70 protein-coding genes and 2 pseudogenes (2 of these 72 only partly in view) are annotated in these 115,343 nt (G+C 71.4%); 41 read left to right on the top strand and 31 right to left on the bottom strand.

The window, feature by feature from the left end; genetic code table 11:
* From WMF11_RS29675 to WMF11_RS29655, 5 genes and pseudogenes are all read left to right on the top strand, one after another.
* Positions 1 to 961, top strand: the end of a protein-coding gene (locus WMF11_RS29675) for a DUF4215 domain-containing protein (RefSeq protein ID WP_437973094.1). Its footprint begins 1,979 nt before the window's first position; only the last 961 of its 2,940 coding nucleotides appear in the window; the start codon falls outside the window, past its left edge; its stop codon occupies positions 959 to 961.
* A gap of 111 nt (positions 962 to 1,072) precedes the next feature.
* Entirely contained in the window at positions 1,073 to 2,464 is a 1,392-nt protein-coding gene (locus WMF11_RS29670) for a hypothetical protein (RefSeq protein ID WP_437973093.1), read from the top strand.
* A gap of 402 nt (positions 2,465 to 2,866) precedes the next feature.
* A pseudogene (locus tag WMF11_RS29665) lies at positions 2,867 to 3,265 on the top strand (DUF6531 domain-containing protein); the annotation flags it as partial.
* 298 nt (positions 3,266 to 3,563) lie between these two features.
* On the top strand, positions 3,564 to 6,890 hold the full coding sequence (locus WMF11_RS29660; protein WP_437973092.1) for an RHS repeat-associated core domain-containing protein: 3,327 nt from the start codon (positions 3,564 to 3,566) through the stop codon (positions 6,888 to 6,890).
* Positions 6,891 to 6,959: 69 nt separating this feature from the next.
* Positions 6,960 to 8,270 (top strand): hypothetical protein, encoded by a 1,311-nt coding sequence (locus tag WMF11_RS29655; protein WP_437973091.1) that lies wholly within the window; start codon positions 6,960 to 6,962, stop codon positions 8,268 to 8,270.
* A 270-nt stretch (positions 8,271 to 8,540) separates the two neighbouring features.
* Here the strand turns inward: WMF11_RS29655 and WMF11_RS29650 are convergent, their stop codons facing one another.
* The 7 genes from WMF11_RS29650 to WMF11_RS29620 form a co-directional block, all read right to left on the bottom strand.
* The gene (locus tag WMF11_RS29650; RefSeq protein ID WP_437973090.1) at positions 8,541 to 10,754 is read right to left on the bottom strand and encodes a hypothetical protein; all 2,214 of its coding nucleotides are present in this window, start codon (positions 10,752 to 10,754) and stop codon (positions 8,541 to 8,543) included.
* Between the two features lie 183 nt (positions 10,755 to 10,937).
* Complete coding sequence (locus tag WMF11_RS29645; protein ID WP_437973089.1) at positions 10,938 to 11,885, bottom strand: glycine zipper family protein; 948 nt, start codon at positions 11,883 to 11,885, stop codon at positions 10,938 to 10,940.
* A gap of 189 nt (positions 11,886 to 12,074) precedes the next feature.
* Entirely contained in the window at positions 12,075 to 13,040 is a 966-nt protein-coding gene (locus WMF11_RS29640) for a hypothetical protein (RefSeq protein WP_437973088.1), read from the bottom strand.
* Entirely contained in the window at positions 13,037 to 14,317 is a 1,281-nt protein-coding gene (locus WMF11_RS29635; protein WP_437973087.1) for a radical SAM protein, read from the bottom strand. The genes WMF11_RS29640 and WMF11_RS29635 overlap by 4 nt, the downstream gene beginning before the upstream one ends.
* A gap of 164 nt (positions 14,318 to 14,481) precedes the next feature.
* On the bottom strand, positions 14,482 to 18,027 hold the full coding sequence (locus tag WMF11_RS29630; protein WP_437973086.1) for a kelch repeat-containing protein: 3,546 nt from the start codon (positions 18,025 to 18,027) through the stop codon (positions 14,482 to 14,484).
* Between the two features lie 48 nt (positions 18,028 to 18,075).
* A complete protein-coding gene (locus WMF11_RS29625) occupies positions 18,076 to 21,675 on the bottom strand; it encodes a Kelch repeat-containing protein (protein WP_437973085.1) in 3,600 nt (1,199 codons plus the stop codon).
* Positions 21,676 to 22,033: 358 nt separating this feature from the next.
* The gene (locus WMF11_RS29620; RefSeq protein WP_437911041.1) at positions 22,034 to 22,387 is read right to left on the bottom strand and encodes a BON domain-containing protein; all 354 of its coding nucleotides are present in this window, start codon (positions 22,385 to 22,387) and stop codon (positions 22,034 to 22,036) included.
* A 171-nt stretch (positions 22,388 to 22,558) separates the two neighbouring features.
* On the opposite strand from WMF11_RS29620, the gene WMF11_RS29615 reads away from it, so the two are divergent.
* The gene (locus WMF11_RS29615) at positions 22,559 to 23,914 is read left to right on the top strand and encodes a hypothetical protein (RefSeq protein ID WP_437979426.1); all 1,356 of its coding nucleotides are present in this window, start codon (positions 22,559 to 22,561) and stop codon (positions 23,912 to 23,914) included.
* Between the two features lie 674 nt (positions 23,915 to 24,588).
* Complete coding sequence (locus WMF11_RS29610; RefSeq protein ID WP_437973084.1) at positions 24,589 to 25,908, top strand: DUF5690 family protein; 1,320 nt, start codon at positions 24,589 to 24,591, stop codon at positions 25,906 to 25,908.
* A gap of 86 nt (positions 25,909 to 25,994) precedes the next feature.
* Here WMF11_RS29610 and WMF11_RS29605 read toward each other — a convergent pair whose 3' ends face one another.
* Positions 25,995 to 27,494 (bottom strand): hypothetical protein, encoded by a 1,500-nt coding sequence (locus WMF11_RS29605; protein ID WP_437902607.1) that lies wholly within the window; start codon positions 27,492 to 27,494, stop codon positions 25,995 to 25,997.
* A gap of 346 nt (positions 27,495 to 27,840) precedes the next feature.
* Positions 27,841 to 28,353, bottom strand: coding sequence for a hotdog fold domain-containing protein (locus WMF11_RS29600; RefSeq protein WP_437973083.1), 513 nt, complete (start codon positions 28,351 to 28,353; stop codon positions 27,841 to 27,843).
* Positions 28,354 to 28,765: 412 nt separating this feature from the next.
* Here WMF11_RS29600 and WMF11_RS29595 point away from each other — a divergent pair, with 412 nt between their 5' ends.
* Positions 28,766 to 30,091: a sigma-70 family RNA polymerase sigma factor gene (locus WMF11_RS29595; protein WP_437973082.1), complete on the top strand. Its 1,326-nt coding sequence runs from the start codon at positions 28,766 to 28,768 to the stop codon at positions 30,089 to 30,091.
* Positions 30,092 to 30,131: 40 nt separating this feature from the next.
* On the opposite strand, the gene WMF11_RS29590 is transcribed toward WMF11_RS29595, so the two are convergent.
* From WMF11_RS29590 to WMF11_RS29580, 3 genes are read right to left on the bottom strand one after another with little or no spacing between them, the layout of a single operon-like run.
* A complete protein-coding gene (locus WMF11_RS29590; RefSeq protein ID WP_437973081.1) occupies positions 30,132 to 32,396 on the bottom strand; it encodes a hypothetical protein in 2,265 nt (754 codons plus the stop codon).
* A complete protein-coding gene (locus WMF11_RS29585) occupies positions 32,393 to 33,775 on the bottom strand; it encodes a hypothetical protein (protein WP_437973080.1) in 1,383 nt (460 codons plus the stop codon). The genes WMF11_RS29590 and WMF11_RS29585 overlap by 4 nt, the downstream gene beginning before the upstream one ends.
* Positions 33,772 to 34,086, bottom strand: a complete 315-nt coding sequence (locus WMF11_RS29580) for a hypothetical protein (RefSeq protein ID WP_437902602.1) — start codon at positions 34,084 to 34,086, stop codon at positions 33,772 to 33,774. Before WMF11_RS29580 ends, WMF11_RS29585 begins: the two co-directional genes overlap by 4 nt.
* 556 nt (positions 34,087 to 34,642) lie before the next feature.
* Between WMF11_RS29580 and WMF11_RS29575 the strand changes: the two genes are divergently transcribed.
* Both WMF11_RS29575 and WMF11_RS29570 read left to right on the top strand, forming a co-directional pair.
* Positions 34,643 to 38,092, top strand: coding sequence for a protein kinase domain-containing protein (locus WMF11_RS29575; RefSeq protein ID WP_437973079.1), 3,450 nt, complete (start codon positions 34,643 to 34,645; stop codon positions 38,090 to 38,092).
* Positions 38,093 to 38,220: 128 nt separating this feature from the next.
* On the top strand, positions 38,221 to 38,856 hold the full coding sequence (locus WMF11_RS29570) for a hypothetical protein (RefSeq protein ID WP_437973078.1): 636 nt from the start codon (positions 38,221 to 38,223) through the stop codon (positions 38,854 to 38,856).
* Positions 38,857 to 38,963: 107 nt separating this feature from the next.
* Here WMF11_RS29570 and WMF11_RS29565 read toward each other — a convergent pair whose 3' ends face one another.
* Positions 38,964 to 39,944, bottom strand: a complete 981-nt coding sequence (locus WMF11_RS29565) for a helix-turn-helix transcriptional regulator (RefSeq protein ID WP_437973077.1) — start codon at positions 39,942 to 39,944, stop codon at positions 38,964 to 38,966.
* Positions 39,945 to 40,081: 137 nt separating this feature from the next.
* Between WMF11_RS29565 and WMF11_RS29560 the strand changes: the two genes are divergently transcribed.
* Entirely contained in the window at positions 40,082 to 40,537 is a 456-nt protein-coding gene (locus WMF11_RS29560; RefSeq protein ID WP_437902598.1) for a GFA family protein, read from the top strand.
* 113 nt (positions 40,538 to 40,650) lie between these two features.
* Positions 40,651 to 41,106, top strand: coding sequence for a GFA family protein (locus WMF11_RS29555; RefSeq protein WP_437973076.1), 456 nt, complete (start codon positions 40,651 to 40,653; stop codon positions 41,104 to 41,106).
* Between the two features lie 66 nt (positions 41,107 to 41,172).
* Here the strand turns inward: WMF11_RS29555 and WMF11_RS29550 are convergent, their stop codons facing one another.
* Together WMF11_RS29550 and WMF11_RS29545 are read right to left on the bottom strand one after the other, a co-directional pair.
* Positions 41,173 to 42,414 (bottom strand): SGNH/GDSL hydrolase family protein, encoded by a 1,242-nt coding sequence (locus WMF11_RS29550; RefSeq protein WP_437973075.1) that lies wholly within the window; start codon positions 42,412 to 42,414, stop codon positions 41,173 to 41,175.
* Positions 42,415 to 42,614: 200 nt separating this feature from the next.
* Positions 42,615 to 44,168 (bottom strand): serine/threonine protein kinase, encoded by a 1,554-nt coding sequence (locus WMF11_RS29545; protein WP_437973074.1) that lies wholly within the window; start codon positions 44,166 to 44,168, stop codon positions 42,615 to 42,617.
* 444 nt (positions 44,169 to 44,612) lie between these two features.
* On the opposite strand from WMF11_RS29545, the gene WMF11_RS29540 reads away from it, so the two are divergent.
* Positions 44,613 to 46,928, top strand: a complete 2,316-nt coding sequence (locus tag WMF11_RS29540) for a hypothetical protein (RefSeq protein WP_437973073.1) — start codon at positions 44,613 to 44,615, stop codon at positions 46,926 to 46,928.
* Between the two features lie 172 nt (positions 46,929 to 47,100).
* Positions 47,101 to 47,841: a Uma2 family endonuclease gene (locus tag WMF11_RS29535; RefSeq protein ID WP_437973072.1), complete on the top strand. Its 741-nt coding sequence runs from the start codon at positions 47,101 to 47,103 to the stop codon at positions 47,839 to 47,841.
* Between the two features lie 147 nt (positions 47,842 to 47,988).
* On the opposite strand, the gene WMF11_RS29530 is transcribed toward WMF11_RS29535, so the two are convergent.
* Positions 47,989 to 49,341 carry a glucuronyl esterase domain-containing protein gene (locus WMF11_RS29530; protein WP_437973071.1) on the bottom strand — a complete coding sequence of 451 codons (1,353 nt, stop codon included), beginning with the start codon at positions 49,339 to 49,341 and terminating at the stop codon, positions 47,989 to 47,991.
* Positions 49,342 to 49,737: 396 nt separating this feature from the next.
* Between WMF11_RS29530 and WMF11_RS29525 the strand changes: the two genes are divergently transcribed.
* Positions 49,738 to 51,507, top strand: coding sequence for a DUF1592 domain-containing protein (locus tag WMF11_RS29525; RefSeq protein WP_437973070.1), 1,770 nt, complete (start codon positions 49,738 to 49,740; stop codon positions 51,505 to 51,507).
* Positions 51,504 to 53,117 (top strand): DUF1552 domain-containing protein, encoded by a 1,614-nt coding sequence (locus WMF11_RS29520; RefSeq protein WP_437973069.1) that lies wholly within the window; start codon positions 51,504 to 51,506, stop codon positions 53,115 to 53,117. Before WMF11_RS29525 ends, WMF11_RS29520 begins: the two co-directional genes overlap by 4 nt.
* Positions 53,118 to 53,219: 102 nt before the next feature.
* Here the strand turns inward: WMF11_RS29520 and WMF11_RS29515 are convergent, their stop codons facing one another.
* The gene (locus WMF11_RS29515; RefSeq protein WP_437973068.1) at positions 53,220 to 58,355 is read right to left on the bottom strand and encodes an AAA family ATPase; all 5,136 of its coding nucleotides are present in this window, start codon (positions 58,353 to 58,355) and stop codon (positions 53,220 to 53,222) included.
* Between the two features lie 256 nt (positions 58,356 to 58,611).
* Positions 58,612 to 59,193: a Uma2 family endonuclease gene (locus WMF11_RS29510; protein ID WP_437973067.1), complete on the bottom strand. Its 582-nt coding sequence runs from the start codon at positions 59,191 to 59,193 to the stop codon at positions 58,612 to 58,614.
* Between the two features lie 126 nt (positions 59,194 to 59,319).
* Between WMF11_RS29510 and WMF11_RS29505 the strand changes: the two genes are divergently transcribed.
* The 11 genes from WMF11_RS29505 to WMF11_RS29455 all read left to right on the top strand — a co-directional run bounded on the left by WMF11_RS29505 (position 59,320) and on the right by WMF11_RS29455 (position 76,277).
* Positions 59,320 to 63,903, top strand: coding sequence for an nSTAND1 domain-containing NTPase (locus tag WMF11_RS29505; RefSeq protein WP_437973066.1), 4,584 nt, complete (start codon positions 59,320 to 59,322; stop codon positions 63,901 to 63,903).
* A gap of 218 nt (positions 63,904 to 64,121) precedes the next feature.
* The gene (locus WMF11_RS29500; RefSeq protein WP_437541863.1) at positions 64,122 to 64,655 is read left to right on the top strand and encodes a hypothetical protein; all 534 of its coding nucleotides are present in this window, start codon (positions 64,122 to 64,124) and stop codon (positions 64,653 to 64,655) included.
* Positions 64,636 to 65,013, top strand: coding sequence for a hypothetical protein (locus tag WMF11_RS29495; RefSeq protein WP_437902582.1), 378 nt, complete (start codon positions 64,636 to 64,638; stop codon positions 65,011 to 65,013). Before WMF11_RS29500 ends, WMF11_RS29495 begins: the two co-directional genes overlap by 20 nt.
* A 20-nt stretch (positions 65,014 to 65,033) precedes the next feature.
* Positions 65,034 to 67,517 (top strand): SpoIIE family protein phosphatase, encoded by a 2,484-nt coding sequence (locus WMF11_RS29490; RefSeq protein WP_437973065.1) that lies wholly within the window; start codon positions 65,034 to 65,036, stop codon positions 67,515 to 67,517.
* 177 nt (positions 67,518 to 67,694) lie between these two features.
* On the top strand, positions 67,695 to 68,150 hold the full coding sequence (locus WMF11_RS29485; protein WP_437293108.1) for a hypothetical protein: 456 nt from the start codon (positions 67,695 to 67,697) through the stop codon (positions 68,148 to 68,150).
* A complete protein-coding gene (locus WMF11_RS29480) occupies positions 68,131 to 68,508 on the top strand; it encodes a hypothetical protein (protein WP_437973064.1) in 378 nt (125 codons plus the stop codon). Before WMF11_RS29485 ends, WMF11_RS29480 begins: the two co-directional genes overlap by 20 nt.
* Before the next feature lie 17 nt (positions 68,509 to 68,525).
* Positions 68,526 to 71,015, top strand: coding sequence for a SpoIIE family protein phosphatase (locus tag WMF11_RS29475; RefSeq protein WP_437902579.1), 2,490 nt, complete (start codon positions 68,526 to 68,528; stop codon positions 71,013 to 71,015).
* A gap of 242 nt (positions 71,016 to 71,257) precedes the next feature.
* Complete coding sequence (locus tag WMF11_RS29470; RefSeq protein ID WP_012237831.1) at positions 71,258 to 71,713, top strand: hypothetical protein; 456 nt, start codon at positions 71,258 to 71,260, stop codon at positions 71,711 to 71,713.
* Positions 71,694 to 72,071 carry a hypothetical protein gene (locus WMF11_RS29465; protein WP_437293104.1) on the top strand — a complete coding sequence of 126 codons (378 nt, stop codon included), beginning with the start codon at positions 71,694 to 71,696 and terminating at the stop codon, positions 72,069 to 72,071. Before WMF11_RS29470 ends, WMF11_RS29465 begins: the two co-directional genes overlap by 20 nt.
* Positions 72,072 to 72,091: 20 nt before the next feature.
* On the top strand, positions 72,092 to 74,560 hold the full coding sequence (locus WMF11_RS29460; protein ID WP_437973063.1) for a SpoIIE family protein phosphatase: 2,469 nt from the start codon (positions 72,092 to 72,094) through the stop codon (positions 74,558 to 74,560).
* Between the two features lie 214 nt (positions 74,561 to 74,774).
* A complete protein-coding gene (locus tag WMF11_RS29455) occupies positions 74,775 to 76,277 on the top strand; it encodes a pyruvate kinase (protein ID WP_437973062.1) in 1,503 nt (500 codons plus the stop codon).
* 350 nt (positions 76,278 to 76,627) lie between these two features.
* Here the strand turns inward: WMF11_RS29455 and WMF11_RS29450 are convergent, their stop codons facing one another.
* Entirely contained in the window at positions 76,628 to 77,302 is a 675-nt protein-coding gene (locus WMF11_RS29450) for a hypothetical protein (RefSeq protein ID WP_437973061.1), read from the bottom strand.
* 18 nt (positions 77,303 to 77,320) lie between these two features.
* Here WMF11_RS29450 and WMF11_RS29445 point away from each other — a divergent pair, with 18 nt between their 5' ends.
* Positions 77,321 to 79,345 (top strand): ATP-binding cassette domain-containing protein, encoded by a 2,025-nt coding sequence (locus WMF11_RS29445; RefSeq protein WP_437973060.1) that lies wholly within the window; start codon positions 77,321 to 77,323, stop codon positions 79,343 to 79,345.
* Between the two features lie 37 nt (positions 79,346 to 79,382).
* Here WMF11_RS29445 and WMF11_RS29440 read toward each other — a convergent pair whose 3' ends face one another.
* Complete coding sequence (locus tag WMF11_RS29440) at positions 79,383 to 79,988, bottom strand: hypothetical protein (RefSeq protein ID WP_437973059.1); 606 nt, start codon at positions 79,986 to 79,988, stop codon at positions 79,383 to 79,385.
* A gap of 206 nt (positions 79,989 to 80,194) precedes the next feature.
* On the opposite strand from WMF11_RS29440, the gene WMF11_RS29435 reads away from it, so the two are divergent.
* Genes WMF11_RS29435 through WMF11_RS29425 form a run of 3 tightly spaced genes read left to right on the top strand, consistent with a single transcriptional unit; the run spans position 80,195 to position 83,752 of the window.
* Positions 80,195 to 81,142 (top strand): hypothetical protein, encoded by a 948-nt coding sequence (locus WMF11_RS29435; RefSeq protein WP_437902573.1) that lies wholly within the window; start codon positions 80,195 to 80,197, stop codon positions 81,140 to 81,142.
* Positions 81,139 to 81,978 (top strand): S8 family peptidase, encoded by an 840-nt coding sequence (locus tag WMF11_RS29430; RefSeq protein WP_437973058.1) that lies wholly within the window; start codon positions 81,139 to 81,141, stop codon positions 81,976 to 81,978. Before WMF11_RS29435 ends, WMF11_RS29430 begins: the two co-directional genes overlap by 4 nt.
* The gene (locus tag WMF11_RS29425; RefSeq protein ID WP_437973057.1) at positions 81,965 to 83,752 is read left to right on the top strand and encodes a hypothetical protein; all 1,788 of its coding nucleotides are present in this window, start codon (positions 81,965 to 81,967) and stop codon (positions 83,750 to 83,752) included. Before WMF11_RS29430 ends, WMF11_RS29425 begins: the two co-directional genes overlap by 14 nt.
* A gap of 97 nt (positions 83,753 to 83,849) precedes the next feature.
* Here the strand turns inward: WMF11_RS29425 and WMF11_RS29420 are convergent, their stop codons facing one another.
* Positions 83,850 to 84,770 (bottom strand): transposase, encoded by a 921-nt coding sequence (locus tag WMF11_RS29420; RefSeq protein ID WP_437902570.1) that lies wholly within the window; start codon positions 84,768 to 84,770, stop codon positions 83,850 to 83,852.
* Positions 84,771 to 84,907: 137 nt separating this feature from the next.
* Complete coding sequence (locus tag WMF11_RS29415; protein ID WP_437973056.1) at positions 84,908 to 85,885, bottom strand: LysR family transcriptional regulator; 978 nt, start codon at positions 85,883 to 85,885, stop codon at positions 84,908 to 84,910.
* 124 nt (positions 85,886 to 86,009) lie between these two features.
* Between WMF11_RS29415 and WMF11_RS29410 the strand changes: the two genes are divergently transcribed.
* Positions 86,010 to 87,230, top strand: a complete 1,221-nt coding sequence (locus tag WMF11_RS29410) for an Acg family FMN-binding oxidoreductase (RefSeq protein WP_437973055.1) — start codon at positions 86,010 to 86,012, stop codon at positions 87,228 to 87,230.
* Positions 87,231 to 87,293: 63 nt separating this feature from the next.
* Here WMF11_RS29410 and WMF11_RS29405 read toward each other — a convergent pair whose 3' ends face one another.
* A complete protein-coding gene (locus tag WMF11_RS29405; RefSeq protein ID WP_437973054.1) occupies positions 87,294 to 88,469 on the bottom strand; it encodes a lactonase family protein in 1,176 nt (391 codons plus the stop codon).
* A 756-nt stretch (positions 88,470 to 89,225) separates the two neighbouring features.
* Between WMF11_RS29405 and WMF11_RS29400 the strand changes: the two genes are divergently transcribed.
* The 3 genes from WMF11_RS29400 (at position 89,226) to WMF11_RS29390 (ending at position 93,518) form a co-directional block, all read left to right on the top strand.
* Entirely contained in the window at positions 89,226 to 90,023 is a 798-nt protein-coding gene (locus WMF11_RS29400; RefSeq protein ID WP_437541823.1) for a sensor histidine kinase, read from the top strand.
* 487 nt (positions 90,024 to 90,510) lie between these two features.
* Positions 90,511 to 91,959 (top strand): hypothetical protein, encoded by a 1,449-nt coding sequence (locus tag WMF11_RS29395; RefSeq protein WP_437973053.1) that lies wholly within the window; start codon positions 90,511 to 90,513, stop codon positions 91,957 to 91,959.
* A gap of 65 nt (positions 91,960 to 92,024) precedes the next feature.
* Positions 92,025 to 93,518 carry a flavin monoamine oxidase family protein gene (locus WMF11_RS29390; protein WP_437973052.1) on the top strand — a complete coding sequence of 498 codons (1,494 nt, stop codon included), beginning with the start codon at positions 92,025 to 92,027 and terminating at the stop codon, positions 93,516 to 93,518.
* An 18-nt stretch (positions 93,519 to 93,536) separates the two neighbouring features.
* Here the strand turns inward: WMF11_RS29390 and WMF11_RS29385 are convergent, their stop codons facing one another.
* Positions 93,537 to 95,396, bottom strand: coding sequence for a sigma 54-interacting transcriptional regulator (locus WMF11_RS29385; RefSeq protein ID WP_437973051.1), 1,860 nt, complete (start codon positions 95,394 to 95,396; stop codon positions 93,537 to 93,539).
* Between the two features lie 251 nt (positions 95,397 to 95,647).
* Here WMF11_RS29385 and WMF11_RS29380 point away from each other — a divergent pair, with 251 nt between their 5' ends.
* Both WMF11_RS29380 and WMF11_RS29375 read left to right on the top strand, forming a co-directional pair.
* Positions 95,648 to 95,854 carry a hypothetical protein gene (locus WMF11_RS29380; protein ID WP_437973050.1) on the top strand — a complete coding sequence of 69 codons (207 nt, stop codon included), beginning with the start codon at positions 95,648 to 95,650 and terminating at the stop codon, positions 95,852 to 95,854.
* Between the two features lie 234 nt (positions 95,855 to 96,088).
* Entirely contained in the window at positions 96,089 to 97,261 is a 1,173-nt protein-coding gene (locus tag WMF11_RS29375; RefSeq protein ID WP_437973049.1) for an amidohydrolase family protein, read from the top strand.
* 1 nt (position 97,262) lies between these two features.
* On the opposite strand, the gene WMF11_RS29370 is transcribed toward WMF11_RS29375, so the two are convergent.
* Complete coding sequence (locus tag WMF11_RS29370) at positions 97,263 to 97,676, bottom strand: BMA_0021/BMA_0022 family TOMM bacteriocin (RefSeq protein WP_437973048.1); 414 nt, start codon at positions 97,674 to 97,676, stop codon at positions 97,263 to 97,265.
* A 181-nt stretch (positions 97,677 to 97,857) separates the two neighbouring features.
* Entirely contained in the window at positions 97,858 to 102,087 is a 4,230-nt protein-coding gene (locus tag WMF11_RS29365; protein ID WP_437973047.1) for a TOMM system kinase/cyclase fusion protein, read from the bottom strand.
* 571 nt (positions 102,088 to 102,658) lie between these two features.
* Here WMF11_RS29365 and WMF11_RS29360 point away from each other — a divergent pair.
* From WMF11_RS29360 to WMF11_RS29345, 4 genes and pseudogenes are all read left to right on the top strand, one after another.
* Positions 102,659 to 103,522, top strand: coding sequence for a hypothetical protein (locus WMF11_RS29360; protein WP_437973046.1), 864 nt, complete (start codon positions 102,659 to 102,661; stop codon positions 103,520 to 103,522).
* A 784-nt stretch (positions 103,523 to 104,306) separates the two neighbouring features.
* Positions 104,307 to 104,384, top strand: a pseudogene (locus WMF11_RS29355) (hypothetical protein); the annotation flags it as partial.
* A gap of 488 nt (positions 104,385 to 104,872) precedes the next feature.
* The gene (locus tag WMF11_RS29350) at positions 104,873 to 109,750 is read left to right on the top strand and encodes an AAA family ATPase (RefSeq protein ID WP_437973045.1); all 4,878 of its coding nucleotides are present in this window, start codon (positions 104,873 to 104,875) and stop codon (positions 109,748 to 109,750) included.
* Positions 109,751 to 109,764: 14 nt separating this feature from the next.
* Positions 109,765 to 110,613 (top strand): hypothetical protein, encoded by an 849-nt coding sequence (locus WMF11_RS29345; RefSeq protein ID WP_437973044.1) that lies wholly within the window; start codon positions 109,765 to 109,767, stop codon positions 110,611 to 110,613.
* 439 nt (positions 110,614 to 111,052) lie between these two features.
* Here the strand turns inward: WMF11_RS29345 and WMF11_RS29340 are convergent, their stop codons facing one another.
* From WMF11_RS29340 to WMF11_RS29320, 5 genes are all read right to left on the bottom strand, one after another.
* Positions 111,053 to 111,739, bottom strand: a complete 687-nt coding sequence (locus tag WMF11_RS29340) for an ATP-binding protein (RefSeq protein WP_437973043.1) — start codon at positions 111,737 to 111,739, stop codon at positions 111,053 to 111,055.
* Positions 111,740 to 111,822: 83 nt separating this feature from the next.
* A complete protein-coding gene (gene tnpC, locus WMF11_RS29335; RefSeq protein WP_437973042.1) occupies positions 111,823 to 113,730 on the bottom strand; it encodes an IS66 family transposase in 1,908 nt (635 codons plus the stop codon).
* A gap of 50 nt (positions 113,731 to 113,780) precedes the next feature.
* Positions 113,781 to 114,116: an IS66 family insertion sequence element accessory protein TnpB gene (tnpB, locus tag WMF11_RS29330; protein WP_437973041.1), complete on the bottom strand. Its 336-nt coding sequence runs from the start codon at positions 114,114 to 114,116 to the stop codon at positions 113,781 to 113,783.
* Positions 114,117 to 114,133: 17 nt separating this feature from the next.
* Complete coding sequence (tnpA, locus tag WMF11_RS29325) at positions 114,134 to 114,445, bottom strand: IS66 family insertion sequence element accessory protein TnpA (RefSeq protein WP_437973040.1); 312 nt, start codon at positions 114,443 to 114,445, stop codon at positions 114,134 to 114,136.
* Between the two features lie 606 nt (positions 114,446 to 115,051).
* On the bottom strand, positions 115,052 to 115,343 hold the end of the coding sequence (locus WMF11_RS29320) for a hypothetical protein (RefSeq protein WP_437973039.1). It continues 539 nt past the right edge of the window; only the last 292 of its 831 coding nucleotides appear in the window; its start codon lies off the right edge, out of view — the gene reads right to left on this strand; it ends in the stop codon at positions 115,052 to 115,054.

Genomic DNA, 115,343 nt, shown 5'->3' with positions numbered 1-115,343 from the left:
CATGGATGACCTCGGCCTCACGGAGGGGCGCGTCTACGAGGTCGTCGTGTTCCAGGCGGAGCGCCACACCACGGCGTCGAGCTACAAGCTGACGCTCGGGGGCTTCAACGCGGCCTCGTCCGTGTGCGAGCCCGTGTGCGGCGACGGCATCGTCACGCCCGACGAGCAGTGCGACGACGAGGACGAGAACGGCGCGGGGTACGGGAAATGCTCGACGAGCTGCACGCTGGGGCTTTACTGCGGCGACGGGGTGACGACCGCGCCGTACGAGATCTGCGACGACGGCACCAACCTGGGCGGCTATGGCTCCGAGGCTTGCGCGCCGGGCTGCGTGGCGGCTCCCCGCTGCGGGGACGAGGAGATCGACAGCCAGTTCGGCGAGGAGTGCGACGACGGCGTGAACGACGGCCGCTACGGCGGGTGCACGGCGGAGTGCGTGATCGGGCCGCGGTGCGGCGACGCGGTCGTCCAGCAGCCCAACGAGACGTGCGACGACGGCGTGAACGACGGCCGCTACGGCGGGTGTACGGCGGAGTGCGGCGACGCGGCGAAGTGCGGCGACGGGGTCACCCAGGACGCGTGGGGCGAGGAGTGCGACGACGGCGTGAACGACGGCAGCATGGGCTGCCTCGGTTGCCGGATCGGCGCCGTCTGCGGCGACGGGAGCGTGCAGCGGGAGCTCGGCGAGGAGTGCGACGACGGACAGAACGACGGCGGCTACGGCGAGTGCGCTCTGGGCTGCGTGTACGGCCCGCGCTGCGGCGACGGCGTGACCCAGGCGCCGCCCGAGCAGTGCGACGACGGACAGAACGACGGCGGCTACGGCGAGTGCGCTCCGGGCTGCGTGTTCGGCCCGCACTGCGGCGACGGCGTGCGGCAGACGGCGTTCGAGGAGTGCGACGACGGCAACACCGCGAGCGGCGACGACTGCAGCGCCACGTGTCACAACGAGATCCACTGATCCAGCGCGCGCCCTGACGGCGACGGGAGCGCGGCGGCTCGCCTGGGGCCGTCGCGCTGCCCTCTCGACGGCGCAGCACACGTAACACGCGGGCTATCGAAGAGGGGGACCATGCGAAATTCGACATCTGGCGCGCTCACGTTGCTCGCGCTCCTTCCGGGGTTCTTTCTCGGGTGCTCCGGCGAGGAAGCGCCGGGCTCCACGGCGGCGTCTCCGACGTTCCATCGAGACGTCGAGCCGCTGCTGCAGAAGCACTGCATGAGCTGCCATTCTCCCGGCAACATCGCCCCGTTCAGCCTGACGGCGTACGACTCCGCGCACAGCGTGGCCAGCCTGCTCGCGCGCTCGGCGCGGGACCGCACGATGCCGCCGTGGGGTGCGATGGAGACGGACGAGTGCCAGCCTCCTCACGGCTGGAAGGACGATCTCCGGTTGACGGAGGAGGAGATAGCGGTCCTCGAGGCGTGGGCCGCCTCGGGCGCTCCCGAGGGGGATCCGGCGGACGCGCCGCCCCCGTTCGTGGCCGAGGCGCCGGGGCTGCCCGGCGTCGAGCTGGAGGTCGCGCCGCGGGAGCCGTTCGTCGCGAGCGGCGATGCCGACCAGTTCCGGTGTTTCGTGATGGATCCTGGGCTCACGGAGACGCGGTACATCAACGGCGTTCACCTCATGCCGGGCAACAGCAAGGTCGTGCACCACGCGCTCGTGTTCCTCGACAAGGAGGGCGCGACCGACGCGCTCGTGGATGAGCACGGCGGATACGACTGCTTTGGCGGCCCCGGGTTCTCGGGCGAGCTCGTCGCCGCGTGGGCGCCGGGGGGCGTGCCCATCGAGCTCGAGCCGAACATCGGCGCTGAGCTCCCGGCGGGGGCGCGGCTTGTGATGCAGGTCCACTATCACCCGGCCGGGACGACCGCAGAGCCGGACGCGACGCGCCTCCAGCTGCGCTTCACCCAGGGCGTGCCGGAGTGGCTCATGGGCATCGCGCTGATCGGCAACTTCGAGTCTCCCTTCGCGCAGGGGCGCGGCCTCCTCCCCGGGCCGAACGACGCGGATGGCGTGGAGTTCCTGATCCCCGCCGGCGTGAAGGACCATGTCGAGACCATGCAGTTCAGGCTGCCCGCTGCGGTCTCTCTCTCGGAGACGTACCTCTACGGCGCAGGCACGCACATGCACTATGTGGGCACGGACATGAAGGTCACCCTCGCCCGCGAGGAGGGCGCCGCCGACGCGCCTGCGGAGCAGTGCCTGGTGCAGACGCCGAGGTGGGACTTCTCGTGGCAGCGCGGGTTCTACTACGACGCTCCCATCGAGCAGCTCCCGCGCCTCCGCGGCGGCGACCTGCTGACGATGCGCTGCACGTACGACAACTCGAACGGCAATCCATTCCTCGCGAAGGCGCTCAAGGAGCAGCACCTCCCCGCCCCGGTGGACGTGCACCTCGGCGAGAGCACCCTCGACGAGATGTGCCTCGCCGCCGTGATCCACGTGACGAGGAAGCGGTAGCGATCATGGCGCGATGACATCGGGAGATCGGTAGTGGTCGGCGAGAAGCTTGCCCCGGAGGCGGCCGGGAGCCCCGTCCGCTCGGGCGAGCTCTCGCGGATCCCGGAGGCGGCGGTCGGCGACGCGAGCCGGCATGCAGCGGCGCGTGGGGGGACGCGCGCCGGCGTGCAGCGGCGCGTGGGGGGACGCGCGCCGGTGTGCAGCGGCGCGTGGGGGGACGCGCGCCGGCGTGCAGCGCCGCGTCGGCGATGCGCCTCGGGGAGCCGCCGCCGCGTCGCCGACGCGCCCCGGGGACACGGCAACGGCGGGGGGACCGCCGCCGCGTCGTCAACGGCGCGGTCGAGCACGTGGAGGAGCTGCGCGCGGGTTGCGATCGGCACTCCTCTCGCCGAGCATGCCCGCATGGCGCGAACGGCTCCTTTTCCGAATGCGATGGTGATCCCCGGCATGAACCCCGGCGTCTTCATCCTCGGCGGCGGCGGGGGCGGCGGAGGTGGAAACGGTCGCGGCGGAAATGGCCGCGGCGACGGCCAGGACGGTGATGGGAAGAACGGCGGCAACGGCGCGCGCGGCGGCGGCAAGGACGCTGGCAGCTGCGGGCCGGGCAGCGGCGGCGGCTGCCCCAACCCCACGCATGGCAGCGGCGGCGGCACGCACGCGGGCGATCCGGTCGATCCGATCACCGGGCGTGTGACCACGGTGGCGGTCGTCGATCTCGCGCTGCCCGGCGCGATCCCGCTCGTGATCAAGCGCAGCTACAGCTCGGCGCTCGCCGAGGAGGATTGCGGCCTGGGCTTCGGCTGGACGCACTCGCTCGCGTGGCAGGTCGAGGAGCGGCGCCGTGGCCTGCGGGTGCTGGAGCCGCACGCGGCGGCGACGGAGCTGCCGAGGAAGCTCGAGCCGGGCGAGTCGGCGCGGCTCCCATGCGGGCTGCTGACGCGGTACGCGTGGGGCTACGCGCTCGCAGCGGAAGGGCTGGCGTACCTGTTCGCGGAGCCGCGGGGCAGCCGCTGGCTGTTGAGCCGGATCGTCGACATCCACGACAACGCCCATCTCGCTCGCCTACGAAGACGGCCGCCTCGCACAGGTTATCGACAGCGTGGGCCGTGTCGTGCGCGTGCGGCGGCACGGCGACGGGCGCATCGTCGCCTTCGAGGTCAAGAACGCCTTTGCGCACGGTCGGTGGGAGACAAGGCGGCGGTACGCGTTCGACGCGCGCGGCGACCTCGTCGCGGCCGAGGACGCCGCGGGGCACGCGCACCGCTTCGCCTACGACGAGGACCATCGCCTGGTGCGGAGGGAAGAGCCCGGCGGGCTCGTGGCGGAGTTTCGCTACAAGGACAGGCGCTGCATCGAGGGGTGGTGTCACCGCGAGGGCAACGACGCGCTCGACGACGGCGTGCGGGGGACCTTGAGCGACGGTTCGCGGGCGAAGGGGTTCCTGCACGTCAAGGTCGACCACCACGATGGCGTGCTCACGGAGGTGATCACCTCACGCGCAATCCGGCGGGTCGACGGCAATGTGTTCGGCAAGCTCGACCGGATGGTCTGGGGCGCGGGCGGCGGCGTACACATGTTCGGCTACGACGACACCGGCGCGCTGCGCGAGTACCGGGACGCGCTGGGGCAGGTCTTCCGCTGGGAGCGCGACGCGGACGGGCGGCTCCTGGCCGAGGTCGATCCGGCGGCGAACAGGACCGCCTACGAGCACGACGCGCGCGGGTTCGTTTCGGCCATGACCGACGCGCTCGGCGACACCGCGCGCTACGACCGCGACGCGCGCGGCGATGTGGTGGCCGTCTATGATGACATGGGGTTCGTCGTCGGATTCGCCTACGACACGCGCGGCCTGCTGATCGGCGCGACCCTGCCGAACGGCGGCGAGACGCGCATGGAGTACGACGCGCTCGCGAACCGCGTCCGCGTCGTCGAGCCCGACGGCGCCGAGCGGCGCATCCGCTACGACTTCCTCGGCCGGGTGATGGGTTTCGTGGACGAACGGGGGCACGAGACCCGCTTCGCGTACGACGCCTGCGGCAGGCTCGCGGCCGTGTTCGGGCCGAGCGGCGCGGTGACGCGCTACGACTTCGACACCGACGGCAACCTGGCGAGGATCAGCGACGCCGATGGGCGCGCGACCACGCTGCGCTGGGGCGGCTTCCACGTCGTCACCGAGCTCGTGAGGCCCGACGGGAGCACGGTGCGGTACCGCTACGACCGCGAGCAGGACCTGGTGCGCATCGTCAACGAGGTGGGCGAGGAGCACCGGATCGAGCGCGACGCCGAGGGGCGCATCACCGGCGAGCGGACCTTCGATGGGCGGGAGATCCGGTACAGGCTCGACCTGCTGGGCAGGATCGTCCGGAGGGAGTGCGGTCTCGAGCGCGTCGATCTCGAGTACGATCCGCTCGGCAGGCTCGTGAAGCGGAGCACCTCCGACGGGCGCGAGGACGTGTTCGAGTACGATCCGGTCGGCCGGATCGAGCGCGCGGTCAGCGGCGACATCGAGTGCGAGTACACCTACGACCGGCGGGGGCGGGTGACGACCGAGGTGACGCGGCGGGGCGCCGAGGTGCTCGCGGCGTTCGCGTGGACCTACGACGGCATGGGCAAGGCCACCTCCGTCCGCGGGCCGGGGGGCGAGATGAGCGTGCAGCGCGACGTCCGGGGGCGGCCCGTCGCCGTGCAGAGCAGCGGAGAGCGCGAGCCGCTGCGCCTCGCCTACGACGCGCGCGGCTTCGAGGTCGAGCGGCTCTTGCCGGGCGGCGGTGCCATCGCGACCGAGGTCAACGCGGAGGGGTGGATGGAGCGGCAGCGCGTGCTCGGCAGACCCACCGCGCCGCGCGTCGGTCCGGGAGAGCCCGCGTGGGTGGGGCCGCTGCCGTCGCGCGAGACGTGGCGAAGGACGTACGCTTGGTCCCCTGCGGGGCTGCTACGCACCGACGAGGACCTCGGCGGCACGGTGGGAGAGCTGCTCCGCGATGCGAACGGTCGCGTCGTCGAGCGGCGCAAGGCGGGCAAGGCGGCGGAGCGGTTCCGCTTCACCGCGGCGGGAGAGGTGGAGCGAGCTGGCGAGCAGCGGACGTACGCACTGGGAGGACGGTTGACGGCGCGCACGACGGGACAAGAGACCGTGCAGTACGACTACAGCGAGCGCGGCGATGTGGTGCGCAAGCGCGTGAGCGAGCTGGACGGCGATGGGGAGGTGCGGCGCGAGCTCGTGTGGACCTACGACTGGAGCAGCGATGGGCGGCTCACGCAGGTGCGGACTTCGGAGGGGAGGACGATCTCGTTCGCCTATGACGCCTTCGGCCGCAGGATCGAGAAGCGCGTGGCGCGGCTCGGGCAGGTCGAGAGCAGGGCAAGGTATGCCTGGCGCGGCGATGTGATGGTGCACGAGCGCACCGAGCGAGCGCGGGATGGGGAGGCGCTCGTCGTGGAAGAGCGGAGCTACGTCACCCTTCCGGAGAGCGTGCTGCCACTCGCGCAGCGGGACGGCACGGCAGGTGCGCTCAGGTACTTCGTCCATGGCGTGAACGGGTTTCCGGAGGCGCTGTTCGAGGGCGACGGGAGCGTCGCGGAGGAGCTCGAAGCGGGGCTCTACGGAGACGTGCCGGCGGAGCAAGCAAGCATCACGCCTCTCAGGTTTCCGGGGCAATATGCGGACGAGGAGATGGGGCTCCACTACAACTGGCACAGGTACTACGACCCGGAGACGGGGGTGTACCTGAGCCCGGAGCCGATCGGGATCGAGGGAGGGATCAAGGCGTATGCGTATGTTGACAATTTCACGATAGATTGGGTCGATTTCAGCGGCCTGGCGCGGATGGAGTGCACCATCACGCGGACGGATGGCTCGACGATAACGGCACCAAGCCGTGGGCGGCGCCGGAGCGATCTCCACCCTGCTGTTCAGGCGGCGCTGCCCCCATCGAACGCTCGCGGTCACGACGCGAACGTCCAGCCACAGGACTGCGCAGAACCGCAGGCGCTGAGCGCCCACCTTGAGGACTGGGAGAACAGAACTGGCCTATCGTGCCGGCCAGGTGATCCTGACTGGAAGCAGCACCTGCGAAGAGCGATGGGTGAGATCAACCAGAGCGACGGCATCGCCTCATCCATGGCCGGAGTGCCACGCGCGTCGTGCCCCAATTGCTCACAGACGATCCCCCGCCTTTACGCGCTTGCCGGGATGAACCCGCCGAACGGCGTGATCGCGCCCGGGTACGGGAGTCAGGAACGCAGTGGGACTCAGACAAGGACCACCAGACCCACGAGTGGCTTCCTCTCCGACCACGGCAACCGTGCTGCCTCCAGCTTCAACGATCCACGCAACCGCGGCGGGACTCCAGGACAGGCGCCCGGACGCAGCGGGCTCGGCACCTGGACATACGACGAAGAGCGCGGATTCTGGCATCGTCGTTGAACCGCTGAGCGCTCCCTCGGCGCGCGCTCACAAGGGCTCTGAGGAACCTATGTCATGGCAAATCCTAGCATGAGAGCAGAGCAACGAGACCCACTCCCCGCGGGAGCATTCGAGTTCAACCTGGTCGAACCGAGCACCTCTCAGCACGCAACGCTGCGCATTCTCGGCCACACCTTCGGGCAGAGCCTCGCGGGCGGCGGCATTCACGGAACCAAGCATCATGTATACGACAGCGCGATCGCGGCGGTGACGGTGTTCGAACATCACGTAACGAAGCTCCTCGCATCAGGCTTCCGCCATCCCCTGCCGCCCCCTTCATCCTACACTGACGTCGAGTCGCTCATCGACGACGAGCCTGAAGAGCCCACAGGTTACCTGCTTCTCGCGGAGCTGCTCCGCGCATCAGGAGACCCGCGGGGCGAACTCATTGAAATTGAAGCTGCACGCCTTCGAGCGGACACACCGGATCTGCGCAAGCGTGAGGATGAGCTGCTGCGGGCGCACGGGGGCCGCCTCTTTGGTGCCCTCGACGATGTCCAGCACGCTCTTCCTGGCACCTTCTCGTACGAGCATTTCCTTGGGTTCGTTCGCGAGGCGACCGTGGCGGACGCCGACGCTGTTGCCCTTGCGGACGGATTTGAATCACTGCTGCTGCGCGCCGATCCACGCGACCTCGGCTTCGATCCCCGCGTCGAGCCGCCTGCACCCCACACGTACGCCATCCACGCGCTTCGCCGCTTGCTGCACCATCCTGCCGGACGCTTCCTCCGCCGCCTGCGCATCGAGGTCCACGCGGAGCTCGATCCGTTCGTTTCTTTTCTCATCGAGCACGGCCGTATCGACCGCGTCTCGCACCTGACCGTTACCTCGCGAGCTGGAGGCGCGCTTGGACACGCGTTGCCTGGATTGCTGGCCCTTGCATGCTACGCCCGAGCGCTCGGCGGGTTGACCGCATCGCCGCTACCCCAGCTCGAGCGTGTCACGGTCCGCTGGGAAGCGGCGGGACTGTCCTCGGTTCTGGCTGCACTCAGCCCTGACCGCCTTCCGGCGCTTCGGCACCTCGCGTTGTGGGACGCTCCGCTCGACGCGAAGTCAACGAGCGCCATGCTCGACGAGCCGATCCTGGCGCAGATCGAGAGCCTCGATCTCTGGTCACAGATCACGCCCCAACGCGGCATGTATGAGGCGCTGCTCGCGAGGCGGAGGGATCTGGCTCATTTGGAGCGGCTCGTCCTCGCGCGTCATGGCGCACCCGCCGATCTCGTCGCTCAGTTTGCCGACTGGCCGGCCGTGATCTGGACGGACCGGACCCGCGCTGGCCTTGAAGCAGCGGATCGAGAGGCGATCGCCGGTTTCCCTCTCGGAGGATTCCTCTTTTAGCTTCGTGAGACCACGATAATTTCGAGAAGCTCGCTTCTCCGTGGCCTCGGAGGGCACCTCGTCCCCTCGCACGTTCGGGAGCGATTCGCCGATGGGCCCGCCGTCGAATTTGTGAGTCACGATCGCCGTGAGGTCATCGCGCTCGACATCGCCGCCCTCGGCTGGGCACGGGCACTCCGCTGAGCCCCAAGAGGATCAATCCTGAGGCTCGGGTGCGCCGGGCACCGAAAACGTCGAGATGGGCCCGTATCCGGAACGGGAGAGCGCCGCTCAGGCGCGAGGGCCGCGCAGCTTCGTGAGCTCGTCGATGCCGAGCTCACGCGCCTTCTGGGCGAGCGCCTCGATCTTCTTCTTCCCGTCGGCGTCGGCGCTCGGCAAGAGCGACGTCAGGAGCCCCGACAGCGTGCCGTCCGACGGCTTCCCACCGGGCGCGACGAGCTGCTTCAGGTCCTCCGTGACGCTCGCGTTGCCGTTCAGGTAGTCGCCGGCCAGGGCGCGCACCGTCGCGCTCTGGTCGACCAGCCCGTCGAGCGACTGGCCGAGGGTGACCGCCTTGACGAAGCGATCGAAGAACGCCCCGTCGCCGCCGACGATGTTGATCTTCGCGTGCTCGAACGCCCCGTGCAGGATCTCGGCCTGCGCCTTGGCGATCTCGGCCCGGATGCGCAGCGACTCGAGCTCCACCGCGCGCTCCTTCTCGAGCCGGAGGCGGAACTCCTCGTGCTCGCGGCCGACGCCGTCGAGCGCCTTCATCGCCGCCGCCTTCTCCGCCGTGCCGGCCGCCTCGGCCAGGAGCCGCTGCTTGATCGCGGTCGCCTCGGCGAGGCCCGTCTTCTCCAGGGCGAGCGCCTCGGCCTCGCGCGTCCGCGCGGAGGCGAGCCCCTTCTGCTCGATGCCCGCCGCCTCGGCGAGCAGCCGCTCCTTCGCGACCGTCGCCTCGGCGCGCCCCTGCTTCTCGATCGCCATCGCCTCGGCCTCCTTGACCATCACCCGCGCGAGGCCCTGCTTCTCCTCGCCGGCGGCGGCGGCGTTCATCTTCTCGAGCGCCACGCGCGCCTCGGCGAACCCCTGCTTCTCGATCGCCTGCGCGTCGGCCTCCTTCACCCGGATGCGCGCCAGCCCGTCGGCCGCGGCCTCGGCCTGATGGCCCTCGGCGAGGCGGATCTTCGCGCGCGCGGCCTTGTCGCTCGCCTCGAGCTCGGCGTCGGCCGTGATGAGCTTCTCGCGCGCCCGGAACTTCGCCGCCTCCTCGCTCGCCTCGGCGCCCTTGAGCTGCTTGACGAGCTGCTCCTGCGCCTCGGCCTCGGCGTTGATGCGCGTCACGTCCTTGAGGCGCGTCGCCTCGGCCACCGCGCGCACGTCCTTGATGCGCTCCTCCTCCTCGGCCACCGTCTTCTCGACCGCGATCCTCGCCCGGACCACGTCGGCGATGTCCTTCCTCTGGACCTCGAGCTCCTTCTCGCGCGCGATCTGCTGGAGCGTCACGTCGCGCTCGCGGCTCACGATCTCGAGCTGACGCGCCTTCTCGACGCGCTCGGTCTCGACCGCGACCTCCCGCTCCTTGTTCTTCTGGGCGACCGAGACGCCGCGCTCCTTCGCCTCGCGGGCGACGAAGGCCTCCTCGTCGTTCTTCTCCTGGAGGAGCACCGTCTTCTTGCGCTCGTCGCTCACGATGCGCGCCGCCTCGTTCTGCTCGCGCGCCTGCGCCACCGCGATCTCCTTCGCCTTCTTCGCCTCGGCCTCGGCCCGGCGCTGCTCGAAGCGGAAGATGGCCTCGTCGGAGTTCAGGTTCTGGCTGCCGATCTCCATCCGCTCCTTCTGGCGGAGCTCGTTCGTCAGGACGTTCTGCGCGACCGTGAGCTCGGTGATCTTCCGGATGCCCTCGGCATCCATGATGTTGTCCTTGTCGAGCAGCTCGATGGGCGTCTGCTCCAGGTAGTCGATCGCCGCGTCGGCCAGCACGAACCCGCTCAGGTCCTTGCCGATGACGTCGATGATGTCGTCCTTGAACTTCTGCCGCTCCTTGTAGAGGTCCTCGAAGTTGAGGCGCTTGCCGACCGTCTTGAGCGCCTCGGAGAACTTCGCGGCGAAGAGCTGCTCGAGCGTCTCCGGGTTCGACGCGCGGACGCAGCCGATGGTCCGCGCGACCGTGCGCACGTCGTCCTGCGTCTTGTTCACCTGCACGAAGAAGGTGACCTTGATGTCCGCTCGGATGTTGTCCTTGCAGATGAGGCCTTCCTTGCCGCGCCGGTCGATCTCGATCGTCTTGACCGAGATATCCATGTACTCGGCGCGGTGGATGATCGGCAGCACCAGCGTCCCGGTGAAGGTGACGATGGGGTCCTGGCCTCTCGTGTTGATGATCAGCGCCTTGCCCTGATCCACCTGGCGGTAGAACTTGGCGTACATCACCAGCATCCCGAGGGCGACGAAGGCGAGGACGCCGACGAGGACGATGATTAAGGGGACGGTCACAGGGGGCACGCGGAGCTCCTTCGCGTTTCGGTGGAGGGGAGGGCGCCGGCCCCCGCGTTCACGTCGGTGAGGGTCGGACGGCCAGGCCCGCTCAGAGCCGGGTCGGGGGCCGAATGACGCCCCCTAGGGGACGAGCGTACACGAAACCGCCCGCCCGACAGCGGCGTTCAGCGGCGGCGCCCGCGCCGGCGTTCAGCCGCGGCGCTGCCGCTCGTCCGCTGCGCGCGCCGCGGGCGCGTCGTCCTCCTCGACGCCGGCCGGGCGTGCTTCCACGCGGGACGCACCCCGCTCGGCCAGGGGAGGGGGAGGGCCGAGGAGGGCGTCGAGCGGCTCGACGCTGAAGATCTCCCGGTCCGGGTCCCAGCTCACGAGCAGCGCGCGGTCGCCCCGGCGGAGCGCGCCGGGCGTGTCGCACCGGACGTCGAGGATGTGGCTCGCCCCGCCCTCGTCGATCGTCGCCTGGCCGAAGCGCTCGTCGACGCGCCCGGTGGAGATGACGCACACGCGGCCCACGAGATCCTTCTTCGACTGGCCGTGCCGGGTCACGAACAGCGGGCCGAGCGGCCGCACCGCGAGCGAGGTCGAGAGCACGGCCGCGACGAGCGAGCCGGCGAGCACCGCGACGCCGAGCGTCCAGCCAGGCAGCCCCCAGCCGAGCCAGAGCGGCTCGACGAGCACCGTCGACAGGGCGCTCGTGAACCAGCCGAACGCCGCGATCAGCGTGAGCGACACGGTCGCCGGCACGCGGTGCAGCTGGAGCGCGGCGAGGAGCGAGCCGGCGTCATGCGCGCCGCCGGCCCCGTCCGCCGTGCCCGTCGCAGCGCCCTCGAGCGAGCCCTTGGCGGCGCCTTCGAGCGAGCCCTTGACGGCGCCTTCGAGGGCGCCCTTGGCGGCACCCTCGAGCGCGCCCTTGGCGGCGCCTTCGAGCCCGCCGAGGTCGGGGGCAGCGTGGCCGTGGGCGCCGCCGAGCAGGTCGAGGTCGACCGCGCCCAGGAGGACGAACAGCCAGTAGATGAGCGCGAGCGCGAGCGCGACCGTGAAGATCACGGCAGGGAACGCGAGCGATGCGGCGAGCACCTCGGTCATAGACAGACGCGGGCAGGACGCGGCGCCCGCGACCGGCGTCTGCGATTGGATCACAAGGAGGGGATGGAGGGGGCCAAATTCGGTCGCCCGGCGCGCGGCCGAAAAGGCTTGACAGGCATGGACCGGCGCCTGTCGCGAGCCTCCCACCAGGGGGCTACCGGGATCGCGCAACCAAGATGCGATCCGGCCCGCCTGGAGAGGTGACGTCAACTCAACAGGCACCCATTCACCGAGCGCCGTGGCTCAGCGGGCTTCCTGGCCTTCGAGGCTCGAGAGCACGCTGAGGTCCTCGGGCCCACCGAAGACCGGCGCCGGCACGCCGAGGATGCCGAGATCGAGCAGTTCCCCGAACGACCTCGCCGAGATCGCGAAGTAGCCGTTGCACCGGGAAGCTCTCAGATCGGGCCTCGCGCTCGTCAGCGCGTCGAGCCTGCGCGCGCGCTCTCCCAGGATCGCGCCGACCTCCCGCGGCCGCGAGGCATGTTCGGTGAGCGCCGCGTAGGCGATGCGGATCCGCGGCTCGTCCTTCGGCAGCTTCGCGAACGCGTCCCGCGCCTCCCTCTGGAAACGCTCGGGCACGACGCAGAGCCCCGCGTGCTCCGGGATGAGCCAGCCCTTCGACAGCGAGGCAAGGAGGATCGCGCTCTCGTCGTCGAGCAGCGCCCGTGCCTGCTCCGTCGGCGGCGTCGCATAGGCCGAATCGAGGATCAGCATGCGCCGCTCGTCCGCGCGCGCCCAGCGCCGGAGCCGGGCCGCTTCGAGCGGCGACAGGCGCGAGCCCCACGGCTTCAGGGGCTCGCAGATCAACACCGCGTCGAGCCCGTCGAGGGCAGGTAACCCGAGGCGCGCATTCCACGGGACGACGGTCGCTCCCGCCTCGGCCGCGAGCTGCTGGTAAACAGGGTAGACGTCGGCGGGGACGCCGACGCGCGCTTCCCGCTTCGCGAGGAGCTCGAACAACGCGCGGAGCGAGCGACGGATACCGTGGCTGACCTGCGTGCGCGGCTTGAGCGCCTGCGGGAGCTCGAGGCGCGCGAGGAACCGCTCCGCGAGGTGACAGCGATACGGCGCCTCCGGGTGGGTCGAGGGCGCGATGGCCGGGAAGAGACGCGCGAGGCTCCGGTAAACGTTGAGCTCCGAGAGATCGACGAGCGAAGGACGCGCGGCCCTGAGCTCGGCGCGGCGCGCGAGGAACGCTTCGTGTTTCATAACGTCGAGCTCGGATCTTCCAGGGAGGCGAGGCAGGACCCGTCGGCCATCACGTTCCACGAGCGGACGAGGCCATGTGTCCGTTCCCAGCCGACCGATGGCTCGGTGTAGGCGGCCACGCGGAGCACACGGCCTCTCATGGTTCCTTCGAAGACCGGGCTCCCCCAGGGGAGCTCCGCGCATCGCTCGAAGCCGAGCTCCGCGAGCGTGTGGAGCACGAGCGAGAGAGGCACCTGGTTTGCCTCGCAATACCGGTTGGCCGCGCTCGGCGCCCACGGGTTCTCCGAGAGGCTCGAGATGTAGAGCTCCTTGAAGCACACCTCCTGAAACCCCTCTCCCGCGCTCCGTTCGAGGTAGGCGCGCACCTTCGCGGCGTCGTCGACGCCGCCGCGCTGGAGCACGCAGATGGCCCGGGTGCGGAGGCCCGGCGCGCCCCCCAGCGCGCCGGAGTCGACCTCGATCCCCAGGATGCGCGCGTCGTCTTCGCGCGTCACGCCGTGCCGGCTCACCGCGAGGGTGGTGAGCCCTGCCTCCCGGAGGCGTTCGACCTGCGCGAGGTCGAGGCGCGCGCCGTTCGTGATGAGGAGGGTCTTCGGGAAGAGCTCGGACAGGCCACGAACGAGCGCGCGGAGCCGTTCGGGCTCGAGCAATGTCGGCTCGCCGCCGCCGGTGATGACGGCGCGCTCGGCGCCGCGCTCCTTCGCGCGCTTCGCCCAGTCGAGGTAGCGCTCCAGCGTCGCGCTCTGCTGGCGCGCGAGATCCGAGACGCTCGCCTTCGAGAAGCAGAATGCGCAACGCGCCTGGCAAGCATTCGCGACGGGCAGCACCGAGATGCTCCGCGGCCGGCATTTCGCCCAGTCGACGAGGCCGGCGTCCTCCAGGCGAAAGGCCTCCGCGGTGATCTCCTCGTGCCGGGTGGGCAGGAGGGCGCCCTGCGCATCGACCCACGCCACGCCGCTCAAGGGGATCTCGCTCGCCGGCCAGCGCCAGCCGATGCCCGTGCCCGTCACGTCGTTCGGGCGCATCGCGTCGGGCCCGACGGGGAGCCGCGCCCGCAGCGCCACGACGCGATCCTTCGGCCGCCCGAGCCTCGTCACGAGCCTCCGCGCCTTCTCGAGCCCGGGCGCAAAGGGCTCGTCTTCCTTCAGCATGTAGAAAGCGTCGGGGAAGGTCGATTCACGGATCAACGCCTTCGAGTAACGCATCCCGTAGCGATCGAAGCCCCGCAGCCAGTTCGACAGCGGAATGAAGGCAACGAAGGGGACCATGGACGACATGGTCGATGAGTCACCGAGTCGAGTCAACCGGACGTGAGGCTCGCGGCGCTGCGGGCGCATGCCCGAGGTCGGCCATCGGCATGCGCCTGGCTCTTGCGAAGACGAGATGATCCGGGGGAGTGGCGACGAGCCACGGTGCGATGGGCGCACGTGCTCTCGAGAGCTCAGGCGGCGCGGCGGGGCCTTGTGAAGCGCCGGCGCAGCCGCGCGGCGGCGAGCGCCCCGAGGGCGAGCAGCCAGGCCGGTGTCTCCTGAGGGCCAGTCGCCGTGCGGCAGGCGCAGCCCCCTGCTGCGCTCGGGAGCTCACCTCCGCCGCTGCTCTGCGTGCCCGTCGCGCCAGCGCCGGTGGGCGTGGAGTCCTCGCCGCCCGCGCTGGTCGTGGTCGATGTGGCGCCTCCTTGATGGCTGGTGTCACCGCCTTGGCCGCCTGTGGCCGTGCCGCCAGCGCCCCCTTCGCCGCCAGCGCCCCCGTCGCCCCCGCCGCTGGTTCCGCCGCCTGGGTTGCCACCGGTGCCATTGCCCCCGTCGCCGCCGCCGGCGCCTGGATTGCCCCCGTCGCCGCCGCCGGCGCCTGGATTGCCCCCGTCGCCGCCGCCGGCGCCTGGATTGCCACCGACGCCGGCGCCGGCGTCGCCGCCGATGCCGCTGCTGGCGCTGCCACCGATACCACTGCTGGCATCGCCGCCGCCGCCGTCCGGATGACCACCGACACCGCTGCTGGCGCCGCCGCCGATGCCACTGCTGGTGTCGCCGCCGCCTACGCCGTTGCTGGCGCCGCCGCCGCCGCTGCTGGCGTCGCCTCCGCCGTGGCCACCCGCGGCCGTGCCGCCTGCACCGCCGCTGCCGCTCACGGCCCCGCCGCCTTCGCCCGTGGTGCCGCCGCCGGCGCCGTCGCTGCCGCCCCCCGCGCCCGCGCTCTCGCTCCCGCCGCCGCCGCCCGGCACGCAGGCGCCGCTCTGGCACATCCCGGACGACGCCGGCCGCGCTGTGACATAGAGCCACGCATTGTCGAGGCGTTGATAGCTCGTACCGCCGCCGGCGATCAGGATACGGCCGTCGTGGAGCCGCTCCACCACGGCGCTCTGATCCCTCACGTCCAGCGCCGGCGCGAGCGTCCAGGTGTCGCTGGCCGGGTCGTAGATCTCCGCCGTGAAGGCACCGTCATTGGCTCTGGATGCGGACGGGAGGCCCGTCACCAGGACCCTGCCGTCGGGGAGGAGCGCCGCGCTGGTGGGGGAGTACCGTGGCTCGACCGTCGCTCCCGTCGAGGTCCAGGTGTCGCTCGCCGGATCGTAGATCTCGGCCATCTCCAGGTTGCTTCTGCTGCTTCCTCCGCGTCCCCCGACGACGAGCACCCGGCCGTCCAGAAGCAGCGTTGCCGCGTGCTGTTGGCGGCTCCAGTTCATCGAGGCGACGCGCGTCCACGTGTTGGCCGCCGCGTCGTAGATCTCCGCGCTCACCCTCGGGGAGTCCTCGTCTCCGCCCGCGACGAGGACCCTGCCGTCCTGCAGCAACGTCGCCGTGGCGAGGCTCCGCGGGACGTTCATGGGCGCCGCCAGGGTCCACGTGTCCGTCACGGAGTCGTAGATCTCGACCTTTTCTGCGCCAGCGTCGACGTTGTTGTCGCCGCCGGCGACGAGCACCCGGCCGTCCGCGAGCGGCGTGACCGTCGCGCGGGTGATAAGGCGCGGCCCGGTGCTGGCCGCGGCCGGCGTCCACACGCCCGTCTCAGGGTCGAATCGCATCGTCGGCGAGGGGCGCCGGAGCGGGCGATCGGGGAGCCCCAGGGCCGTCCCGTCAGGAAGCGATACGAGCCTCGACGGCAGCTTCAGCCCGTCCAGCTTCGCCGGCGGCTGCCACGAGCCCGTGCTCGGGTCGTAGCGGAGCCAGACATTGCCCGGCTGCGGCGGATTGCCTGTCTCGCCGAACCCGATCATGAGCAGCGTTCCATCCTGGAGCAGCGTGGCCCCGGGCTGGTTGAGGAGGACGCCCATCCGCCCCGTCACCTCCCAACCCTCTGCGGAACCGGCGAAGTCGCAGGGCGCGCCGTCCGGCTTCATGGACGCGGGCGCCGCGCACCCCGCCGCGGGGTCGCACACCGGCGCTTCATGACAGTCGTCGACGGGCAGGCACACCGCGAGGCTCGACCCCACGCAGGCCCCGCCCACGCAAGCGCTCGCCTCGGAGCACACGTCGCCGTCGCTGCAGGGGGTCCCGTCCGGCGCGGCCGCGCCGTCGACGCACGCGCCCGCCTCGCAAACACCCCCGACGACGCACGCGTCCGTGTCGTCGCAGGTGACGCCGGTGAGCGGGGTGCAGACGCCGTCCTGCGACGCGCCCGAGGCCGCCGCGCAGGCGTCGCAGGGCCCGGCGCAGGCCGCGTCGCAGCAGACCGAGTCCGCGCAGGAGCCGCTCCCGCAGTCGCTGTCCGTCTCGCAGGCGGCGCCGAGCGGCGAGCGCTCTCGGAAGAGCACGGCAGACGCCGTGGCGGTCGTGGCGTCGATGTAGCCGCCGGCGATCAGCACGCTGCCGTCGTTGAGCCGCGTCGAGGAATGGCGGGCGCGCGCCATGGTTTCGGGCGGCTCCAGATCGAGGCTCGACCAGGAGAGGGTCGCCTCGTCGAAGATCGCGCGGGTCGCGTAGAAGGGATGGATGGGGTCCCTCGCCCCCTGCGCAAAACAGAGCTCCACACCTCCCGTGAGCAGCACCTTTCCGCTCGGGAGCAGCGATGTGCGCATTCCCTCGATGCCCGAGCCGCGCACAGCGCACGGCGTCGAGGCCGGAGCATACGACCCGGAAGTCGGCGCCCATCGATCGTCCTGCGGGAAATAGACCTGCGAGAAGGCGGGATCAGCCGGGCCCGGAGCGGCGCCGATGCCTCCCAGGACCAGGACCCCGCCGCCCGGGAGCGTCGTCGCGCTGGGGGCCTCGTGCTCGGTCGTCGGCCTTACGGCCCCGTTCTCCCAGGTCCAGAGCCGGGTCTCCAGGTCATAGAGGCTGCAGCCGGCTCCTGTCACCATGACCCGGCCGTCCTGGAGCAGCGTTGCGCTCACGGGACTGGGCCCGTAGTCCCCGTACCGGTCCACGGATTTGCAGAACGGCAATTCTGTCCAGCCGCGCGACTCCGGGTCGTAGATGGCCGAATTCATGTAATAACGCAGGTCGGCCACGCCGTCCATGTTGCGATCCGCCTTGTCCCAGCCCAGGCCGACGAGCACCGGCCTGCCGCCGGCGAGCATCATCGAGGGCGCGGGGTGGGGTATCGACAGCGGCCCTGCGGGCGTCCAGGTGTCGGTCATCGGGTCGTAGATCTCGGCCGAAGGCAGGGACGTTCCCAGCGCCGCTGCGTTCCTCGTCCTGCCGCCGGCCACGAGGACATGGCCGTCTGGCAGCAGGACGGCCGCGTGTCCGCTGCGGGCCTGGAGGAGCGGCGCCGCAGGCGACCATGTCCTGATCGCCGGGTCGTAAATCTCGACGGCCCGGAGGCTCATCGCCTCTCTCGTCGTGTAGGGCGGGTCGTCCAGCTCCGGGTATCCACCCGCGACGAGCACCCTGCCGTCCTTCAGCACCGTGGCCGTATGCTCGCCCCGCGGGGTGATCATCGGCGGCACGCTCTCCCAGGACGGCGCGGTGGCCGCCGACGCGACGCTCGCGCACAGTGCCACGAACCCGCAGGCAGCGGCGCTCCCGAGCCTTCCGATCGATCTCATGTCCCGATGGCCTCCGCCGCCTTCTGTTGCGCGCGGTGGCGCGAAAATTCAGGGCGTGGAGGACGCGCTCCTGGAGCGGAACGGCGGGCGGCGTGGACTCGGAGGATGTTTTTTCCCCTTCAGGGTCCGGCGCCGCGACCAGCAGAGCAGGCCGAGGGCGCCGAGCCACGCGGAGCCGGCCGCCGTGCCCGCCGGCGTCGGGTCGCCGCTCATGCTGCACCCGCTGCTGCTGTCGGGGCTGTCGGCGTCGGCGCCGGAAGAGGAGGCGCTGCCGGTGGCGGTGACACCGGTGTCGCCTGAGCTGCCAGCGCCGGAGGAAGAGCTCGCGGCGGTAGCGCTGGACGAGCCTCCACCTCCACCGCCGGCACTGGCGGACGAAGCGGAGGTGCTCGACGCGGCGTCGCCGCCGGCGCCGCCGGCGCCCGAGGAGGAGGTGGCCGAGGCAGCGGCGTCATCGCCGCCAGCGGCCCCGTCGCCCCCGCCGCTGGTTCCGCCGCTTAATTCGCCACCGATACCACTGCCAACGTCGCCGCCGCCGGCGCCTGGATTGCCACCCACGCCACTGCTGGCATCGCCGCCGCTGCCGTCCGGATGACCACCGACACCGCTGCTGGCGCTACCGCCGATACCACCGCTGGTGTCGCCGCCGCTGCTGGCACCGCCGCCGATACCACCGCTGGTGTCGCCGCCGCCTACGCCGTTGCCGGCGCCGCCACCGCCGCCGCTGGCGTCGCCGCCTCCGCCGTGGCCGCCCGCGGCCGTGCCGCCTGCACCGCCGCTGCCGCTCACGGCCCCGCCGCCTTCGCCCGTGGTGCCGCCGCCTGCGCCGTCGCTGCCGCCCCCCGCGCCAGCGCTCTCGCCCCCGCCTCCGCCGGGCACGCAGGCGCCGCTCTGGCACATCCCGGGCGACGCCGGCTGCGCTGGGACATAGAGCCACGCATGGTCGAGACGTTGATACGTCGTACCGCCGCCGGCGATCAGGATGCGGCCGTCGTGGAGCCGCTCCATCACGGCACTCTGATGCATCACGTCAAGCGCCGGCGCGGGCGTCCAGGTGTCGCTCGCTGGGTCGTAGAGCTCGGCGGCGAAGGCACCGTCGTCGGCTCCGGATGCGGACGGGAGGCCCATCACCAGGACCCTGCCATCGACGAGGAGCGCCGCGCTGGGGTACCCCCGTTGCTCGACCATCTCTCCGGTCGAGGTCCACGTGTCGCTCGCCGGATCGTAGATCTCGCCCGTCTTCATGTTGTCTCCGCCGCTTCCTCGTCCCCCGAGGACGAGCACCCGGCCGTCCAGGAGCAGCGTCGCCTCGTGTGAGCTGCGACTCCAGCGCATCGAGGCGACGCGTGTCCACGTGTTGGTCGCCGCGTCGTAGATCTCCGCGCTCATCCTCTGGGACTGCCTGTCACCGCCGGTGACGAGGACCCTGCCGTCCTGTAGCAACGTCGCCCTGGCGCGGCTTCGCGGGACGTTCATGGGCGCTGCCAGGGTCCACGTGTCCGTGACGGAGTCGTAGATCTCGACCTTTTCTCCGCCGCCGTCGACGTTGCCGTCGCCGCTGGCGACGAGCACCCGGCCGTCCGCGAGCGGCGTGACCGTCGCGTCGGTCATCTGGCGCGACACGAGGGTGGGCGCGGCCGGCGCCCAGACGCCCGTCGCAGGGTCGAATCGCACCGTCTGCGAGGGGCGCCGGAGCACGCTATTGGCGATCCCCAGGACCGTCCCGTCCGGAAGCGTTACGAGCCTCGACGGGCGCCTCGACACGTTCATCTTTTCGGGGGGCTGCCACGAGCCCGTGCTCGGGTCGTAGCGGAGCCAGACATCGTTCCACCGCGGCGGATTGCCTGTCTCGCCGTACCCGATCATGAGCAGCGTCCCATCCTGGAGCAGCGTGGCCGCAGGCAGGTTGAGGAGGACGCCCATCCGCCCCGTCGCCTGCCAGCCCTCGGCGGAGCCCGGGAAATCGCAGAGCGCACCGTCCGGCTTCGCGGACGCGGGCGCCGCGCACCCCGCCGCGGGGTCGCACACCGGCGCTTCATGGCAGTCATCGACGGGCAGGCACTCCGCGAGGCTCGACTCCACGCAGGCCCCGCCCACGCAAGCGCTGGCCGCGGAGCACACGTCGCCGTCGCTGCACGGGGTCCCGTCCGGCGCGGCCGCGCCGTCGACGCACGCGCCCGCCTCGCAAACACCCCCGACGACGCACGCGTCCGTGTCGTCGCAGGCGACGCCGGTGAGGGGGGTGCAGACGCCGTCCTGCGACGCGCCCGAGGCCGCCGCGCAGGCGTCGCAGGGCCCGGCGCAGGCCGCGTCGCAGCAGATCGAGTCCGCGCAGAAGCCGCTCCCGCAGTCGCTGTCGGCGTCGCAGCCCTCGCCGAGCGGCGAGCGCTCGCGGAAGAGCACGGCAGACGCCGTGGCGGTCGTGGCGTCGACGTAGCCGCCGGCGATCAGCACGCTGCCGTCGTTGAGCCGCGTCGAGGAATGGTAGGCGCGCGCCATGGTCACGGGCGGCGCCAGATCGAGGCTCGACCAGGAGAGGGTCGCCTCATCGAAGAGCGCCTGGGTCGCATAGAAAGGAACGAGGGACGCTGTCGAGCCCGCGGACCTGCAGGGCTCCACGCCTCCGGTCAACAGCACCTTTCCGCTCGGGAGCAGCGAGGTGCGCATCCCCTGGATACCCGAGGAGTCCTGCCCGCACGGGCTCGATGCCGGAGCATACGGTCCCGGGGTCGGCTCCCAGCGGTCGTCCTGCGGCAGGTAGAGCTGCGAGAAGGCGTGAATCTCCGGGGCCGAGCCGGCGGGGAGGGTGCCTCCCACGACCAGGACCCCGCCGCCCGGGAGCGTCGTCGCGCCGGGATACGCAAGCTCGGTCGTCGGCTTCACGGCGCCCAGCTCCCAGGTCCAGAGCTGGGTCTCCAGGTCATAGAGGCTGCAGCCGCCTCCGGCCACCATCACGCGGCCGTCCTGGAGCAGGGTCGCGCTCACAGGCTGGGGCCTGTAAGGCAGCCTCACCCACCGGTCCACGGCGTCGCAGTGCGGAAGGTCCGTCCAGCCGCGCGACTCCGGGTCGTAGATGGCTGCGTTCTGGTAATAGTGCAGCACGAACTGGCCATCGAACTCGTCGTAGACGTCTTGCCAGGCCAGGCCGACGAGCACCGGCCTGCCGCCGGCGAGCATCATCGAGGGCGCGGGGTGGGCTATCGACAGCGGCCCTGCGGGCGTCCAGGTGTCGGTCATCGGGTCGTAGATCTCGGCCGAAGACAGGGAGGTTCCCTGGGCCTGTGCGTTCATCATCCTGCCGCCGGCCACGAGGACATGGCCGTCTGGCAGCAGGATGGCCGCGTGTCCGCTGCGGGCCTGGAGGAGCGGCGCCGCGGGCGACCATGTCCCGGTCGCCGGGTCATAGATCTCGACCGCCTTGAGGCTCATCGCCTCTCTCGTCGTGTAGGGCGGTCCGTCCAGCTCCGGGTATCCCCCCGCGACGAGCACCCTGCCGTCCTTCAGCACCGTGGCCGAGTGCTCGCCCCGCGGGGTGATCATCGGCGTCGCGCTCTCCCAGGATGGCGCGCTGGCCGCCGACGCGACGCCCGCGCACAGCATGACGAACCCCCAGGCAGCGGCGCTCCCGAGCCTTCCGATCGATCTCATGTCCCGATGGCCTCCGCCGCCTTCTGTTGCTCGCGGTGGCACGAAAGTTCAGAGCGTGGAGGACACGCTCCTGGAGCGGAATGTCGGGCGGCGAGCCAGCACCGTCGCCGCCGCCGCCATGACACGGCCCGACGCCGCCAGGCACGCCGCCCGATGTGCCGTCGACACGGCAGCAAGCAGCTCATTTGGGCACGATCTCATCGTTTCACGCTGGGAAATCGCTGTTTGCGTGCGGCTTCAACCCGCTTGTCGCTCCAGGCGTGGCTGCGGCGGCTCCCGCCGCCACGTGTGCCGCGCGCTCGACCCGCGATCGACCGCAGCGCGGCGGCCCGCCCACCTGGGCCATTCGCGCCGGATCTCAGGAGGCGTTCCGGCGCGACTCGTTGTTCTTCGTCTCCGGGGGTGACGTCGCGCCGATGGAGGTCGCGGAGCCCGCCGTGACGCCGCTCGTGCTCGCGGCGGCGCGCTCGCTCGACGACGACCCCGCGCTCGTCCTCGCCTCGCCCTGCTGCTGCTCGCGGTGGAGCCGGATCTCGTTACGCACGTCGACCACGCCCGAGATCCGCTCGGCGAGCGCCTCCAGCTGGTGCTTGAAGCGACGCTCGCGGACGGTCCCGGAGAGGATGACCTCGCCGCTCTGCACCTTCACCTCGACGTCGCTCGCGTCGAGGTCCGGCTGATCGGAGATCTGGTCGCAGATATCCTCGCGGATCCGCTCGTCCGAACGCTTGTACCCCTTGGGCGGGCGACCACGCGAGCCGCTGAGCCCGCCGCCCTGTCGAACGGTCTCGAGGAAGCTGCGGCCGCCTGAGGCCTGTCCGCCGGATCCCTGTCCGCCGTAGGGCTGAGGGGAACGGCCCTGATCGCCGCCGAAGGACGACTCGTGGCCTTCGTACCCGCGTTGCTGTCCTGGCCGCTCGTTCCAGCCGCGCTCGTCGTCGGCCCACTGCCGGAGGCCGCCGCGGGCTCCGTATCCTTCGTGCTGGACCCCGCCCAGGCCTCCCTGGCGACCGAAGCCGCCCTGGCCGCCACCAGATCCACCCTGGCCACCGAATCCACCCTGGCCTCCGAGGCCGCCCTCACTGCCCTGGCCGCCGCCGAAGTGGCCCTGTCCGCCGAAGCCGCCCTGGCCAACCTGGCCGCCGAATCCACCCTGGCCAGCGAAGTGGCCCTGCCCGGCGCCATGACCGCCCTGGCTGCCACCGAAGCCACCCTGTCCGCCGAAGTGGCCCTGACCGGCGCCATGACCGCCCTGGCTGCCACCGAAGCCACCCTGTCCGCCGAGATGGCCCTGTCCGCCGAAGCGGCCCTGTCCGCCCTCATCGCCATAGACGCCCTGGCCACCGGCGAATCCACCCTGGCCGCGGCCGGATCCCTCTCCGCTGTAGCCGCCGAAGTGGCCCTGTCCACCGAAGCCGCCCTGGCCGCCACCGAAGCCGCCCTGACCGCCGCCGACTCCGCCCTGGCCGCCGCCGTAACCGCCTTGGCCGCCGCCGAAGCCGCCTTGGCCGCCGTAGCCGCCCTGGCCGCCGCCGAAGTGACCTTGGCCGCCGTGACCGCCCTGGCCGCCACCGAAGCTGCCCTGGCCGCCGCCGAAGCCGCCCTGGCCGCCGCCGAAGCCGCGCCTGGCGCCAAGATCGTCTCGACCTCCTCGCTGGAAGTCATCACGCTGGCCGCCCCAGGCCTCACGCTGGGCGTCCTCGCGCTGCCCCCAGGCGCGATCCTGTCGGCCCTCGTAGCCGCGTTCGCCGTGGCCGCGCCAGCGCGGGTCGCCCTCGCCGCCGCGCTCGCCCTCGTGGCCGCGTCCGACAGACTCTCGCTGATCGGCGCGACCGCGGAAATCATCGTGACCTCCGCGGGAAGGGCGCCGATCGTCCTGCTGGAGGACTTGCTCGTAGTTGCCACGATGCCCGTAACTAGCATCCCCGCTCGCTCCGCGCTCGCCACGATATCGCTCATCGCCTCGCTGACCCTGGGTTGGCCCAAATCGCTCGTCGTCGCGCCCGGGCCCATCGTTATGTTCCTCGTCGATCCATCCCTGACGATTCGGCATGACTCTCCGCCTTTCTTGCGAGGAGAGCGACACGGCAGCGAAACTGGGCCGCTCCTCTCCCGTGATCCAGCCGACGCTCGACCCACATTTGGGCCACATCCGGGCCACGTTCGGACCACGCACGAGCGTGCGGGAGGACAGCCGTATCGGGCCGCCTGTCGTGCGTGCCTGTCCGGCGCCGCGTGAGCTGAAGATCCAGGGCCCCGACGCCCCGGCGCGATCCGACATCGCAAGGGGTGTTCCAGGACGGCGAGGGCGGTATTTCGCTCCGTTTTCAGGGAGTTTTCGCCCCGTGAGGCCCCCTGCGAGGTGCGATGCGCCCCATGCCGGAGCGACCAAAGCGTCTCACAGAGACGTTGTGCCACAGTCACGACATCATGAATTAGGGCCTCCCCTGACCGTGGCTCGGGAGCCGACGGACGATGTCACACGGTTCTCCGTGTCACGCCGCGGCGTTTCTCACCGAGATGTTGATTCTCGGGCATCCGAGCTCGACCATGGCTATGCGGATGAGGCCGCCTTACAGTCCAGCCGATGAGCCCGCCTCATCGATCGCCGATGAGCTTCCTCGAACGCCGCACGCTCGCGGGCGCTCCACGGAAGGCGCGAGAGACAAAGCGCGAGGATCGAAAAAGCGATGCGACGAGGGGCGAGCCGCGACACGAGCCGGGAGAAGAAAGAGCAAGGCGGAAGGCGAGAAATGTGACCATCGCGGTATACCGGCCGGACGCTCGGCAGGCGGCGGCGAGATCCGCGGTTCGCGTGTTCGTGTGCGGGCGGGAGCCCGGCCCGCTCCTCGCCGAAAAACCATGCGCGCGCCGCGCGGCCGCGATTACCCTCGCGCCTTCCTCGGAGCTCCCATGCCGGCCCAGCGAAGCGTGACGAAATGGCTCGAGCGAGCCCCTGCGCCGGCGTTCACGGCCTTCGCCGTGATCGCCGCGTTCGCGACCTACTTCTGCATGTACGCCTTCCGCAAGCCGTTCGCGGTCGGCTCGTACAAGGGGATGGTCGCGCTGCCGCTGCTCCCCGCGCTCGATCTGAAGAGCCTCTACATCATCGCCCAGGTGCTCGGGTACTGCGCCTCCAAGTTCCTTGGCATCAAGATCGTCTCCGAGATGCCGCCCGAGCGGCGCGCGCTCGCCATCCTCGCGTGCATCGGGGTGAGCGAGGTCGCGCTCGTCCTGTTCGGGCTCGCGCCGGCCCCGTACGCCGCCGTCTTCCTGGTGCTGAACGGCCTGCCCCTCGGCATGGTCTGGGGGCTCGTCTTCGGCTTCCTCGAGGGGCGCCGCGTGAGCGATCTGCTCGGCGCCGGCCTCTGCGCCAGCTTCATCGTCGCGAGCGGCTTCGTGAAGACCGTCGGCAAAATCACGCTCGGCTGGGGGGTCCCGGAGGTGTGGATGCCCGCGGTGACGGGGGCCCTCTTCTTCCCGCCGCTGCTCCTCTCGGTGTGGATGCTCGCGCAGATCCCGCCGCCCTCGGTGGACGACGAGGCGCTCCGGACCCGGCGCGCGCCGATGGACCGCGCCGCGCGCCGCGCGTTCGTCCTCGCGAACGGGGGCGGGCTCGCGACCCTCGTCCTCGGCTACGTCGTCCTCACCGCCTACCGCGATTTCCGGGACAACTTCGCCCGCGAGATCTGGGACGCCCTCGGCTACACCGACCAGCCGGCCATCCTGACGACGGCCGAGATCCCCGTGGCGATCGGCGCGCTCCTCTCGGTCGCTGTGATGATCGGCATCCGCAACAACCGCGCGGCGCTCGTCGCGATCCACGGCGTCATGGTCGCGGGGGCGGCGCTCGCGGGGCTGAGCACCGCGCTCTACCAGGCGGGCGTCATCGGCCCCGTCGCCTGGATGATCAGCGTCGGGCTCGGGCTCTACGTGGGGTACGTCCCGTACAACTGCGTCCTCTTCGACCGGCTCATCGCGGCCGTGGGCTCGGTGGCGACGGCGGGATTCCTGATCACCGCGGCCGACGCCTTCGGCTACCTCGGGAGCGTGGCGCTCCTGCTCTACAAGAGCTTTGGCCAGGCGAAGCGCTCGTGGCTCGAGTTCTTCCTCGGCTTCAGCTACGCGACCGCGTTCCTCTGCGGGGCCCTCTTCGCCGCGTCCGCGGCGTACTTCTGGCTGCGCACCCGCGGCCCGTCCGCCACGGTGCGGCCCGCGGCGCTCGACGCCTGAGCGCGCCGCGCGCCACGCGCTACCAGCTGCAGGCCGCGCCGGCGAGCTATAGCGGGCGCGCGGCGCCGGCGAGGTGAGGGAAGGGCTCAGTTGATCGGCGGGATCTCGGTCTTGCAGCCGACCTGGAGCTGGACCTGCCCGCCCGCCTGGAAGCGGGTGCACGTCGCGGGGCACATCACGATCTTCGTCGGCGTGCCGCCGGTCGTGGGGTCGACGTCGTAGTACCAGCCGCCGGCGGTCGCGTCGCAGCGCGCCTCGCTGGCCACGTAGAAGATGGTCGACGGGGCGTTGCCCTCCGGCGGCGTGTGCTGGACGTTGAGAGTCCCGTAATCGAGCGTCTGCCCGGCGGACGGCGCCGGGACCTGGTACTCGCATGCGAGGCTCGTCCCGCGGATCTCGCTGAGCGCGTCGAGGAACGCCTGCGTCACGTCGGAGCTCGTGTCGATGAAGTACGCCGACGTCGTCCCGCCGCCCTCGGCGATGCGGTTCATCGTGTCCTGGGCGCCGTCGTCGTCCCTGCCGAAGACACCGATGACGAAGGTCGAGATGCTCGGCGAGCCGCTCAGCCCCTCGGCCGCGATCTCCGCGATGCCGTCGGCGGACGTGGGATTGCACTCGGTGGGCATCCCGTCGGTGGCGAGCACGGTGACGACCCTGTGGGTCGGGTTCGCCTCGGCGTGGGCTCGGGCCTGGGCGATCGCGCCGGACAGGGCGCCAGCGGTGGGCGTGCCCCCGTCGGGGAATGTCCGGTCGATCGACCCGATGAGCTCGTCGGCCCAGGCGGCGTCGAGCGGCGCGATCGAGACGGCGGGCGTCGCGTAGTCTTCGGTGACGCACGAGTACGGGTGAGCGCAGCTGCTCCGGGACACCTTGTTGCACGTGCCCGCGCGGTTGGGACAGCGCGCGCCGATGTCACTGCAGATGACGTCCGTGTTCTGGGAGCAGACGCCGATGTCGATGCACTCGTCGCCGTCCGGGCAGTCCGAGTCGGCGACGCAGACCTGGAGGCTCGTGCGGGGGTCGAACGAGCTGCGACAGGCCCGGAGCGCGCACGGCCCGCTGATGCCGCACTCCTGGTGGGTCCTGCAGCTCATGGGCTGGCCGGCGTTCAGCAGAGGGAAGTACTGGAGCCCGACGCCGAGCCCCTCCGACTTGGGGTCGGTGAAGAAGGCCTCGAGCGCGTCGGTCACGGCGCTCCACTTGGTGCCGCCCGTCGCGAGCCGATCTCTCATCGACCCCGACGAGTCGAGCATGATGTAGAGGTCGAGCGGCACGAGCTCCGCCGTCTTCGTCTCCCCGGCGCACGACGCCTCGCCGCCGGCGCCCTCGCCGGCGCCGCTGCTGGGCCCGGTGGTGATCTCGCCAGGCCCGTCGGTGCCATATCCGGTGCTCGTTGCTCCGCCTGTTCCAGATCCATTCCCCGAGCCATTCCCGGAACCATTCCCCGGGCCTGTCCCCGCGCTGGCTCCGGCACCCGCCCCGCCGGCTCCGCCGGCGGAGACCGAGCCATCGGACCCCCCGCACGCCGCGAAGATCACGCTGATCCCCGTCGCGGCGAGCGCCACCCTCGTTGACCGGTTCCTCATGAGAAGAATCGAAACACCCTGGAAGCGCTTTGTCGAGCGCGTTGACTCGAACCCTCTGTCCTCCTGTCCGCGCTCTGGCTCGGTGTGCGACGGGGTGAGACGCTTCAGGGGAGGCCAGGCGATAGCCGAGCTCACCGTGTGCTCACGGGCACAGGATTGCTCCGAAGCACAGGATTGTTCCGGCCAGCAAGGTGCTTTGGAGCACACCTCTGCTCCGGAGCTTAGGGCTCGGCCGGAGCGCAGCGTGCTTTGGAGTACAGCGGGGGCTTCCGGCGCGTGGCGCTTTGCCGGAACGCAGGGGTCGGGAGCGCCGGGGGGGGCTTCGTAGGGCGGCGCGGCGCGGGGCTCAGGGCTGCTTCTTCGGACCGACGAGGCTGCGGAGGACGGCGCGGGCGACCTCGGCCCCCGTCGCGTCGCGCAGGCTCACCGGGATATCGTACTCCCTGCGCTCGCTGGTCTCCGGGAGAGGGCACTCGCAGACCGCGCGGATCGTCCCGCGGGCCTTCTTCACGTACTCGATCGAGAGGCCCGCGACGATGAACCGGGCGTCATCGGGCAGCGCGTAGGACAGCGCCGTGTTGCCGGTGAGCTCGGCGAGGTTGACGAGCGCGACGGCGTGCACCGAGCGGAGGTGGTTGCGCAGCCCCGGCCGGTCGCGCATCGACACCTCCGCGCGGCCGCGCTCGAGGACCTCGACCTCGGCGCGGATCGTCCCCGTGTACGGGGCCATCGCGCCGATGAGCCGGCTGAACAGGCGCTTGCCCCCTGGCAGGGGGCTCAGCTTGTCCCAGACGTCGCGGATGGTGTTGCGGCGCGAGCTCGCCGCGATCGATGCGAGAGAGAAGTCGGTGAGCTTCATGCGCTGGATCCGCGGGGCGGGGGCGGCAGCCTGCCTCGAATCGCGCGCGGGCGCACCCGGAATCCCCGGCCAGCCGGTGCGTCCCGGCGCCTCTCGCGCCGCAACCTGGGCGCAGCGCGACTCATTCTCGGCATGAATTGTACTTCGGAATGATATTCGATAATCGGATGGCTCCGGAGCGCCCCGGCGCCCCGTTGTCGCGAGGATTCTGCCGGATTTCCGGCCTCCGGACGCCCGTGAGCAGCCGTCCGGGCCCCCGTCCGTCGCGCGTGGCCTGCTTCGGGCGGCAATCTCCCGTCCGTGCCCGGAACTGGACTTGTGTATGACAAGACCTCGACGTCCGGGCCAAGGCGGCCCACCCGAGAAAGAGCGCGCTTTCGAGCTTCTCTTTCGTGAGCAAACCTCCGCGCTCGTGGGGCGCTGGTTGACGGGCCTGGGGGTCCCGCTGCGCGATCGCAAGGACCTCGCGCAGGAGGTCCTGTTCGCGGCGTACCTCAGCTTCAACAAATACAACCCCGAGATCTCCCGGCCCGAGCGCTGGCTGAACAGGATCACGGTCCACACGGCCTCGCACTACCTGCAGCGGGCCCAGCACCGCTACGAAGAGCTCGTGCCCGACGAGGAGCTCCCTCCCCTCGTCGACCCCGCCAAGACCTCGGAAGAGCTGCTGATCTCGGATCAGGAGCGGCTCGTCGTGCTGGAGCTCATGCAGCAGCTCGACGCCGACGCGCACTGGATCCTGGTCGGGCACGATCTCCACAGCACCCCGATGGCGGATCTCGCGCAGCAGCGCGGCATCCCGCTGTCCACCGCGTACAAGTGGCGCGCGCGCGCCATCCGCCTGTTCCACGACATCGTCGTGAAGCGCCGGCGCGAGGACCGGAAGAGGGAGGGCTTTCGCCTCGTGCTGCCCCTCGATCTGGCTGCGCTCCTCGCCACGGCGCGGATCTCGCCGCGCGTGCCCGACGACGTCCGGGTCTCGATCCTCCGCGGCGTGCAGGAGTCGGTGGGGGCGCTCGAGGCGGGCAGCGCCGGGAAGGCCGCCGGGGGTGTCGGCCAGGCGCTGAGCGACGCCGCGACGTGGCTCAAGGGCCTCGCGAAGCTCGTCCAGCTGCCGACCCTGGGCGTCGCCGCGCCCGTCGCGGCCACGGCGGCGGCGGCCACGGGGGCGGCCTGGCTCGCGCTCCGGGCCCCGGAGCCGCCGCCTCCGCAGGAGGTGAGGCACGTCGTGCCCGCGCTCGTCGCCGCCATGCCGCCGCGCCGGCCCGCCGAGCCGCCGGCGCCGCCCGCCGAGCCGCCGGCGCCGCCCGTCGCGCCGCCGGCGGCCCCGGCGCCCGTCGAGGCGCCGCGGCAGAGCGCCCCGGCCCAGCGGCGCGCGCGCGTGCCGCCGCGCGACCGGGGGGAGCGCGCGCCGGCGCCGGTCGCCGCCGAGACGATCGAGAAGCTCAAGATCGAGATCGACGGGCCCGGCAGCAATCACGACATCGCCCTGTTCGACGCGGTCACCGAGGCGCTGCAGGCGCGCGATGCGGACCGGGCGATCGCGGCGCTCCAGCGCTACGAGCGCGAGATGCCGAACACCCTCTTCGCGTCCGAGCGCAAGGTGCTCTGGATCCGGGCGTTCGTGATCGCGAAGCGTTACCCGGAGGCGCGCGCCCTGCTCGAGGAGGTGCGGCCCGATACCGCGATCCAGCGGCAGGCGATCGAGGAGCTGGACATGATCCTGAACCCCCGGTGAGCGGGCGACCGGGCCGCCGCGCGCCCCGCGCCGCGGCGGCTCAGTCGCCGGCGTAGGTGCCGAAGCTCGCCCGGCCGCTCGTGGAGACCTGCGGGGCGGCCTGGCCCACCTGCACGACCGCGGACACGAACGCGGCGGGCTTGAGCCCCTCGTCGGGACCGGCCTCGTTGGTGATGTACTCCAGCCCGAGCCCCGCCAGGAAGCCGAACGACGTTGTGTTGCCGCCCGAGCCGAGGATGGGGATCGTCGGCGCGACGCCGACGTAGCCGAGGAGGCCGACCCGCCCCTCGCCGAGCGTCTGCACGAAGCCGCCGAGCTGCGCCGCGATCGGGAAGGCCCGGCGCTCCACCGGGTCGTAGCGGTCGATCGCGAGCGCGACGCCGACGGCGCTGAGCACGCTCCGCGTGACGAGGGGCTTCTCCACCCACGGCGCGCGGGTGACCTGCAGCGTCGCCAGCATCGCCGGGACGGTGAGGTACGCGCGGAAGCAGGTCCCCGCGGCCTCGAGCGTCTGGAAGTTGTCCTCGCCGCACAGCGGGACCGAGTGGATCGCCACCGATCCCACGAGGCGCCGGGCGCGCTCCGGCTCGCCGGGCTCGTTCGAGCGCAGCGAGCTCGCGACGCGGCCCGCGTCGGAGACGAGCACCACCTTGCCCTGCGGGCTCAGCGGATCGCTGTACACGGCCAGCCGGAGCCGCGCGTCCCCGTCGAAGTCCTCCGCGAGCGGCGGGATCGGGAACTCCGCGCTGCTCGGCGTGACGATCCACGTGCCGTTCTGGAGGAGCTCGATCGGCGTGCCGCCCCGCATCTGATCGGTGCGCGTCAGCGAGACATGGAGCGCGAGCGGCGCCACGAGCCGGTTCTTGGCCTGGCCCGTCAGCCGGATCCGGCAGTTGCCCAGCCGGAGCGGCGCCGGCGAGATGACGACCGCGCCGTGCGCGAGCGGCTGCGGCCCGGGGCGCGATGGATCCACGTCGGGCGCCCGGCGAGGCGGCGGCAGCCCGGCCGGGGGCTGGGCCTGCGCCGGAGGGGGGACCTGCGCCGCCGCGCCGGGCTGCGCCGTCGGACCGGCCTGCGCCGCCGTCGAGGGCCGCCGGCCGGCGCCTGCGCCGCCCTGGAGCCGTCCATTCGCGCCGGCAGGTCCCCGATCCCCCGGCGGGGCAGGGGACGCCCCCCGCGGCCCGGGCGGACGGGCGCTCCCGGGCGGCGGGAGGCTCCCGGCGTCGGTGCGGGGCGCGATCGGCGTGGGGCCGCAGTCGACCTTCAGGTCGTCGGCGAGCGGATCGGGGAAGAGGAGCCGCGCGGGGTTCGACTCGACGAGGTTCTCGAGCGGCGGGACGGTGACCCGGTACGTCGCGTTGACGACGTTGGCCGCCGCGGGCGCGTGGAGGTTGAAGGCGGTGACCCGGAGCCAGCCGCCGCCCGGGAAGACGCGGAGGACCTTGCCATCGGGGCGCCCGCAGCCGCCCGAGGCGACCTCGAGGACCGGCACGGTGAACGTGCGCTGGAACGGCTGCACCCGGGCGTTGCCGCAGCTGTCGACGATGGCGAGGTAGTGGAAATCGGCCATCTCCGACTGCTTCGGCCACTGCATGCCCAGCGTGAGCTCACCCGCGTCGGCCGGCGGCGGCTCGGGCCGGCCGTCGCGGCAGACGTCCACGCGATCAGGCGACAGCGGCGACAGCGGCGACGGCGCGGCGGGGGCGCCCACGGGAGACCGCGGGGCGTCGGCGACCGGGCGGTAGGCGCAGACGTGCCGGTACGAGCGGCGGCCGAGCAGCACCGGGTCGAAATCGAGCAGGCGCTGGCCGTCCTCGGTGAGCCGCCCCCACACCGTGAGCGGCAGGGGCAGCGTCGGGGTCTGGAGCTTGATCGAGCGCAGCATCTGGTCGCCGATCGGGCTCTGCCCGGGATCGCCGGTCTGCGCGGCGCAGCCGCCGCCGCTGCACAGCCAGCGGCCGCCGCGGCGCGCGGCCTCGATCGGGACCGGATCGGTGTCGCGGACGCTCATCCAGACGCGGCGCGCGTCCGGGAAGATCTCCGGCCCGCCGGCCGACGACGCGGCGCTCGCCGTGCCCGCCGGCGCGCGCACGACCTGCAGGCTGCCGCCGAAGTCGGCGGGGACGGCCATCGGCGTCGCGTCGGTCGGGCGCCTCAGGATGGCGGCCGGCTCCGGCGTCTCCTCGTCGCCGGTCTCCCCGGTGTCCGTCTCGGGATCGTCCTGCGCCGGCGCGGCGGCGGGCGCGGCGATCGCGAGCGCGAGCGCCACGGCCGACAGGAACATGGCGGATCTGCGTGCGCTCACGGCGAGCCTCCCCCTCCGGCGCCCGGCTCGGGCTCCGGCTCAGTCTCCGTTTCGGTGTCCTCTTCCGGCTCGGGCTCCGGCGTGACGGTGATGGGCTCGGAGGAGCACTCCGGGCTCGCGAGCAGGCGGGGCGTCACACGGAGCGTCGTCGTCCCCGGCGCGACGGCGATGCCCTGGATGATCGTCGCCTCGCTGTCCTCGCCGCGCAGGGTCACGGACGCCTCGCCGAGCGCGATCACCTGGTCGTCGCCGACGGTCAGGTCGACGGGGACGGCGATGCGCACGCGCTCGGCGTTGTAGGCGCTCACCTCGAACAGATCGCCGGGCGTCCCCGCGGCGACGACGCTCCGGAGGGAGCGCACGCGGAGCAGGCGCGGCTCGGGGTCGACGGTGAGCGTGGGGATCGGGTCGAGCGCCTTCTGCCCGGAGCTCACGGCGATCTTCACCTCGCCGCCGAGGTCGCTGAAGCACAGGATGAAGGGCGCGCTCTCCCCGGTCGCGCCGAGCAGCACGCGCAGGCGCGAGGTGCGCTCGCGGCAATCGGGGGCGAGCGAGAGGGCGGCCTCGCTGTGCAGCGACTCGATGATCACGGGCGCGTGCTCCACGACGCCCGGCGCGTTCAGGGGAGGCGACGCGCGGACGCGCGCCTCGCGCGCCCGGATCGCGCCCGGCCGCCAGGTGGCGCCGAGATCGTCCGGCAGGGGGCCGATCGTGCACATGAGGGGGACGTAGGTCGCGAGCACCCGGTCGCTGTCGCCGAGGCCCCCCGCGATGAGCGCGAAGTTGGTGGCGTCCTCCGGCAAGCCCGCGGGGAGGATCGTGATCGGGAGCTCCTCGGTGCGGTCGGCCCACGAGACGACGAGCCGCGCCTCGCCGGACCAGTCGCCCTCCGAGGCGGCCGTGAAGCGGGCGTAGCCCTGGGTTCCTGCGGTGCAGCGGAACGCGCCGTCCTTCACGGCGCACGAGGCGCCTGCTTCCTGGTCGTCTCCCGCGGGGTGCAGCGCGAGCGCCTCGCTCGGGACGGCGCGGACCTCGACGTAGCCGCCGTACGCCGGCTCGTTCGCCTCGGTGAGCTTGAGCGAGACCGCGGTCCGCCAGGGGCTCTGGCGGGGCAGCACCGGCTTGCCCGCCTCGTCGAGCGTGTCGGCGGCGAACAGCGGCCCGGCGACGTCGGCGCGGAGCTCGACCTGCCCGCTCCCGGCGAGGGGATAGCCGCGCTCGATGCAGGCCGGGGCGAGCGAGGCGAGGAGGAGCGTGCCGGCGGCCGCCGCGAGGAGCGGCGCGCTCAGCAGGCGTGGGCGGCGCGGGCGAGCTTTCGCGTGGAGCGCGCGAGGCGCGCGGGGGCAGGAGCGGGGCACGGCCGGCCGGGGCGCGCTCACTTCTGGTAGATCTCGGTGTACTCGGTCCCGAGCGGGTGGCGGTGCCAGGCGTAGGCGCTCTGCGGGAACCCGCTCTCGTCGGTGTAGTCGCAAGGGCCGAGCTCCCACTCGGTGTGCCAGACGCTCGCGCCCGTCGCGGCGTCGACGGACATCCCGTGGGCGGTCACGTCGCTCTCCGGCTCGGCGGGGTCGTGCACGACGCGCGTGGCCTCGTCGAGGTAGCGCTCGAGGACCGCGACGGGGATGCGCGCCACGCGCTTGCCGGGCATCGGGATGAGGAACACGTCGCTCTTGTCATCGGTGCTGGTCATGGAGCTCTCTCGTGGCGAGCAGCGGGGGGCGGCGTTCCGGGCCGCGGAGCGCCGGCTCCGTGGCCGCGGGTCGCGCCGGAGCGCGGGCTCTCGCTGGTGCTCGGCGCCATCCCTCCAACGCGGCGCCGAGCATACCCGCTTCCCGCAATGCGAGGGAGCGCTTCGCGCGGCGCTGGCACGCGGGGCCGAGGTGGTCCTGCGCTCTCGGTGGCGGAGCCGCTGCGACCGGGCCCGCCGCGGCGAGGGCAGGCCTCGCGCGACGATCGTTTTCGAGGAGGGACCTGCGCGCGGCGCGCAGCGCGCGGCGTGCTGGTGGACATCGCCTGTCCGGTGGCACCGACCACCAGCGCGATCGCGCTGTTCGACGTCATGGACATGCCCTCTCCCTCACGCGGACGCGCCCCGCGGACGCGTCGCGCGGGAGCGTTGCGCGGTGAGCATCGAACCGGGACATCGACGCAGAACGGAAGCCGCCGATGGCGGGGCGTCGGCGCCCCGTGTGGTAAGCTGCCGGCGCCGTGGCCCCTCCCGCGCTCGTCCCGGTCGCGGCCGCCTCATGCTCTCTCCGGATTGCCCGCTCGTCCTCGGTGGCCGCTACCGTCTCCTGAGCGAGATCGGCCGTGGCGGCGCGGGCGTCGTGTACATGGCCGACGACCTCGACGGAGGGGGTCAGGTCGCGGTGAAGGTCCTGCTCCGGACGCACGCGGCCGGCACGGCGGCGGCCTCCCGGTTCGAGCGCGAGATCCGGGCCATGCGGCTCCTCGACGCGCCCGGGTTCGTGCGCATGCTCGACGCCGGCTTCGCCCGCGAGCTCGACGGTGCCCCCTTCCTGGTGATGGAGCTGCTCCGGGGCCACGACCTGGAGCAGCTCGTCACCACCCAGGGCAGGCGCTCGCCCGGCGAGGTGCAGCGCTGGCTCGGCGAGGTCGCCGAGACCCTCGAGCTCGCCCACGCGCGGGGCCTCTCCCACCGCGATCTCAAGCCCGCGAACCTCTTCCTCGCGATCGGCGACGACGGGCGGGAGCGCGTGAAGATCCTCGATCTCGGCCTGGTCAAGGCGGTCGAGCCGGGCGCGCTCGGCGCGTCGGGCGGGATCACCGCCACGGGCACGGCGATCGGCACGCCCATCTACATGGCCCCCGAGCAGGCGCGCGGGCGCTCGGACCAGATCGGCCCCGCGGCGGACGTGTGGGCGATCGGCCTCATCGCCGTCCGCCTCCTGACCGGCGACATCTACTGGACTGCCAACAGCATGGCCGAGCTGATGGCGGCGCTCCTCGTGATGCGGCTCTACCCGCCGTCGACGCGCTGGCGGTGGCTCCCGCCCGCGTTCGACGCGTGGTTCTTGCGGTCGTGCGACCGCGACCCGGCCGGGCGTTTCCCTTCGGTCCGCCAGCAGAGCCTCGCGCTGCGCGCCGCGCTCGAGGGCTCCTCGGCGGCCGCCGAGCCGCCCGGCGCCGGCGGGCCGGCGTCGCGCCGGGGCGGCGTGCCCGCGGACATGCTCAGCACCGACACCATCGAGCTCGCGGGCACGGTCGAGGCCCCGCCCCAGGCGCTCCCCGGCGGCGCGCACCGCGACTCGGACCGCTTCTTGGCGCCGCCCGGCCTCCACGGCACCTCGCCGCCCGGTCTCCACGGTGCTCCGCCGCTCGGCCCCCACGGCACCTTGCCGCCCGGCGCCTCGCTGCCGCTCGGCTCCCACAGCACGCCGCCGCTCGGCACCTCGCCGCCGCCGCCCGGCTCCTCCAGCACGCCGCCGCTCGGCCTGTTCGGCTCGCCGGAGGCCGAGCGGCCGCGCCACAACCTGCCGGTCCAGCGTACGCCGTTCGTGGGCCGCGCCCGCGAGCGCGCCGAGATCGCCGCGCTCCTGCTCGAGCCCAAGGCCGGCCTGCTCACGCTCACCGGCGTCGGCGGCACCGGCAAGACCCGGCTCGCGCTCCAGGTCGCCGAGGAGCTCGTCCCCGCGTTCGCCGGCGGCGTCTGCTTCGTGCCCCTCGCGTCGCTGCGCGAGGCGGCGCTGGTGCCCTCGGCGATCGCGCAGGCGCTCTGCCTCGGCGAGGGCGGGGCGCGGCCGGATCTCGAGCGCGTTGTCCAGTTCCTCCGCGACCGCCGCCTGCTGCTCCTGCTCGACAACCTCGAGCACCTGACGGCCGCGGCGCCGGCGATCGCGCACCTCGCCGCGAGCTGCCCGCACCTCTCGCTCCTCGTGACGAGCCGCGCCGCGCTGAACCTCTCGGGCGAGCGGCGCTACGTCGTGCCGCCGCTGGAGGTGCCGGAGCCGCGCGACGTCACGGTCGACGCCGCGCTGGCCAGCTCGGCGGTGAGCCTGTTCTGCCGCCGGGCCGCCGCGATCAAGCCCGGCTTTCAGCTCGGCCCCGACAACGCCGCGGAGATCGTGGAGATCTGCGCGCGCCTCGACGGTCTGCCGCTCGCGATCGAGCTCGCCGCGTCGCGCCTCCGGGTCCTCACCCCCGCGGCGCTGCTCTCGCGCTTCGGCGACCGCGGGGCGGCCGGGCGCGCCTCCGCGCCCGCGGGCTCGTTCCGCCTGCTCACGGGCGGCGCGCGCGATCTGCCCGAGCGCCAGCAGACCATGCGCGCCGCCATCGACTGGAGCTACGGCCTCCTCGATCCGGAGGAGCAGCTCGCCTTCCGCACGCTCGCCGTGTTCGCGGGCGGCTTCTCGCTGACCATGGCGGACCAGATGTGCGCCTTCCGCGATCCGGCGCTCGACGCGCTCGGGATCCTCGAGTCGCTGATCGACAAGAGCCTCGTGCTCCAGGTCGCGGGCGAGGAGCCGCGGTTCCAGATGCTCACGATCCTCCGCGAGTACGGCCTCGATCGGCTCGTCGAGGAGGGCGCCGCCGACGCGTGCAACCGGCGCTTCGTCGAGCTCTCGCTGGAGCTCGCCGATCGCGCGGCCGAGGCGCTCGGCGGGACCGAGCAGGCCGCGTGGCTCGCGGCGCTCGATCTCGAGCACGACAACCTCCGCCTCGCCCTGGAGCTCGCGCTCGCGGGCGCCGACGCGGGCGCCGCGGTGCGCCTCGCCGCGGCGCTCTCGCGGTTCTGGTACATCCACGGGCACTACCAGGAGGGCCGCGCGTGGCTCGGCCGGGCGCTCGCGGGCGCCGGGGGCGTCGCGCCCGAGCACGTGGCGTCGGCGCTCCGGGGCGCGGGCAGGCTCGCGCTCCTCCAGTGCGACTACCGCGAGGCGCGCGCGCTCCTCGAGCGGGGCGCGACGCTCTACCGCGAGCTCGGGGACGAGGGCGGGCTCGCGTCGGTGATCCAGATCCTCGGGAGCGTCGCCCGCGAGCAGGGCGACTACGAGCGCGCGCTCACGCTGCACGGCGAGAGCCTCGCGCTGGCCACGCGCCGCGGCGACACGCTCGAGGCGGCGCGCGCGCTCGGCTACTCGGGCTTCGCGGCGTGGCTCTCGGGCGACACCGCGCGCGCGGAGGGCGCGTGCCGCCTCGCCCTGCCGGAGCTCCGCCGCGCGGGCGATCGCGAGGGGACCGCGACGGCGCTGCTCTACCTCGGCTGTGCGGCGCTCTACCGCGGGGAGCTCGGCGAGGCGGTCCGCCTCTGCGAGGAGAGCGAGGGCCTGTCGCGGCAGGTCAAATTCAAGGAGGGGATCGCCTGGACGAGCAACATCCTGGGCCTCATCGCCATCGAGCGCGGCGATCTCGCCCTCGCGGAGCGGCGCCTGCGGGCGAGCCTGCGGCTGCACCGGGAGCTCGGCGATCTCTGGCGCTCCGCGAGCGTCCTGGAGGCGCTGGCGTGCGCGGCGGTGCGGGCGGGGAAGGCGGAGCGCGGCGCGCGCCTGCTCGGCGGCGCCGCGGCGCTCCGCGAGGCCATCGGCACGCCGGTGCCGCCCATCGAGCGGCCGGCGCTCGAGGCGTGCGTCGAGGCCGCGCGCGCGGCGCTGGGGGCGGCGGTCGACGATGCGCGCTTCCTCGAGGGCCGGGGCGCCGGGCTCGACGCGACGATCGCGGCGGCGCTCTCGGAGTGAGCCCGTCCGCGTAGCGTGAGGGAACAGCTCTTCAACAGGAGTGAACGGCGCGGATCGAGCAGGATTTTGCGCCCTGGAAACAGTGCGGTTCGCTTCCGTTATCGAGCGCGCTGTGCTCGATGGTGGATATGAAGAGCGCACGATGGTTGTTCGCAGGGTTGATGGGGATGATGGTCGCCTTGCCCGCATGCTCCGATGACACGCAGGGAGGCCCGGGCGGCAGCGCGGGAGAGGGCGGCGGCGGCAGCACGGGAGAGGGCGGCGGGGCGGGGGGATTCACGGTCACCGGACCGATCACGGGGGAGGCGGCTCCAGAGGGCGCCGTGGTGGCCGTCGTCTGGGTGGTGAGCTCGTCCAGCCCCGACTACGGCTTCAACTTCGGCGAGGGGAGCCTCTCCGGCGCGACGTTCACCGTCGGCTTCGGGTCGGCGCCGCCGCGCGGGGCGCTCAACAGCAACGGTGTCGGCATGGGCTTCGTCATGCTCCTCGCGCCGGGCACCCAGGTGCCCGTGGGCGAGATCGACGCCGACGTGCTCGATACAGCGCTCCTCGGGGTGAGCTCGCGGCACGTCATCGTCTGGCGTGACGGCTCCGGCCAGGGGTTCGACTGGTCCGAGAGCTTCCCGGCCGGGTTCGGCTGCGGCAAGTGCGTCACGGCGCCGCCAGGCGAGGGGTTCGACTCCTACGAGCCTGTCGACTGCTCTGAAGTGGAAGTCCAGGTCGCATCGGACCCGGATTCGCTCGAGTTCTGCAACTGGACCTGATGTCGCGACCCTGAGGCATCCACTTAAATTCTTCGGAAAGTTCACAGGGAGGTGGGGAGACGGGGAGGGAAATCTTCAAAATACTCCCTGTCTCCCCGTCTCCCTGTTCAATTCTCCCGCCGCCCCGTCCCGCTCCGCCCCGCGGCCCGGCCGAGGCGCTCGGCCAGGCGGCGGAGCTGGTCGATGAGCTCCTCGGGCTCGTGCACCTCGAACTCGAACCCCATGAACCCGAGGTGGAACGCGAGCGCGTCCAGGCTCCCGCCGCCGGTGTGGACAACGCAGCGGTCCGGCGCCAGCGCCTCGATGCGCCCCGCCACGCCCGAGAGGCGCTCCGAGACGGCCTGCGCGGGGGCGTGCACGGTCACACGCGCGCGGATCGGGTAAGCGTCCGTGGAGACCGACTTCGACACGTAGGCGGCCACGTCCTCCGCGGGCAGCGGGCGCGGCTTGAAGCGACCCGCGGCCTTCGGCCTGCCCTGGATGCGGTCGACGCGGAACGTCCGCCAGGCGTCTCGCTGGAGATCGTACGCGAGCAGGTACCAGCGGCGGCTCGTGTGCACGAGCCGGTACGGCTCGACGGCGCGCGTGCTCGCGGCGCCGCTGTGGCTGCTGTAGTCGAAGCGCAGCGCCTCGGCGTCGCGGCACGCGTTCGCCATGGCGGCGAGCGCGTCCGCGTCGACGGTGGGGCTGCCGTCGACCAGCTGCACGCTCACCGCGCCCAGCGCGGTCACCTTGCGCCGGAGCCGCTTGGGGAGCACCTGTTCGAGCTTCCCGAGCGCGCGGACCGACGCCTCCTCCAGCCCCCTCACGGGTCCGGTCGCCGCCGCGCGCAGCCCCACGGCGACGGCGACCGCCTCGTCGTCCTCGAGCGGCAGCGGCGGCAGCTCCTTCCCGGCGCCGAGCTGGTATCCGCCGCCGATGCCGGTGGCCGCGTGGACGGGGTACCCGAGGCTCCGGAGCCGATCCACGTCGCGCCGGACGCTGCGCTCGGTGATCGCGAGCTCGCGGGCCAGCTCGCCGCCCGTCCAGAAGCGCCGGGATTGCAGCAGCGACAAGAGCTTCAGCAGCCGCGCGGAGGTCTGGACCATGTGCCGCCTATCTCCTTCCGGACCGGATCTGTCCGCAATCCAGTCTAGCTTCCTCTCATCCCGGGGGCGAGGCGCCCGAAGGCGCGCCTCGACGAGCCCCACGGCCCCCGCCCCACAGATCCCTGGAGCAACCGCCCATGAGCAACGCCGCTTCCGAGCACACAACGACGACCCCCGGCCCCCGGACCTACAAGGGCAGCTGCGCTTGCCGCGCCGTCCGCTTCGAGGCCGACCTCGACCCGAGCGCCGGGACGGGGCAGTGCAACTGCACGATCTGCGCGAAGACGAAGTGGTGGGGCATCATCGTGAAGCCGAGCGCCTTCCGCCTGCTCGCCGGCGAGGAGGTCCTCGGCGACCACTCGCGATCGGAGGCCGGCCATGCCCGGTTCTGCAAGACCTGCGGTATCCGCGTGTTCGCGCACGGGCACCTCCCGATGCTCGGCGGCGATTACTGCTCCGTGAACCTGAACTGCCTCGACGACGCGGACCTCACCGGCGTTCCGGTGCTGTACGTCGACGGGCTCCACAACACGTGGGCGCCGATCGGCTCCACGACGTACGTGGACCCGTTCCGCGCCGCACAAGGAGCTTGATACCGCCTCTCTCCTTGCGGACCGAATCTGTCCGCAATCCAGTCTAGCTTCCTCTCATCCCAGGGGCGAGGCGCCCGAAGGCGCCGCGCCCCCCATCCCTGGAGCAACCGCCCATGAGCAACGCCGCTTCCGAGCACACAACGACCAACGCCGGCCCCCGGACCTACAAGGGCAGCTGCGCTTGCCACGCCGTCCGCTTCGAGGCCGACTTCGACCCGAGCGCCGGGACGACGCAGTGCAACTGCACGATCTGCACGAAGACGAGGTGGTGGGGCATCCTCGTGAAGCCGAGCGCCTTCCGCCTGGTCGCCGGCGAGGAGGTCCTCGGCGACTACTCGCGGCACGAGGCCGGCCATGCCCGGTTCTGCAAGAGCTGCGGTATCCGCGTCTTCGGGCACGGGAACATCCCGGAGCTCGGCGGGGAGTTCTGCTCCGTGAACCTGAATTGCCTCGATGACGCGGACCTCACCGGGGTCCCGGTGGTGTACCTCGACGGGCTTCACGACACCTGGGAGCAGATCGGCGCCACGACGTACGTGGATCCGTTCTCCGCCGCGAAGCGAGCGTGAGCCGGAGCGCGCCGCTGACGGGCGCTTGCCGAGCGCCCCGGGCCGGCGGCGCCGGGGACTCGATGTTTACGGAGAGGCGCCCTTGACGACGGCGTTGATGATCGCGTCCAGGTCCACGGCGTTCGCCATCGCCTGGTACCCGGCGTCGTTCGGGTGCAGCTTGTCCGCGTCGTAGGCCGGGAGCAGGCGGCTCGGGTCGGCCGGGTCGCGCAGGGCCTTGTCGAAGTCGATCACCCCGTCGAAGGCGCCGCTCGTGCGGATCCAGGTGTTCAGCTTCTGCCGCTCCTGCTCGCCCTTGGCGGTCCCGTAGTCACCTTTGTAGGTGCCGTTCGAGCCGGCGAACGGCACCAGGGTTCCACCGTAGATCTTGAGCCCCGCGCCGCGGGCAGACTGGATGATCTGCTGGATCGCGGGGATCAGATCCGCGGCCTTGGCGGAGCGGTCGCCGATGTCGTTGATGCCTGCGAGCAAGATGATCGCGCGCGCTCCGGGCTGGGTCAGCACGTCGCGCGCGAGGCGGGCAGGGACCGGATACCCGAACTGGAGCTGGGGACGGACGGTGAGCAGCTCGTTCCCGATGATCCCGGCGTTGGCGACAGCGAGGGTCGGCCCCTTCCGGCTGGCGAGGCGCTGCGCGAGGTAATCGGGGTAGCGATGGTTGTCGTTCTTGGTCGACAGGTATCCATCCGTGATCGAATCACCGAGCGTGATCAGGGTGCCGACGACGTCCGGCGAGGCCTTGACGTCGACGCCCGACACCGCCATCCAGCACGAGATCTTCCGTGTGAACTGCTTGTCGGCGCCGTTCCCTGTCTGGTTGCCTGAAGCGAGGAAGTTGTCCTGTGCCGCGAAGTAGTGTTGCGTGATCGGCCCGGTCTTGCCCGGAAGGTAGACGTTCACCGCCAGCGCCTGCAGCGGCTGGACCTTCAGCGCCACGGGGTCGCTCACCGCCTCGCCGCCCGCGGCGATGACGATCGAGGTCTGGCCTGCGAAGCGCAGCGGCAGTGAGCTCCCCGCGACCGTGGCGGCTCCACCCGCCGAGAGCGCGACCGACGCCGAGCCCACCTTGAGCGGCTCGCTGCCGCCGGCGTTGGAGATGCGCACGCGCGCCGAGCTCCCGCCGGCGCTCACGCGGACGATGTTCCGGACCGTCTGGTCGGCGAGGCCGACGTCCGAGGGACAATCCTGCGAGTTGAAGGTGCCGCCGGGCGTCGGGCTGCTGTGCCATCCAGCGACCCATCGCCCCTCGGGCGCCTTGTCGGCGGCCAGCGCGGGGCGCGCCGGCACACCCGTCATCAGCGCGATCACCGCGGCGAGGAGGGAAGCTTTCGGTGAGCGACCGAGCCTTCGCTTCGGCGGCTCGAGCGAGGAGCGCAGGGCGCCACGGCGTCCCGAGGTGATTCCGTGAGGTCTCTGTATCTTTGCCATCGATTCTCTCCGAGGCGTAATTTTCTGCGAGGCCGGCCTCTCTTGGGGTCAGCGCTGGCGGTCGGTCCGGCGTCGCCGGTTCACTGGCGATCCAGGGTTTCGCGGAGCCGCATGAGCGACACGCTGAACACGCGGTCGCTCACGTCGATGCCTGTCGCGGCGGGCAAGATCTCGGCGAACATCAGCTCGGCCTCCCTCAGGTCGCACACCTTGTGTGGGTATCGCTGGCGGGCAGCGAGGGCGAGCCCTGTCACGACGCTGCGCACCGCTGCAGCTCGGAAGCCTCCTCCTTCGACGACGACCGCCGAGCACCTCGTGTACTCGCTCGCGTCCGCGAGGAAGGCCGAGAGCGCTCTGCGCATATGTCCCGGGGGCAACGACGCCCGGCTCTGGACGATGGTGAGCAGCCCAATGCCGCGCGGATGCTGCTTTGCGAACTCCGTGCACGACTCCCACAGGCAACGCACGCCTTCTTCGGTCGTCTCGTGGCGCCAGATGGTGCAGAAGACGTGGCGCCAGCTCGCCATGACGTAGTCCGGATGTTTGACGATCAGCTGCCACGGCTCGAGGGACGTGGTCGTGCCGGCGTCGAAGCAGGGCGTGTTCGCGACGACCGTCTCCCCCTCGTCGCGGCGCTCTCCCTGCTCGACCGTGGTCGCGAGCGGCTGGCGAGCGTCCCTCGCGACGTCGACCATCGGCAGCGCCACCGCCGTCGTGGCGCGGGTCGTCGCGCTGGCGGGGACCAGGAGCTCGTCGCGGAGGGCGAAGCCGTCGGGCAGGAGCGCGCGGATGGCGTCGAGCATCGCCGCCGCGCTGGAGAATCGCTCGCCGGCGTCGAGGCTGAGCGCGCCGTGCACAAAGGCCGCCGCCTCCAGCGGGATCCAGGGCGCGAGCGCCTGGATGGAGCGAGGCGGCTGCGAGCAGATCGCGATGATCAAGTCACCGAATCCGGCGATGTGCTCGTACGGATGCTTCCCGGCGAGCGCGCGATAGAGCACCATGCCGAGCGACCAGAGATCGGTTCGATGGTCGACGTCGCTGAGTCCCCGGGCCTGCTCGGGCGACATGTAGAGCGGCGAGCCGAGGATCCCGCCGGTGTGGGTGAGGCCCGTGGTCGGGCCGCCGTGGCTCGGCGCCGGCCTGATCTTGGCGATCCCGAAATCGAGGATCTTGACGACGAGCCCGCCCTCCCTGCACCGGGCGAGGAAGAGGTTGGCCGGCTTGATGTCCCGATGCACGACGCCCGCTTCGTGGGCCTTCTGGAGGCCGAGGCAGACATGCGCCGCGATCCGGAGGGCGGCGTCGGGCTCGAGGCTGCCGAGCCTGTCGAACACCTGCTGGAGGTCTTCTCCTTCCAGGAGCTCCATGACGAGATAGGGCGCTTCGGTCTCCGAATCCGTTCCTGTGTCGAGCACCCGGACCATGTGATCGGTGTCGATCGCGTTCAGGGCCTTCGCCTCGCGGCGGAAGCGCGCCGTGCCTTTCCTGCCCGGAGCCAGGAGCGCTGGATGCATGCACTTCAGCGCGACGCGCTCACCGGCCTCGACGTGCTCGGCCTCGTAGACCGCGCCCATCCCCCCTTGCCCTAGCAAGCGGATAACCCGGTACTTTCCGTCGTAGAGGTGTCCGATCAAGACGTCGTTAGCGTAGAGGAGGCGGGCGTCAGGGCGCAACAGCGGTCCGTCCTCATCAGGTCGCGTCCGCTGACCGTGCCACGCTACAGCAGCTCTTACATCCACGCTCGAGTCCAGGCCGACAGAACGCTGGCGACGTACCGGTGCCGGGGGTCGACCCGCAGGCGAGTCGTCGAGATCGCGTGTGCCCTCCGGGTCAGGGCGGCTCGCGCTGATGGTCCTGACACCGCGAGACCGCGTCGGGGCGTCGGAGCGCTGCCGGTCGCGTGTCGCCGGCGGACGGCGACGGGGGAGGACGACGCGGGCGAGGGGGCGCACGGCGCTCGAGGAATGCGCCCCAGCTCATTTGCGTTGAATTTGCCGTGGCACGGTGCGGTAATCGCCCGAGGAGCCCCCGGATGCTCTGGGGACGCGGCTCGCGGGCATCACCATGGACAGGGACGCGTGACGGGCGGACGAGACAGCGGGGGGGACCTTCCGGCGGGCGAGAGCGTCCCGCCCGGGCCTGTCGAGGCGAGCGGCCCCGAGGGCGCGCCCGGGGCCGAGCTGCGGTCGGTCGCGGCGGGCGGCGCCACGCTCTGGCTCACGCAGGCGCCCGGGTTCTCGCTGTGGCGCGGCGAGGTGGCCGCGCCGGATCGGCTGCGGATCGAGGGGCGCGACGGCTACCTCCACGAGCTCCGGCTCGAGCCGGTCGGCGCGCTGCGGCTCGGCCGCGTGGAGCGCGTGGGCGACGAGCGCAACGAGCTCGTCTACCCCGACGTGGCGTCGCGGCTCGCGGCCTCGCTGCGGCACGACGGCGTGCGCTGGTGGCTGCGCCGCCGCGAGGAGTGCAGCGTGCCCGTGCAGGTCGGCGCGCGGCACCTCGCGCGCGGGGAGGAGTCGCCGCTCGTGCACGGCACCTTCGTCTGCGTCGGCGGCATGCGCGCGACGTTCTTCGACCGCCGCTACGCCGCGCTGTCGGTCCCCGCCGGGGCGGTGGACCCGGCGACGGGCCTGCTCGCGCGCGCCGGGCTGGAGCAGGAGTGCGCGTCGCTCCTCGCGCGGAAGGGCCAGGGCGCGCTCGTCCTGCTGCGGCCGATCGAGGCGGGCGCGCCCTCGCGCGCGGCGGCCGCGCTGGTCGCGGTGCACCGGCTGTGGCCGGATCGGCCGGTCGGCGACGCGGACGGCACGGCGGTGGTGCTCGTGCGGGGCGGCGCCGCGGAGGCGGCCGCCGCGGCCCGGCAGGCCCTGGAGGCCGCCGAGGCGGCGGGGCTCGGGGCGTTCGCGTGCGGCTATTTCACGATCGCCGGCGAGGCGGACGTCGCCGGCCGCGAGGTCGAGCTCGGCCTGCACGCCATTGCGTCGCTCGCGGCGGAGCGCGAGCGGGGCGCGGCGGGCGCGAACGGCGCGTCCACCCCCGTGGCGGAGCTCCGCGATGGGGCGGCCAGCGCGCGCTTCGCCCCGCCGTTCGAGGTGCTCGAGGCGTCGCGCAGCGGGCGCAGGGCGACGGTCCTGTTCGGCATCGAGGAGCAGAGCGCGCTCGGCGGCGTCGGGCCGCACGTCATCGGGGCGCTCGCGCAGGAGCTCGCGGCGGTCGTCGCGACCCACGCGGGCGCCGGCGCGCTGATCGCGCCGCTCGCGCCCGGCGTGGTCGCCGCGTGTGTGCCCCGCAAGGCGGATCCGGCGGTGATGGCGAGCGCGGTGCAGTGCGACTGGCACGGCCGGCCGCCCATCCTGGACGGGAGGGTCGAGCACGCGCGGACCCTGTCGTGGGAGCTCCTGCACGACGCCGACGCGGGCGCGCGGGCGGCGGAGATCTCGCGCGAGTGCGGCGATCCGCACGGGGTGCTCTCGGCGCTGAGCGGCGGCCTGCCTTATCCCATCGCGGGGCGGGTGCGGGCGGCGATCGGGGCGTCGAGCGCGATCGAGCGGGTGAAGATGCTGTTCGACGTGCTCGAGGGCACGTGGCGCTTCATCGCGACGGTGCTCGTCTCGGCCTTCTTCAGCGGCGGCAGCGCGCCCCCGACCTCGGCGCGCGGCGGCGTCCCGAGCAGTCCGGGCGCGGGCGGTCCGGGCGCGGGCGGGGCGCCTCCCGGGTGGGGCGCGCTCCTCGACTTCCACGGCCGCACGCGTACGCGCGACGGCCTGGCGCTCGGCGCGTGGCGCGAGCTCGCGCGCACGGCCGCACGGGCGTTCGGCGATCGCGACGATCCGATCGGCTCGATGGCGAGGGAGGTGCTCGACGTCAAGCTCTCGCACAACCAGACGTTCGAGACGCTCTCGAACCTGATGCAGGCCGAGCGCAACCAGTTCGCGCACGGCCACTACACCGAGGCGCGGGCGGCCGCGGATCTGCCCGACTTCGAGCAGATGACGCGCGCGCTCCTGCGGGCGCAGCGGCCGCTCTGCGCATGGACGCTGGTGACGGTCGAGAAGACGGAGCCGGACCTCTACGGCGATCTCCAGACGGTGGAGTTCATCGATCACACCGGTCCTTACGCGTCCGGGACGCGGCGGCGCATCGGGCTGAACTCCCCAGTTCGCCTGTCGAACGTGGTCTATCTGGCCCGCTTCCGCGAGGGGCTGATGCTGCCGCTCGAGCCGATGGTGCGGCGGCTCGCGCCGGACGACCGGTTCGATCTCTACTGGATGGATCACCTGCCGCGGCCGGGGACGTGTCATATGAGCGCCGTCGTCGCGGGCCGGGCGGTGAAGGCGCCCTGCGATCCGCGGCGCACGCCGCCGCTCCTGCGGGCGATGCTGGACGCCGCGGGCGGCTGAGGGGGTTGAGCGCGGTCGCGCAGCGCGCTTTGCTGCCGGCCGCTGCTGCCTCGGCCTGTCGATGTCGCAGAGGTTGCGGTCGTGGTATCCTCCGAAGCAGGCCATGTCAGCTGTCGAATCCACGGCCCGCCCGTCCGCTGCACCTCGTCCGGCCGCCGCACCCCGCCGCCGGATGGGAGCCCACGTCTACAGCCGCCCGCCCGAGCCGGTGTACTTCCCCGAGGCCGAAGAAGTGCCCGAGACGAACCGCCACCTGGAGCTTCGCACCGCGCTGTACCTGATCCTCAAGCGCGAGCTCGCGCACACGGCGACCCTCGGCTCCGACCAGTTCGTCTACTGGGACCCGAGGACCTCGAAGAAGCGCCTCGCCCCCGACGCCTTCGTCCGGCTGGGTATGCCTCATCGGACCTTCCGCACCTGGAAGATCTGGCTGCACGGGGCGCCTGACCTCGGGGTCGAGATCGTGAGCGATTCGGACGAGGGCGAGCCCGACTGGGACGAGAAGCTCGAGCGCTACCGCGCCGCGGGCATCCCGGAGGTCGTGCGCTTCGATCCCGAGGATCGAAAGCGACCGATCCGCGTCTGGGACGCCCTGGAAGGCGATCTCGTGGAGCGGGCGTCCGACGACCCCGATCTGCGCGCTTGCGAGACGCTGGGCCTCTGGTGGACCGTCGTGCAAGACCAGTCGCTCGGCCCGATGCTCCGGCTGGCGCGCGACCGCGAAGGCCACGATCTGCTGCCGACGCCGGACGAGGCCGAGAGCAAGGCGCGCGAGGCCGAGAGCAAGGCGCGCGAGGCCGAGAGCAAGGCGCGCGAAGCGAACGACAAGCTGCAGGCCGAGGTGCAGGCGCTGCGGGCAGAGCTGGCGCAAGCCCGAGGGAAGCGGAAGACGCGGCGGCGCTCCCCGGGATGAGGGGCCCGCTCGGCCGGAAGGCGTCCAGGACCATCTAGGAAGCTCGGCGGACTTCGCCGGAAGCGCCGGACCACGTTCCAGCTCGCCGTCCGCACCGCGCCGGAGGTGGCCGTCAGGCTGCGCTTCCGTGACGGGTGAGCCCGGCGGTCACTGGAGGTGCGGCGGCGTCCACGTCATCCACCGGCCGAGGTCGGCCTTCGCCCCGTCACTCTCGAGCAGGTTGGTGTCGTCGGTGCCGCCCCCGACGAGAAACTTCTTCACGTACGCCTCGAGGATCGCCCTCTGCTGCGCGGGGAACTGGCAGTGCTCGTGGCCGCCGAGCTGCGAGTAAGCCATCCTGTCGGGCACGCCCAGCCCCTCCCAGATCGCGTGGGCGATCGACCCGGCCGTGAAGGTGCTGTCGATGCCGAGCCAATCGATTCGATTGTCGACGACGAGCAGCGCGCGCGGAGCGACGAGGCCCATGACCATGTGATGATCGAACGGGAGCGTCGTCACCTTGCTGCCGAAGTTCGCGCCGAAGCTCTCACGGAACCACGGCTGCTCACCGGCCGCATGGGAGAGGGTCTGCACGTTCTCCCCAGCGTCCTTCCCCGCCTGTGAGACGCGCCAGCTCGCCGAGCCGCCGGCGCCCGACTCCTGCGGGATCGTCAGCACGATGCGCTCGTCGAACGCTCCTGCCGTGAGAGCCCCCTTTCCATCCCGCGAACAACCCGTCACGGCGATGCGCTTCGGATCGACGTTGGCCGAAGGGGTCTTCTCCAGCGCGTCGATGATCCGGCTGATGCCCCAGGCCCACGCGATCATCGAGCTGGCCGGGTGGTCCTTGCCGTAGAGGTCATAGAAGATCCCCGTCCCACGCGTGCCGCCGCCGCCCTGGGCGCCCATGTCGTTGTTGTTGAAGATGGCCGTCGCGACGCCGTTCTGGCTGAAGACGCTCGCGTCCAGGGTCACGCTGCCAAAGCCATAGAGGCTGATGAGGAGCGGAATCGGAGCGGAGGGCGCCCCGGCAGGTCGGTTGATGTCGACGGAGAAGGAGACGCTCTTCGAGCCCTCGTTGACGCCGACCGTCAGCTTGTTCCCCGAAAACTCCCCCGTCACGTCATCCTTGGACACCGCGGGCTTCGGTCCGGACTCGTACTCCTCGACCTGCGCCTTGATCTCTGCGCGTCGACATGCCCATTCCGACGTCTTCGTGATGCGCGATCCATCCAGCATCGTGAACGGATCTTGATGAGCTTCGTAGACAGGGAGAGATGCCGCGTCGGGCAACGTCGGCGCGGGGCAGCTCACGCCGCTGTCCTCGGCGCCGCCGGGATCACCCGTGCCGGTGGATTCACTCCCACCCCCTCCCGAGACCGACGAGCTGCCGGAAGAGCCCGCTCCGCCGCTGTTGTCCCCGCCGCTCGACGTCGTGGTGCTCGACGTCGTGGTGTCGGAGGGGTCATCACCGCAGCCGGGGATCGACACGAACAGCAGAGCCAGAAGAGTTTTTCTCATTGTCCTCGATGCCCGAAGGTTGGTTTGGTTCACGACCGCTCGAATTGCTCAGCGGAGCAGCGCCGAGAGCGTGTCCGGCCGCTCCTGCGCAGGCGTGGTCCGGTTCGCGCGAAGAGCCCATTGGGTCGCGTGGCGCTGTCCGCTGTAGGTCGATGTCCATGTGAGCGTTCACAACATCACGCCACTCTCACGCAATAATTGCTGTATCACAAGAGAAGTCGAAATTCTACTCACGCGCCTCGCCCCGGCGCCTTGCAAACCAGCGGATTTGCCGGGCGAAAGCAAACTTGCGCCAAGACGAAAATACGAGAAAACTCGTGATCTGCGACCCACGACAAGGCATCATGATGTCAGGGCGATGCTCGATGTGAGACCCCCTCGGATGAGGTGAGTTCTATGGACACGTGGGCGAGACGGTTCATCGTTCCTGCGCTGCTCACGGCGAGTTACGCAGCCATGGGCGGTTGCACCGCGATGATCGGCGGCGATGACCCGGGGGCGAACAGCGGCTCTGGCGACGGGCCCGGGAGCGGGTCTGGCGACGGGCCCGGGAGCGGGTCTGGCAGCGGGAGCGGCGCCGGAGGGGACGGCTCGGCGGGGGGCGGCCCCGGCGTCGAGCCGACGGTGTGCGTGCCGGGCGTCCCGCGAACGTCGGCGTTGCCGCGTCTGACGAGGGCGCAATACGACAACACGATTCGCGATCTGGTCGGCATCGACACCCAGCCGTCGTCGATGCTCGCTCCGGACGGGGTCGGGAGCGTCGATCAGCGCGCGTGGGACGGGTACAAGACCGCCGCAGCGACGGTCGCGGCGGCGGTGATGGCAGACCCGAGGGCGCGCGCCAAGACCATCCCGTGCACGCCGACAGGCGACGGCGCCGCGTGCGCGAACCAGCTCATCGATACGCTGGGACGGCGCGCCTTCCGGCGCCCGCTCACCGACGAGGAGAGGGGGCTCTTCCAGGCCCTCTACGCTCGCCGCCAGGCGCTCACGCCGACCGGCTCCTTCGAGGACGGCGCCCAGCTGATCATCGAAGGGTTCTTGCTCTCGCCCTCCTTCCTGATGCGCGCAGAGATCAGCGAGAAGCCCGAGGGCGAGTACTTCGTGCTGAACAGCCACGAGGTGGCGTCGCGCCTCTCGTACCTGATCTGGGGAACCATGCCGGACGACCAGCTGTTCGCCGCGGCGGACGAGGACGCGCTGCAGACGCCGGAGCAGATCCTCGCGCAGGCGCAGCGAATGCTGGCGGATCCCAAGAGCCGCGGGATGGTCAAGGCCTTCCACGAGCTCTACCTCCACATGGGCCCCGGCACGCGCTGGTCAGACATCCAGCGTGATCCGGCCGCCTTCCCGGACTTCAATGCGTCGATGATCCCGCTCCTGTCGGAGGAGACCGATCGCTTCATCGAGCACGTTGTCTTCGATCAGGCCGGGACGTTCCAGGATCTGGTCACCACGCCGGTGGGCTTCGTCAACGCCTCCCTGGCGCCGCTCTATGACCTGGATCCTGCGGAGTTCAACGGCGCGGAGCTCGTGCCGGTCGAGCTCGACCCGACGCAGCGCTCTGGCCTCTTCACCCGCCTGGGCTTCCTGGTGTCGCACTCGGGGTACGACCGGACGTCGCCCATCCTGCGCGGGGCGTTCTTGCAGAAGGAGGTCCTCTGCGCGGACATCCCGCCGCCGCCCCCGATGGTGGAGGGCACGCCGTTGCCCACGGACGCGAGCCTCACGACCAACCGTGCTCGGGTCGACGCGCAGACGTCGGGAGACTCCTGCGCGTTCTGCCATCACACGTACATCAACCCTGCGGGCTTCGCGTTCGAGGCGTACGACGCCGTCGGCGCCTACCAGCAGACCGAATCGTTCTCGGGCGCGCCCATCGACACACGGGTGAACGTCGGCGTCGGCGAGGACGTCGTGGAGGTCGACGGCCCGGTGGCGCTCTCCGAGGCCATCGCGAGCTCCCCGGCAGCGCACACCTGCTACGTGCGAAAGTGGGTCTCGTTCGCCTACCAGCGCGAGCTGAACAACGAGGACTCCTGCACCGTGGACGAGCTGACCGCCAAGCTCACGCAGGGCGGCTACACGGTGCTCGACCTCATCGCAGATCTCACTCAGAGTCAATCGTTCCGAGTTCGTGCCCTGCAGGCGGAGGTGGAGCCGTGAACCGAAGACTGTTCCTGCGTGGACTTGGTGGCGCGGCGCTCGCCGTCCCGTTCTTGAATTCGCTCGGCCGCTCCGCGCGAGCGCAGGAAGCGCCGTCGCCGCGCCGCCTGGTGATCTTCTACACCAACAACGGTTGCCTGACGAACCGCTGGTTCCCGACGGGGATCGAGAACGGGACCGGGAGCGTCACCGCGGCGTCGCTGGAGACGACGCAGGCGGACGGGAAGCCCCGGACCCTCGCCCCGCTCGCGCCCTTCGCGGCGAAGCTGCTCTTCCCGCGCGGGCTCGCGATGCCGCTGAACGGCTTCAACAACAAGGTGGATGGCACCGAGTATTTCGATCCCCACGATCAGGGCATGGGCAGCAAGCTGACCTGCGCGCCCCTCGATCCCGGCGGAGATCACTGGGCGCTGTCGCACTCGCTCGATCACGAGATCGCGCAGCGCTTCAACCCGGGCACCAACAAGGTCCCGCTCGTGCTCTCCGTCGGCAATGCCTTCACGAACGTCAAGGGCATCGTGTCGTACTCGGCGCCGAAGACGCCGTATGCGCCCGTGACCAACGCGCGCACGGTGTACAGCAGCCTGACCGGGCTCTTCGTGAGCGGCTCCGGGACCGAGGCGGATTATCGCGTGGCTCGCGGCGAGAGCATCATCGATCTGGTGAGCCGTGACCTGAACGCCTACAAGGCCCGCAGGATGAGCGGCGCCGATCGGAAGAAGATCGACGACTGGCTCTCCCTTCTTCGCGAGACGGAGCAGCGCGTCATCCCCTCTGCTTGCACCGCGGAATCGGCGACCGCCCTCGGCGTCACGGACGCTGCCCTCACCGAGGCGGGATACCCCGCTCGCGGCGGCGGCTTCCCCAACAACGAGAAGGTGTACACGCTCGGCAGCGAGATGATGATCCGCCTCATCGCCCTCACGATGATGTGCGATAGCAACCGATCCATCGTGCTCCAGTGGCCGGGCTTCGTGACGTTCAAGTGGGACGGCATCGCGCACACCCACGATCATCACGGTCTCTCGCACCGGAACGGGAGCGCCGCCGTCGGCGGCCAGTGCGTGAGCGGCGTCATCGAGCAGATCCACGAGATCGACCGCTGGTATGCGGGTCGGTTCGCCAAGCTGGTCAAGACCATCGACAGCATCGAGGAGGGGGGCGGCACCATGCTCGACAACTCCGCGGTCATGTGGCTGCCGGAGCTCGCCGACGGCAACGCGCACAACAACAACAACCTGCCCATCGTGATCGCCGGCAGCGCCGGCGGTTACCTCAAGCAGGGCGTCTCGGTGAACGTCGCGGGCGGGAAGCTCGAGGCAGGCAACAGCGAAGCCACCTGCTCGAGCGGCACGGAGGGCGAGAACAACAGCGGCAACACCGGCTCTTCGGGCGGAACCGTCCCGCTGAACAAGCTCTACACGACGTTGATCAACGCGCTCGGCGCCGGGATGCCCGAGTGGGTTCCTGTCGATCGCTTCGGCGTCTCGGATGCTGTCGCGGTTGGCTTCGGCGGCAGCGGGCCGTCGTTCACCACCGACGGCGCAGGCAAGGTCACCGACGGGCCCGGCATCAGCAAGCCGGGGGAGCTCGACGCCATCAAGGCGTGAGGCGACCGAAGGTACGCCGCAGGCGCGGTCCAGCGCGTACACGAGAGAGCGCCGTCGGCGCTCTCTGACGTCCACGATCGGTTTCAGCGTGACCGCCCGACCTCACCTCGCCGGCGGGCGCGCGCGGGCTGGCCCCGAGGACAGCGGCGCGCCGATCCCGGTCGACTGCCCGGCGCGGCGGAGCGCATAGGCGATGCCGCTCTGAAGGGTGCCCATGGTGACGATGGACTTCAGCTCGATGTCCAGGCCCACCATCGCCTGGGCGACCTCGGCGCGCGTGCCGGTGAGCACGGCCTCCGTGCCGAGCAGCCGCAGCGCGTTGGCGGTCCCCACGAGCGTCTGCGCGATCTGGGTATCGATGTGCTTCATCCCGGTGATGTCCAGGATCACGACGCGCGCCTGGTGGCGCTGGGCGCCGTCGAGCGCGACCTCCAGCACCTGGGCCGCCCGCGCGGCGTCCATGGTGCCGATGAGCGGCATCACCATGATCTGGTCCGTGATCGGGATGAGCGGCGTCGAGAGCTCCGCCAGCCTCGTCTGCTGCGCCTCGAACATCTGGCGCTGCAGCGCGGCCCGCTCCCGCTCCGCCTGCTCGCGCTGCGTGAGCTCGATCTTCAGGCGCTCGTTGCTCGCGCTGAGCTGCGCGTTGGAGCGCTGGAGCTCCTCGGTGCGCTGCGCGACCTCGGCCTCGAGCCGCCGGTTGGCGTTCTGGACCTGCTCCTTCACCTCCCGCATGCCCGAGAGGAGCAGCGCGTTCTCGATGGATATCGCGGCCTGGGACGACAGGAGGCCGAGCAGCTCGACGCGGCTCGCGTTGAACGCCCTGCTCGCGGCGTTGTTCTCCAGGTAAAGGACGCCGTTCATGCGGCCCTGGTGGAGCAGCGGGAGGCACAGGACGGATCGCGTGCCCTGCCCGAGGACGCAGGGATCGTCGGAGAACCGGGCGTCGGCGCTGGCGTCGTCGAGGACCAGCGGCTCGCGGGTGCGAGCGACGAACAGCGCCACCTTGTGCGGCAGGTCGGGGCGCGAATCCAGCGGCTCGCTCGGCCCGAGCGCGAGCGTCCCGGGCTCGACCCCGAAGGTCGCCTCGACGAAGAGCCGCCCGTCCCGCTCCAGGACGAGCGCCCCCCGCTGGGCGCCGGAGTTCCCGAGCACGAGCGTCACAAGGCGCTCGATCACCCGCTCGAGCTCCGTCTCGCCGGCGATGCCCTGCACGGCGCGCACGATCAGCGCGGCGTCCCGCAGGTTGCCGACCGTCGTCCGGCCGAGGATGGTCCCCGCGTGCGCCGGGCCCGACGTCGCCGAGGGGATGGACGAGATCGGCACGCTGTCGCTCGACGAGGGCAGCAGCGCGGCGTGATCGCGCGCGAGCGCGTCCGCCTTGGCCGTCGCTCCCCAGTGCCGGTAACCGAGGTACGCGTCCGCCATGTACGCGCGCGCGACCTTCGTCCTGCCCTCGTGGAGGTGCAGCTTCGCGCACAGCTCGTTCGCGAGCGCCTCGTCGTGAGGAAACTCGTTCTCCCGGGACAGGGAGATCGCCCGGTCGTAAAGGCCCATGGCCTCGAGCTGGTCGCCGGCGACGCGCGCCTCCTCGGCCTGGATGAGCAGCAGCAGGTGCTGGAAGTTCATGGGAGCGCTCGCGGCGAGGCCCGCGATCCGCTCCTTGTGGCGGGTGATCGTCTGCGCGCGGCGCTCCGCCTCTTCGGGCGACGCCGCGGCGGGCAGCCCGAGGAACGCCATGCAAGCGTAGAAATGCAGCTTCGTCGGTTGATACAAACCGAGCATGCCGGCGCCGTAGGCCTCGGCGTCCGCGGCGTTCGCCGCGGCCCTCTCGCAGTCGCCGTACAGATAGGGAAGCTGCAGCTTGAGCAGCGCATAAAAGAAGAGGCCCGCGATCAAGCCCCTCTCTTTGAGGCGCGCGACGAACTCGTCCTCGTCGAACTGGTCGTCGCTCAGGCTGTCGGGGGCCCGCGTCCGTCCCTGCAGGCTCGCGATCGCTTGCCTCATGAGCGTCATCACGGCTGTGCCGCTGACGTCCCCGGTTCGCCGTAACACGACGAGGCCTCGCTCCACCTCCTCGCGCAGCTCCTCGAGCGGATAGCCCGCGGTGAACATGTTGCTGGTCACGCAGTTCCATACGTTGCTGAGATGGGCGAAGTCGCCCGATTCCAGCAGCCCTTGCCGCGCCTGCAGGAAGCGAGAAATCCCGTCGCGCACGTCGTGGAACAGGTGGGAATACGTGGCGAAGACGTAGTTCACCCTGGCGGTCAGGGCGGCGTTCGAGAACTTGTCGCTCAAGGTGATGGCGAGGCGGCCGAACGCATGGCCGTCCGCGGGCCGCCCCTGCAAGACCGCGAGCAGGAAGCCGTACGAGGTGTACGCGAGGGCGGACACGTCCGCGTGGCCGTACCGCAGGGAGATGTTGACCTGCTTGAGGACGAACAGCGGATAAAGCTCCGGCCTCAGGCAGAAGACCGGCCCCATCATATCGCTGATGAGCTGGACGAGCGCCCTTTGCTCCGGGTTGTCCATCACCGGCGCGTCGATCAGGTCTTCTATGGGCCGGCCCGCCAGGTTCGCGTCCACCTCTGCAAGCTCGGCCCCGACGCGCGCCTGCAGCTCCGCCTCGCTGCTCGGCAGCGTGAAGCCGAGAATGCCGATGCCCTCGCCGCCCAGGCGCACCGCGTCCGCGAGGTTCCCGAGCGTCACGTGGAGCAGCACGCGGAGGCTGTAGATGTGCGCCCGCTCCACGTTCGACCGCGCCCGGGGCATGAGGGACGTGAAGAGCTCCTCGGCCCGCTCGGGCGAGCCGCTCAGGTACACGCACTCCGCGTTCTCGCGGCTGAGCGCGAAGCAGAGCGCCTCGTGGCGCTCCCAGCGCGCGTCCCCGAGGAGCTCGAGCCCCGCGCTGAAGTGGTCTGCGGCCGCCTGATAGGCTGTCCTGATCTTGGCAGCCCTGCCCGCCCGCTGGTTGAGCCGGGCCAGGGCCAGCCGCCCGGCCTCGTCGGCGATGCCCCGCGCGCCCAGGTTCATGTGGCGGACGAGCTCGATCAGGTCCTCGTCGGGCGGCGTCTCGCCGGCCCGCGCCCAGAGCAGCCGGCCGATCGCCAGGTGCAGCGCTTCCCTGCGCGAGGGCTCGACCAGCGAGTAGGCCGCGTGGCGCACCCGGTCGTGCAGGAACCGGTACGATACCTTGATCTCCTGGGGGGCCGAGGGCTCGGTGTCCGCGCTCTCGTCGAAGAAGCGATAATCGCTGTCACGCGGCACGATCAGGCCGCCGCGCAGCGCGTCCCACAGGTCGGCGGCCGTCGCGGCGGGCGATTTCTCGTGGACGGCCGCCAGCGTGGTGAGATCGAACGTGTGGCCCAAGCACGCGGCGAGCTTCAGCGCGCGCTGCGTCGCCGGCGGGAGCCGGTGCAGCCTGTCGAGCATGAGGTCGACCACGTTGTCCGCGGCGACCGCCTCCCGGACGCGCGCCACGTCCCATGCCCAGGCCTCCGAGGGCGCGTCGAACCACAGCGCCCCCGCGTCGTGGAGCTCGCCGAGGAGCTGGCCCAGGAAGAACGGGTTGCCCTCGGTCTTCTCGAAGACCAGCGCCGCGAGCGGCGCGACCGCATGCGGCCGCGCGCTCAGCGTGTCGGCGACGATCTGCGTGACCGTCGGCATGTCGAGGGGTTTGAGCGTGAGCTCGGCGATCGCCACGCCCGACTTGCGGAGCTCACCCAGCGTCGCGTGCAGCGGGTGGGCGGCGTCCACCTCGTTGTCCCGATAGGCGCCGATGATCAGGAGATGGTTGCCCTCCACGTCCGTGAGGAGGCGCTCCAGGATCCTGAGCGACGCCGGATCGGCCCACTGCAGATCGTCGAGGAAGAGGGTCAGCGGGTGGGTCGGCGCAGCGAAGACCCGCAGGAAGCGCTGCACCAGCAGATCGAAGCGGTTGCGGGCCTCGGTCGGCCCGAGCTCCGGCACGGCCGACTGAGGCCCGAGGATCAGCTCGAGCTCCGGGATCAGCTCGATGAGGAGCTGCCCGTTCGCGCCGACCGCGGCGAGCAGCTTGCGCCTCCACTCCTCGACGGCCGCCGCCGACTCCGTCAGCACCTGCCGGATGAGCTCGCGGAAGGCCTGCGCCACCGACGCGAGCGAGACGTCCCGGTTGATCGGATCGAACTTCCCCTTCGCGAAATACCCTCCATGACGGGCGATGGGCTTGTGGATCTCGTTCACCAGCGTGGTCTTGCCGACGCCGGAGTAGCCGGAGATGAGCACCAGCCCGGCCGCGCCCCGGCGAGCCCGCTGAAAGGCGGACAGGAGCACGTTCACCTCGTGATCCCGGCCATAGAGCCGCTGGGGAACGCGCAGATCCAGCGGCCGGTCGTGCTTGCCCAGCGGGAACGGATCGGCGCGGCCCGTCGCCTCCCACCGCCGGAGGCACTCCTCCAGGTCGAGCTTGACCCCGCGGGCGCTCTGGTACCGGTCCTCCGGCATCTTGGCCAGGAGCTTCACGATCACGTCCGACAGCGCGCGGGGCACCCCCGGCGCGCGCTCGTGCGGCGGCGTCGGCATACGCGCCATGTGGCTGTGAATGAGCGCGGTGGGATCGCCCTCCTGGAACGGGAGGGCCCCTGTCAGCATCTCGTAGAGCGTGACGCCGAACGAGTAGAGATCGGCGCGCAGATCCACGCTCCGGTTCATGCGGCCAGTCTGCTCAGGGGCGATATACGACAAGGTGCCCTCGAGCGCGTCCGGCGGGACCGTCTCGGGGGTCTCCCTCGAGAGGCGCGCCGCGATGCCGAAGTCGACGAGCCGCGGGCTCTGCGTCTTCTCGTCGATCAGGATGTTATGCGGCTTGATGTCCTTGTGAATGATCCGGAGTCCGTGGAGCGTGTCGAGGGTGCCCGCGAGCGCGATGGCGGTGCGGAGCGCCGTGCCCACGTCGAGCCTGCGCGCCTTCAGGACGGCGTGCAGCGAGGAGGGGCCGAGGTCCTCCATGATGAGCGCAAGGCCTCTGCCGCACTTCTCGATGGCGTGTGCCTTGACGACGCCGGCCACCTCGCCCGCGTCGCGCAGGATGGCGAACTCGCGCCGCAGCCGCGCGAGATCGCGGGCGGTCGGGAACTCGGACCGAGGCATCTTGACCGCGACCGGCGCGCCGTCCTCGTTCCGGCGGCCGCGGTACAGCACGGTCTCGGAGCCTTCGTATACCCTCTCGAACAGCGTATGACCTGACAGATCGATCATTGCAGCAAGACCCCGTGTTCCGCGTCAGCCGTCCAAAGGAGCGTGACGCCCCCCACACACATCAGCTCGAGCATCCGCCGTCGCCCCGTCGGACAGAGACCCGCCCGCCGGCAGAATACGCGGCAAGGCATGGAAGTCCAGCCTGGCGGCGCTCAGCACGCTCAGCGATTCTCGCGACCTCGAGCGGCATCCTCAAGGCGACTCCCGCTACAGCGCTGGTGGATCGGTTCGATGCGGTGTCGCTGAAACCGCGGATTCAGACGTTGGTGGCCGCGAGCACGCCCCGGTACACGTCGTCCACGCCGAGCTCGCACCCCACCGACGACAGCGCAGCCCGGGCGCCGGGGCCATAGACCCGGAGCACCCAGCTCCCGTCGGCCTGGCGCGCGAACACCTCGATGCGAGGTGCCTTCTGTGACGCCAGGACGACCTCTCGGATCGACGCCACTGTCTGGTAATGCGCGAACTTGTCGCCGCGATCGTACGCCTCGCTAGAGTCGGAGAGCACCTCGATCACGAGGACCGGGTTCAGGAGGGTGTCGCGCCGCTCGTCCTCGAACTCGGGGCGGCCGCAGACGACCGAGCCGTCCGGGTACACGTAGCGATCCGCGGCGGGGATCTTGATGCGCATGTCGGAGTTGAGCGCCACGCATCCGCGCTCGCCCAGCGCGTTGCCGAGCAGTCGGCCGATGTTCGCGGCGATGGCGCTGCGCTCGAACGTGCCGCCGGACATCGCGAAGAGCTCGCCGCCGGCGTACTCGTGCCTCGCCTCCGATGCGCGCTCGAGATCGAGGTACTCTGCCGGCGAGAGCTTCCGTCGCGGCGCCGCTTCTCCCATGTGCGGCAGTGTCGCGCGCCGGGCTTCCGATGTCCACGCGCAGCCGGGCGGACCGCCGCGGCGTCGGGGACCGCGGTGAGCGGGACCGTCCACCTCTCGCCGCGCCGGTGATACCGTCGTCTCGCGATGGACCGCACGCTCGTCGACGAGGGGAGCTCCTCCCGCGATCCGGGCCCGGTGCCCATGCCCGCGGGCGGGCTCGCGCATGCCCCCGGCGACGTGCTCGACCGCCGCTACCGGCTCCGCGTCCGCCTCGGCCGCGGCGGCTTCGGCGACGTGTGGCGCGCCGAGGAGCTCCTGCCCGACGGCGCGCCGTTCCGCGAGGTCGCCCTCAAGCTGCTCGTCTCCGACTTCGCCGACGCCGCCGACTGGGCCGACGAGGCCAAGCTCCTCGCCTCGTTCCGCCACCCGTCGCTCGTCACCATCTACGCCGCCGGCATCCTCCACGGCGCGCCGAAGACCCCGTTCGTCTCGATGGAGCTCCTCGAGGGCCGGAACCTCGCCGACCTGATCCGCTTCCGCCGCCGCATCCCCTGGCGCCGCGTCGTCGCCTGGGCCCGCGACGTCGCCGGCGCGCTCGACGTCATCCACGCGCGCGGCGTCGTCCACCTCGACCTCAAGCCCGCCAACCTGTTCCTCACCCAGGACGGCGCCCTCAAGGTCCTCGATTTCGGCATCTCGCGGCGCGCGGGCGCCCCCGCCTCCCGCGCCCCCGCCGTCGCCGTCGGCGGCGGCCATGACAGCGGCGGCGGCGACCTCGGCACGGCGGCCTTCCTCGCCGAGCGCGACGTCTACGCCTCCACGCGCCGCGCCTTCGCCGGCGCGGACAGCCCCGCCGCCGCGCGCAACGTCATCGGAACGCCGGGCTTCATGGCGCCGGAGGTGCTCGAGATGGCCGAGCCGACCGCCGCCACCGACGCCTACGCGCTCGCCGTCTGCATCGCGCAGCTCGCCACAGGGCGCCTCCCGCACGCCGTGCCCGACGAGCCGGACGACTGCTCCGACCCCGCGAGCGTCTCCGCCTGGTGGACCGAGCTGCGCGCCGCGACCCTGCGCGGCACGATGCGCGACCTCGAGCGCGACCCCGCGCGGCTGCCGCGCGGCCTCGTCGCGCTCCTCCAGCGGCTCCTGTCCGTCGATCCAGCGCACCGGCGCGTCGCGCCCGGGAAGCTGACGCAGCTGATCGACGAGGTCTGGGAGCGGCCCCACGGCGTCCCCGATCGGCCGTACAGGGGCCTCGCGGCGCTCTCGTCCACCGACGAGGGGCTCCTGTTCGGGCGCGACGACGACACCGCGCGCCTCGGGCGCGAGCTCGAGTTCGAGCCGTGCGTCGTGCTCCAGGGGCCGCGTGGATCGGGCAAGAGCTCGCTCGCCTCCGCGGGGCTCGTGCCCCACCTCGCGCGCCGCCACGTCGACCAGAAGGACGACTGGATCGAGGCGCGCCTCACCCCGGGCGACGACCCCGACGGCGCCCTCGCCCGCGCGCTCGCCGCCGTCTCGCCGGAGCTCGAGGCCGCGGACCTCGACGCCCTCACCAGGTTCTGCATGGCGTCCGCCGTCGGCGTCGCGCTGATCGTCGACCCGATCGCGCCCCTTGGCGACGGGCGCCTCGCCGCCCTCGTGGGCGCGCTCGCGACGGGCGAGCCGCGGCGAGGGCTCCGGCTCATCGGCGTGCTCGACGAGGCCGACGACCGCACCGCGGCCCTCCTCGCCAGCCCGGCCGGCGAGGGCCTCCGGGCCGCGCTGCGCTACGTGGGGCTGCCCGCCGCCGCCGCCGTGAAGGACCTCGTCGCGGGCCCGGCGAGGCTCGCGGGCGCCGAGGTGCGCGGGCTCGCCCAGGTCGCGGCCGAGGCGCAGCGCGAGCTCCGGAGCGGCGGCGCGGCGCTCTCGTTCATCGCGCTCGCCCTCGCGGCGTGGTGGGAGCGCGCGCGCGCCCTTCGCGGCGCGCTGAGCGGCGAGGCCTGGCAGGAGCTCGGCGGCGTGCGGGGCGCCCTCGCGCGGCACGCCGACGCCGCCCTCGCCGCCCTCGCCCCGGAGGACCGCGCGATCGCCGACGAGGCGCTGCTCCGGCTCGGCGCGATGGACGGGTCGCGCGTCCGCTGGGCCGAGGCGGAGCTCGCCGAGGCCGTCGCCGCGCCGCCCGCCGACGTCGACCGCGTCCTCGGCGCCCTCGAGCGCGCGCGCCTCCTCGTCCGCCGCGACAGGTCCGTGGAGCTCGCCCACGAGTCGCTCGTCTCGAGCTGGCCGCACGCCGCCGCCACCCGCGCGCTGCACATGGATCGGCTCATCCTGCTCGAGCGCCTCCGCGAGGCCGCCGACGTGTGGGATCGCTCCGGCGAGAGCCCCGATCTCCTCCTGCGCCGCGACCTGCTCGAGCAGGTGAGCAAGCGCGCGGCCTTCGCTTCGAGGCTGCCGCGGCGCGAGCAGGCGCTCGTGCGGGAGAGCCTCCGGCGCGCCCGCGCCCAGCGCGCCAAGAAGATCGGCGCGGCCCTGGCGCTCGGGCTCACCGTCGCCTCGGGGTTCGTGGCCGAGCGGTGGGTCGCGGCGCGCCAGGCGCAGGCCGAGGCCAAGGCGCGCGAGGCCGAGGAGCGCGCCGAGCTCGCCGAGCTCATCGGCAAGGCGCGCCGCACGGAGGACCCGTACCACCGCGCCGCGTGGATCGCCGCGGCCCTCGCGCGGCGCGCGGACGACGCGGCGCTGCCGCTCGATCTCGCGTCGGCCGCGGTGGGCCTGCCGCGCGCGCGCTTCCTGACCGTCGACGGCGTGGTGGGGCCGGCGCTGCCGTGGGACGATCGGTGGGTCATCGCCGGCGGCCCCGGGGGCTCGCTGCTCGTCGCCGACCTGCGCCCGCCCGACCCGGAGGTCATCGACGACGTGGCGCTCGACGCCGACCCGGAGAGCATCGAGCGCGCCAAATCGCCGCGCGTCCTCGCGCTGCGGCCGCACGACGCCCCGCACGTGGAGCGCGTGCCGTTCGCGTTCGACACGGCGCTCGCGACGCGCTCGGTCACCGGCGAGGTCCGCGTCTTCCGGCTGCGGGAGGGCGGCACCGTCGCGCTGGCCGCGGTCGCGCCGGTGCGCTGCAGCAGCGCCGTCCACGCGGCCGAGTCGGCGCCCGTCCTCGCCTGCTCGACCGAGGGCGGGATCGCGCGCTGGGACATGCGGCGCGGCGGCGGCGCCGAGGCGGTCGATCGGCACCCGTTCCGCGGCAACGTGCTCGGCGTCTCGCCCGACGGCGCGCACGTGGCCGCGGTGCTCGGGCGCAGGGCGCTGCTCTGGGGGCCCGGCGGCGGCGCGGGCGCCGAGATCACCCTGGGCGCGCCCGCCGTGCTCGGCCGCTTCAGCCCGCGCGATCCCGTGATCGCGCTCGTGCAGCAGAGCCGGACGTCGATCTACGCCCTCGACCGGCCCGCGGCGCCGCTCTTCGAGCTCGACACGGATCCGGCGCCCGCGTCGGCGCGCTGGGACGCGGGCGGGCTCGATCTGGGCGTGTGCGGCAGCGGCGGCAGCGTCTGGCACTACCTCCGGAAGGGCGGCCGCGCCGCGGGCGATCCGCCGCCCGAGGGCTCGCCGTGCGAGGCGTCCCCGGGCAAGGGCGCGCCGCGGCCGCTGCGCGCGCGCGGCGAGATGGCCGACATCGCCGAGCGCGACGTCGGCCCGCACGCGCTGCTCGGCGGGTGGCGGCTGCCGGACCGGCGCGTGCTCACGCGCGACCTCGTCCTGTTCAGCCCGGGCGCGCCCGCCGTGGAGCGCCTCCTCGGGTTCGAGGGGCTCGACCCGGAGGGGAGCCCCGAGGTGCGCGGCGCGGCCGCCTCGGCCGTGGCCGCGCTGCGGCGCGGGGGCGTCGTCGCCTTCGAGATCGGCGGCGAGGTGCGCCTGTACGACGAGGGCTCGCGGCGCCGCACGGCCGCGCGGCGGGGCCACCTGCTGCGCGCCTGCGACGACGGCCGGCTCATGGCGTACCGGCGGGACGAGGGGGTGTGGACGCTGTTCGACGCGACGACCGGCGCGACGGTGGAGGTGGTGCCGAGGGCGCCGGCGCTCGTGCTCGGCGTCGACGCCGCCTGCCGGACGCTGTTCACGCAGGAGCTCGACGGAAACGTCGTCGCGACGTCGCTCCGCGACCTGTCGTCCCGCACGATCGCGGTGACCGACGGCTATGTCTACGAGGCGCGCCCGAGCGCCGCGCGCGGCGACGTCGGCCCCGGGCTATGGCTGGCGTTCAGCTCGGGCGCGCTGGCGCGCATCGACGAGGCGCGGGGCGAGGTGCGGGTCCTCGGGTACGCCACGCCGCGCGCGACCGCGATCGCGGACGGCCCCCTGCCGGGGGACGCGGCCTTCGCGGACGCGACGGGCGTCGTCGTGATCCGCCGCGCCGGCCTCACGGAGCGGGTGCTTGAGGGCGTGAGCGGGGCGGAGTGGGAGGACATCGCCGCCGCGCCCGACGGCAAGACGTTGCTGCTCTCGTCGGCGGACCGGATCGCGGCGCTCGACCTGGAGCGGCACGAGATCGTCGGCGCCATGCCGTCCGAGGGCCGCGAGCGGCTCGCGCCGTGGGACGCCGACGGCTCGGTGCTCTCATGGTCCTTCGGCCGCGTGGGCGGGGCGGCTGGCCTCGTGGTGCCCCGGGGCCTGCCGCTCGCCCAGCGCGTGGGAGAGGCGGTGTCGAACCTGAGGGCCCAGGGGAAGAGGCTCGTCGCGCGGCCGTGAGGCCGCGCGCCAGTGAAGGAGCGCGGCCGTGAGGCCGCGCGCCAGTGAAGGAGCGCGGCCGTGAGGCCGCGCGCCCAGTGAAGGAGCGCGTCAGTGAGGCCGCGGTCGACGCGGCAGGTCAAAGCTCGTCGTCGCGCCGTATTGTAGGGTCTGCCCTCACCCGCGCGCTCGCGCGAGAGCAGAAGGCGTTGGCTCCGCTGCGGGAACGACGTAGGCTGGTGGCAATCGTGCCCGCGTCCGAACCGAACCTGAATGCATCGCTGTTCCTGTGCATCACGTTCTTCCCGAGCGACCGCATGGCGAGCGCGGTGCTGCGGCTCGTGTCCAGTTTCTGCGGGATGATCCTGGACGACGCGAATGTGAGCTCGCGGTTCTACATGGCCGCGCACGAGCTCGCCGAGAACATCACCAAGTATTCGACGGGCCCCAAGGTCAGCCTGGAGCTCGCGCTGGAGGAGGCCGAGAGCTCCTGTATCCTGAAGATCCGCGCGCGGAACGAGGCCTCCATCGATCGCCTACGCGAGGTGGAGAGGCGGCTGCTCGAGCTGAAGACGACGAGCGATCCGGTGAAGCACTACGACGAGCTTATCCATGAGACGGCGATGGTAGAAGGGGTGTCGGGGCTCGGCCTCGCGCGGGTGCGCGCGGAGGGCGGGCTCGACGTGGACTACAAGATCGAGGGCAACGAGCTGACGATCATCGCGCACGCGCCGGTTGGGAGATGGAGGGGAGATGAGCAGCTTGAGGGTTGAGTCCGTCGTCACGGACAGCTTCGGGATCGAGCCGGCCCTGAGGGAGGACACCCTCAGCGTCAAGCTCACCGGCACGGGCGACATGGCGGCGGCCGCGCCGCTCGGCTCCTATTGCAAGGCCCTCCAGGCGGAGGTGGTGCGCCTCTCCGTGAGCGCCGTGGAGTTCGACGTAAGGTCTCTTTACTTTCTGAACTCGAGCTGCCTGAAGGCGTTCATCAGCTTCATCTGCGGGCTCGCGGGCCTGGGGCTGAAGTGCAAGGTGCAGTTCCTCACGGACGCGAGGCTGGGCTGGCAGCGGCGGAGCCTGACGGCGCTCGAGCGCATGTCTCCCGAGCTGGTCTCCATCGCGGACGCCTGAAGCGAGGAGCGCGGGACCCGATGAAGAAGCGCCGGACGATCGCCCTCCTGATGGACTACGTACGAGGCGAGTACCAGTCCGAGGTGCGCTTCGGGGTCGAGCGCGCCGCCGAGGCGCACGACGTCAATCTCATCATCGCCTTCGGCGAGACGCTCGCCTGCCCCGGGGCCGCCAGCACGGCCCAGAACAGCATGTATCACCTCATCGGCGCGGAGACGGTCGACGGCATCCTCGTCGCCTCGACGACGCTCTGCCACCACGTCGGCATCGAGGGGATGAAGCGGTTCTGCCGGTCCTACGCGCCGCTGCCGATCTGCAGCCTCGGGATGGCGATCGACGGCATCCCGAGCCTCGTGGTCGACAACGGCCTCGGGCTCGATCTCTCGGTCGGACACCTCGTCGACGACCACGGGTGCCAGCGCGTCGCGTACATCGGCGGGCCGCCGAGCAACGAGGAGGCGGAGGTCCGCGCCGACGCCTACCGGCGGGCGCTCGCGGACCGCACGCTCCGCTTCGACGAGCGCCTCGTCGCGTTCGGCAGCTTCACGATCGAGACCGGGCGCGCCGCGATGCGGGAGATCATCGGGCGCGGGGTCGCGTTCGACGCCGTTGTCGCCGCCAACGACAACATGGCGCTCGGGGCCGTCGAGGAGCTCAAGGCGCACGGCCTGAGCGTCCCGAGGGACCTCCCCGTGTGCGGCTTCGACGACGCCGTGATCGCGCGCTTCGCGAAGCCGTCGCTGTCCACCATCCGCCAGCCCATCAAGCGCATCGGCGCGCGCGCCGTGGACTTGATCGTGCGCATGATCGAGGGCGAGCCGGTCCCCGAGTACAACCTGTTCCCGGTCGAGCTCACGCTGCGCGAGTCCTGCGGCTGCGGCTACCAGGTGGAGCCCGCGGGCGCGCCCCCGAGCAAGGCGTGGAGCGCGCCGCTCCCGTCCGCTCGCCAGCGGGACGATCTGGAGCGCCTGCTCGAGAAGAGCGTCGCGATCCCCGCCGGATCGCTCGACGGCTGGGCCGGCCTGCTCCTGTCGGCGCTGGAGGAGGAGCTCGAGGGGACCGAGGGCCGCTTCCTGCGCGCTGTCGAGTCGCTCCTCGACGCGGCGGGGCGCGAGGGCGCGATCCTCGAGCACTTCCAGGGCATGATCACGCTGCTCCGCGAGCAGTTCCGCCGGGGCCACGGGGCCCTCCGGGACGCGGTCCTCGACGAGGCGCTCGAGCGGATCTGGCACGCCTCGCGCATCGTCATCGGGAGCGCGTCCGTGCGCGCCGAGGGGCAGCAGCGGCTCAACGTGGAGCTCGCGTCGCTCTACCTGAGCTGGAGCGCTCGGAGCTTCTCGACCTGCCTGAGCCTGCCCATCCTGCGGCGCATGATGGCGTCGGAGCTGCCGCGGATGCAGTTCTCGCGGGTCGCGGTGTCGCTCTATGACACAGCGCACGACCCGCAGCGCACCACCATGAAGGCGCTCTTCCTGATGGAGGACGGGCGCGAGCTGGAGCCCCCGGCGGAGAGCTTCCCGGCGCGCCGCCTCGCGCCCGAAGGGTTCCTGGGAGGCCGGGAGCGCACGAGCATGATCGCGCTCCCCGTCGCGTTCGGCGACGAGGAGAAGTTCGGTGTCGCGGTGCTCAACAGCGGCGCGAACGAGATGGTCTATGACGCCCTCCGCCTCCAGATCGGCTCGGCGGTCAAGGCCGCGGCGCTGCACTGGGAGGTCGTGCGGCAGGTGGAGCTGCGCGAGCGGCTGGAGCAGGAGAAGGTCCGCCAGGAGAGCGTCGTCGCGGCGCGCATCCAGACGACGCTGGTGCCGGCGCAGCTCTCGGTCGAGGGCCTCGAGCTCTCCGCCGTCATGAAGCCGGCCGCGGAGGTCGGCGGCGATTATTACGACGTGCTCGCGACGGACGAGGGCGGCTGGCTCGGGATCGGCGACGTCGCGGGGCACGGGCTCGCGGCGGGGCTCGTGATGCTGATGATCCAGAGCATGATCTCGGCCCTCACGCGCAACGACCCGCGCGCCAGCCCCGGGGACATCCTCTCTGCGGTGAATGGGGCGGTGTACGAGAACGTCCGCGGTCGGCTGAAGCGGGACGAGCACGCGACGCTGCTCCTCTTGCGGTACGAGCGGAGCGGGCGGGTGACGTTCGCGGGGGCGCACGACGACATCATCGTGTGCCGCGCGCGCACCCGCCGCTGCGTGTGCATCGCGAGCTCGGGCGTCTGGATCGGTGCGCTGCCCGCCATTGACGCGATGACGCGAGACGCCGAGTTCGTCCTGGAGGACGGGGATGTCCTCGTGCTCTACAGCGACGGCGTGACGGAGGCGCGCAACGCGCACCATGAGCAGTTCGGCCTCGAGCGGCTGTGCTCAACCATCGAGTCCTCCCAGAGCGCGCCCGCCGAGGCGATCCGGGACCGGATCCTCGGCGAGGTCGAGGGCTGGTGCCCGAGCCCCGATGACGACATCACGGTGGTCGTGGCGAGGTACAGCGCGCCTCGAACACTGTGACTGTGGCAACTGTGGCCCGAGGCCGCCCGCTTTCCTACATGAGCGCTATCGCCGGTGTCAGCAGAAGGGATTGGATCCGGGTTGAGAACCACGTACGCTGCGCCAATCGTGTCAGTGTCCGAACCGAGTCCGAACGGGTCACTGTTTCTATGCATCTCGTTTCATCCGAGCGAGCGTATGGCCAACAGCGTGCTTCGGCTGGTGTCCAGCTTCTGCAGCATGGTGCTGGACGACGCCAACGTGAGCTCGCGGTTCTACATGGCCGCGCACGAGCTCGCCGAGAACATCATCAAGTACTCCTCGGGCCCCAAGGTCAGCCTCGAGCTCGCGCTGGAGGAGCGCGAGAGCTCCTGCGTCATGAAGATCTCCGCGCGGAACGAGGCGTCGCCGGAGCGGCTGCGCGAGGTGGAGAGGCGGCTCTTCGAGCTGAAGGCGGCGAGCGATCCTGTGAAGCACTATGACGAACTCATCTGTGAGACGGCGATGGTAGAAGGGGTGTCGGGGCTCGGCCTCGCGCGGGTGCGCGCGGAGGGCGGGCTCGACGTGGACTATACGATCCAGGGCAACGAGCTGACGATCATCGCGCACGCGCCGGTGGGGAGGTGGAGGGTCGATGAGCAGCTTAAGGGTTGAGCCCGTCGTCACGGACAGCTTCGGGATCGAGCCGGCCTTGAGGGAGGACACCCTCAGCGTCAAGCTCACCGGCACCGGCGACATGGCGGCTGTCGCGCCGCTCGGTCTGCTGCTCAAGGACCTCCACGCTGAGGCGGCGCGCCTCCGCGTGAGCGCCATCGCGTTCGACGTGAGGGCCCTTTACTTCCTGAACTCGAGCTGCCTGAAGGCGTTCATCAGCTTCATCGCCGGCCTCGCGAGCCAGGGGCCGAAGTGCAAGGTGGAGTTCCTCACCGACGCGAGGCTGGGCTGGCAGCGGCGGAGCCTGACGGCCATCGAGCGCATGTGTCCGGAGCTCGTCACCATCGCCGATACCTGACGCGAGAGCCGCGGGAGATGAGCGAGAAGCGCCGGACGATCGCCTTCCTGATGGACTTCGTCGGGGGAGACTACCAGTCCGAGGTGCGCTTCGGCATCGAGCGCGCCGCGGAGGCCCACGACGTCAATCTCGTGATCGCCTTCGGAGAGACGCTCGCGCTGCCCGGCGAGGGGGGGGCGGCCCAGAACAGCGTGTATCAGCTCATCGGCCCGGAGACGGTCGACGGCATCATCGTCGCGTCGGCGACCCTCTGCCATCACATCGGCATCGAGGGGATGCGCGAGTTCTTCCGGGCTTACGCGCCGCTGCCCGTCTTCAGCATCGGGATGGCGATCGACGGTATCCCGAGCCTCATCGTGAACAACGGCCTCGGGATCGAGCTCTCGGTCGGGCACATGCTCGACGTCCACGGGCGCCGGAGCATCGCGTACGTCGGCGGACCGGCCAACAACGAGGAGGCCAAGGCGCGCGCCGACGCCTACTGGGGGGCGCTCGCGGCGCGCGGCCTCCCGCTCGACGAGCGCCTCTTTGCGGCGGGCGCGTTCACGATCGACAGCGGCCGCGTGGCGATACGCGACATCCTGGACCGCGGGGTCGAGGTCGACGCCGTGGTCGCCGCCAACGACAAGATGGCCCTCGGCGTGATCGAGCTGCTCGCGGAGCGGGGGCTCCGCGTCCCGCAGGACATCCTCGTGTCCGGCTTCGACGACGCCTTCATCGCGCGCTTCTCGAAGCCGTCGCTCACCACCGTTCGTCAGCCCATGAAGCGGCTCGGGGCCCAGGCGATGGACACGATGATGCGCATGCTCGACGGCGAGGTCGTGGAGGACGTGGCGCTCCTCGACGTCGAGCTCACGTGCCGTGAGTCGTGCGGCTGCCGGGTCCAGGCGAGCGCCTCGCTCGCGCCGTCGGCCTCGGCGCCGCGCGACGGCGCGTCCCTGGTCGCGGCGCGGCGGGAGTCGCTGGAGACCGCGCTCAGGCGGAGCGTGGCCATCCCGACTGGCTCTCTCGATGGCTGGCCAGGCGAGCTCCTGTCGGCGCTGGAGGACGAGCTCGCGGGGCGGGAGGGCCGCTTCCGGCACGCGCTCGAGGCGCTCCTCGACGCGGCGGGGCGCGCGGGCGCGATCCTCGATCACTTCCAGGCCATGATCGATGTGCTCCGGGAGCGGCTCGGCCGGCCGCCGTCGGGCGGCGGGGGGGTCGCTCTCTACGATGCCCTCGAGCGGCTATGGCACGTGTCGCGTATGGTCATTTCGAGCGCGTCGATGCGGCTCGAGGGGGAGCGGCGGCTGACCGTGGAGCTCGCGGCGACGTACCTCAGCTGGAGCGCGCGGAGCTTCTCGACGTGCCTGAGCCTGCCCAGCCTGAAGCGCGTGCTCGCGTCGGAGCTGCCGGCCCTCGGGATATCGCGGGCCGTGGTGTCGCTGTATGACGACGCTCCCGAGGCGCAACGAGGTGTCATGAGGTCGCTCTTCCTGATGGAGGACGGCCGCGAGGTGGACCCGCCGGCGGCGAGCTTCCCGGCGCGGCGCCTCGCGCCCGACGGGTTCCTCGGAGGCCGGGAGCGCACGACCATGATCGCGCTCCCCGTCGCGTTCGGCGACGAGGAGAAGTTCGGTGTCGCGGTGTTCAGCAGCGGCGCGCACGAGCTGATCTACGACGCGCTCCGCCTCCAGATCGGCTCCGCGACCAAGGCCGCGGCGCTGCACCGGGAGATGGTCCGTCAGGTGGAGGCGCGCGAGCGGCTGGAGCAGGAGAGGGTCCGCCAGGAGAGCGTCGTCGCGGCGCGCATCCAGACGACGCTGGTCCCGGAGCGGCTGTCGGTCGCGGGGCTCTCGCTCTGCGCCCTCATGAAGCCGGCCGCCGAGGTGGGCGGCGACTACTACGACGTGCTCGCGACCGCCGACGGCGGCTGGCTCGGGATCGGCGACGTCGCGGGGCACGGGCTCGCGGCGGGGCTCGTGATGCTGATGATCCAGAGCATGGTCTCCGCGCTGACGCGCAGGGACCCGAGGGCGAGCCCCGCCAGGGTGATCTCGGCCATCAACGCGGCGCTGTACGAGAACGTGCGCGGCCGCCTGAAGCGGGACGAGCACGCGACGCTGCTCCTGCTCCGGTACGAGCGGAGCGGGCGGGTGACGTTCGCCGGGGCGCACGACGACATCCTCGTGTGCCGCGCGAGGACGCGCCGCTGCGTGTGCATCCCGAGCTCGGGGGTCTGGATCGGCGCGCTGCCATCCATCGACGACATGACGCGAGACGCCGAGTTCGTCCTGGAGGACGGCGACGTCCTCGTGCTCTACAGCGATGGAGTGACCGAGGCGCGCGACGCCCACCATGAGCAGTTCGGCCTCGAACGGCTCTGCACCACCATCGAGGCCGTCCAGACCGAATCCGTCGTGGTCATTCGTGACAGGATCCTGAACGAGGTCGAGGGGTGGTGCCCGAGCCCCGACGACGACATCACGATCGTCGTGGCGAGGTACCGCGCCCCCCGGCAGCCCTGACGCATCGGTCGAGGCGCGGCCGGCGCGCCCGTCGAAGCGGTGAGCGCGCGGTCGAGACGGACGCCGTGAACAGCGCGCTGGAGCGCTCGCGATCGTTCGCTCGCCTACATGGGCACACGGCCGACCAAGGGGGGATTGGATCCGGTGCAAGAATTACGTAGGCTGCGTGAACCGTGTTAGCTTCCGGACTGGGCCAGGACGCTTCACCGTTCTTGTGCATCACGTTTTTCCCTAGTGAACGGATGGCTAGCGCGGTGTTACGGCTGGTGTCCAGCTTCTGTGGGATGGTGCTGGACGATGAGAGTGAGAGCTCGCGGTTCTACATGGCCGCGCACGAGCTCGTCGAGAACCTCATCAAGTACTCGTCCGGCCCGGAGGTCAGCATCGAGCTGGCGCTGGAGGGGGGCGAGGGCGCGCGGGTCCTCGTGATCCGCGCGCGGAACGAGGCGTCGCCGGAGCGGCTGCGCGAGGTGGAGCGGCGGCTCTCCGCGCTGAGGTCGGCGAGCGATCCTGTGAAGCACTATGACGAACTCATCTGTGAGACGGCGATGGTAGAAGGGGTATCCGGGCTCGGCCTCGCGCGGGTGCGCGCGGAGGGCGGGCTCGACGTGGACTACACGATCGAGGGGAGCAGGCTGACGATCATCGCGCAGGCGCCGGTTGCGGGATGGAGGGGAGATGAGCGGTTTACGGGTTGAGCCTGTCGTCACGGACAGCTTCGGGATCGAGCCGACCCTGAGGGACGACACCCTCGGCGTCAAGCTCACCGGCACGGGCGACATGGCGGCGGCGGCGCCGCTCGGCCTTTGCCTCAAGGCCCTCCAGGGAGAGGTCATGCGCCTCTCCATCAGCGCGGTGCAGTTCGATATAAGGGCTCTTTACTTTCTCAACTCGAGCTGCCTGAAAGCGTTCATCAGCTTCATCTGCGGGCTCGCGGGCCAGGGGCTGAAGTGCAAGGTGCAGTTCCGCACGGACGCGCGGCTGGGATGGCAAAGACGGAGCCTGGCGGCGCTCGAGCGCATGTCTCCGGAGCTGGTCTCGATCGAGGACACCTGACCGGAGAGCCGCAGGACAAGATGAAGAAGCGCCGGACGATCGCCCTCGTGATGGACTATGTGCGCGGCGAGTACCAATCCGCGCTGCGGATCGGGGCCGAGCGCGCCGCCGAGGCGCACGACGTCAACCTCGTGATCGCCGTCGGGGAGACGCTCTCCGCCCACGGTCCCTCCGAGGCCGCCCAGAACAGCATCTACCGCCTCGTCAGCGCGGAGGCGGTCGACGGCATCGTGGTCGCGTCGGCGACGCTGTGCAATTTCGTCGGCGCCGAGGGGGTGCAGCGCTTCTGCCAGGACTACGCGCCGATGCCCCTGTGCAGCATCGGGATCCCGCTGGAGGGCATCCCGAGCATCCTCGTGGACAACGGCCTCGGGATCGAGATGGCGGCCGGCCACCTGCTCGACGATCACGCGTGCCGGCGCGTCGCGTACATCGGCGGGCCGGTCAACAACGAGGAGGCGAGGATCCGCGCCGACGCGTTCCGCAAGGCGCTCGCCGCGCGCGCGATCCCGTACGACGAGCGCCTCGTCGCGAGCGGCCAGTTCACGATCGACACGGGCCGCGCCGCGATGGCCGAGATCCTGGACCGCGGGGTCGAGATCGACGCCGTGGTCGCGGCGAACGACAACATGGCCCTCGGCGCGATCGAGCTCTTGAAGGCGCGGGGCCTCCACGTGCCGAGGGACATCCTTGTGTGCGGCTTCGACGACGTGGGCGTGGCGCGCTACGCGAAGCCGTCCTTGACGACGGTTCGCCAGCCGATCAAGCGGCTCGGGGAGATCGCGCTCGAGACGGTCGTGCGCATGCTCGACGGCGAGGCCGTCCCCGATCGGAACATGCAGCAGATCGAGCTCACGCGGCGCGAGTCCTGCGGCTGCGCGTACCAGGCGGTCGCGATGCGGCCGCTCACGAGCCCGCCGCGCCTCGGGGCGATGTCGCTCGGCGGCCGGCGCGACGAGCTGGAGCGCGCGCTCGAGCAGGCCGTGGGGATCCCGGCCGCGTCGCTCGACGGCTGGGCCGGCGGGCTCCTGTCGGCGCTGGAGGAGGAGCTCGAGGGCCACGAGGGGTGCTTCCTGCACGTGCTGGAGCGCGTCCTCGACACGGCCGGGCGCGAGGGGGTGTTCCTCGATCTGTTCCAGGGCGTGGTGACGCTCCTGCGCGCGCGGCTCCGGCGGCCGGTCGAGGAGGGGGGCGACGCCGCCGTGAACGAGGCCCTGGAGCGGCTGTGGCATGCGTGCCGCGTCCTCATCGGGAGCGCGTCCGTGCGCGTGGAGGGGCGGCAGCGCCTCGACGTGGAGGTCGCCTCGATCGACCTGAGCTGGAGCGGGCGGTGGTTCTCGACGTGCCTGAGCTTGCCCCTGTTCCAGCGCATGCTGGCCTCGGAGATGCCCAGGCTGCACTTCACGCGCGCCGCCGTCTCGCTCTACGACGACGCCCAGCGAGCCACCCTGAAGACGCTGTTCCTGATGGAGGACGGCCACGCGGTGACGCCGCCGACCGAGAGCTTCCCGTCGCGCTCCCTGGCCCCTCCCGGGTTCCTGAGCTCGAGCGAGCGCACGAGCGTCGTCGTGATGCCGCTCACGTTCGGTGACACGGAGTATTTCGGGGTGATGGCGCTGAACAGCGGCATGAACGAGATGGTCTACGACGCGCTGCGGCTCCAGATCGGCTCCGCGGTGAAGACGGTGGCGCTGCACCGGGAGATGGTGCGGCAGGTGGAGCTGCGCGAGCGGCTGGAGCAGGAGAGCGAGCGGCAGGAGACGGCGCTCGCGGCGCGCCTCCAGACGACGCTGGTGCCGGAGCAGCTGCACATCGAGGGGCTGGAGCTCTCCGCGGCCATGACGCCGGCGGCCGAGGTGGGCGGCGACTACTACGACGTCATCGCGACGCCCGGTGGGGGGTGGCTCGGGATCGGCGACGTCGCGGGGCACGGGCTCGCTGCGGGGCTCGTGATGCTGATGATCCAGAGCATGGTGTCGGCGCTGACGAGCAGGGACCCGGGCGCGAGCCCGAGCGAGCTGCTCGCGGCGCTCAACAAGGCGCTCTACAAGAACGTGCGCAGCCGCCTGAAGCGGGACGAGCACGCGACGCTGCTCCTGCTCCGGTACGAGCGGGGCGGGCGGGTGACGTTCGCCGGGGCGCACGACGACATCATCGTGTGCTCGGCGCGCACGCGGCGGTGCGTGTGCATCCCGAGCTCGGGCGTCTGGATCGGCGTGTTGCCCGTCATCGACGAGGTGACGCGGGACGCCCAGTTCGTCCTGGAGGACGGGGACGTGCTCGTGCTCTACAGCGACGGGGTGACGGAGTCGCGCAACGCGCACCGCGAGCAGTTCGGGCTGGAGCGGCTCTGCACCGCCATCGAGTCCGTGCAGACCGCGCCGGTCGAGGCGATCCGCGACAGGATCCTGAGGGAGGTCGAGGGGTGGTGCCCGAGCCCGGACGACGACATCACGGTCGTCGTGGCGCGGTACCGCGCGCCGGCGTAGCGCTCGAGGCTGCCCTTGCCGTCGCGTCGCCTCGGCATGGCGGCGCTCGATGACGCCGCTGTGGAGGAACGGAGACGTCCTGCCGTCGGCGGGGCTCTTACGGCGTGGGGCGCTGGACTGGCCTTGCGCGCGGTGCTGGACTCGACTCGTCGGCGCGCGGCGCGCCGCAGCGGACGCGAGGGTCCGCGCGCCGGAGCCCGGAGGAGATCGCGCCATGGTTTATCCCGACCTGCAGGTTGTCGAGCGCACCCTCGCCGCCGTCGAGGCGCTGCGGGCGAGCGCCATCGAGCACGAGCTGCGAAACCGGCACCTGGTCGATGCGGTGCACCCGAAGCACCGGGCGGGAGCGACGAACCTGCTGCATTACCTCGCTGTCCGGCAGCAGGACATCCGCGACCTGCAACGGCAGCTCGCCTCGCTCGGGCTGAGCTCGCTGGGGCGCCTGGAGCGCTGCGCGCTGGCCTCCCTCGACGCCGTGCGCGGGGCGCTCGACGCGCTCGCGCGGCGCCCCGAGGTGCGGCCGCCCGGCGAGTCGCCCACCACGTTCGCGTCGGGGGGCGCGCTGATCGAGGAGCACGCGCGGGCGCTGCTCGGGGAGGGGCGCCAGGGGCGAGCGACGCGGGTGATGGTGACGCTGCCCGGGGACGCGCGGAAGGGGGAGCTGAAGCGGCTGCTCGAGGGAGGGATGGACGTCGCGCGGATCAACTGCGCGAAGGAGGACGCGGGCGCGTGGGCCGGGCTCATCGAGCGGCTCCGGGAGGCGGGACGGGAGACCGGGGTACGGTGCAAGGTCCTCTGCGACATCGCCGGGCCCAACCCGCGCGTGAGCAAGATCGACGGGGATCCGGCGCGCGTCACGCTGCCCGAGCGGGGCGAGCGGCCCCGGCTCTGGCTCTGCAAGGACGTGAAGCGGGCACGCCCCTCGGCGGGCAGCACCGGCGCGGGGGAGGTGCTCGCGCTCGGGTGCACCATCCCGGAGATCGTCGACGACCTCCGGCCCGGGCACCGGGTGTTCTACGACGACGGGCGGCTCGGCGGCACGGTCAAGCTCGTGACCGGAGGCGCCGCGCTCGTGGAGGTGGATTTCGCGCGCCAGGGCTCCGTGAAGCTGAAGCCAGGAAAGGGCCTGAACTTTCCGGACACCGAGCTCGGGATCCCGTCGCTCACGCCGAAGGACCTCGAGGATCTCGACTTCATCGCGCGCCACGCGGACATGGTGGGGCTCTCGTTCGTTCGGTCTCCTTCCGATGTGGAGCGCCTCCAGGCGGAGCTCGCCGCGCGCGGGGCGGCTCAGCTCGGGATCGTCCTCAAGATCGAGACGACGCCTGCGTTCGCGCGGTTCCCGAGGCTCCTGCTCACGGCGATGCGCAGCGAGCAGGTGGGGGTGATGCTCGCGCGCGGCGATATGGCCGTCGAGATGGGGTTCATGCGGCTGGCGGAGGTCCAGGAGGAGCTCCTGTGGCTCTGCGAGGCGGGGCTGGTCCCCGCGATCTGGGCGACGCAGGTGCTCGAGAGCCTGAACAAGACCGGCGTGCCGACCCGCGGGGAGGTGACGGACGCGGCGATGAGCTCGCGCGCGGAGTGCGTGATGCTCAACCAGGGAGAGAACATCGTCGCGACGGTCGCGTTCGTGGTCGACGTCCTCCGCCGGATGCACGAGCACCAGGACAAGAAGCGGGCGCTCATGCGATCGCTCGGGGTCTCACGCCTCGACTGAGGCGACCCAACCCCGGTTGACCCAACCCCGGTCGGTCGACCCGTTGGACCAAGCCGCTTCGACCCCAACCCGACCCGGGTTGGGCGGCCAGGTTGGGCGGGGCGCCCCGACCCCGGTTCACTTTCCGCTGTCAGCGGTCGGCGGCGGCCGGCGGCCGACCTAACCTGGGTGGGCAGCCCGGCGGTCGGCCGACCCAACCTGGGTGGGCAGCCCGGATGACTCAACCTGGGTGGGCGGCCCGGATGACCCAACCCGGATGACCCAACCCGGGTGGGTTGCCCGAGCCCGGGCGGTCTGCGGGCGGGCAGCCCGGAGTTGGCAGCCAGCACGCCCGCCGGATCCGCTCCGGCTCAGTCGACCGAAGGCACGGTGGCGTCGACCCGGGTTGGGAGCCCGCGCGCGCCTGCCGGCGCGCGGAACGCTGCGCCCGACAGCTCCCGCCGCATGCAGGTGGCCGCCTCGTCGTAGCGGGGGTCGGACGCACTCCCGATGATCGTCGGCACCACGATATAGCCCTCGGCGTCGACGTTGAACTCCACCCGGATGGCGTCAGGCGGCAGCAGGCTCCCGCCCGGGCCGCGGCAGCGCTGCACGAGGTCCCAGTAGAGCTGCGCCCGCGCCGCCTTCTCGATCGCCGGGCTCGACATGTTGGCCTGCACCATGGGCGCGCCGATCTCGACGCGCGAGCGGGGGGCAGGGGTGGGGGCGGGCGCCGGCTCCGGCGGGAGCGCGGAAGGCGCCGGGAGGCCGGTGCTCGTGCCGATCTTCGCGACGCTCACGCCGTCGGCCGGCCTGGAGGCGGCCTCCCGCGCGGCGGCGAGGATCTCCTCGAGCGCATCCGGCTCGACGGACCCCACCGCCGGCGCGCTGTCCGTCCGGAGGCGGGCGCCGCGCTCGTCCAGCGACGCGGCGGCGCCGCGCGCCCAGGGGGTGAGCGCCCCGGCGTCGGCCCCCGCCGGCGGCGAGGGCGGCGGGCGCTCGCAGGCCGCGAGCAGCGGGAGCAGGGCCACGAACGCGGTGCGCACGGTGAAAGGGTCGATCGAATGCGCGTCGCGCGCAACGGCGTCGGCGGTGTACCGTGGCATCGCACGTCGATGCGCGCGCTCCTCGCGATCCTGCGGATCGGTCTTCGCTCGCTGCGCGAGGGGAGCGTGCCCCCCGTGTCGTCGTCATCGGGAGGCCTGCGAGGCGGCTCTTCCAGCGCCGCCGCGCGCCTCGCCCTCGTCGTGGCCCTGTCGTCGCTCGCGGGCGCGCTGTCCGGCCTGCTCCCGGCGATCGCCGGCGTGGCCATCGGCGCCGTCTCCGGGCGCGAGGCGCCGCCCTCGGGCGGCATCGGCGGCGCGCTCGCCCGGCTGCTCGCCGGCTCACCGCCCGCGGCCGTGGTCCTCGCAGCGCTCGGCGCCACGCTCGTGTCCGCCTCCCTGGCGGTGCTCTCGGGCCGGAAGAGCTCGGAGCTCGGCGGCGACCTCACCGCCGCGCTCCGCGTCGCGCTCTTCCGGGCGGCGCTCTCCGCCTCGCCCCGCGACGTGGACGCCGCCGGGCGCGCGCTCGTCGCGGCGCAGGCGGCGGGGCCCGCGCCGCGGCCGCCGAGCGCCGGGCCCGCGCCGCCCGTCCGGGGCGCGGAGGTCGTGCGGCTCGCGATCGCGCGGGACGCCGGCCTCGTCGCCGATTTCGCGATCGCCGTCGCGACCGGCTTGCCCCAGGCGCTCGCGACGCTCGCGGTCCTGGCCGGGTCGCTGGTCTCGAGCGGCATGGCGCTCGTCCTCGCGGGCGGCGCGGCGCTGTTCGCGGCCTCGCGCCTCGCGGCGGACCGGGCCTCGGGCCGTGTGGCGCGCGCGATGCGGGAGATGCAGCACGCCGACACCGCCGTCTTCGGCGCGGTGGGCGAGGCGCTTTCGGGAGCGGAGGACCTCCGCCTGCTCGGCGCGCGCGCCCAGGCCGAGAGAGAGCTCGCTGGGGCCGCGCGCCGGGTCGCGGACGCGCGCCGCCGCTTCGGCCAGGCGCTCGCCGTCTCCGGCCAGATCAAGGGCACGCTCGCCGCGCTCTCGCCGCTCGTCATCGTCGCCGCGCTCGCGGCCTCTCGCGGGGTCGCCGGCGCAGGCGAGGTCGGAGAGCTCCTGCTCATGGTGCCGCTGCTGATGGCGCGCCTCGAGGCGCTCGACGCCCTCCGCGCCGGCTTCATCGAGCGCGCCCCCCTGCTGCGCGCGACGCTCGCGCTGCTGCGCCTGCCCGAGCACCCGCCGCGCCCCTCCGGCGGCCTCGCCGTGCAGCTGGACGGCGAGGCGAGGCGCCCCCTGTCGATCGCCTTCGAGGGGGTCACGTTCACGCCGCCGGGCGCGAGCCGCCCCGTCCTCGATGGCGTGTCGCTCTCGATCCCCGCCGGAGCGGTGGTCGGCGTCTGCGGTCGCTCCGGCAGCGGCAAGTCGATGCTCCTGCGCCTGCTCCTGCGCCTCGACGAGCCGTCGTCGGGCGCGATCGCCGTGGGGGGCGTGGATCTGCGGCAGATCCCGCCCGAGGAGCTCCCGCGGCTGTTCGGCGTGGTGGGGCAATCGGCGCGGCTGTTCGAGCGGAGCATCGCGGACAACCTGGCGCTCGGCCTCGAGCCCGCGCCCACGGAGGAGCGCATGCGCGAGGCGCTCCGCCGTGTGGAGCTCGACGAGCTCGCAGGCGCGCCGCCGGCGGAGGGCGAGGCGCGGCCCGCGCGCGGCCTCGCGACGGAGGTGCGCGCCTCACCGCCGAGCCTGTCGGGCGGTGAGGCGCGGCGGCTGCTGCTCGCGCGGGTGCTGCTGCGCGAGCCGCGGGTCTTCGTGCTGGACGAGCCGGAGGCGGGCCTGCCGGGCGCCACCGCCGAGGCGGTCCTCCGCACGGCGTGCGAGGTCGCCGCCGGGCGCACGGCCATCGTCGTGACCCACGCGCCGCACCTCCTCAGGTCGACGTTCAACGTGCTGCTCGACGGCGGTCGGGTCGCGGCGGTGGGCACGCATGACTCCCTCCGCGAGAGCTCGCCGCTCTACCGGTCGCTTCTGGCCGAGGCGCTGCAGCGATCCGCGAGGTCGGCGGCGGGCTGACGAAGACGCGCGCGCTGTCGCCCCGCTCGCGCGGAGGTCACGGATCGCAGGGGCCCCCTGCCCGCGCGGCCTGACGGGCGAGGTGCTCGGCGTCGACGGCAGCGCCGCGCGCCTCCTCGGGCACGTCCGCCGAGATTGCCAGCGGGCGGCCCGCGAGCCCCCGCGCGAGCCAGACGAGGATGGATACGGCCCCCCAGGCGAGCGCGAAGGCGACGCCTGCGTCGACGATCGCGCGGTAGGGCGGGGGCATCTGCCGCACGAGCAGGATGAGCGCCACGATGCCTGCGACGAGCGCCCACGTCGCGATCAGCCGGCGGCGCGTCGCGTGGAGGAGCGCCATGCAGTAGAGCGGCGCCAGCGCCACGTGGAGGGGCCGCCCGTGCTCGGCGAGGTGGAGCGCGCGCGCGACGACCCGCGGCGAGAAGCGCTGCTGAAAGCCGCGGTACCCCTCGAAGTAGGCGATCGTGACCGTCCAGGCCGCGAGCAGGACCAGCTGACCCGTCGTGAGCGTGTGCCCCGTCAGGATGCGCGCCGCCGTCGCGCCGAGACGAACGATGGCCTCGACCAGGACGGCCACGACACCAAGGACACCCCACAGGACGACGGCGAGGCGACGCCGTCCCTCGCGGACGGGCGGGCTCATCGCGCCCGCGCCGGATCGAGGGGCCTCGCGGCCGTGGATCGCGCTCGAGCGGCCGCGCGCGCGGACGGACGCTTCGGACGGTGCGCCGGACAGCCGAATCGCCGCATGTCGCTGCATGCTAGGAGAGGAGCTGGGCACGTCAACCGGATCCCACGGGTGTGATGGCGGTTCGCTCCGGCGCGGTCCGGCGGTAGCATCGGCGGCCCATGCCGCTCGCCGACCGCTCCGCGCCGGGTGTCCCGCCCGCCCCGGCGCGGGCCCTCCCGCCCCACCCGCACGCGCTGCGCTCGCCGCTCGCGCCCTTCACGGCGCGCCTGCGCGACCTGCTCTCGACCGTCGAGTCGGCGGCGCTCCTCGGCGCGGTGGAGGCGCGGGTGCGCGGGCTCGGGGAGCACCTGCGCTTCGCGTGCCTCGCGATGCCGTGCGCGGAGGCGCTCGTCGCGCTCGAGATGGAAACGCTCGGGCGCCTCACGGTCCCCGTCGTCGCTGACGCGGTCGGCTTCCGCGCGCCGTGCGCGGAGCTGCCGCCGAGCGGCACCCCGTTCGCGTACCTGCTCGGTGGCGGCGGCGGGCACGCGGTGGAGCTGTCCGACGGCGATCCGATGATCGCGCCGCTCCGGCCGCTCCTGGCCGCCGCGCCGGCGTCCGCGATCTTCGTGCCGATCCGCGTCGGCGCAGCGACCGTGGGCGGCGCCGCGCTGTTCTCGCACGACGCGCCCCTCGGCGGGCGGGAGCTCGACTTGGCCGAGCGGCTGGCCGAGGTCCTCGCGCTCACCGTGGAGTCGTTCCGCACCGAGCGCGTCGTCTTCGAGCTCTTCGCGCGCGCGATGCCGGACCTGCTCGCGCAGGCGCCAGGCCAGCCGGCGGGGCCAGGCGGGCGCGCAGCCGCGGGCGCGGAACCTCCCATCCCGGAAGGGGCGGCCCCGCCGCCGACCTCGCTCCGCGCCGCGCTGGAGCGGCACATCCACGCGCTGCGCCTCACGCCCGAGTACCGCCGCCGCCTGGAGCTCGCCGCGGTGGTGGGCAGGCTCGCCGAGCGCGGCGAGGCGGAGGCCCGCCTGGCCCTCGACCTCCTCGCGCGGATCGACGCCTACGCGATCGGCGCGGGCGATTCAGGGGAGCCGGCCTCCGCAGGGGAGGGGAGCTCCGCGTGACCACGGCATCTCCGGCAGGACCGGGCGGCGAGCTCCACGGCGCGCCACGCCCGGGCGCGCGGAGCGGCGCCGGCGTGCGCGTCGCGCTGATCGACTCCGGCGTCGATGCCTCGCACCCCGCGCTGCGCGCAGCGGCGCTGCGGCACGTCGCCCTCGTCCAGCGCGGCGCTGGCGGTGGCGCGCACGGGGTCGCGCCGTGCGCTCCGGGAGATCTCAGCGGGCACGGGACGGCGTGCGCGGGCATCGTCCACCGCATGGCGCCCGCGGCCGAGATCACGAGCGTCCGCGCGCTCGGCGATGACGGGCGGTGCTCGCGTGACGGGCTCGTCGCCGCGCTGCGCTTCTGCGTCCGCGAGCGATTCTCCGTGGTCAACCTGAGCCTCGGCATCGACATCCCGAAGAACGCGCCGCTCCGCCCGGGCGACTACCGCTCGCTGGTCGAGCTCTACGAGGTCGCGGACGCCGCCTACACCGCGGAGGTCGTGCTCGTGGCCGCCGGCCCGAACGCGGCGGCGTTCCGCACCTATCCAGGTCGCTTCAAGTCGCTGATCGGCGTCGGCAGAGGGGCCTTTCAGGACCCGGAGGCGCTCCGGAGCGAGCTCACGCTCGACCACGAGATCCTCGCGCCCGGCGACGACGTGCTCGCGCCCGCGCCCGGCGGCGGCGAGCGGCGCTGGACCGGTACGTCGTTCGCGGCGCCACACGTGACCGCGCACGTCGCGCGCATCCGCGCCGCGTGGCCGGAGCTCTCGATCGAGGCGGTGAAGGCGGCGCTGCACGGGCTCGCGCGCGGGGCGCGCGGCGAGGGGGTGGAGGAGCGCGGTGCTCCCGCTTGATCCGATCGACGGCGTGTCGTCGCTGTCGCGGCTGCTGCGGAGCGCGCCGGGCGCAGAGGTCCGCGCCGAGCTCGACCGCGTCGAGGCGCTCCTCGGTGTCGGCCGCGATCCTGCGGCGGCGGTGCTCGAGGGCGGGCCGCTCGTCGCGGCGGCGCTCGGCTTCGGGCGCGGCGCGCTCGCGTTGCGTGAGGGGGCGCTGGACGCGGCCGTCCTGCACCTCGAGGGCGCTGTCGCCGCGTTCGATCGAGGAGGGGCCGCCGAGGCCCGGGACCTCGCGCGGTGCGAGGCGGCGCTCGCGCGCTTGCGCCGCGACGTCCGAGCGGCCTGCGCGTCCGCCATCGAGGAGCTCGACGCCATCGCGGCCGCAGGCGATCCCGGGCGCCGCGTGGCGGTCGTCGCCCTCCATTACCGCGGTACGGCCGAGCGGCTCCTCGGCGACGCGGCGGCTGCGCAGCGCACGCTGCTGTCGGCGCTGCGCCGCTCGGAGCCGTTCCTCGGCGAGCGCGCGCAGATCCTGAACTCGCTCGGCACGCTCTACGTGACCCTCGGCGCGCACGGGGCGGCCGAGGCGCTGCTCGAGCACGCGGCCGAGCTCCACCGCCGCCGGGGCGACTCCGTGGGCGAGGCGATCGCCTGCGGCCAGCTCGGCGCGGCGGCGCTCGGCCTCGGCGCCCTGGAGCGCGCCCGAGCGCCGCTCCAGCGACAGGAGTGGCTGTGCGCCCGCCTCGGCGACGCGTTCGGCCGCGCGCGCGCCCTCACGTTCCTCTCCGAGCTTGCGCTCGAGCTCGGCCGCGCCGACGACGCCCTGGCGCTCGCGACCTCCGCCCGCGAGATTGCCGAGCACGCCGCGCCGCCACTCCGAACCTGGGTCGCTTACGCGTCGAGGGCGATCGGGCGCGCGCGGCGAAATCTCGGCGATCCGGGCGCGGCGGCGGCGCTGGATGAGGCGGGCGCGCTCTTCCGCGCGCTCGGCCTTCCGCTCGGAGAGGCGCTCGCCGCCTGGGATCGCGCCTCGACCGAGGCGCTCGCGCTCGCGGAGCCGGCGGACTGGTTCTCCGCCGCCTGGTCGCTCGGCTCCCTGGGTCTGTCCTCGCGGGTGGCGCAGCTCCTCCGGGAGCGTCTGGAAATCGAGGAAGCCGCGGCGCTCCCGGAGAAGGGAGGGCCAACGTCGGACGGCGAGGCCCGCGAGCGGGCGCTTGCCGCGGCGGCGCAGACCTCGCCTCACGTGGCGATGCAGCGCGAGGTCGAGCTCGTTTACGATCGTCCCGACCACCTTGCCGCGATCGCCGCTCGCCGGACGGCGGCTCAGCGCAACCTCGGTCGGCTCGCGGCGTTGACGCTCGCCCGGCCGGGGCTCATCGTCGCCGCGATCGCGGCATCGCCCCTCGGTGCCCGTGGCCGCGCGCTCCCCCCCGCGCGCGCGATGGCGGTCTGCGTGGCCGACCTGCCCGGCCTCGCGGTATGGATCTGGCCGGCGGCTGCCACGCCAGCCACCATCGGCAACGATCTCGCCGTGCTGCGCGCGACGCTGGGCGGGCCGCTGCGCGCAGCGCTGGCGTTCGCGCCGGCAGGGCGCGTGCTGTGTCCGCCGTTCGCGGGCGACACTGGCGCGGAGCTCGATGCGGTCGAGCTCGTTGGTCTGATGGCGCTGCCCGCCATGCTCGCGCCGGGCGAGCTTCGCCTAGATCCGCAGCTCGGCTGGGACGGCGACGCTCGCGCCAGCGTGGAGGCATTGGGATTCGTCGTCACGAACAACCCGTGCCACCCAGGTTGACCCGGGAGCCGCGAACAACCCGTGCCACCCAGGCTGACCCGGGAGCCGCGCGCGCCACCTCACCCAGGTTGTCCCTGCCCTTTTACCCTCTAAATACCTACATCGTGAGCACAACATCGGCCATGTTGGCGCCGTGAAACGTGCACATCCACCACGTCCCTGCCGGGAATACCACGCTGCGCACGCCGGCACGCCACCGCTCGAGCGCCGCCCGGTACAAGGCGCGAAACCCGCGTACAGCGGCACGAGCCGAGCGCCAAGCGTCACCCTGCTTGCGGCCGACAGCAAACGTCGGATTGCCAGCGCGCGGCGCCTCGAGGCTCGTGATGCGCTCATGGGGCGAGACCTTGCCGGCTTGTTCGGCGCCGAGGAAGCGGCGCCCTCGCTGCTTCACCTCCGCTTGCGCCTGCAATTCTTGCCTCTCGAGCTCGGCGGCGATGGCATGGCGAAAGTCCTCGGCGCTGTCATGCTCGATGGTCGGCGGCAGCGTGAGTGACAGCGTTGCTTCCTCCGGCCACTGTGGATTTTTGGGGTCGAAGTATGCGGCGGGACGCGCCGCGCACAACACGCCTAGGCCGATCTCGCCCACCTTCACTTTGGCGCCCGGCCACTCATGCGCATGCGGGACGAGTCCAGCGGCCACAGGGTTTGCGAGGACATAGGCGATCTTCTCCACGACCGCCGCGCGTGTCAGCAGCCGCACCACGCTCGTGGCCTCATGATCCCATACCGGCCCTTCCCACGCACGGAGCACCTTCGTGCCGAGCGCGACGATGCGATGGAAGAACTGCAGGAAGCGCGGCAGAACGCCGTTCACGTCGGTCACGACGAGGTGCAGGTGCGTCGACATCGCGCAATGCGCATGGACCTCGATGCCGTAGCGGCGGGTCGAGACCGCGAGGGCGTAGACCAAGAGCTGAGTGATGGCTGCGTCGGGGCGGAAGAGGAGATGCCGGCGCAGGACGCGACGGGTGATCAGGTAGGTTGCGCCGGGCGCGATCTGGCGGGGCTGGCTCATGGTCGGGCAGAATTCCAAGAGCCGTGCCGGCCATCGTGGTGAACGATCTCAAGTACTTACCAAGTACTTACCCATGCCTGCAGGTGGCGGCGCCATGGCGGACCGTGCCATGCTCCGTCACCCGGCGGCGGGTCGGGTCAACCTGGGTGGGTCGTTTCGGGTTTGCCCTTCCCGTCAACCTGGGTGGGGTCAACCTGGTTGGGTCGGGTCCTCGCGCCCGCGCGGATCGCCTTGCTGAGCCAGGAGCGCAGCCAGCGATGGCCTGGATCGTCGTGCACGCGCTCGTGCCAGACAGCCGAAGATCGGTCCACGCCGAGCTCGACGGGGGGCCGGACCGCGCGTAGGCCGAAGGGCCTCGACACCGCCGCGACCGTCGCGGGACACGTCACCACGAGGTCCGATGCCGCGATCAGGAAAGGCACCGTCACGAAGTGCTGGACCTGCGCGACGATCCGCCGCCGCCGCCCACGAGCTTCCAGCGCGCGATCGACCAGGCTGCCCGGCATGCCGTGCGGAGCGATCAGCACGTGCCCGAGCTCCAGGTAGCGCTCCAGGGTCAGCCGCCGCGACGCTGCGGGGTGGTCCCTGCGCATCAGCGTCACGAATCCCTCCTCCGGCAAGCGCAGCTGTCGTGACGACGGGGGCACGAGGAACTCCGGGACGAACGCGAGATCCGCCGTTCCCCGCTCGAGGCGCCTCACGAAGTCCGCTTCGGCGCGGTCGACCTGCACCGTGATGTGCGGCGCCTCGCGCGCCAGCAGGGGCAAGAGCCGCGGCAGGGCGACCGCCTCCAGCAGGTCGTTGCCGAGCAGCACGAAGCGGCGCTCGGACGTCGCTGGGTCGAACGGCGCGCCGGCCTGGACCGCCGCTCGCAAGCTCGCGAGCGCCTGAGCCAGCGGATCGGCGAGCGCCTCGGCGCGCGGCGTGAGGGCGAGCAGCGGCCGCCCCGGAGCGAGCAGCGCATCGCCGAAGAACTCGCGCAGCCGCCCGAGCCGCTGGCTCGCAGCCGACTGCGTGATGCCGAGCCGCTTCGCCGCGCGCGTCACGTGCCGCTCGCGCAGCAGCACGTCAAGCGCGAGCAGGAGATTCAAGTCGTCGGGGAGAGACTCGATCATTAGCCGTACTAATATATAGTATTAGAGTAATGTCCTGTACTAATCGTCAGAACCGCCTCAATCTCTGCGCATGGCCGTCGCTCGTGGAGCCCGGTCAGACGTCCTCTGGAGGATGGAGCGCATCATGGAGAGGAAACTCAAGGTCTCGCGGCGGCGCCTGCTGGAAGGCGTCGCGACGCTCGCCGTGGCGGCGGGAGCGGGCTGGTACGCTGCCGGCCGGGGTGTGTTCGACGATCGGGCGGGCGAGCCGTTCGCCCCTTGGACCGCGTTCCGCGGGCAGCGCGGCGGCGAGCTCGCCGAGCTCGTGCGCGCGGCGGTGCTCGCCGCGAGCCCGCACAACACGCAACCCTGGCTGTTCGAGGTCCACCCGGATCACATCGACGTGTTCTCGGACAGGTCTCGATCGCTCGGCACCATGGATCCGTTCCTGCGCGAGATGCACATCGGGCTCGGTTGCGCGATAGAGAACCTGGCGCTCGCGGCGGGTTCGATGGGATGGGCGCCCCGCGTCGAGCTCGAAGCCGGCCCTCTGCCGGGCTCCGACCCGGAGGGATCTCGCGCTCTCGAGCGCGCGGCGCCGCGGGCGATCCGGGTGGCGCGCGTCTGGATCGAGCCAGGCGCAGCGGCGTCCCCGCTCGCGGAGGTCATCGCACGGCGCCACACGAACCGTGGCCCGTACCAGGCGCAGCGCGTGCCTGGTTCGGCGCTCCAGGAGCTCTCGCGCCTGAGCGAAGCGGGCTCCGATGGTGAGGTCGTCTGGCTGGAGCGCCCCGATCAGCGCGAGGGCTTCGCCGCTCACACGCTGCGCGCCACCGAGACCATCGTCCGCGACGCGGCGATGGTGCGGGACAGCGACGCGTGGTTCCGGCTGGCGCCGGAGGCGGTACCGAGCCATCGGGACGGGCTGACCTTCGATGTGATGGGGCTCGGTCCGCTGCTCACCGCGGCGGTCAAGCTGCTGCCGCGTCCGTCTGCGGAACAGATGCACGACGACTGGCTCCGCGTCACCCGCGAGGTCCACCTCGCCGGCGATCCCGCCGTCGGCCTCATCGCGGTCCGCGACCGCCACGACCTGGGCGCGACGCTCCGTGCCGGGCGCCTGTGGCAACGCATGCATCTCTGGGCGGCCGCGCGCGGCATCGCGATGCACCCGCTGAACCAGGTGCCGGAGGTCATCGACCGGGAGCGCATGCTCGGACGAGCGCCGGCGATGGAGCGCTCGTTCACCGAGGCGCTGGGTCTAGGCGACCGGCAGCTCACCTTCGCGTTCCGGCTGGGCTTTCCGGAGCGAGAGGGCGTGTGCGGCCCGCGCCGCGCCGCGGAGGAGGTGATCCGCGCCGCGTGAGCGCCGCGCCCCGGCTGGCGTGCTGACCGAGCGCGGCAGACCCTGGACGCCGAGGAACGACCGTCACCGCACGGCGATGCCCTGGGCGCCGCCGCCGGGCGTCAATCCACCCGCCTCCCCGCGTGGGATCAGGCCGCCGTCGCGGCTCACCTGGAATGCGGCGATCGACCCGGTGCCGGCGTTGAGGGTGTACAGAAACCGGCCGTCGCGCGTCATCGTGAGGTCGATCGGCGCCGTTCCGGTGGGGAACGAGGCGGACACGCCGTCGTCGAGCAGCGTCAGCGCGCCCCGCGCGTCGACCTGGAGCCCGGAGAGCGTGTTGCTGCCCGTGTTGGCCGTGAAGACATAGCGGCTCCCAGGGGCGCCGGCGATCCAGCAGGTCGCTCGCTGGAAGGTGTCGACCGTGTCGCTGATGACAGCGAGGCTCCCATCGGGCCCGATTTTATACGAGGACACCACGCTGGTGTCGCCGGTCGCGGGCACGCCGTCGCCGCCGACCTCCGCAACGATGAGATGGCCGCGGCGATCGAAGGCGAAATCGAACGGGACAAGGCCCCTGGAGATCGTCGTGACCGGCGCGTCGCTGGGCAGCCCGCGGCCGCTCATGGCGAACACGTGGAGCTGATTGGACCCCTTGCCTGCCACGATCAGCGCCTCGCCGTCCGGAGAGAAGCCGATCTGACCCGGCGTCGCGGCGAGCGACGGCGGCGTCGTGCCGCCGAGGCCGAGGCTGCGGTTCGATCCGTCGAGCGGGACGAGCTCGCCGCACGGGTTCACTTCAAAGCCGGCGATGTTGCCTTCGCCACCCACGTTGAGGACATAGAGAAGGTCGCCGTGCGAGGCGACGCTCACCGGGAAGTCGCCGCCCGAGTCGACAACGTCGAGCAGCGTCAGGCCGTGGGGGCTGACGCGGAACATCGACACCTCGCTGCTGCCCGCGTTCACGGCGAACAGGAGCTTCCCGTCCTCGCTGAGGACGAGCGAACCCTGGGATCCGAGCGCGTTGATCGGCCGGGTCGGCGCGCCGAGCCCTCCGGTCGCGTACGTGCCGGCGTACGCGAGCGAGCCGTCCGCCGCCCGGTCATACGCCATCACGGAGTTGCCGTCTCCGGCGTTGGTCATGACGAAGATCTGGCCGTGCCGGTGGACGCCGCTGCCGTGCGCCATGGCGTCGCCGGGCGCGCCCGCCGCGAAGAGAGCGAAGCTCAGGGCCGTGATGCTCATCGTGCTGCGAAACATGAGGAAGCTCCTGGGGAATGGCGCCGCGAACCCAGCGGCGCGGGCTTGTTGGTGCGTCGATCGTCGAGGCGCATCTCCGTCGTGACGACGGGCACGGCGCGCCCCGAGCTCGCGGGCGCGGCTCTGCGCGCTCCGTCGGGCGGGTTCATCCGCTGCTACGCGGAAGCCCCTCCGCGGTTTCGCTGCCGTCGACCGGTCCGCTACGGCGCGCCTCAGCCCTTCACCCGGGCGTCGATCCGCCTGCGGCACCCTGGCCGGCGCGCGTGCGTGGCCCTGCCTAGCGTGACGGATCGCCCAACCTGGGTCGGCTCGCCCAACCTGAGTCGGCTCGCCCAACCTGGGTCGGATCGCCCAACCTGGGTCGGATCGCCCAACCTGGGTCGGGTTGCCTGCCGGATCGCCCAACCTGGGTCGGGTCACGGTCGTCCGGGTCGGATCGCCGAACCTGGGTCGGGTCGGGGTCGGATCGCCGAACCTGGGTCGGGTCGCTCCAACCTGGGTCGGGTCGCTCCAACCTGGGTCGGGTCGCCCCGGGTCGCCCCGCCCCCCGAACCCGGGTCGGGTCGCTGCCGGCTCTGCTTCTTGCGTACCTGAGCAACCGTTCGCCGGGCGCCACGGCACCCCCGCCCTCGGCGGCCCGGAGCCAGCGCGAGGTGCCGCGGAAACCGCGCTTCTCCCAGGGCGATGACGCGTGGCATCGCCGATGCTTCGGACGCGATCGCGAAAGTCCATCCACTCTCCAACGGGAGTTGAACCATGTCCGTCTCGAACGCCCCTCTCACTGGAACCCCCGAAGCTCGCCGGCCCGCCCGCGGCTGCGAGCCCGACGCAGGCGCCAGTGTTCGGGACGAGTTCCTCACGCTCGCGTCGCACGAGCTCCTGACGCCGCTGACCTCGCTCAACTTGCAGGTGCAGCGGATGAAGCGGCTGAGCGAGCAGCGGGCGGAGGATGGGTCAACGTGGGTCGCCTCGCTCGAGGTCGTCGGCCGGCAGGTCAACCGGCTCACCCGCCTCTGCGATGACATGCTCCAGGCGATCCGGCTCCGATCGGGCCCGCTCGATCCCGAGCGCGAGACCGTCGATCTCGGCGCGCTCGTCCAGGAGGTGATCGCCGGGCTCCCGGTGGAGCTCCGCTCCCCGTCCTCCACGATCTCCATCGACGCGCCGGAGGGCGTCGTCGGCCGCTGGGACCGCGAGCAGATGGGACGCCTCGTGTTCCATCTCGTCAAGAACGCCATCCAGTTCGGCGCGGGCCGGCCGATATCCATCGAGGTGAAGGCCTGTCCCGGCGGAGCGGAGCTCCTCGTCCGCGATCGAGGCGCGGGCATCGCGGAGGAGGACCAGGCCCGCATCTTCAGGTGCTTCGAGCGCGCGGGCGGCGTTGTGCACTTCGGCGGCCTCGGGCTCGGGCTCTACATCGCGCGCGAGATCGTGCGCGCTCACGGCGGAACCATCGGCGTGGAGAGCTCGCCGGGCTGCGGCTCGACGTTCCTGGTCGAGCTCCCCCTCGAGCCCGAGCCCGCCAGTCGGGCCGCCATCTCGCTCGCTCCCTGACACCGTCGCTCCCTGCGACGCCCGTCCACACGCCGTCACCCTCCCCATCCCCTCGTCGAGCGCCCGCCCACACAGCGAGGCGCCGCGCACCCCCGCCATCCACGTGAGCTCACCGGTCGCGCGCGGCGCGCCCGCCGCCTCGTGCGGTCCGCAGCGCAGGCACGCGCCCGCGCGACCTGTCCGCTCGCCGCGAGATCTCGAGATCTCCCGCCTCGCAGAGGACGCCAACACCCGTCGACTACGGGGCGCGCCCTCCCTGGCACGCAATCCATTGCTCGATCGTGTAGCGGGCCGTGCGCTCCTCCCCGATCGCGCGGCCAGCGCGCCGATATCCCCGTGGATCTGCGTGAGCTCCGCCGGCACGAGGTGTGCTCTGGCTCACGTGAGAGCTAGGGCCAGATAGGCAATCCGCGTTCGACGAATGCTCGATCGAAGCGGAGCCGATCGATGGGGCGTCGTCGTGGCGCCCGCGTCGCAGGGGAGAACCATGAAGATCGAAGCGACCAGCGACCTCATCAGCATTGTGCTCGGCAAAGGTCACCCCACCATCGTCTCGGAGGCTGCGAAGAACACCGAGGCTCACGGCGCGCGTCATCCCATGAGCGCGCGACCCGCCGGCCTCGCGGAGCTCGACGGCGAGAGGGCGCCTTCCGGCCGCACCCCCGCCCCTCGCTACCAGAGCGCCGTGACCCAGCCGGCCGCCGGCCTCGCGAAGGCGCCGGAGCTCCTCGCCGCGAAGCAGCGCGTGCTGTCCGGCAGCAGGCTACCTGCGGCCTCGGTCCGCTTCGCCGGGCCTGCCGAGATCGACGTCTTCCTCGGCGAGCTCGATCAGGCGATCCGTCCTTTCGAGGACTGCTTGCGAAAGGCAGGGGCCCGACACGGCGACAGGGCCGCCCAGCTCAAGGCCATCATCAAGAAGGCTTCGATCCAGACCAGCAAGACCCGGTTCGAGTGCCCCCGGGACATGGCCGAGTTCGACGCCAGGCTCGAGCGGATCGTGCGGACGGGTGAGCCCATCGTGCTGGCCATGCCGGAGGGCGGCGGCAAGGTGCCAGTGCCGCTCAAGACAGGCAGGTTCGGCCGGGGGCCCGATTTCGCCGAGTTCCTCGGCATCAAGATGCGAGCGGCGCTGGCGCGCGTCCTGCGCGAGTTCCACCCTGGCGGCGCCCACGTGGTGGTCGTTCCGGACACGTGCCTTCACACCCGCGACATGGGCTTCTGCGCGGACGAGGTCCGGAGCCACCTCGAGCAGCTCTGGCGCGATCTACCCCGCCTCGGCGTCCGTGACGAGGTGATCGTCGCCGATACCCTCGCGTACCTGCCCGCGGACTGGGCCAGCGTCGTCGAGCGCAGCGCCGCGGAGGTGGTCGCCTCGATCGCGGACGATGAAGCGGTGAGGGAGGCGGCCGCCGCCCAGTCGCGATCGCTGATGTTCATCAAGGACTGCGGCCTCTCCGACGAGGACGAAGCGGTGCTGTTCTATGCCGCCGTGGCCGGGCACCCGGACGGGATCCCCACCGCGCTCGCCGCCCGGGCCAGGGCCTTCCAGGCGGCGACGGACGAGGTGACGCCCCTCTACATGGCCATCAACCATCATGGCATCCGGGGCCTCGGCCTGATCGAGCGGGTTGTCGACGGGCTCGGCTTCTCGAGCGCCAGCTACCTCCGCGCGAGCGTCCACGCCAAGCCCGGCTGTCCGCGGCCCGCCCTCAGCGTCTTCCATGCCCTGGCGCCGGTCGCCCTCTTGCCGATGCACGCCCTCGGCGTGCGCGTGATCGACGAGACGCCTCGCTGGGGGCTCTCGTTCGATGTCGTCGGGCGGATGCGCGGTTGGCAGGCCGTCTGCGAGGCGACCTCCGGGCGCTTCCTGTTCTATGAAACGACGCAGGAAGGCGTGGAGATGGGCGGCGCCTGTGCCGAGCGGGCAGCCGCGTGACGGCGCCGCGGAGGCCGGCGGGGACGCCGGCCTCACCCCCTGTCCAGGAACCGAGGAGGACCCGCGTGCAAGAGTTCGATACGATCGTGGTCGGCGCCGGCATCACCGGCCTCTACTGCAGCTTTCGCCTCGCCCAGCGGGACCCCGGCCGCACCGTCGGGCTCTTCGAAGCCTCGGAGCGGTTCGGGGGTCGGATAGAGACGGTCGACCTCGATGGTTTCCTCGCCGAGTGCGGCCCCATGCGCTTCGAAAAGCGCCGGCAGCGCCTGCTGATGGGGCTGCTCGACGAGCTCGGCCTGAAGACCAGGCCGTTCACCCCGTATGCGGCCGAGCCCGTCCAGGGGCAGCGGTTCTCCCTCGCCCCCGACGAGGCCGGACCCGCTCATCGCCCCCACACGACGCTCGAGCTGATGAAGCTCGGTATCCTGAGGATCTTGAAGGATACCCCGTGGGCGAGCCCCGGCAACCCGGACGACCCCAGGGACGAGGAGCACCGGGAGTGGCTGAGGCGCCTCGCGGAGGACGACTATGCCAGCATGCGCCGCGGCGCCAGGCTGGGAGGCGACTTCCTCTACGAACAGGGGTTCTGGAACGCGCTGAGCGACGTCCTCAGCCACGGGGCCGTGCTCGCGATCCGGGATCAGGGCACGTTCTTCCACCTGATCCCGGAGAACCCCAACGCCATGGACTGGATCGTCTTCTGGCTTCGCGCGCTGTCCAGCGAGGGGGAGGGGGACGCCTCGCTCGTCAGCATCGAAGGCGGCTCCCGGGCGCTACCCCTCGCCCTGGTGCGAGAGCTCGAGCGGCGCCCCGAGCAGGTCGCCATCCACCTTCGCCACGCGCTCACGTCGCTCGCGGCAGCGGAAGGAGGGAAGATCCGCCTGCAGTTCGCCCGCGGCGCGGAGACGGTGGAGGCCGTCGCGAGGCACGTGATCCTCGCGTTGCCCCGTAGCCCCCTGATGCGGCTTGCCGGCTGCTTCTCCCGGGAGATCCAGCGGGATCTCGACGCGGTCTTCGGGTTTCCGCTCCTCAAGTGCTTCCTGGTCACGGACGCGCCGTGGTGGACGGGGCGCACGCCGCCCCACAGGAACGCGTCGCTGATGCCCGCCAGGGAGGTCCACACCACCTACCGCGAGAGCGACGGCAAGGGCATGATCATGCTCTACACCGATCGACCGGCCACGGAGTTCTGGAAGGTCTATGTCCAGGGCGAGGCCCACGATCGCGCGGAGATCGACGGCAGCGAGGCGCTGAAGCGGCAGCTCCTGAAATACCTCGGCGTGGACCTCCAGGACCCGGACGGACAGCAGCGCGCCGCCGGCACCGTGACGACCTGGGCCATCCGGGACTGGAGCCGGGAGCCCTACGGGGCGGGGGCCCATACCTGGCGGCCAGGCGTCAGGTCGTGGGAGGTCCTCGAGAGGCTGAGGGCGTTCGACCTCCCCGGCAGCAACGCGCCTGTCGGCAGCGTCCATGTCTGTGGCGAGGCCTACTGCGATTATCAAGGGATCGAGGGCGCGCTCCGCTCGGCCGAGAGCGCGCTCCAGACCGTGCCCTGATCGTCGATGCGGCGCGCGCTAGGGCTCCCGGGGAGGCGCGTACCCGAGCCGCTTGATGCCGAGCGCCTTGAGCTTGTACACGAGCGTGCGCAGCGGCATGCCGAGCGCGCGCGCCGCCTCCGTCTGGTTCCCGCTCGCCTTGCGGAGCGCCTCGACGATCAGCTCGGCCTCGCAGCGCTGGAGCCGCGTCTTCAGGTAGTCCCCGCCCGGGGGCGCGGCGGTGAGCTCTCCGACCTGGTACGGCAGCTCCTTCTCCGCCTCCGCCGCCGGCTCGGAGGAGGGCGCCGCCCGGGCGCGCTCTGGCAGATCCTCCTCGGCGATCCACTCGCCCTCGGCGATGACCACGGCCCGCTCGATCGCGTTCCGCAGCTCCCGCGCGTTCCCCGGCCAGGAGTACGCCCGGAGCCGCGCGAGCGACTCGGCGTCGAAGCCGCGGATCGACCGGCCGTTCGCCTGGTTCGCCTGGTCGAGGAAGCGCAGCGCGAGCGGCTCGATGTCCTCCGGGCGCGCCCGGAGCGGCGGGATCGTCATCGTCATCGTGTTCAGGCGGTAGAACAGATCGCTGCGGAACGCGCCGGACGCGCACATCGCCTCGACGTCGCGGTGGGTCGCCGCGACGACGCGCGCGTCGACGTCGATCGGCTTGTTCGAGCCGACGCGCGTCACCTGCCGCGTCTCGAGGACGCGCAGGAGCGCGGCCTGCACCGCGGCCGGCAGCTCGCCGATCTCGTCGAGGAAGACCGTCCCCCCGTCCGCCGCCTCGAACACCCCTCGCTGCTGCTGCCACGCCCCGGTGAACGCGCCGCGCTCGTGGCCGAAGAGCGTGCTCTCGACGAGCTGCTGCGGGATCGCCCCGCAGTTGACGCACACCATCGGCTTGCCGCTCCGCGGGCCGCTGTCGTGGATCGCCCGCGCCACGACCTCCTTGCCCGTCCCCGTCTCGCCCAGCAAGAGGACCGGGATCGACGAGCGCGAGACCCGCTTGACGATCTCGAAGACGCGGCGCATCGCGGAGCTCACGACGACCGGCTCGAAATTGCAGGTGCCCGGGCTGCTCTTCCAGGTCCCGCCCGGCGCCGAGCGCACCGGCTGCTCCACCGTCGCGCTGCGCACGGCGCTCCAGCACCGATCGAGCAGCTCCTCCGCCACGGTCCCCGCGTCGGGGAACGTCGCGAACCCCGCGAGCACGACGGGCGACCCGCCCCCGGGCGGCGCGGCGAGCGCGCGCGCCACGTCGAGCGCCACCTCGGCCCCGGCCTCGAGCAGCAGCGCCGCCACCACGTCCGAGCTGTAGAGCGCGATCCGGTCCACGGGGCGCAGCAGCGCCCGCACGCGCGGGAACAGGTGGCTCACGTGGGCGCCGGGCTGGCGGGCGACCCGGGCCATCACGACGGCGAAGCTCCGCCCGAAGTACCGCGCGCGCTTCACCTCCTCCTCGAGGGCGACGCGGAGCTGCTCGTGGCTCATCAGCCCTGGCAGCTCGTCCTCGGCCGCCGTGATCGAGCGGACGGCGACAACCACCTTGCCGAGGATCACCTCCTCGCCCGGCTTCACCTCGCCTCGCGTGATGCGCTCGCCGCCGAGCCAGGTGCCGTTGGTCGAGCGCAGATCCTCGATGACGACCTTGTCGCCGGACTGGGTGAAGCGGGCGTGCTCGCGCGAGAGGCTGACGTCGCCGATCTGGACCTGCGACGGCGGCGCCCGGCCGATCACGACCGGCACGCCCGGGCTCAGCACGGCGCGCTCGGCGCCGTCGCGGTGGTAGACGAGCAGGGCGACGCGTCGATCGTCCTGCCTGACACCCTGGATCGCATCGATGAAGCTGCTCGATAGCGGCGTTGTCTCCGGGCCGATGTCCGTCTCGCGAATGCCTGCCACGCTGCTCACCCCCTTCTCACACGACCTCGCCCCCGGGCTCGCGGGCGGCGCGTCGCGCGCGCTCCCGCGGCCTGCGCCGGCGAGCCCGCTCGCCCGCGCTCCAGGCAGGCGCTCGCTGACGCTGAATTGCGCACCAGCACGGGCGTCTCCGGCGGGCGGCGACGCACCAGCTTGTCCATCAGGGTCCGGTGTTCATGAAGCGCATCCCACGCACTCCGCGCCCCCAACGCGTCCAATGCACTTGGCGCACCTTGCAATTCAAGCACCACCTGGGTGTCGAGCTCGCTGGTGACAAGGAGACCGTGTTCCTGATCGGCGAGCGCGAGCGCACCATGCTCCGCGGCCGTGTCGTTCACCTCCTGGGGCCGCTCCTCGACGGCCGGCGGACGGCGGACGAGCTCGTCGCCGTGCGGGCGGTGGGGGGTGGCTCGAGCGGGCGAACCGGGAAGAGGAGCTGAACCCTGTGCCGCTGGTCGTCTAGAGCGACAAACGGGTCGAAACCCCGAGAAAAAGCAGAAATTTCACAGGGAGGCGAGGAGGCGGGGAGCGAGAGACGGTAAGAGGGAGAAATTCATTTTTTTTCTTCCTCCCCGCCTCCTCGCCTCCCTGTGAAATTTCTCCGGGTTTCAACATGATTTGGTGTTCTAGGCCAGGTCCGGGGGATCCGGCACCGGCAGAAGAGGAGATGTCCCGTGCGCGACGGCTATCGCATCCTCGACGCGGATCGTCACGTGATCGAGCCGCTCGATCTGTGGAAGGCCCACCTCGAGCCGGAGCTCCGCGCTCATGCGCCGTACCTCGCGTACGCCGGCGAGGGCGAGCCCCTGGCCGACCGCGTGGCGCACCTCGGACCGGAGGGGTTGCTCCGGCTCCCCCCGCAGCCGATGGTGGACGGCCGGCCGGTCCATCACCGGATGAGCGCGCGGACCTGGCGCGCGATCGCCGCTGCCGGCCGCCGGCGGCTCGGGGCGCTCGCGTCGCTCGGGCCGCTCGAACAACCGCGAGCGCAGCTCGACGACATGGATCGCGAGGGCATCGACGTGGCGTTCCTCTACCCGACGCTCGCGCTGGCGATCCTCGGCATGACCCCGCTGGAGCCTGCGCTGGCGAGCGCGCTCGCCAGCGCATACAATACCTGGCTACGGGGCTTCTGCGATCACGACCCCTCGCGCCTCCGGGGCGTGGCCCTGATGAGCCCGCACGATCCGGCGCAGATGGTGCCCGAGCTCGCGCGCGCGGCCGCGCTCGGCTTCCGCGCCGTCGTGCTCCGGCCCAACCCCGTCGCGGGGCGGACGCTGGGCGACCCTGCTTATGAGGCGTTCTGGGCCGAGTGCGAGCGGCGCTCGATCGCTGTCGCCATCCACGAGGGCACGCACGCCTCCTTGCCGGCGGCCGGCGCCGATCGCTTCCGTAGCCGCTTCGCCTTGCACGCCTGCTCGCACCCGATGGAGCAGATGATGGCCTTGCTCGCGCTGATCGAGGGCGGCGTGCTCGATCGCCACCCCGGCCTGCGGGTGGCCTTCCTCGAGGCCGGCTGCGGGTGGCTGCCTTACTGGCTCTGGCGCCTCGACGAGATCGAGTATCGGGGCCTGGCCGAGGAGGTCGCGCCGCACGTCCGCCGCGAGCCGTCCGCGTACTTCCGCCGCCAGTGCTTCATCGAGATCGAGCCGGACGAGCCGTGCCTGGAGCAGGCGATCCCATGGCTCGGCGAGGACAGGGCGATCTTCGGGACGGACTTCCCCCACATCGATCACGACGCAGGCATGGTGGAGCGGGCGCTCGCGCTCCGCCGCAAGCTCCCCGGAGAGAGCCTCCGCAAGATCCTTTGGGACAATGCCGCCAGCTTCTACGGCGTCGAAGGATGACTCAGCAGATGACGCCGGACGACCCGGGGTCGCTCGCGAGCTCGGCCAGCGCGACGGGCTGATCCTCCAGCTCTGGCGGCGGCGGGACATACAGCGTGATGGCGCCCGCCGAAGGGTCCCAGCCTCTGCGCTGCTCGCAGAAGCGCAGCGCGTCGCTGCCCGGCGAGCCTGGCTCGCGCGCCTCGCGGATGGTGAGGTCGATCCCCGGCGGCAGCCCATAGCCGCAACGAGCCATCAAGAAGCCCCGCGGGTCGCTCTTCAACCGATCGAGCTGCGTCGGGTCTTCCCAGCAGATCGCGACGGCGCAGAGCCACGCTCCTTCCAGCTCCAAGAGCCATTCCTCCGTCACGCCTCGCTCGCGCCGGGGGCGCGCCTCTTCGTCGAGACGCGCGGGATGGCTGTCGGTGTTCGGCATTCTGGACATGTACTTGGATGATTGATGGGAAAACATGGCCACCTCCAATCGCCGGTGCCGCAGCCCCTGGCATGGGATATGGAGCTCATTGAACCAGCGCCGCGCGCCGTCGAGCCCCTCCCGCATCCAATGCAACTCGACGAAAACGCGATGAAGGCGCCCGGGGTGGCGCCGAGGCAGGTCAATCGGTCATCTCCTGGAGCAGCGCTCGCGCCTCGGTAAAATCGGGAAGATCTGTACACTCCACAGGCCAGTCGGTAATCTCCCTGAGCAGACGGCGCACCTCATCGCGCCGGCCCTGTTGCGCGAACATCCGGCTGAGCGCCAGCGTCGAGCGCAGCTCGAACATTCGCGCGCCCTGCTCGCGCGCGATGGCGATCGATCGCCGCAAGCACCGCTCGCTCTCCTGCTCCGCGCTGCCACCGGAGGCGCGGAGAGACAGCGCCTTCATGCGGTAGAGCTCCGGGAGGTAGTACACGTCCCCCGAGTCCTCGGCGAGCAGAACGCAGCTCGCGAGCTGCTCGAGTGCGGCCTCGTGCTGTCCGCGCTCGGCCTCGAGCTCCGCCACGAGGGAGAGCCAGTACGGCAGGCCTGTCTTCTGGCCGGCGTCCCGGATCACCTCGACGTGCTGCCTCAGCTGCTCGAGATCGCGCTGCGTCCAGCAGCGCAGGGCCCAGCAGTGCACCTTGAACCATAGCGGATGATGCTCTGTCAGCTGGAGGATGGAGTCGGTCACCGCGGCGACCTGCGCCCGTTCGCGGCCATAGTGGTAGACGCCGGCCAGGTGGAGCAGCGCCATCCCGAGGCTGTTTGGGTGGTCGAGCTCGCGTGCCCACGCCACCGCGGCCTGGCCGTGGGCGAGCGCCTGGGCCGGACTGCCCATCAGGTAGAGCACCACCGCGAGCGTGTACTGGCCCCAGACCTTGACATCGACGCCATAGAAGAAAGCCTGCTCCCGATGTGCCTGAGGGTCGTAGAGCGCGATGCCGCCATCGAGTTCCTCGCGGGCCTCTGCGAGCTTTCCTTCGAAGAACGAGCACTGTCCCAGCAGCACCATCGACGAGACCAGCTGCGCGGCGTCCTGCGACCGCCTGGCCAGATCGAGCCACCGCTCTGCTATTGCCCGCGCCTCGGGGCGATGGCTCCGCATGTGGTGATACCAGAACATCGCCCACAGCGTCGGCGGGGTCATCGAGCTCTCCCCGAGCTCGTCGCTCAGCTCCTCGCAGCGATGGACCGCCGCCTCGAGCTCCTTTGGCATGTACCCGCGCCGGCCGATGAGCGCCAGGATCAGCAGGCTGTTCAGGCGCAGCTCCGCCAGCGCGCGCTCCCGCGCGTCCGCGATGGCCGACAGCCAGCCGAGCGCCTGCGTCACATGGACGATCGCCTCGGTGTCGTCGGCGTTCGCGGGCCGCTTCAGCGCGCGCTCCGCCGCGATCTCCGCGTACGCGATCGCCCGCTCCAGCTGCTCGGCCGCCGCGTGGTGGTGCGCGAGCAGGTTGGGCCGCGCCGCGACGATCTCGGGGAAGCGCGCCTCGAGCGTCCGGGCGATGATCGCGTGCACCTTCCGCCGGCTCCGCTTCGAGAGCGACTCGTAGGCCGCGTCCCGGATGAGCACGTGCTTGAACTGGTACGTCGGGTTGTTCAGCCGCCGCTTCCTGTGGATGAGATCCGCGGCCATCAGCCGCTCGAGGTCCTCCTGGACCTGCTCCCCGTCGAGCGCGGACACGGCGCAGAGCACGTCCTGGCAGAACTCCCGGCCGAGCGCCGCGGCGATGCGGGCCGTCTCCTTGGCCCTGCCGAGCCTGTCGAGGCGCGTCATAAGGAGGCCCCGCAGCGTCGTGGGGATCGCGAGCGCCGAGAGCGGCTCGGCGAGGCGGTAGTGGTCCCCCTCCTCCACGAGCGCCCCGGACTCGAGCACCATCCGCGTCAGCTCCTCGACGTACAGCGGGACGCCGTCGGTCCGGTCGACCACCTGCGCGAGCACGGGCCCAGGCAGGGCGCGGCCGCCGGCGAGGCGCGCCACCAGGTGCTCGACGTCCGATCGATCCAGGCGGCTCAGCTGGATCTGGAGCATGCTCGACATCGACCAGGGCGGCGAGAACTCGGGCCGCGCCGTGAAGACCGCCATCAGCCGCGCCGAGGGCACGTCGGCGATCATCACGGCCAGCCACTCGAGGGTCGTCGGATCGGCCCACTGCAGGTCCTCGACCATGAACAGGACGGGCTGCTCCTCGGCCATGTCGAAGAGCATCGTCACGAGCACGTTGAGCGTCCGCTCCTTCTGCCGCGGCGGCGGGTCCAGCGGGGCGGCGTAGCGCTCGTCCAGGGGGATCGACAGCAGCGCCGCCAGCAGCGGCACCATCTCCGAAAGGTCGAAGCCGCGGCGCGAGAGGAGCGCCTCGAGCCGGGCGAGCCGGCGCCCCGGCGCGTCGTCCCGGCCCGTCTCGATCAACCGCTCCAGGAGCTCGATCAACGGGTAGAGCGCGCTGCTCCGCTGATCGGGCACGCAGCGGCACTCCAGGCAGCTGTGCCGCTCGCCGCGGAGCCGCCGGGCGAGCTCCCCGGTGAGGCGCGACTTGCCGATCCCGGGGCCGCCGGTGACGAGGATGCTCTGCCCGATGCCCTGCCGGACCTGGCCCCAGCGCTGGAGCAAGAGATCGAGCTCCTGGCTCCTCCCGATCAGCGGCTCGGTGTCGCGGCCGGCGATGTCCTGGTCCTGGGCCGGGGGAGGGATCTCCTGCCCCATGCGGTAGATCGCCAGCGGGCGCGCGACGGACGAGAGATCGGGCGGCGCCATCGGCTCGAGCGCGAACCGGCTCCGGAGGAGCCTGAAGGTCTCGCCGCTGACCACGACCGTGCCCGGCGCCGCGGCCGCGCTCAGCCGGGCCGCGATCTGCGGTGTCGTCCCGAGGTGCTGTGTGTACCGATGGATCTGACCGGCGACCACGAGGCCGGTGTGGAGCCCGATCCGGACCTCGAGGGCCACGCCCCGCGCCGCCGTGAGCTGCGCGCTGCGCATCTTCACGTCCGCCACGACCTCCAGCGCCGCGCGGGCGGCGCGCCGGGCGTCGTCCTCCTGCGCGGAGGGATAGCCGAAGTGCAAGAGGACCTGATCCCCCAGCGCGCCCGCGAAGCGCCCCCGGTGGCGGCGGGCGATCTCGGCGCAGGCGTCCTGTTGCTCGTCGAGCACATCGTCGATCTCCTCGACGTCGGTGGTCTTCAGCCCCGGGCCCGAGGCCGTGAAGGTGCAGCAGACGACGGTGAGGGGCCGCCGCTCGCCGTCGGGTCGCTCCAGCGCCGGTCCCTCTGGCCCCGGCGGGGCCGGCGCGTCCACGCGCCGGGGCGTGGCCGGAGACGGCATCGTCTCGGCCGCCGCATGGTCGCTCGGCAGCGCCCGGGGCTCCCCCGAGGGCGCGTCGAGCGGCGCCGTCTCGCTCGCGACGCGGCGCCACGGGCTCGCGTCCTCCGCGCCTCGGGTCGGGGCGGGTGGCGAGCGCGGCGCTCGCGCGGCCTCGACGAGGTCCTCGCGGCTCAGCGTCTCCACGTCGCAGGCCTCGAGCTCGCGCAGCAGGCTCGAGGCCGTGACGACGCGCGCGGCCATGTCCTTGAGGGTCGCGCGCCGGAGCAGCGCGCCGAGCGGGTGCCCGAGCAGCGCCGGGGGGATCGGGATCGGCTCGGGGCTGGCCTGCCGGAAGAGCACCTCTTGCAGCGATCTGCCGGTGATCGACGGCTTGCCGGTGAGGCACTCGAGGAAGACGAGCCCCCAGGCGTACAGGTCCGAACGCACGCTCACCGGCTGTCCGAGGAGCTGCTCCGGCGCCGCGTAGGCCGGCGTGCAGAGGATCTCGTTGCTCGGGGTGAGCTTGGGATCCACGCCCTCCATGGCCCCGGCGATGACCGCGCCGATGCCGAAGTCGAGCACCAGCGCGTTTCGCCGCGCGCCGGTCGAGACGATCATGATGTTGCTGGGCTTGAGGTCGCGGTGGACGACGTTCTGCCCGTGGGCGCAGCCGAGGGCGTCGAGGACCTGGAGCATCAGGTACCGCGCCTCGCGCGGATCGAGGGCGATCTCGCTGGCCAGCACCTCCGCCAGGTTCTGGCCGGGCACGAACTCGAAGATGGTGTAGAGGGTGCCGTCGTCCGTCTGTCCGGCGTCGATGAGCCGGACGATGTTGGGGTGGTGGAGCTGTGCGCAGAACCGCGCCTCCTGGTGGAAGCGGGCGCAGCGCCGCGCGACGTCGGCGGATTTGCTGCCCCGGATCGGGTGCATGACCTTGATGGCCACGGCCTGTCCGGTGGCGAGCTGACGCCCCTTGTAGACGTCGGCGAAGCCGCTCTCGCGCAGCGCGGAGACGATCTCGTAGCGCTGCTGGAACACGGCGCCCGCGGCGATGGCGCTGTGGCTCATCCCATCTCCCTCCGCCGGGCGGCCCGGCGCGACCGGGGGAGCGGGCGTGATCCGGAAAGGGCGGCGCGCTGCGCCGGTCGTCCCGCCTCATCGATGAAGCGTCTGGACAGAGCGGCTGTCGATCTCGCCAGCACACCTTGTCCACGGCCGACCTCGCTGCTCACGTTGGTTCATATAGGGTGGACCTCGTTCGACGTCCGTCGATGCCGACCGGGTTCCGGCGGATTCGGCGAAGAAACTCCGGGAGACGCTCGCGCCCGGCCGGCTCCGTGCCGGCTCCGTGGGGATCGGCTTCAGGGAGCCGGGCAGGCGTGCGCGGGCTCGACTCTCGCGGGGCGGCGGCCGAGCTCCGCCTGCGTGTTCGATCCAGCTACAATCTTTTATCGTGGCTGCTGTCGCGGCGACCGAGCGAGTCGTGGTGAACAGCAGCGAGTTGACCTCTGGCACGGCCGGTGAGAGGGCGGTGACGCGGACTTCGTCGGCGCTCGACGCGCGCGGGAGCCGGGAGCGTTCCTTGTGCGGTGAGCGACGATTCAATGCTTTTCAATCCTTTGTGGAAGGAGCACGAAACATGCTGAGGCAACTGGCGACCCACATCGTTTTGCTCGCGCTGGCGGCGGCTGGTCCGGTCGCGTGCGGGGGCTCGGGTGACAGCCCCGCGGACGCCGGCAGCGTCGCCAGCGGGAGCGGCGGCGCGGCGGCTTCCAGCGGACAGACCTCGGGAGGCGGCGCGACCGGCGGAGGCGGAGACGGTGGAACGGGCGGCAGCGCCTCGGGGAGCGGCGGCGCGGGCGCGGGCGAAGCGGGCACCGGCGGCGCCGGCACGGGCGGCGCGGGTGACGGCGGCGCGGGCGCGGGCGAAGCGGGCACGGGCGGCGCGGGCGACGGCGGCGCGGGCGGCGCAGACACGGGCGGCGCGGGCGGCGCGGGCACGGGCTGCCCGGGGACGGGGGGGATCACCTACACGCTCGCGAAGGTCGCCTCGCCGACGGCGGAGCAGCAGTCTGCGTACGACAAGATCACGAGCGCGATGGATGAGGCGCTGTCGCACTACAACTGTCAAACGAGCATCGAGAAGCGCCTGTCGGTGTCCTACGTGCCATCGGTCGCGACGGCGGACGGCAACGTCAATGGGTCCATCCGGTTCGGCGCGACGAGCTCCATGAACTACATCACCGCGATGCACGAGATCGGTCACACCCTGGGGGTCGGCAGCCGTGAGTTCGGCGCGCTGGTGGTGGACGGCGTCTTCACCGGCGAGGCGGCGACGCGCCAGCTCAGGGCCATCACGGGCAACGAGAGCGACGTCGTGCACGCGGACACGCAGCACTTCTGGCCGTACGGCCTCAACTACACGACCGAGGTCAAGACGACGGACGATCTCGTGAACCACTGCAAGATCGTGGTCGCCATCCGCGAGGACATCGGGTTCTGACGGAGGGATTCCGCGGGGGCGAACCGTCGCGATCCGTCGGATCGAGTTCGCGGTGTCCAACCGCAGCGAACCGTCGCTTTCGCTGAGGTTTTTGGGAGGCGTGGATCCGGATCGCAACAGCTCGGAGGGCATGGACCCAAGGTGGGCCCAACGAATAGGCGTTTGCGGGACTGCCCCTGAGCAGCAGCGGCGGCGAGGTCCCGGCGCAGTCCCGTAAACGTCGGGTTGGACCGGGCCGGTTCGCGGCCGGGCGGGGCGGTCGCGAGGGCTATGAGGATCCTGCCCGAGAAGGCAGCAGAGGGCGGGCTCGGCGGGGCTCGCACGCGTGGTGCATCCGGCCGCCACGACGTTGGGCGCAGACGCGCCGAGACAGAGCGCGGTGTCGACGGAGGCCCAGTAGCACGCACGCCACCGACATGGACGGCGCAGAGGGCGGATCGATGCCTGACCGCCGCGCAACGGAGGTGGTGTTGTTGTTCTCGCCCATGCCAGCGATGCTCATGACGTGTCCGGAGGAGCAGCGGAAGAGGCGACGACGCACGACGGCAGCGGGCGGCGAGCCATCGCAGCCTGACCGCAGCGAGGACAGATGGACAGGTCGATCCCCATGAGCGCGGCGAGTGTTACTGAGCACCGTCGTTGATGCCCGATGGTGCGCCTGTCGATCCAGCTCTTTGATGGCGGGGCGCTCGACCCACCGGAGAACACCATCACCGAGGCGGATCAGGCGCGATGACGGAGGTGTCCGGGGGCAGTAAGCTGGCGGGGCGCTCCCCGGAAGTGGCACGATCACCTGGGAGATCCGACAATCGCCGACGCCGTCCTCGACCGCATCGTCCACAACGCCGCCGCGTCGCGCTGAAGGGCCGCTCGCGCCGCAAGGGCAAGGAGACCACGGGGATCACCGAGACCTGAACCCTAGACCCCCGACGGACCAGCGTCGCTTCGCTCCGAGGGCGATCACTATGCGCGATCGCGGTGATCACGATGGCGTGATCTGCGTGATCACGATGGGCGGTCTCCGCAGTGCGACGGCGCCGCCAAACGTGCGACCGATCGTGGTGGCGCTCTGCGCTCGCCCGGCAGAGCCGGATGGCACTTTGGACGGAGCGGGGCCGTTACGCGAACTGGTGGGAAGGAACCGGCGAGCCCGACGCCGGTCGTGGCCTCGGTGAGCTTCATCGGCGACCGCGGGGAGCCCGCCGCGCGCTACGCCCCTGCATCGGCTCAGACGTCGTCGCCAAGCGCCTCATGCCCGCCTCTTCGACTTGCCACCGCCACGTCCCGGTACAGCGGAAACAGCGTGCCACCCCCGAACTCCCGGGGGCGCTCGTCCGCCCAAGCTCGGGCATGATGCCGTTGACGCCCGTGGGCCTCGTGATGTTCACTTCCCTGCGCATGTCCGACGAACTCACACTACCGTCCGCAGAACCGGCGCCCCTCCCGATGCTCGACGAGCGGCTTGTGCAGTGGATGGCCGTTCAGGCACTGCAGGATCAGTACGCTCGCCTGGTGGAGGGCGGCGCCGATATTGACAAGGGCATCGAGCTGTCCTCGCTCTTCATCGATCTCCCAGTGTCGGTCTCGCACGACCTCGACGGCGTCCCCGAGCGCACGCGGTGGGCGATGCCCTTGCTTCTCGGCATACCCACAACACCGCGCGACGGCCGCCCCGCAATGACGCCTTTCGAGACCGAAGACCGTCAGCGTTGGCTCCTGGTGGGTGGCCCTGGGTCGGGTAAGAGCACGCTTACTACCATGGTTGCCCAAGCGCTGCGCTTGCCCTGGATCGAGAACCAGGTCGGCGTACTTCCCGAACCGGTACGCGAAGCCTGGGAACGTGCGCGCGACGGGTTAGTTAAACTCGCGACCGCGGGAAGGTGGAGCGTCGCTCCGACCGCACTTCCGCTTCGGGTGAACCTCCCGTCTCTGGCGCGCTGGATGGCGTCGCGGAGCTTCGATGCGGCGTTGTCCTTGTGGGAGTACCTGGCAGCCCGTGTCGTCGACGACCTTGCGAGCATCAGGATACCGACGGAGATGTCGTCGCACACGCTGCGTACATTGGTCGATAGCGCGGGACGCGTCGTTTGGATTCTAGACGGTCTCGACGAGGTGCCATCCTCAGCGGGTCGCAGGCGCGTAATAGAAGTCGTCCGTGCCGCGGTTTTCAAGGTCACCCGCTGTGGGCACGGTATGTTGGTCGCCACGCGCCCACAAGGATACGAGGGCGAGTTCGACGACCTGAACATCGTCGGCCTCCAGTCCCTGCCAGCAGAAGTCGCGCAAGCGTACGCCACACGTCTTCTGCGATCGTGGTTGGGTGGCAGGTCCACCGAGCTCGCTGAGCGTCTTGAGAGGATGCGGACCGAGTTCGCAAAGCCTGAGATCGCGGAACTGCTGCGGACGCCGCTCCACACCACCATGGCTGCACTGTTAATCGCTGGCCGCAGCTCGCTGCCAGCCGCCCGTAGCAAGCTCTTCGAGCACTACTTCAGCACTATCTTCCGGAGGGAGCTAGACAAGCCCTTCGAGCACGGTATTCAGGACGTGGACGAGCCGATTCTTCGTGCGCTTCACGCACAGGCTGGGCTCGCGCTGCAGGTCCGATCCCAGGCGCAGAGCGGCGCCCGATCGTCCCTGCGGCGACGCGAACTCCGGGCGATGCTCACGGCGATTTACACGGAACTCGGAAACCACGGGGACGACGTGCGCACGCACGTCGAGCGGATAATGCGCTTCGCGGCGGATCGACTCGTGTTGTTGTTACATTCAGCGGAGGGCGAGTACGAATTCGGCGTTCGCTCTCTCCAGGAGTTCTTCGCGGCCGAGGCCCTCGGAGACGCAGCGACGGCGACAGTGCGCGCTCGTCTGGACGTGATCGCGCTCGACCCGCACTGGTCCAACGTCCTGGCCTTCGTGGTCAGCAGCCACGGACAGAAGACCGGCAAAGACGACCGTGAGCGTGCGCTCGTGCTTACGGAATCGCTGTGCCGCGATCTGAACGCAGGGAAGATTGGGGGAGAGGCGGCAGCGCGCTGCCTCCTTGGGTCGCGCCTGGCGCTCGCCATGCTGCTGGAGACAGCACGCTACGGGCAGCCGTGGCTCCACGAGCCTCTATGGGACATCGCGCTGGAGGCCGCTGCCGCCCCAGCGCAGAGCACGGTTGCACGGGTTGCACGGGAGATGCGTCGACACCGTTATGTCAATGTCGGAAGCGACGATGTAGAACTACACACGCGTTTGGGCTTGCTCGCCGCGAACTGGGTGGGGAGTAATCCGGGACGTCGTCAACAACAGGTGCTTCAGGAAGCGAAGACGTGGTTCGTGAAAGACGGTGGAGAACGCGCGAACGGCTGGCGGTTGCTCCACGGGATGTTACTCGCTGAGTTGCCCGATGCGCTCCGGGTAGCGGATGAGAATGCACCCACCACGAAGGAAGCAGCACAAGAGATCTACTCGGTGCTTGCTGGGGAACGCACTGCTCGCCCGCCGCGTTGGCTGCGCAACCTCGTGAATCGACATGCCGCGTGGTTTCCCCCTGGGTCTCTCATGTCTGGGATTCATGAGTTCGACGAGGAGGAAGACTCCGTCGCTTTCAGAATTTTGAAGCTACTGAGAGAGAGCGAGCTAAGGCGCGTGCGCCTTTCGTTGGAAAATACACCGCGCGTATGGCCCGGCAGTCTTGGCTCTATCGAAACGAACATCGAGGAATGGCAAAAGATCGAACCGCTCATTCCAGACGAAACGTCAGCGTGGATCGCCTGGAAGCGTGTTGCACGGTTCATGGCCGATCCATCGCCTTCCTCCCTCGCCGACGTGTTCGAAGCGGCAGCGGACGAAGACGCGCACGGCGACTTTAAATGGGCCTCGTACTCGCTTCCATGGCCAATCTCTGTCGGCATGGATTACGCACAAACATCGCCAGAACTGCTGACGTTGTCAAAAGACGCTCGCGAAGGTCGGTTGGGAACTGTCGCCGACTGGCGCGCGGCAGAGACGCGTTGGCGAAGCGGCTCATTCCCAGTACTCGACGAACTCGGGTACTGGCTTGAGGCTGGCGGGCCATGGAACCGCGACATCGCGTCGCGTGGCCAAATCGTACTGTGGTGGTTCCCTGGACCCCACCCCGATGCGGAAGCTGGCATACGCGACGTCTTCTCGTGGTTGTTGCAGTGGATCGAGCGTCGCACGCTACCGCCTCGCAGATCGCTCGAGCTTTTGACGCAGATCGACTCTGGTGCCGTTTTAGTCCCGATGTCTGTCGTGAGGCTTGTCCAAGCTGTCCACGAGGACTACCTTACCGCTCTGGTGCCTAACTTAAGTGGTCCCAACGCCGAGGAGTGGTTCGCTCTGCTTAATGAACGTGGACAAGTTGCCAGTCTTCTTGGTGGCCATATTAACTTGGGCGAGTTTGCTTTGCGCAAGCGGGCGCCTGAGATAATGGATGCGCTAATTGGGCGCTTGCGCGAGTACCCTCAGCAATGGGGACTCATGTGCACGCTCATGGGGTTACTTCTTAGACGACCAAATCACGACCTCTCCGGGCTAGTGCTGCCCGAGCTTCCGCCTGATGCGCCCCCCCATGCCTTCGCGATGCGCGCCTGTCTTGCGCTCCACGCCGGGCAGGTCGCCTCCTCGGAAGTTGCGCTGGTCGTCCGGCAGATTCGCTTCGAGGACGGCCAAACCTGTCGCGACCTCCGCGAGTGGCTCGCTAACGTACTTCTCGAAATGACACGCACCGACTCCGATGCAATAACTAAGCTACTCACGGCGCTTGATACCCAACCGGCGCCCGAGATTCACCTCCGTGATGCCCTGCTCGGTGCTTTGTTCGCTCACCTGTGTCGGCCTGCCACTCCCGCGTTTGCCTCCGCGAACGCCTGGCGCGAGCATGAGTTCCCGGAACCGTTCTTAGCTGCTCTCCCGCCGCCCCCGCCGCCGCCTCGTCTTGTCCGCATCGCCGAACTCAGCAATTTACGACTATTTAAAGAGGTGCCGGTCGTTGACGTGCCGTTCCCGCTCCCGAGCGGCGAGCAGGGCCAGTGGATCGTGCTGGTTGGCGAAAACGGCGTGGGTAAGACTACACTGCTGCGTGCACTGGCGTTAACGCTCGCATCACCATCGGTGGCTTCGAAGCTGCTTGATGAACGACTTCCGATGGTGCGGAACGGCGGCGAAGGTCGCGTTTCGATCGAACTCGACACCGGCAAGTTGACTGTCTCGGTGCGGCGCGGAGAACGCACCGAGCTAGTTGAGTCGCTCTCGGGGCCCGACGCCGCACGCCCGTGGGTGGTTGCCTATGGCGTCCGCCGCGGGAACGCGCGGGGAGAAAAGGATCGCGAACCAGAGATTGGCCCCATCGGCGAGCTACACACGCTTTTCGATCGTCCCGCGTCGCTTCACAATGCGAGTCAGTGGCTCCGAGATCTCGACGCGGATGTCCTGCGCGAGCAAAGAAGAGCCCCGAAGAGCCCCAACGCGCCACCTGGGCCGCGTGAGGGGGTCTGGAGATCCGTACAACTCGCGCTCGAGGTGCTCCTAGGCGTCACCAAGGTTGAGGTCGACGATGATGGCATGGTCTACGTTCGTCATCCGCAGTTCGACCGAGTGCGCCTCGACGCTTTGAGCGACGGCTATCTCACGACCGCCGGATGGATCATAGACATGATCGCGCGTTGGATTGACCGACAACAGGAACTGGACGAGCCTGTGGGTGCTGATGTACTGCGCCAAATGTGTGGGTTCGTGCTCATTGACGAGATCGACATGCACCTGCACCCCATGTGGCAGGTGCGGATTATCGATGACGTGCGCCGACTCTTTCCCAGGCTCAGCTTCGTGGTTACGACACACAACCCCCTTACACTTCAGGGCGCTCGGCCCGGCGAGGTGTACGTAATGCGTCGCGATGGGGGACATATCGAACTCGCCCAGCGAGACATTCGTCCGGGTCAGGACGTTGACCGCGTGCTCTTTGAGCAGTTCGGCGTGGAGCACACATTCGACCGGGAAACCCGTGATATGCTTTCACAGCACCGAAAGATGCTAGAAAGCGGCGTCCCCTTCGACGACCCCGAGCGCAAAAAGATCGAAGCTCGACTGATGGAGCGGTTTGGCGAGGTCGGTGGCACGCTGCGTGGCGAGCGCCGCGACGCGGCCGGGCCCGCAGCACCGCTGCGTCCAGAGGAAGCTTCGCTCATGGCTTCGTTCCTGAAAAAGAAGGCGTGAGGGAGAACAACACCATGATGCCTTGGAAGCGCCCTGTTGCACATGAAGACTTCGCTGGCGATGCCGACAAAGTTCTGGACGATGTTCGCGCGGAAATCACAGGGCGGAACGGTGTGCCACACGGCGACATGTTCAAGAACCGAGAGTTGTGGACGGCCTCATGGCAGCGCGGGAAGCAGCGGAGAGGGCTCCACAAGGAGGCGTTGCTGGGCCACGAACTGTGGTTGCCGAAGTGTGTCTGGTGCGAGCAGCAGCGCCCAGGGAAGCGAGAACTCGACGTGGAGCACTACCGACCCAAAGTGCGGATCACGGAGTGGGTTGGCGAACCTCACTTCGTGAGCGACACGCCGCCGCGTGAAGTAGACGTCGGTCCTGGGTACTGGTGGCTCGCATTTCACTGGAACAACTACTCGCTGTCCTGCAAGACCTGCAACCAGGGATGGAAGCGAAATCTCTTCCCGGTTACTCCGCCGCGCCCGACGTGCGTCGAAGGCGTCGAGGCTACTGAGAGACCACTTTTGCTGGACCCTGGATCGGCTTTTCGTACACGCGATCACTTTCGTTGGACGATAGACGGATTTTTGGCGCCTATGTCCCCCGAGGGGTACGCGACAATTGTGACCTGTGGACTTAACCGGAACGATCTCGTTGTCCGTCGTAGCAAGATCGCATTGAAGACATCGAAGGCTCTTGACGATTTCGTGAAGGCTCTTCGGTGCCACGACGTTAACGCGCAGCGCCGCGTGTGGCAGGAACTCGGAGAACTCGGATCACGCTCGGCGGAGTTCACGAGCATGGTGCGCTGGCTCGTCGAAGAGCGTCTGCACCATCCTTGGGACGACCTCGAAGGCCTGCCCCCGTGAACGGGATGCGCATTCGGGACAGCGGTCTGAGCCCAAGGAATCTACCGGCCCGGAGAGGTTCGCGTTGGCGAGATTCGCCTTGGAGAGATTCGCGTTGTGCCACGTCGCAGGGTCATGGGGCCACCCCGTCGCAGGGTCATGGGGCCAGGGGGGAGACGCCGTGATCGGTCTCGACCATGCCCGAGACCGCGAAGCGTGTCGAGGTCCCCGGAGCCGGGCGCGCAGCGACCGGCGACGTCTCTCTTTTCGCAGGGTCATGGGGCCACCCAGGCCCCCCGGTAGATCCCGAGCAGGGTCAGCGACGCTCAGGAGCAGGCAGGTACACCCCGCCCCCGGCGACACCCGCGCTCCCGTCGACGAGGGGGGCGAGGCACGCCGATCGGAGCGAGGGGTCAGAGGCGCGGCCCCGGGCTCGACGTCCTCGCCGGGGCCGCAGCGGTCATCGCCGCCTGCTGCGTGGGTGGGAGGGCGGCTTGCTGCGCGCGGGCACCGGCGCGGCCGTGGCGCTCTCGTCGAGCTTCGGCTTGAGCCGCGGTCTGTACGACTCCCCCTCGATGATGAAGTCGAACGCCGCGTTCTTGAACCGATCGACGGCGCTCTGCGCGAGCAGCACGTCGTCGAACATCGCGAGCCACTCGGCCGTGTCGCGATTGCTCGTGACGATCATCGAAGCGTTGCCTGTGCGTTCGAGGAAGAGCTGGTACACGTCGCGGCTCTCTTCCTTGTTCATCGCCTCGAGCGCAAAGTCGTCGAGGATGAGCAGGTCGACGGTCGTGAGCGCGATCATCTCGGCGTCGCGTGAGTTGTCGAGTCTGCTCTGGCGCAGCCTGCGCAGCATCGCGTCCGCGCGCAAGAAGCGCACGCTGTAGCCGTGCTGGCAGGCGAGGTGTCCGAGCGCGTTCGCGAGGTAGGTCTTGCCCACGCCGACAGAGCCGAGGATGACGATGTGCTTGTGCTCTTCGAGGAAGCGTAGGCTCGTGAACCCTCCGAGCAGACGCTTGTCGAAGCTGACCTTCGCGGTCTTGTCCCAGAGCTCCAGGCGCATGGCCGGGTCGAGCCCGGCGTCGCGTACGCGGCTCTCCGTCGCGCTGGCCTCGCGACGCGCGATCTCGTCGGTGAGCAGCATGAGCAACGTAAGCGCTGCATGAAGCGCCGTCGGCCCCAACCTCGGTCAGCTGGTGCAGGATGGGGGCGATGGAACCGGCTCGGTCAGCTCGTCGCGCGCTGCTCTTCCGCGGGAAGCGGAGGCGGGACGGTGATCGGCCCGAGGGCGAGGTTCAGCTCGTCGGCGACGAGCCGGGCGCGGGAGCGCGCCCAGTACCTGGGGGCGAGCTCGAGGTAGCGGTCCCGCGGCCAGTAGGGCATCGCGCGAATGACGTCGGCCAGGTAGGCCTCCGGGTCGAGCCCGTGCAGCTTGCAGCTCGCCACGAGCGAGAAGAGGTTGGCCGCGGCGGAGGCGTGGTCGTCGCTGCCGAAGAAGAGCCAGGACTTTCTCGCAACCGCAATGGATCTGAGCGCTCGCTCGCTGGCGTTGTTCTCCAGGCGCAGCCGACCGTCGTCGAGGAAGCGCCGCAACGGCTGCTCTTGGTTGAGGGCGTAGCCGAGCGCGGTGGAGACCAGGCCGCGCTCGCGAGGACGAGCGTGCTCGGCCCTGGCCCAGGCAAAGAACGCGTCCACCAGAGGGCGGACGACGGCATCGCGGCGCACCTTGCGCTGCGCGGGCGCAAGATCCGCGAGCGCGCGATCGGCAGCGAAGATGACGTTGATGCGCCGCAGCCCCTCGACACCGAGCTCGTGCTTGCAGACCGCCGCCTCCCAGAAGTTGGTACGGCAATGCGACCAGCATCCGACTTCGGTCGGGGGCGGACCGCGCTTCTCGTCGGCAGCAGCGCCTCTTGGTGGTGTGCCGCGGAAGAGGGCGTCATAGATGGCGTGAGCGTCAGCTTGAATATACCGAGAGAAGCCGCGGAACATCTCGCAGACCGCAGCGCTGGTATGCTTGGGCTGGTACTCGAAGAAGACGTGATCCTTGTCCGCGAGGACGACGAAGAAGTGTCCCTTGCGGCACGGCCCGGGCTTCTTGTCCTTGCGCTCCTGGATGGGCCCAGGCTGGATGGAGACCCCGGTGGCGTCCGTGGACAGGCAGAAGGCGGTCTCGAAGGCCTCTTTGCGCGCGGCCTCGACGATGGCGCCCAGGGTCGCACCGACGTCTTCGGCGTAGCGGCACATCGTGCCGCGATCGAGCGACGCGCCCTGAAGCTCCAGCTGCTGCTCCAGTCGATAGAACGGGACGCCGAGCAGGTACTTGCTGGTGAGGATGTGCGCAATCATCGACGGCGCGAGGAACGACCGCCGGAACAGCTCTTTCGGAAGCGGCGTCGTGATGAAGACCGTGCAGGTCTCGCCCTTCGGCGCCGGCGGCGGCGCGTCGAGCGAGGGCGCGTCGAGCGCTGTGGAGGAAGCGCTCGGCTCGCCGGCCGCTGCCGTGCCCTCCGGGCTGACGCTCGCAGCGGGCGTCGGCGTCGGGGCGTCTCTCGCGACGACCTGGAGCGGGGTCGCTTCCCCCTCGCCAAAGCTGCTCGCATCCGTGACGGACCGCTCGGCCTTGTACACGACGCGTGCGAGCACGATGCGGCGCATTCCGCCGCGCTCGTAGCCGAGTCGCGAGGTCTCCTCGACCCCGATGCGGGTCGCCGTCGCGTCGAGCTCGGGGCAGGAGAGCTCAATGCGGACGACGGGCAGGTCGGACTCGGACAGGTCGCGACGGCCGTTGCCGCCGGACCTTCGTTTCGGCCCCTTGGGGTCGTCGCGCTGCCGCTCGTCGCCCCTGTTGCGCTCGGCGGCGTCGAGTGCCTTCTCGAGGCGCTGGACCTCGAGGAACATCGAGTCGAACGCCAGCTGCTCCGCGCTCACCTCGGCGCGCTCCGCCTTGGCCACGAACAGTCGACGTCGCAGAAGCTGCAGCTGCTCGAGCGCACGGGTGTAGGCGCGCCGAAGCTGCGCGAGCGCATCGCGCGCTCCCACGAGCTCGCTCTTTGCCGCGGCGAGCTCCGCTTCGAGCTGCGCGATGCGCTGCTGCTCGGCCGAGAGCGTCGGCTTGGCGGCGGCGTCGTGCACGACGCCGCTCTACGTAAGCCGCGCGTACTTGTCGAGCGAATTCGTGCGGCTCAGTGGACGCGGCGCGGTGCGCGCCTTCGCGGTTTGGACGTGGGCGCGATCTCGATGCCGTCGAGCAGCGTCTCGAGCGTCGCGTCGTCCACCTCGACGTGCGTGGCGCCCTCGGTCGGGGGGTCGGGAAGTGCGAACGCTCCGCGATCGAGGCGTTTTGAAAACAGGCAGATTCCACTGCCATCGAAGAAGAGAATCTTGATCGTGGTCCGCCGCTTGCCGACGAACGCGAACAGCGCTCCGCAGCGCGCCTCGTACCCCACACGCTCACGGATGAGACCCGAAAGCCGCTCGAAGCCGTAGCGCATGTCCACCGGCTCCAGCGCGACGAACACCTGCACGCCCGCCGGAATCATCGCGCCGCTCCGCCGAGGGCACGGACCACCTCCGCCAGCAGCGCGGGGTCGAACCCCGCGGCGACGCGCACCCGCGCGCCGCCGACCTCGACGACGAGCTCCGCAGCGCTGCTCGTCACGGCGGGCGCCTTCGGCACCAGGCGCAGAAAGCGCGGGGGCTCGGCTCGTGACAGCCGGCTCGACCAGCCGTGCAGCGTCGAGGCCGCAAATCCGCGGCTCCGAGCGAACTCCTCCGCCGTTTCACCACTCTCGCGCCACGCCCGAACGCGCTCGGACCACACCACTTCGGTCGCCTTCGTCCTTGTCATGCACGCCATCATGAACTGGACAGCGCAGCCGGGGTGAGACGGCGCTTCGCGCAGCGCTTACGTAGATTCGCGGCGCGATGCGAGGGCGAGAGCGGCCTACGAAACAGCGTGGCGGAGACCGGCAGCGAGTGGCGGAAGGCGCGATGGCTCCCGGCGCCGCGGCCAGCGTAGTCGTTCGCAGGCGCAGGTCGAAGCCGAGCGCGGCCGATGCGCCTACGGAGCCGGCACTGTCGACAAGGCGACGAACACCACGCGCTAGGGGGAGCGTCGACGAGGGCGCGCCAGCGCGTCAAAGCCGGCGAGCGGCGCGCCCGGCGGGCGGCGACGCTGCCTCGGTGCCCGCGGCAGCTGCCGGCGATGCCGAGGAGCGATCAGCTGGGCGTCGCGTCCGGCGCCCGGGGCCACGGACTTGCCGCGAGCCGCTGCCGAGCGTCAACAGTTGGGCCACGCCAAAAGCTCATGCGGTCGAGCCTCAATCAGAACCAATCGAGCTCATTGATCTTTGTGCAGAGAGCTCTTCAGTCCCAGGAAAGATCCGTCGGATCGCAAAATCTCTCGCATCTGACGCATGAAGAGCGCGCCCCCCCCGGCGCAAGCGTGGGCGGGTCAGTACGTGAGCGAGGGCGTCGTGCAGCCCAGGCCGAAGGCGCCGATGGCTCCGCCCTCGACGACGGTCTGAACGAGGTTCGCGACCTGGTCTGCACCGCAGAAGGTGTCCGGGAACTCGCCGCCGCCGTCGCCGCCCACGCCGTCCGGCCACGTGACGGCGCCGAGCTCGACGCGGAGATCGCCGGGAGGTCCCGTCACGAGGAGCGGCGCACAAGCGATGAAGAGGAGATCGAGGTACCTGCCAGACGAACCGCTGAAGCCCACCACCACCTCGTTCTCCGGGCACAGC

It is taken from the genome of Sorangium sp. So ce295, assembly GCF_051527405.1.
In the GTDB taxonomy this organism is placed as follows: domain Bacteria; phylum Myxococcota_A; class Polyangia; order Polyangiales; family Polyangiaceae; genus Sorangium; species Sorangium cellulosum_B.
This window is presented reverse-complemented; position numbering and strand designations above follow the sequence as displayed.

Coding starts and splice junctions, on each gene's coding strand:
- WMF11_RS29670 (WP_437973093.1), top strand. CDS start 1,073: ATGCGAAATTCGACATCTGGCGCGCTCACGTTGCTCGCGCTCCTTCCG.
- WMF11_RS29655 (WP_437973091.1), top strand. CDS start 6,960: ATGAGAGCAGAGCAACGAGACCCACTCCCCGCGGGAGCATTCGAGTTC.
- WMF11_RS29640 (WP_437973088.1), bottom strand. CDS start 13,040: ATGAAACACGAAGCGTTCCTCGCGCGCCGCGCCGAGCTCAGGGCCGCG.
- WMF11_RS29635 (WP_437973087.1), bottom strand. CDS start 14,317: ATGTCGTCCATGGTCCCCTTCGTTGCCTTCATTCCGCTGTCGAACTGG.
- WMF11_RS29630 (WP_437973086.1), bottom strand. CDS start 18,027: ATGAGATCGATCGGAAGGCTCGGGAGCGCCGCTGCCTGCGGGTTCGTG.
- WMF11_RS29625 (WP_437973085.1), bottom strand. CDS start 21,675: ATGAGATCGATCGGAAGGCTCGGGAGCGCCGCTGCCTGGGGGTTCGTC.
- WMF11_RS29610 (WP_437973084.1), top strand. CDS start 24,589: ATGCCGGCCCAGCGAAGCGTGACGAAATGGCTCGAGCGAGCCCCTGCG.
- WMF11_RS29605 (WP_437902607.1), bottom strand. CDS start 27,494: ATGAGGAACCGGTCAACGAGGGTGGCGCTCGCCGCGACGGGGATCAGC.
- WMF11_RS29600 (WP_437973083.1), bottom strand. CDS start 28,353: ATGAAGCTCACCGACTTCTCTCTCGCATCGATCGCGGCGAGCTCGCGC.
- WMF11_RS29580 (WP_437902602.1), bottom strand. CDS start 34,086: ATGACCAGCACCGATGACAAGAGCGACGTGTTCCTCATCCCGATGCCC.
- WMF11_RS29575 (WP_437973079.1), top strand. CDS start 34,643: ATGCTCTCTCCGGATTGCCCGCTCGTCCTCGGTGGCCGCTACCGTCTC.
- WMF11_RS29570 (WP_437973078.1), top strand. CDS start 38,221: ATGAAGAGCGCACGATGGTTGTTCGCAGGGTTGATGGGGATGATGGTC.
- WMF11_RS29565 (WP_437973077.1), bottom strand. CDS start 39,944: ATGGTCCAGACCTCCGCGCGGCTGCTGAAGCTCTTGTCGCTGCTGCAA.
- WMF11_RS29560 (WP_437902598.1), top strand. CDS start 40,082: ATGAGCAACGCCGCTTCCGAGCACACAACGACGACCCCCGGCCCCCGG.
- WMF11_RS29555 (WP_437973076.1), top strand. CDS start 40,651: ATGAGCAACGCCGCTTCCGAGCACACAACGACCAACGCCGGCCCCCGG.
- WMF11_RS29535 (WP_437973072.1), top strand. CDS start 47,101: ATGGGAGCCCACGTCTACAGCCGCCCGCCCGAGCCGGTGTACTTCCCC.
- WMF11_RS29530 (WP_437973071.1), bottom strand. CDS start 49,341: ATGAGAAAAACTCTTCTGGCTCTGCTGTTCGTGTCGATCCCCGGCTGC.
- WMF11_RS29525 (WP_437973070.1), top strand. CDS start 49,738: ATGGACACGTGGGCGAGACGGTTCATCGTTCCTGCGCTGCTCACGGCG.
- WMF11_RS29515 (WP_437973068.1), bottom strand. CDS start 58,355: ATGATCGATCTGTCAGGTCATACGCTGTTCGAGAGGGTATACGAAGGC.
- WMF11_RS29510 (WP_437973067.1), bottom strand. CDS start 59,193: ATGGGAGAAGCGGCGCCGCGACGGAAGCTCTCGCCGGCAGAGTACCTC.
- WMF11_RS29505 (WP_437973066.1), top strand. CDS start 59,320: ATGGACCGCACGCTCGTCGACGAGGGGAGCTCCTCCCGCGATCCGGGC.
- WMF11_RS29495 (WP_437902582.1), top strand. CDS start 64,636: ATGAGCAGCTTGAGGGTTGAGTCCGTCGTCACGGACAGCTTCGGGATC.
- WMF11_RS29490 (WP_437973065.1), top strand. CDS start 65,034: ATGAAGAAGCGCCGGACGATCGCCCTCCTGATGGACTACGTACGAGGC.
- WMF11_RS29485 (WP_437293108.1), top strand. CDS start 67,695: ATGGCCAACAGCGTGCTTCGGCTGGTGTCCAGCTTCTGCAGCATGGTG.
- WMF11_RS29480 (WP_437973064.1), top strand. CDS start 68,131: ATGAGCAGCTTAAGGGTTGAGCCCGTCGTCACGGACAGCTTCGGGATC.
- WMF11_RS29475 (WP_437902579.1), top strand. CDS start 68,526: ATGAGCGAGAAGCGCCGGACGATCGCCTTCCTGATGGACTTCGTCGGG.
- WMF11_RS29470 (WP_012237831.1), top strand. CDS start 71,258: ATGGCTAGCGCGGTGTTACGGCTGGTGTCCAGCTTCTGTGGGATGGTG.
- WMF11_RS29465 (WP_437293104.1), top strand. CDS start 71,694: ATGAGCGGTTTACGGGTTGAGCCTGTCGTCACGGACAGCTTCGGGATC.
- WMF11_RS29460 (WP_437973063.1), top strand. CDS start 72,092: ATGAAGAAGCGCCGGACGATCGCCCTCGTGATGGACTATGTGCGCGGC.
- WMF11_RS29455 (WP_437973062.1), top strand. CDS start 74,775: ATGGTTTATCCCGACCTGCAGGTTGTCGAGCGCACCCTCGCCGCCGTC.
- WMF11_RS29445 (WP_437973060.1), top strand. CDS start 77,321: ATGCGCGTCGCGCGCAACGGCGTCGGCGGTGTACCGTGGCATCGCACG.
- WMF11_RS29440 (WP_437973059.1), bottom strand. CDS start 79,988: ATGAGCCCGCCCGTCCGCGAGGGACGGCGTCGCCTCGCCGTCGTCCTG.
- WMF11_RS29435 (WP_437902573.1), top strand. CDS start 80,195: ATGCCGCTCGCCGACCGCTCCGCGCCGGGTGTCCCGCCCGCCCCGGCG.
- WMF11_RS29420 (WP_437902570.1), bottom strand. CDS start 84,770: ATGAGCCAGCCCCGCCAGATCGCGCCCGGCGCAACCTACCTGATCACC.
- WMF11_RS29415 (WP_437973056.1), bottom strand. CDS start 85,885: ATGATCGAGTCTCTCCCCGACGACTTGAATCTCCTGCTCGCGCTTGAC.
- WMF11_RS29410 (WP_437973055.1), top strand. CDS start 86,010: ATGGAGAGGAAACTCAAGGTCTCGCGGCGGCGCCTGCTGGAAGGCGTC.
- WMF11_RS29405 (WP_437973054.1), bottom strand. CDS start 88,469: ATGTTTCGCAGCACGATGAGCATCACGGCCCTGAGCTTCGCTCTCTTC.
- WMF11_RS29400 (WP_437541823.1), top strand. CDS start 89,226: ATGTCCGTCTCGAACGCCCCTCTCACTGGAACCCCCGAAGCTCGCCGG.
- WMF11_RS29395 (WP_437973053.1), top strand. CDS start 90,511: ATGAAGATCGAAGCGACCAGCGACCTCATCAGCATTGTGCTCGGCAAA.
- WMF11_RS29370 (WP_437973048.1), bottom strand. CDS start 97,676: ATGCCGAACACCGACAGCCATCCCGCGCGTCTCGACGAAGAGGCGCGC.
- WMF11_RS29365 (WP_437973047.1), bottom strand. CDS start 102,087: ATGAGCCACAGCGCCATCGCCGCGGGCGCCGTGTTCCAGCAGCGCTAC.
- WMF11_RS29360 (WP_437973046.1), top strand. CDS start 102,659: ATGCTGAGGCAACTGGCGACCCACATCGTTTTGCTCGCGCTGGCGGCG.
- WMF11_RS29350 (WP_437973045.1), top strand. CDS start 104,873: ATGATGCCGTTGACGCCCGTGGGCCTCGTGATGTTCACTTCCCTGCGC.
- WMF11_RS29345 (WP_437973044.1), top strand. CDS start 109,765: ATGATGCCTTGGAAGCGCCCTGTTGCACATGAAGACTTCGCTGGCGAT.
- WMF11_RS29340 (WP_437973043.1), bottom strand. CDS start 111,739: ATGCTGCTCACCGACGAGATCGCGCGTCGCGAGGCCAGCGCGACGGAG.
- tnpA (WP_437973040.1), bottom strand. CDS start 114,445: ATGACAAGGACGAAGGCGACCGAAGTGGTGTGGTCCGAGCGCGTTCGG.